This window comes from [Zimmermannella] faecalis ATCC 13722 (assembly GCF_000381765.1).
Lineage (GTDB): Bacteria > Actinomycetota > Actinomycetes > Actinomycetales > Microbacteriaceae > Gulosibacter > Gulosibacter faecalis.
The window spans coordinates 171,775-282,055 of sequence record NZ_KB907075.1 but is presented as its reverse complement, the minus strand read 5'-3'; the positions used below and the strand labels follow the sequence as shown (position 1 = coordinate 282,055).

114 protein-coding genes, 1 tRNA gene and 1 riboswitch (2 of these 116 running past the window's edge) are annotated in these 110,281 nt (G+C 69.8%); of the genes, 71 read left to right on the top strand and 44 right to left on the bottom strand.

Annotated features, from left to right (window positions below):
* A protein-coding gene (locus G328_RS0104085; protein ID WP_019618074.1) for a dicarboxylate/amino acid:cation symporter crosses the window boundary here: on the top strand, positions 1 to 665 show its 3' end. Its footprint begins 730 nt before the window's first position; 665 of the gene's 1,395 nt are visible here — the last part of the coding sequence; its start codon lies beyond the left edge, outside the window; the stop codon is at positions 663 to 665.
* A 14-nt stretch (positions 666 to 679) separates the two neighbouring features.
* On the opposite strand, the gene G328_RS0104080 is transcribed toward G328_RS0104085, so the two are convergent.
* The 3 genes from G328_RS0104080 to G328_RS0104070 form a co-directional block, all read right to left on the bottom strand.
* Positions 680 to 1,219: a DUF937 domain-containing protein gene (locus G328_RS0104080; RefSeq protein WP_019618073.1), complete on the bottom strand. Its 540-nt coding sequence runs from the start codon at positions 1,217 to 1,219 to the stop codon at positions 680 to 682.
* A gap of 66 nt (positions 1,220 to 1,285) precedes the next feature.
* Positions 1,286 to 1,672, bottom strand: coding sequence for a fluoride efflux transporter CrcB (gene crcB, locus G328_RS0104075; RefSeq protein WP_019618072.1), 387 nt, complete (start codon positions 1,670 to 1,672; stop codon positions 1,286 to 1,288).
* Positions 1,669 to 2,286: a fluoride efflux transporter FluC gene (locus G328_RS0104070; protein ID WP_338063009.1), complete on the bottom strand. Its 618-nt coding sequence runs from the start codon at positions 2,284 to 2,286 to the stop codon at positions 1,669 to 1,671. The genes crcB and G328_RS0104070 overlap by 4 nt, the downstream gene beginning before the upstream one ends.
* 96 nt (positions 2,287 to 2,382) lie before the next feature.
* Between G328_RS0104070 and G328_RS0104065 the strand changes: the two genes are divergently transcribed.
* On the top strand, positions 2,383 to 2,802 hold the full coding sequence (locus G328_RS0104065) for a hypothetical protein (protein WP_019618070.1): 420 nt from the start codon (positions 2,383 to 2,385) through the stop codon (positions 2,800 to 2,802).
* Positions 2,803 to 2,815: 13 nt separating this feature from the next.
* On the opposite strand, the gene G328_RS0104060 is transcribed toward G328_RS0104065, so the two are convergent.
* On the bottom strand, positions 2,816 to 3,637 hold the full coding sequence (locus G328_RS0104060) for a siderophore-interacting protein (RefSeq protein ID WP_019618069.1): 822 nt from the start codon (positions 3,635 to 3,637) through the stop codon (positions 2,816 to 2,818).
* 198 nt (positions 3,638 to 3,835) lie between these two features.
* Here G328_RS0104060 and G328_RS0104055 point away from each other — a divergent pair, with 198 nt between their 5' ends.
* From G328_RS0104055 to G328_RS0104040, 4 genes are all read left to right on the top strand, one after another.
* A complete protein-coding gene (locus G328_RS0104055; RefSeq protein ID WP_019618068.1) occupies positions 3,836 to 4,744 on the top strand; it encodes a MetQ/NlpA family ABC transporter substrate-binding protein in 909 nt (302 codons plus the stop codon).
* An 83-nt stretch (positions 4,745 to 4,827) separates the two neighbouring features.
* Entirely contained in the window at positions 4,828 to 5,880 is a 1,053-nt protein-coding gene (locus G328_RS0104050; RefSeq protein WP_019618067.1) for a methionine ABC transporter ATP-binding protein, read from the top strand.
* 2 nt (positions 5,881 to 5,882) lie between these two features.
* Positions 5,883 to 6,563 (top strand): methionine ABC transporter permease, encoded by a 681-nt coding sequence (locus G328_RS0104045; RefSeq protein WP_019618066.1) that lies wholly within the window; start codon positions 5,883 to 5,885, stop codon positions 6,561 to 6,563.
* A 23-nt stretch (positions 6,564 to 6,586) separates the two neighbouring features.
* Complete coding sequence (locus tag G328_RS0104040) at positions 6,587 to 7,492, top strand: aldo/keto reductase (protein ID WP_019618065.1); 906 nt, start codon at positions 6,587 to 6,589, stop codon at positions 7,490 to 7,492.
* Here G328_RS0104040 and G328_RS0104035 read toward each other — a convergent pair.
* The gene (locus tag G328_RS0104035) at positions 7,476 to 8,483 is read right to left on the bottom strand and encodes a LacI family DNA-binding transcriptional regulator (RefSeq protein ID WP_026339639.1); all 1,008 of its coding nucleotides are present in this window, start codon (positions 8,481 to 8,483) and stop codon (positions 7,476 to 7,478) included. The two genes, G328_RS0104040 and G328_RS0104035, sit on opposite strands and share 17 nt — an antisense overlap.
* Positions 8,484 to 8,662: 179 nt before the next feature.
* On the opposite strand from G328_RS0104035, the gene G328_RS0104030 reads away from it, so the two are divergent.
* From G328_RS0104030 to G328_RS0103975, 12 genes are all read left to right on the top strand, one after another.
* Positions 8,663 to 10,276 (top strand): ABC transporter substrate-binding protein, encoded by a 1,614-nt coding sequence (locus G328_RS0104030; RefSeq protein WP_019618063.1) that lies wholly within the window; start codon positions 8,663 to 8,665, stop codon positions 10,274 to 10,276.
* A gap of 4 nt (positions 10,277 to 10,280) precedes the next feature.
* Complete coding sequence (locus G328_RS0104025; protein ID WP_019618062.1) at positions 10,281 to 11,240, top strand: ABC transporter permease; 960 nt, start codon at positions 10,281 to 10,283, stop codon at positions 11,238 to 11,240.
* Complete coding sequence (locus tag G328_RS0104020) at positions 11,237 to 12,064, top strand: ABC transporter permease (RefSeq protein ID WP_019618061.1); 828 nt, start codon at positions 11,237 to 11,239, stop codon at positions 12,062 to 12,064. Before G328_RS0104025 ends, G328_RS0104020 begins: the two co-directional genes overlap by 4 nt.
* Positions 12,061 to 12,909, top strand: a complete 849-nt coding sequence (locus tag G328_RS0104015; protein WP_019618060.1) for an ABC transporter ATP-binding protein — start codon at positions 12,061 to 12,063, stop codon at positions 12,907 to 12,909. Before G328_RS0104020 ends, G328_RS0104015 begins: the two co-directional genes overlap by 4 nt.
* Position 12,910: 1 nt before the next feature.
* Entirely contained in the window at positions 12,911 to 13,642 is a 732-nt protein-coding gene (locus G328_RS0104010; RefSeq protein ID WP_019618059.1) for an ABC transporter ATP-binding protein, read from the top strand.
* Positions 13,639 to 14,685 carry a P1 family peptidase gene (locus tag G328_RS0104005; RefSeq protein WP_019618058.1) on the top strand — a complete coding sequence of 349 codons (1,047 nt, stop codon included), beginning with the start codon at positions 13,639 to 13,641 and terminating at the stop codon, positions 14,683 to 14,685. Before G328_RS0104010 ends, G328_RS0104005 begins: the two co-directional genes overlap by 4 nt.
* A gap of 2 nt (positions 14,686 to 14,687) precedes the next feature.
* Positions 14,688 to 15,365 carry an FMN-binding negative transcriptional regulator gene (locus tag G328_RS0104000; protein WP_019618057.1) on the top strand — a complete coding sequence of 226 codons (678 nt, stop codon included), beginning with the start codon at positions 14,688 to 14,690 and terminating at the stop codon, positions 15,363 to 15,365.
* The gene (locus G328_RS0103995; RefSeq protein WP_019618056.1) at positions 15,365 to 16,438 is read left to right on the top strand and encodes a C45 family autoproteolytic acyltransferase/hydrolase; all 1,074 of its coding nucleotides are present in this window, start codon (positions 15,365 to 15,367) and stop codon (positions 16,436 to 16,438) included. The genes G328_RS0104000 and G328_RS0103995 overlap by 1 nt, the downstream gene beginning before the upstream one ends.
* A 123-nt stretch (positions 16,439 to 16,561) precedes the next feature.
* Entirely contained in the window at positions 16,562 to 17,785 is a 1,224-nt protein-coding gene (locus G328_RS14120; RefSeq protein ID WP_019618055.1) for a styrene monooxygenase/indole monooxygenase family protein, read from the top strand.
* 14 nt (positions 17,786 to 17,799) lie between these two features.
* Positions 17,800 to 18,120: an EthD family reductase gene (locus tag G328_RS0103985; protein ID WP_019618054.1), complete on the top strand. Its 321-nt coding sequence runs from the start codon at positions 17,800 to 17,802 to the stop codon at positions 18,118 to 18,120.
* Positions 18,117 to 18,617: a flavin reductase gene (locus G328_RS0103980; protein WP_019618053.1), complete on the top strand. Its 501-nt coding sequence runs from the start codon at positions 18,117 to 18,119 to the stop codon at positions 18,615 to 18,617. The genes G328_RS0103985 and G328_RS0103980 overlap by 4 nt, the downstream gene beginning before the upstream one ends.
* A gap of 46 nt (positions 18,618 to 18,663) precedes the next feature.
* Positions 18,664 to 19,644 carry an AraC family transcriptional regulator gene (locus tag G328_RS0103975; RefSeq protein WP_019618052.1) on the top strand — a complete coding sequence of 327 codons (981 nt, stop codon included), beginning with the start codon at positions 18,664 to 18,666 and terminating at the stop codon, positions 19,642 to 19,644.
* Here the strand turns inward: G328_RS0103975 and G328_RS0103970 are convergent.
* Positions 19,641 to 20,480 (bottom strand): SDR family oxidoreductase, encoded by an 840-nt coding sequence (locus G328_RS0103970; RefSeq protein WP_019618051.1) that lies wholly within the window; start codon positions 20,478 to 20,480, stop codon positions 19,641 to 19,643. The genes G328_RS0103975 and G328_RS0103970 overlap by 4 nt on opposite strands.
* Before the next feature lie 194 nt (positions 20,481 to 20,674).
* Here G328_RS0103970 and G328_RS14115 point away from each other — a divergent pair, with 194 nt between their 5' ends.
* Complete coding sequence (locus tag G328_RS14115; protein WP_019618050.1) at positions 20,675 to 21,217, top strand: NUDIX domain-containing protein; 543 nt, start codon at positions 20,675 to 20,677, stop codon at positions 21,215 to 21,217.
* 67 nt (positions 21,218 to 21,284) lie between these two features.
* Here G328_RS14115 and G328_RS15710 read toward each other — a convergent pair whose 3' ends face one another.
* A complete protein-coding gene (locus G328_RS15710) occupies positions 21,285 to 21,908 on the bottom strand; it encodes a hypothetical protein (RefSeq protein WP_019618049.1) in 624 nt (207 codons plus the stop codon).
* Positions 21,909 to 22,081: 173 nt separating this feature from the next.
* Between G328_RS15710 and G328_RS0103955 the strand changes: the two genes are divergently transcribed.
* Positions 22,082 to 22,621, top strand: a complete 540-nt coding sequence (locus G328_RS0103955) for a peptidylprolyl isomerase (protein ID WP_019618048.1) — start codon at positions 22,082 to 22,084, stop codon at positions 22,619 to 22,621.
* A 26-nt stretch (positions 22,622 to 22,647) separates the two neighbouring features.
* Positions 22,648 to 23,610: a rhomboid family intramembrane serine protease gene (locus G328_RS0103950; RefSeq protein WP_019618047.1), complete on the top strand. Its 963-nt coding sequence runs from the start codon at positions 22,648 to 22,650 to the stop codon at positions 23,608 to 23,610.
* 131 nt (positions 23,611 to 23,741) lie between these two features.
* Here the strand turns inward: G328_RS0103950 and G328_RS16815 are convergent, their stop codons facing one another.
* Positions 23,742 to 24,371, bottom strand: coding sequence for a cell division protein CrgA (locus G328_RS16815; protein ID WP_019618046.1), 630 nt, complete (start codon positions 24,369 to 24,371; stop codon positions 23,742 to 23,744).
* Positions 24,372 to 24,402: 31 nt separating this feature from the next.
* On the opposite strand from G328_RS16815, the gene G328_RS14105 reads away from it, so the two are divergent.
* Positions 24,403 to 25,206, top strand: coding sequence for a class E sortase (locus G328_RS14105; RefSeq protein WP_019618045.1), 804 nt, complete (start codon positions 24,403 to 24,405; stop codon positions 25,204 to 25,206).
* A gap of 9 nt (positions 25,207 to 25,215) precedes the next feature.
* The gene (locus G328_RS16590; protein WP_019618044.1) at positions 25,216 to 25,392 is read left to right on the top strand and encodes a hypothetical protein; all 177 of its coding nucleotides are present in this window, start codon (positions 25,216 to 25,218) and stop codon (positions 25,390 to 25,392) included.
* Here the strand turns inward: G328_RS16590 and pknB are convergent.
* The 7 genes from pknB to G328_RS0103900 all read right to left on the bottom strand — a co-directional run bounded on the left by pknB (position 25,389) and on the right by G328_RS0103900 (position 34,587).
* Positions 25,389 to 27,206 carry a Stk1 family PASTA domain-containing Ser/Thr kinase gene (gene pknB, locus G328_RS14095; RefSeq protein WP_019618043.1) on the bottom strand — a complete coding sequence of 606 codons (1,818 nt, stop codon included), beginning with the start codon at positions 27,204 to 27,206 and terminating at the stop codon, positions 25,389 to 25,391. The two genes, G328_RS16590 and pknB, sit on opposite strands and share 4 nt — an antisense overlap.
* Positions 27,207 to 27,296: 90 nt before the next feature.
* The gene (locus G328_RS14090) at positions 27,297 to 29,111 is read right to left on the bottom strand and encodes a serine/threonine protein kinase (RefSeq protein WP_083919538.1); all 1,815 of its coding nucleotides are present in this window, start codon (positions 29,109 to 29,111) and stop codon (positions 27,297 to 27,299) included.
* Positions 29,108 to 30,568: a peptidoglycan D,D-transpeptidase FtsI family protein gene (locus tag G328_RS0103920; protein ID WP_019618041.1), complete on the bottom strand. Its 1,461-nt coding sequence runs from the start codon at positions 30,566 to 30,568 to the stop codon at positions 29,108 to 29,110. Before G328_RS0103920 ends, G328_RS14090 begins: the two co-directional genes overlap by 4 nt.
* Complete coding sequence (locus tag G328_RS0103915; protein ID WP_040904716.1) at positions 30,565 to 31,989, bottom strand: FtsW/RodA/SpoVE family cell cycle protein; 1,425 nt, start codon at positions 31,987 to 31,989, stop codon at positions 30,565 to 30,567. Before G328_RS0103915 ends, G328_RS0103920 begins: the two co-directional genes overlap by 4 nt.
* A gap of 2 nt (positions 31,990 to 31,991) precedes the next feature.
* Positions 31,992 to 33,335, bottom strand: coding sequence for a PP2C family protein-serine/threonine phosphatase (locus G328_RS0103910; protein ID WP_019618039.1), 1,344 nt, complete (start codon positions 33,333 to 33,335; stop codon positions 31,992 to 31,994).
* Positions 33,335 to 33,877: an FHA domain-containing protein FhaB/FipA gene (locus G328_RS0103905; protein WP_019618038.1), complete on the bottom strand. Its 543-nt coding sequence runs from the start codon at positions 33,875 to 33,877 to the stop codon at positions 33,335 to 33,337. Before G328_RS0103905 ends, G328_RS0103910 begins: the two co-directional genes overlap by 1 nt.
* On the bottom strand, positions 33,874 to 34,587 hold the full coding sequence (locus G328_RS0103900) for an FhaA domain-containing protein (RefSeq protein ID WP_019618037.1): 714 nt from the start codon (positions 34,585 to 34,587) through the stop codon (positions 33,874 to 33,876). Before G328_RS0103900 ends, G328_RS0103905 begins: the two co-directional genes overlap by 4 nt.
* Positions 34,588 to 34,752: 165 nt before the next feature.
* Here G328_RS0103900 and G328_RS0103895 point away from each other — a divergent pair.
* Positions 34,753 to 34,839 (top strand) — tRNA-Leu (locus tag G328_RS0103895).
* A 63-nt stretch (positions 34,840 to 34,902) separates the two neighbouring features.
* Here the strand turns inward: G328_RS0103895 and G328_RS14085 are convergent.
* Complete coding sequence (locus G328_RS14085) at positions 34,903 to 36,447, bottom strand: HNH endonuclease (protein WP_019618036.1); 1,545 nt, start codon at positions 36,445 to 36,447, stop codon at positions 34,903 to 34,905.
* Positions 36,448 to 36,762: 315 nt separating this feature from the next.
* On the opposite strand from G328_RS14085, the gene G328_RS0103885 reads away from it, so the two are divergent.
* From G328_RS0103885 to G328_RS0103875, 3 genes are read left to right on the top strand one after another with little or no spacing between them, the layout of a single operon-like run.
* Complete coding sequence (locus G328_RS0103885; protein ID WP_026339637.1) at positions 36,763 to 37,251, top strand: hypothetical protein; 489 nt, start codon at positions 36,763 to 36,765, stop codon at positions 37,249 to 37,251.
* A 43-nt stretch (positions 37,252 to 37,294) separates the two neighbouring features.
* Positions 37,295 to 38,023, top strand: a complete 729-nt coding sequence (locus G328_RS14080; protein ID WP_019618034.1) for an AzlC family ABC transporter permease — start codon at positions 37,295 to 37,297, stop codon at positions 38,021 to 38,023.
* Positions 38,020 to 38,340, top strand: coding sequence for a branched-chain amino acid transporter permease (locus G328_RS0103875; RefSeq protein ID WP_019618033.1), 321 nt, complete (start codon positions 38,020 to 38,022; stop codon positions 38,338 to 38,340). Before G328_RS14080 ends, G328_RS0103875 begins: the two co-directional genes overlap by 4 nt.
* Here G328_RS0103875 and G328_RS14075 read toward each other — a convergent pair.
* Positions 38,337 to 39,731, bottom strand: a complete 1,395-nt coding sequence (locus G328_RS14075) for a glutamyl-tRNA reductase (protein ID WP_083919536.1) — start codon at positions 39,729 to 39,731, stop codon at positions 38,337 to 38,339. The two genes, G328_RS0103875 and G328_RS14075, sit on opposite strands and share 4 nt — an antisense overlap.
* On the opposite strand from G328_RS14075, the gene hemE reads away from it, so the two are divergent.
* Both hemE and G328_RS0103860 read left to right on the top strand, forming a co-directional pair.
* Entirely contained in the window at positions 39,730 to 40,854 is a 1,125-nt protein-coding gene (hemE, locus tag G328_RS0103865; protein ID WP_019618031.1) for a uroporphyrinogen decarboxylase, read from the top strand. The genes G328_RS14075 and hemE overlap by 2 nt on opposite strands.
* Positions 40,851 to 42,125 carry a protoporphyrinogen/coproporphyrinogen oxidase gene (locus G328_RS0103860; protein ID WP_019618030.1) on the top strand — a complete coding sequence of 425 codons (1,275 nt, stop codon included), beginning with the start codon at positions 40,851 to 40,853 and terminating at the stop codon, positions 42,123 to 42,125. Before hemE ends, G328_RS0103860 begins: the two co-directional genes overlap by 4 nt.
* Here G328_RS0103860 and G328_RS0103855 read toward each other — a convergent pair.
* Positions 42,122 to 42,901 carry a sulfite exporter TauE/SafE family protein gene (locus G328_RS0103855; RefSeq protein WP_019618029.1) on the bottom strand — a complete coding sequence of 260 codons (780 nt, stop codon included), beginning with the start codon at positions 42,899 to 42,901 and terminating at the stop codon, positions 42,122 to 42,124. The two genes, G328_RS0103860 and G328_RS0103855, sit on opposite strands and share 4 nt — an antisense overlap.
* A gap of 99 nt (positions 42,902 to 43,000) precedes the next feature.
* Between G328_RS0103855 and hemQ the strand changes: the two genes are divergently transcribed.
* From hemQ to G328_RS0103815, 8 genes are all read left to right on the top strand, one after another.
* On the top strand, positions 43,001 to 43,717 hold the full coding sequence (hemQ, locus tag G328_RS0103850; protein ID WP_187325726.1) for a hydrogen peroxide-dependent heme synthase: 717 nt from the start codon (positions 43,001 to 43,003) through the stop codon (positions 43,715 to 43,717).
* Complete coding sequence (locus tag G328_RS0103845) at positions 43,714 to 44,970, top strand: ferrochelatase (protein ID WP_019618027.1); 1,257 nt, start codon at positions 43,714 to 43,716, stop codon at positions 44,968 to 44,970. The genes hemQ and G328_RS0103845 overlap by 4 nt, the downstream gene beginning before the upstream one ends.
* Positions 44,967 to 45,926: a hydroxymethylbilane synthase gene (gene hemC, locus G328_RS0103840; RefSeq protein WP_019618026.1), complete on the top strand. Its 960-nt coding sequence runs from the start codon at positions 44,967 to 44,969 to the stop codon at positions 45,924 to 45,926. Before G328_RS0103845 ends, hemC begins: the two co-directional genes overlap by 4 nt.
* Positions 45,923 to 46,681: a uroporphyrinogen-III synthase gene (locus tag G328_RS0103835; RefSeq protein WP_019618025.1), complete on the top strand. Its 759-nt coding sequence runs from the start codon at positions 45,923 to 45,925 to the stop codon at positions 46,679 to 46,681. Before hemC ends, G328_RS0103835 begins: the two co-directional genes overlap by 4 nt.
* Positions 46,678 to 47,655 carry a porphobilinogen synthase gene (gene hemB / locus G328_RS0103830; protein WP_019618024.1) on the top strand — a complete coding sequence of 326 codons (978 nt, stop codon included), beginning with the start codon at positions 46,678 to 46,680 and terminating at the stop codon, positions 47,653 to 47,655. The genes G328_RS0103835 and hemB overlap by 4 nt, the downstream gene beginning before the upstream one ends.
* Positions 47,656 to 47,727: 72 nt before the next feature.
* The gene (hemL, locus tag G328_RS14070) at positions 47,728 to 49,113 is read left to right on the top strand and encodes a glutamate-1-semialdehyde 2,1-aminomutase (protein WP_019618023.1); all 1,386 of its coding nucleotides are present in this window, start codon (positions 47,728 to 47,730) and stop codon (positions 49,111 to 49,113) included.
* An 11-nt stretch (positions 49,114 to 49,124) separates the two neighbouring features.
* Positions 49,125 to 50,219 (top strand): hypothetical protein, encoded by a 1,095-nt coding sequence (locus tag G328_RS0103820; RefSeq protein ID WP_154651514.1) that lies wholly within the window; start codon positions 49,125 to 49,127, stop codon positions 50,217 to 50,219.
* Positions 50,220 to 50,224: 5 nt separating this feature from the next.
* The gene (locus tag G328_RS0103815; RefSeq protein ID WP_019618021.1) at positions 50,225 to 51,229 is read left to right on the top strand and encodes a hypothetical protein; all 1,005 of its coding nucleotides are present in this window, start codon (positions 50,225 to 50,227) and stop codon (positions 51,227 to 51,229) included.
* Here the strand turns inward: G328_RS0103815 and G328_RS0103810 are convergent.
* Entirely contained in the window at positions 51,226 to 52,464 is a 1,239-nt protein-coding gene (locus G328_RS0103810) for a type II toxin-antitoxin system HipA family toxin (RefSeq protein ID WP_019618020.1), read from the bottom strand. The genes G328_RS0103815 and G328_RS0103810 overlap by 4 nt on opposite strands.
* Complete coding sequence (locus G328_RS0103805) at positions 52,448 to 52,693, bottom strand: helix-turn-helix transcriptional regulator (RefSeq protein WP_019618019.1); 246 nt, start codon at positions 52,691 to 52,693, stop codon at positions 52,448 to 52,450. Before G328_RS0103805 ends, G328_RS0103810 begins: the two co-directional genes overlap by 17 nt.
* Positions 52,694 to 52,864: 171 nt before the next feature.
* Here G328_RS0103805 and G328_RS0103800 point away from each other — a divergent pair, with 171 nt between their 5' ends.
* From G328_RS0103800 to serA, 5 genes are all read left to right on the top strand, one after another.
* On the top strand, positions 52,865 to 53,938 hold the full coding sequence (locus G328_RS0103800) for a hypothetical protein (protein WP_019618018.1): 1,074 nt from the start codon (positions 52,865 to 52,867) through the stop codon (positions 53,936 to 53,938).
* Positions 53,935 to 54,942 carry a hypothetical protein gene (locus tag G328_RS0103795; RefSeq protein ID WP_154651513.1) on the top strand — a complete coding sequence of 336 codons (1,008 nt, stop codon included), beginning with the start codon at positions 53,935 to 53,937 and terminating at the stop codon, positions 54,940 to 54,942. The genes G328_RS0103800 and G328_RS0103795 overlap by 4 nt, the downstream gene beginning before the upstream one ends.
* A 124-nt stretch (positions 54,943 to 55,066) precedes the next feature.
* The gene (locus tag G328_RS0103790; RefSeq protein ID WP_154651512.1) at positions 55,067 to 56,152 is read left to right on the top strand and encodes a hypothetical protein; all 1,086 of its coding nucleotides are present in this window, start codon (positions 55,067 to 55,069) and stop codon (positions 56,150 to 56,152) included.
* On the top strand, positions 56,149 to 57,129 hold the full coding sequence (locus G328_RS0103785; protein ID WP_019618015.1) for a hypothetical protein: 981 nt from the start codon (positions 56,149 to 56,151) through the stop codon (positions 57,127 to 57,129). Before G328_RS0103790 ends, G328_RS0103785 begins: the two co-directional genes overlap by 4 nt.
* A gap of 38 nt (positions 57,130 to 57,167) precedes the next feature.
* The gene (gene serA / locus G328_RS0103780) at positions 57,168 to 58,367 is read left to right on the top strand and encodes a phosphoglycerate dehydrogenase (RefSeq protein WP_019618014.1); all 1,200 of its coding nucleotides are present in this window, start codon (positions 57,168 to 57,170) and stop codon (positions 58,365 to 58,367) included.
* 105 nt (positions 58,368 to 58,472) lie between these two features.
* On the opposite strand, the gene G328_RS0103775 is transcribed toward serA, so the two are convergent.
* The 4 genes from G328_RS0103775 to G328_RS0103755 form a co-directional block, all read right to left on the bottom strand.
* Positions 58,473 to 58,883 (bottom strand): hypothetical protein, encoded by a 411-nt coding sequence (locus G328_RS0103775; RefSeq protein WP_019618013.1) that lies wholly within the window; start codon positions 58,881 to 58,883, stop codon positions 58,473 to 58,475.
* A 179-nt stretch (positions 58,884 to 59,062) separates the two neighbouring features.
* Positions 59,063 to 59,398 (bottom strand): hypothetical protein, encoded by a 336-nt coding sequence (locus G328_RS0103770; RefSeq protein ID WP_019618012.1) that lies wholly within the window; start codon positions 59,396 to 59,398, stop codon positions 59,063 to 59,065.
* Between the two features lie 150 nt (positions 59,399 to 59,548).
* On the bottom strand, positions 59,549 to 60,775 hold the full coding sequence (locus tag G328_RS0103760; protein ID WP_019618011.1) for a glycosyltransferase family 4 protein: 1,227 nt from the start codon (positions 60,773 to 60,775) through the stop codon (positions 59,549 to 59,551).
* A gap of 6 nt (positions 60,776 to 60,781) precedes the next feature.
* A complete protein-coding gene (locus G328_RS0103755; RefSeq protein WP_019618010.1) occupies positions 60,782 to 62,014 on the bottom strand; it encodes an NAD-dependent epimerase/dehydratase family protein in 1,233 nt (410 codons plus the stop codon).
* Positions 62,015 to 62,143: 129 nt separating this feature from the next.
* Between G328_RS0103755 and G328_RS14065 the strand changes: the two genes are divergently transcribed.
* Positions 62,144 to 63,217: a class I SAM-dependent methyltransferase gene (locus G328_RS14065; RefSeq protein WP_187325725.1), complete on the top strand. Its 1,074-nt coding sequence runs from the start codon at positions 62,144 to 62,146 to the stop codon at positions 63,215 to 63,217.
* Here G328_RS14065 and G328_RS14060 read toward each other — a convergent pair.
* On the bottom strand, positions 63,214 to 63,738 hold the full coding sequence (locus G328_RS14060) for an 8-oxo-dGTP diphosphatase (RefSeq protein WP_019618008.1): 525 nt from the start codon (positions 63,736 to 63,738) through the stop codon (positions 63,214 to 63,216). The genes G328_RS14065 and G328_RS14060 overlap by 4 nt on opposite strands.
* Positions 63,739 to 63,861: 123 nt before the next feature.
* Between G328_RS14060 and G328_RS0103740 the strand changes: the two genes are divergently transcribed.
* Positions 63,862 to 65,283 (top strand): maltokinase N-terminal cap-like domain-containing protein, encoded by a 1,422-nt coding sequence (locus G328_RS0103740; protein ID WP_019618007.1) that lies wholly within the window; start codon positions 63,862 to 63,864, stop codon positions 65,281 to 65,283.
* Between the two features lie 26 nt (positions 65,284 to 65,309).
* Here G328_RS0103740 and G328_RS0103735 read toward each other — a convergent pair whose 3' ends face one another.
* Positions 65,310 to 65,912 carry an SRPBCC domain-containing protein gene (locus G328_RS0103735; RefSeq protein WP_019618006.1) on the bottom strand — a complete coding sequence of 201 codons (603 nt, stop codon included), beginning with the start codon at positions 65,910 to 65,912 and terminating at the stop codon, positions 65,310 to 65,312.
* 291 nt (positions 65,913 to 66,203) lie between these two features.
* Here G328_RS0103735 and G328_RS14055 point away from each other — a divergent pair, with 291 nt between their 5' ends.
* On the top strand, positions 66,204 to 68,360 hold the full coding sequence (locus tag G328_RS14055) for an ATP-dependent Clp protease ATP-binding subunit (protein ID WP_019618005.1): 2,157 nt from the start codon (positions 66,204 to 66,206) through the stop codon (positions 68,358 to 68,360).
* Positions 68,361 to 68,383: 23 nt separating this feature from the next.
* Here G328_RS14055 and G328_RS0103725 read toward each other — a convergent pair whose 3' ends face one another.
* Entirely contained in the window at positions 68,384 to 68,950 is a 567-nt protein-coding gene (locus G328_RS0103725) for a nitroreductase family protein (RefSeq protein ID WP_019618004.1), read from the bottom strand.
* 137 nt (positions 68,951 to 69,087) lie between these two features.
* Between G328_RS0103725 and G328_RS14050 the strand changes: the two genes are divergently transcribed.
* Positions 69,088 to 70,449, top strand: coding sequence for a serine hydrolase domain-containing protein (locus G328_RS14050; RefSeq protein WP_110463766.1), 1,362 nt, complete (start codon positions 69,088 to 69,090; stop codon positions 70,447 to 70,449).
* 85 nt (positions 70,450 to 70,534) lie between these two features.
* Here G328_RS14050 and G328_RS0103710 read toward each other — a convergent pair whose 3' ends face one another.
* The 5 genes from G328_RS0103710 to G328_RS0103690 all read right to left on the bottom strand — a co-directional run bounded on the left by G328_RS0103710 (position 70,535) and on the right by G328_RS0103690 (position 73,496).
* Complete coding sequence (locus tag G328_RS0103710; protein ID WP_019618002.1) at positions 70,535 to 71,005, bottom strand: hypothetical protein; 471 nt, start codon at positions 71,003 to 71,005, stop codon at positions 70,535 to 70,537.
* A complete protein-coding gene (locus G328_RS0103705; protein WP_019618001.1) occupies positions 71,002 to 71,667 on the bottom strand; it encodes a hypothetical protein in 666 nt (221 codons plus the stop codon). The genes G328_RS0103710 and G328_RS0103705 overlap by 4 nt, the downstream gene beginning before the upstream one ends.
* 155 nt (positions 71,668 to 71,822) lie before the next feature.
* Positions 71,823 to 72,212, bottom strand: coding sequence for a hypothetical protein (locus G328_RS0103700; RefSeq protein WP_019618000.1), 390 nt, complete (start codon positions 72,210 to 72,212; stop codon positions 71,823 to 71,825).
* Positions 72,209 to 72,652, bottom strand: a complete 444-nt coding sequence (locus G328_RS0103695; RefSeq protein WP_019617999.1) for a hypothetical protein — start codon at positions 72,650 to 72,652, stop codon at positions 72,209 to 72,211. The genes G328_RS0103700 and G328_RS0103695 overlap by 4 nt, the downstream gene beginning before the upstream one ends.
* A 7-nt stretch (positions 72,653 to 72,659) precedes the next feature.
* Positions 72,660 to 73,496 (bottom strand): exodeoxyribonuclease III, encoded by an 837-nt coding sequence (locus G328_RS0103690; protein WP_019617998.1) that lies wholly within the window; start codon positions 73,494 to 73,496, stop codon positions 72,660 to 72,662.
* 45 nt (positions 73,497 to 73,541) lie between these two features.
* Between G328_RS0103690 and pyrE the strand changes: the two genes are divergently transcribed.
* Positions 73,542 to 74,093 (top strand): orotate phosphoribosyltransferase, encoded by a 552-nt coding sequence (gene pyrE / locus G328_RS0103685; RefSeq protein WP_019617997.1) that lies wholly within the window; start codon positions 73,542 to 73,544, stop codon positions 74,091 to 74,093.
* Positions 74,094 to 74,096: 3 nt separating this feature from the next.
* Positions 74,097 to 74,585, top strand: a complete 489-nt coding sequence (locus tag G328_RS0103680) for a septum formation family protein (RefSeq protein ID WP_083919533.1) — start codon at positions 74,097 to 74,099, stop codon at positions 74,583 to 74,585.
* A 3-nt stretch (positions 74,586 to 74,588) separates the two neighbouring features.
* Here the strand turns inward: G328_RS0103680 and G328_RS0103675 are convergent, their stop codons facing one another.
* The 5 genes from G328_RS0103675 to G328_RS0103655 all read right to left on the bottom strand — a co-directional run bounded on the left by G328_RS0103675 (position 74,589) and on the right by G328_RS0103655 (position 80,068).
* Positions 74,589 to 75,227, bottom strand: coding sequence for a TrmH family RNA methyltransferase (locus G328_RS0103675; RefSeq protein ID WP_019617995.1), 639 nt, complete (start codon positions 75,225 to 75,227; stop codon positions 74,589 to 74,591).
* Positions 75,228 to 75,265: 38 nt separating this feature from the next.
* Positions 75,266 to 76,294 (bottom strand): ABC transporter substrate-binding protein, encoded by a 1,029-nt coding sequence (locus G328_RS0103670; RefSeq protein ID WP_019617994.1) that lies wholly within the window; start codon positions 76,292 to 76,294, stop codon positions 75,266 to 75,268.
* 14 nt (positions 76,295 to 76,308) lie between these two features.
* Positions 76,309 to 77,145 (bottom strand): ABC transporter permease, encoded by an 837-nt coding sequence (locus tag G328_RS14045; RefSeq protein WP_019617993.1) that lies wholly within the window; start codon positions 77,143 to 77,145, stop codon positions 76,309 to 76,311.
* Positions 77,146 to 77,216: 71 nt separating this feature from the next.
* Positions 77,217 to 77,342, bottom strand: a riboswitch (FMN riboswitch).
* Between the two features lie 72 nt (positions 77,343 to 77,414).
* Positions 77,415 to 79,079, bottom strand: coding sequence for a BCCT family transporter (locus G328_RS0103660; RefSeq protein WP_019617992.1), 1,665 nt, complete (start codon positions 79,077 to 79,079; stop codon positions 77,415 to 77,417).
* Positions 79,080 to 79,105: 26 nt separating this feature from the next.
* Positions 79,106 to 80,068 carry a flavin reductase gene (locus G328_RS0103655; protein ID WP_019617991.1) on the bottom strand — a complete coding sequence of 321 codons (963 nt, stop codon included), beginning with the start codon at positions 80,066 to 80,068 and terminating at the stop codon, positions 79,106 to 79,108.
* 128 nt (positions 80,069 to 80,196) lie between these two features.
* Between G328_RS0103655 and G328_RS0103650 the strand changes: the two genes are divergently transcribed.
* From G328_RS0103650 to G328_RS0103595, 12 genes are all read left to right on the top strand, one after another.
* Positions 80,197 to 80,883 carry a GntR family transcriptional regulator gene (locus G328_RS0103650; protein ID WP_019617990.1) on the top strand — a complete coding sequence of 229 codons (687 nt, stop codon included), beginning with the start codon at positions 80,197 to 80,199 and terminating at the stop codon, positions 80,881 to 80,883.
* A gap of 35 nt (positions 80,884 to 80,918) precedes the next feature.
* Entirely contained in the window at positions 80,919 to 81,557 is a 639-nt protein-coding gene (locus tag G328_RS0103645) for an amino acid synthesis family protein (RefSeq protein WP_019617989.1), read from the top strand.
* Positions 81,554 to 82,120 carry an amino acid synthesis family protein gene (locus tag G328_RS0103640; protein WP_019617988.1) on the top strand — a complete coding sequence of 189 codons (567 nt, stop codon included), beginning with the start codon at positions 81,554 to 81,556 and terminating at the stop codon, positions 82,118 to 82,120. Before G328_RS0103645 ends, G328_RS0103640 begins: the two co-directional genes overlap by 4 nt.
* Before the next feature lie 2 nt (positions 82,121 to 82,122).
* A complete protein-coding gene (locus G328_RS0103635) occupies positions 82,123 to 82,884 on the top strand; it encodes an alpha/beta fold hydrolase (RefSeq protein WP_019617987.1) in 762 nt (253 codons plus the stop codon).
* Positions 82,865 to 84,349 (top strand): aldehyde dehydrogenase, encoded by a 1,485-nt coding sequence (locus tag G328_RS0103630; RefSeq protein WP_019617986.1) that lies wholly within the window; start codon positions 82,865 to 82,867, stop codon positions 84,347 to 84,349. Before G328_RS0103635 ends, G328_RS0103630 begins: the two co-directional genes overlap by 20 nt.
* A 13-nt stretch (positions 84,350 to 84,362) precedes the next feature.
* Positions 84,363 to 84,596 (top strand): tautomerase family protein, encoded by a 234-nt coding sequence (locus tag G328_RS0103625; RefSeq protein WP_019617985.1) that lies wholly within the window; start codon positions 84,363 to 84,365, stop codon positions 84,594 to 84,596.
* 13 nt (positions 84,597 to 84,609) lie between these two features.
* Positions 84,610 to 85,656, top strand: coding sequence for an LLM class flavin-dependent oxidoreductase (locus G328_RS0103620; RefSeq protein WP_019617984.1), 1,047 nt, complete (start codon positions 84,610 to 84,612; stop codon positions 85,654 to 85,656).
* A 196-nt stretch (positions 85,657 to 85,852) separates the two neighbouring features.
* A complete protein-coding gene (locus G328_RS0103615; protein ID WP_019617983.1) occupies positions 85,853 to 86,110 on the top strand; it encodes a ribbon-helix-helix protein, CopG family in 258 nt (85 codons plus the stop codon).
* Complete coding sequence (locus tag G328_RS0103610; RefSeq protein WP_019617982.1) at positions 86,107 to 86,481, top strand: type II toxin-antitoxin system VapC family toxin; 375 nt, start codon at positions 86,107 to 86,109, stop codon at positions 86,479 to 86,481. Before G328_RS0103615 ends, G328_RS0103610 begins: the two co-directional genes overlap by 4 nt.
* Before the next feature lie 41 nt (positions 86,482 to 86,522).
* A complete protein-coding gene (locus G328_RS0103605) occupies positions 86,523 to 86,951 on the top strand; it encodes a DUF3151 domain-containing protein (RefSeq protein WP_019617981.1) in 429 nt (142 codons plus the stop codon).
* A 123-nt stretch (positions 86,952 to 87,074) separates the two neighbouring features.
* On the top strand, positions 87,075 to 88,364 hold the full coding sequence (locus G328_RS0103600) for an adenylosuccinate synthase (RefSeq protein WP_019617980.1): 1,290 nt from the start codon (positions 87,075 to 87,077) through the stop codon (positions 88,362 to 88,364).
* A gap of 71 nt (positions 88,365 to 88,435) precedes the next feature.
* Positions 88,436 to 89,812 carry an NAD-dependent succinate-semialdehyde dehydrogenase gene (locus tag G328_RS0103595; protein WP_019617979.1) on the top strand — a complete coding sequence of 459 codons (1,377 nt, stop codon included), beginning with the start codon at positions 88,436 to 88,438 and terminating at the stop codon, positions 89,810 to 89,812.
* A 3-nt stretch (positions 89,813 to 89,815) separates the two neighbouring features.
* Here G328_RS0103595 and G328_RS0103590 read toward each other — a convergent pair whose 3' ends face one another.
* The 4 genes from G328_RS0103590 to G328_RS0103575 form a co-directional block, all read right to left on the bottom strand.
* Complete coding sequence (locus G328_RS0103590; protein WP_019617978.1) at positions 89,816 to 90,469, bottom strand: GntR family transcriptional regulator; 654 nt, start codon at positions 90,467 to 90,469, stop codon at positions 89,816 to 89,818.
* Between the two features lie 10 nt (positions 90,470 to 90,479).
* Positions 90,480 to 91,949: an FAD-dependent tricarballylate dehydrogenase TcuA gene (tcuA, locus tag G328_RS0103585; protein WP_019617977.1), complete on the bottom strand. Its 1,470-nt coding sequence runs from the start codon at positions 91,947 to 91,949 to the stop codon at positions 90,480 to 90,482.
* Between the two features lie 80 nt (positions 91,950 to 92,029).
* Positions 92,030 to 92,725: a response regulator gene (locus tag G328_RS0103580; RefSeq protein WP_019617976.1), complete on the bottom strand. Its 696-nt coding sequence runs from the start codon at positions 92,723 to 92,725 to the stop codon at positions 92,030 to 92,032.
* Complete coding sequence (locus tag G328_RS0103575) at positions 92,722 to 94,374, bottom strand: sensor histidine kinase (protein ID WP_019617975.1); 1,653 nt, start codon at positions 94,372 to 94,374, stop codon at positions 92,722 to 92,724. The genes G328_RS0103580 and G328_RS0103575 overlap by 4 nt, the downstream gene beginning before the upstream one ends.
* A 190-nt stretch (positions 94,375 to 94,564) precedes the next feature.
* Here G328_RS0103575 and G328_RS0103570 point away from each other — a divergent pair, with 190 nt between their 5' ends.
* From G328_RS0103570 to G328_RS0103525, 10 genes are all read left to right on the top strand, one after another.
* Positions 94,565 to 95,545 carry a Bug family tripartite tricarboxylate transporter substrate binding protein gene (locus tag G328_RS0103570; protein WP_019617974.1) on the top strand — a complete coding sequence of 327 codons (981 nt, stop codon included), beginning with the start codon at positions 94,565 to 94,567 and terminating at the stop codon, positions 95,543 to 95,545.
* Positions 95,542 to 96,189, top strand: coding sequence for a tripartite tricarboxylate transporter TctB family protein (locus tag G328_RS0103565; RefSeq protein WP_019617973.1), 648 nt, complete (start codon positions 95,542 to 95,544; stop codon positions 96,187 to 96,189). The genes G328_RS0103570 and G328_RS0103565 overlap by 4 nt, the downstream gene beginning before the upstream one ends.
* Positions 96,189 to 97,745, top strand: a complete 1,557-nt coding sequence (locus G328_RS0103560; protein WP_019617972.1) for a tripartite tricarboxylate transporter permease — start codon at positions 96,189 to 96,191, stop codon at positions 97,743 to 97,745. Before G328_RS0103565 ends, G328_RS0103560 begins: the two co-directional genes overlap by 1 nt.
* Before the next feature lie 327 nt (positions 97,746 to 98,072).
* The gene (locus G328_RS0103555; RefSeq protein ID WP_019617971.1) at positions 98,073 to 98,870 is read left to right on the top strand and encodes a hydroxymethylpyrimidine/phosphomethylpyrimidine kinase; all 798 of its coding nucleotides are present in this window, start codon (positions 98,073 to 98,075) and stop codon (positions 98,868 to 98,870) included.
* A 2-nt stretch (positions 98,871 to 98,872) separates the two neighbouring features.
* A complete protein-coding gene (locus G328_RS0103550; RefSeq protein WP_019617970.1) occupies positions 98,873 to 99,457 on the top strand; it encodes a GNAT family N-acetyltransferase in 585 nt (194 codons plus the stop codon).
* A gap of 20 nt (positions 99,458 to 99,477) precedes the next feature.
* Positions 99,478 to 100,188, top strand: coding sequence for a deoxyribose-phosphate aldolase (gene deoC / locus G328_RS0103545; protein ID WP_019617969.1), 711 nt, complete (start codon positions 99,478 to 99,480; stop codon positions 100,186 to 100,188).
* Positions 100,189 to 100,261: 73 nt separating this feature from the next.
* Positions 100,262 to 100,573 carry a chorismate mutase gene (locus G328_RS0103540; protein WP_019617968.1) on the top strand — a complete coding sequence of 104 codons (312 nt, stop codon included), beginning with the start codon at positions 100,262 to 100,264 and terminating at the stop codon, positions 100,571 to 100,573.
* Positions 100,574 to 100,593: 20 nt separating this feature from the next.
* On the top strand, positions 100,594 to 101,781 hold the full coding sequence (locus G328_RS0103535; protein WP_040904798.1) for an alanine racemase: 1,188 nt from the start codon (positions 100,594 to 100,596) through the stop codon (positions 101,779 to 101,781).
* Positions 101,778 to 103,148, top strand: coding sequence for a D-arabinono-1,4-lactone oxidase (locus G328_RS0103530; RefSeq protein ID WP_019617966.1), 1,371 nt, complete (start codon positions 101,778 to 101,780; stop codon positions 103,146 to 103,148). Before G328_RS0103535 ends, G328_RS0103530 begins: the two co-directional genes overlap by 4 nt.
* A 19-nt stretch (positions 103,149 to 103,167) precedes the next feature.
* Positions 103,168 to 104,544 carry an NAD(P)/FAD-dependent oxidoreductase gene (locus G328_RS0103525; RefSeq protein ID WP_019617965.1) on the top strand — a complete coding sequence of 459 codons (1,377 nt, stop codon included), beginning with the start codon at positions 103,168 to 103,170 and terminating at the stop codon, positions 104,542 to 104,544.
* Between the two features lie 126 nt (positions 104,545 to 104,670).
* Here G328_RS0103525 and G328_RS0103520 read toward each other — a convergent pair whose 3' ends face one another.
* Positions 104,671 to 106,029 (bottom strand): aspartate aminotransferase family protein, encoded by a 1,359-nt coding sequence (locus tag G328_RS0103520; protein ID WP_019617964.1) that lies wholly within the window; start codon positions 106,027 to 106,029, stop codon positions 104,671 to 104,673.
* A 131-nt stretch (positions 106,030 to 106,160) separates the two neighbouring features.
* Here G328_RS0103520 and G328_RS0103515 point away from each other — a divergent pair, with 131 nt between their 5' ends.
* Positions 106,161 to 107,672, top strand: a complete 1,512-nt coding sequence (locus G328_RS0103515) for a PucR family transcriptional regulator ligand-binding domain-containing protein (RefSeq protein ID WP_019617963.1) — start codon at positions 106,161 to 106,163, stop codon at positions 107,670 to 107,672.
* A gap of 142 nt (positions 107,673 to 107,814) precedes the next feature.
* On the opposite strand, the gene G328_RS0103510 is transcribed toward G328_RS0103515, so the two are convergent.
* Positions 107,815 to 109,314, bottom strand: coding sequence for a CoA-acylating methylmalonate-semialdehyde dehydrogenase (locus G328_RS0103510; protein ID WP_019617962.1), 1,500 nt, complete (start codon positions 109,312 to 109,314; stop codon positions 107,815 to 107,817).
* Between the two features lie 119 nt (positions 109,315 to 109,433).
* A protein-coding gene (locus tag G328_RS0103505) for a hydroxymethylglutaryl-CoA synthase (protein ID WP_019617961.1) crosses the window boundary here: on the bottom strand, positions 109,434 to 110,281 show its 3' portion. 307 nt of this gene lie beyond the right edge of the window; only the last 848 of its 1,155 coding nucleotides appear in the window; the start codon falls outside the window, past its right edge; it ends in the stop codon at positions 109,434 to 109,436.

The window sequence follows — 110,281 nt, the reverse complement described above, 5'->3', positions numbered from 1 at the left end:
CGTGGTTCGTCGGCGCGGTCTACGCGGGCCTGCTCATCGTGTTCTTTGTTGTGTATCCGCTGCTCGCGAAGGCGAATGGCCTCTCGGCGAAGCAGTACTTCTCGGGCGTGTGGCCCGCGGCGCAGTTCGGTTTCGTGAGCCGCTCGTCGCTCGGCACGCTGCCGATCACGCAGGCGGTCGCGGAGCGCTACTTCGGCGTGCCCCGTGCGTATGCGTCGTTTGCGGTGCCGCTCGGTTCGACGACGAAGATGGATGGCTGCGCGGCGATTTACCCCGCGATCGCGGCGATCTTTGTGGCCCAGTTCTTCGGCATCGAGCTCTCGCTGATTCAGTACGGGCTTATCGTGCTCGTTTCGGTGGTGGGTTCGGCCGCGACCGCTGGCACGACGGGCGCGACCGTCATGCTCACGCTGACGCTCTCGACCGTCGGCCTGCCGCTCGAGGGTGTCGGCCTGCTGCTCGCGATCGACCCGATTCTCGACATGGGGCGCACCGCGCTCAACGTGTCGGGCCAGGCGATCATCCCGGCGATCGTCGCGAAGCGCGAGGGTCTGCTCGACGAATCGCGCTACAACGCGCCGCGCGAGGGTCTGCGCTTCGACGAGGCTGACGAGGTCGACGAGACCGCCGACGAGACCCCGCGCGAGGCGACCGCGACGGCGTAATCCAGCGGCGCCGGCTACTTCCGCCCGCCGCCGAGCAGCCCGCCGAGCGAGTCGAGGATGTTGCCGAAGCCGCCTCCCGACGAGCTCGAGCCACCGCCGAGCATCTGCCCGAGCAGGTCGCCGAGCCCGCCGCCCGCGGTGCCGCCCGAGGCCTCCTTCGTGCCGCTGCCCTTCGCGAATCGGCTTGCGAGCCAGGCCATCACGAGGGGCGCGACGATCGGCAGCAGCTTCTGAATCAGGCCCTTGTCGTTGCCGGAGTGCTCGGCGACCTTCGCCACCACGGCATCCTGCTCACCGCCGAAGACGTGGGCGGCGATCTTCTCGCCGTCGGCCTCGTCGACGTCATCGACGCGCTGGGCGCCGTCGATGTGCTGCTCGAGAGCCGAGGTGAGGGAGGCGGCACCCGAGGGCGCCTGGGCGTTCGCCTGCATGCCGCCGACGAGCGACGGCAGCAGGTCTCCGAGCGCGCGCTGCACGTCGTCGGGCGAGGCGCCGACGCGCTTGGCGAGGTCGGCGACGGGAAGGTCGTTGAGGATCGCGGTGATATCGGCCATGACGCAGCTTTCTCTCGAGGGTTTCCCCGAGTGTGCTCCGCGTGGCTGGGAACAATTCCGGCGCGCCTACCCCAGCTGTCCGAGTCCGCCAAGCCACAGCCCAAGGGCGGCCGCCGCGCCGGCCGCGACGAGCACGCCGAGCCCGTTCGCCGCGGCCGCGCCGAACCGACGCTCCTGTAGCAGCCGCACGGTCTCGAAGCTCGCGGTCGAGAACGTTGTGTAGCCGCCGAGGAAACCGGTGCCGACGACGAGCTGCACCGCCGAGGGCAGCACGGCCGCCCCGACGAGTCCCGTCACGAGGCCGAGCACGAACGAGCCCGTGAGGTTGAGCGTGATCGTGCCCCACGGCATCCGGCGGCCAGTGCGGGCACGAATCAGGCCGTCGAGCACGAGACGGCACACCGAGCCGAGCCCGCCCGCGAGGGCGATGCCGGCGAACAGCAGCGGGGTCATCGGGCGGCCTCCGAACGAGCCGGGCGACGCAGCGAGGCGACGAGGATGCCCGCGAAGGTTGCGACCCCGCCGACGAGCACGGTCAGAAGGCCGTACCCGATGCCCGCCGTGGCGTCGCCGGCGGCGAGCAGCGCGGTGGCATCGACGGCGAGGGCGCTGTACGTCGTGAACCCGCCGAGGAACCCCGTGCCGGCGAGCAGCCGCAGCCCGCGCCGGCGACCCTCGTCGGGGCCGCTGCGCGCGAGCGCCTCGAGGAGCACGCCGAGCACCAACGCGCCCGCGACGTTGATCGCGAAGATCGTCCACGGCATGCCCGTCGTCGGGAACGCGAGCGAGAGCCCCTCGCGCGCGGCGACGCCGAGCGTGCCGCCGACGAACACGAGCGCGATCGACGACGCGCGCAGGTGCAGGGGCCGCGCCCGGGTCGCACCGACGAGATCGATGTTCTCGGTATCGGGATCGAGCGGAAGTTCGGGGTGGTCGTGCATCTCGAAGATTCTCCTACCTGTCGCAAATTGGGCGCGATGCGCTGCGAGGTAGGGACTGTTGTCGGATGCTCCGAGGTTGGATACGGCGAGCCCCACCGCCGCGTCGGCGGCCGTGACGCGCGCCAACACGAGCAGTGTACTCGCGACCCGAAACCTGGGAACCGCGACACCCAGGCTTCCTACGCTGACCGCACGTACTCGTAACCGTCAGGAGACATCGTCGTGGCACTCTTTGGTCGCAAGAAAGAAGACCGTACCGAGAAGGCAATGCGCCAGGCAGAGGACATTGCCGCGGGCAAGGGCTTCACCGGGAAGCTCATGAAGGGGTTCATGGGCTCGGAACACGCGGCGCAGCTCGGCGCCGCCGTCGGCACCGCGCGGCAGGCACAGGAGGCCGCCGCGCTCCAAGCGCAGGGGCTCCCCACCATCAACGCGACCGTGAACCAGCTCGCCGACACCGGCCAGCTCATCAACTACGACCCGGTCGTCATCATTTCGGCGACCCTCGAGACCGGGGAGCAGATCAACTTCCAAACGCTCGTCTCGAAACTGCAGATTCCCCGCCCCGGCGACCGCATTCTCGTGATGCAGCACCCGCAGCAGCCGGGGCAGTTCGTCTACGGCGGACTCGCGATCGGCTAGCCGCGACCGCGGCCTACGACGGCGAGGCCTTGCCGCGCTTCCAGTAGCCGCTGAAGGTGACGTTCGACTTCGGTACGCCGCGCTCGTTCACGAGGTGCCGGCGCGCGCCCGTGGCGACCGCCGACTCGCCAACCGCGAAGGCGTAGACGCTGCCCTCGGGGAATTCGAGCGCCGCGAGCTTCGGCAGCGCGGCCGTGCCGGGCGCGTCAGTCGGCGAGCGGAGCACCCAGTGCACCTCGACGCCCTCGGGCGCCTCGACGTCCTGGCGGTCGCGCTCGTCGAACAGCTCGATGATCGCGTGGCCCCGCGCATCCCGCGGCAGATCGCGCAGCACGCCGGCGACGGCAGGCAGGGCGCTCTCGTCGCCGACGAGGAGGGTCCAGTCGGCCGCGACCGGCGCGTATCCGCACCCCTGGTCGATGAACGCGACCGCGTCACCCGGCTTCGCCGCGAGGGCCCACGGCGCCGCGACGCCCACCGCGTGGCCGTCGTCGGTCTCGCCCGCGTGCACGACGAAGTCGATGTCGAGCTCGACGGGGTCGGCCCGGTATTGCCGCACCGTGTAGTTGCGAATGACGGGGCGCGTGCCCTTCGGCAGCGTGAGGTACTTGAGGTAGCCGCCGATGCCGAACTTGCTCGGCAGATTGTCGAAGCGCGTCGAGTCTTGCACCGGCAGCGCGAGGCGGAACCACTGGTCGAAGCCTCGGTACTCGAAGCGGCGCAGGTCGTCGCCGCCGAGGGTGACGCGCTGCATGTTCGGCGTGACGCGCTCCGACCGCACGACCTCGGCGTGCACGAGGCCCGACTCGGCGTGCAGAACGTGAATGTTGCTCACAGATTTCCCCTGTTCGGCGCGGCCGAGGGGGTGGCCGCGAACTAAGGGCAACCTTACTTAGAAGGAGTCGCGCCGCGCGACCCGCGCGAATTATTACGCCTCGTGAACCGCCACCCACTCAGGGAATCTTCAGGCAATTAGGCTTTTCGAGAATCCCACTGGCGCGCGCCGTGCGCGCCACCATTGGAAGGAACCATCATGGCCCGACTTCGCAACTGGCTGGCTGCTGCCGGCGTGCTTGCCCTCGCCGCGAGCCTGACCGCGTGCGCCGGTGCAAGCGACGAACCCGCCGCGACTGGCGACGACCCGTACGCCGGTCAGACCATCAAGATCGGCGTCGTCGGCGCCTCTGACGAGTACTGGCAGACCTATGTCGACGCGGCCGCCGCCGAGGGCATCGAGGTCGAGCTCGTCGACTTCGCCGACTACAACCAGCCGAACCCGGCCCTCTCGGCCGGCGAGGTGCAGCTGAACCAGTTCCAGCACATCCTCTACCTCGCCAACTACAACGAGTCGGCCGGTGACGACCTCACCGCAATCGGCGCCACGGCGATCTACCCGCTCGGCCTCTACTCCGACACGTACGACTCGGTTGAGGACATCCCCGAGGGCGGCAAGGTTGGCGTGCCGAACGACGAGACGAACCGCGCCCGCGCGCTGCTCGTGCTGCAGTCGGCCGGCCTCATCGAGCTCGAAGACGGCGGCAACGCGTTCTCGACCCTCGACGACATCGTCACCGAGAACTCGAAGGTCACGGTTGAGGAGCTCAACGCCGACCTGCTCGCGAACTCGCTGCAGGACTTCGACGCCGCGATCATCAACAACGACTTCATCGCCGACGCCGGCCTCGAGGCCGACGACGCGATCGCGCAGGACGACCCGAGCGACCCCGCCGCCCTCGCGTACGTGAACATCTTCGCCTCGAAGGCCGAAGACGCCGACAACCCGACGCTGAACAAGCTCGTGGAGATCTACCAGACCAACGAGGAGGTGCAGCAGGGCGTGCTCGACAACTCGGGCGGTACCGCCGAGATGCTCACCACCCCGAAGGAGGAGCTGCAGGAGCAGCTCGCCCAGGTGCAGGAAGACATCCGCAACGAAGGCTAGCCAGCAATTGCGAGCGTGAGCGCGTACCTCTACATTTCAGGGGTGCGCGCTCGCGTGCGTAAGGCGCAATGAAAGGACGCAGCATGGCGATGATCAAGTTGCGCGACGTCGTCAAGGAGTACCCGGCGGCGAAACGGAAAGACGAGTCGGTGCGCGCGGTCGACGGCGTGAGCCTCGACATCGAGCCCGGCAGCATCTACGGCGTGATCGGGTATTCGGGCGCCGGCAAGTCGACGCTCGTGCGCCTCATCAATGCGCTCGAACCAACCACCTCTGGCTCGATCGAGATTGACGGCCAGGAGATCGTCGGGCTCGCCGAGTCGAAAATGCAGAAGGTTCGTACCGATATCGGCATGATCTTCCAGCAGTTCAACCTCTTCAATTCGCGCACGGTGGCGGGGAACGTCGCGTTCCCCATGAAGATCGCGGGCATCGACAAGGATGCGCGCGAAGCGCGGGTGCGCGAGCTGCTCGACTTCGTCGGCCTCGGCAATCGCGCGAAGGCGTACCCAGACCAGCTTTCGGGCGGCCAGAAGCAGCGCGTCGGCATCGCCCGCGCGCTGTCGACGTCGCCGAAGATTCTGCTCGCCGACGAGTCGACGAGCGCGCTCGACCCGCAGACGACCTCCGACGTGCTCGACCTGCTCGAGCGCGTGAACCGCGAACTCGGCATCACGATTGTCGTGATCACGCACGAGATGGATGTGATCAAGCGGCTCGCGACGCACGTCGCGGTTATGGAACAGGGCCGGGTCGTCGAGCACGGCGAGCTGTACCGGGTGTTCTCGAAGCCCGAGCATCCGGCCACGAAGAACTTCGTGGCGTCGGTCGTGCCGCAGGTACCGACGGGCCGCGAGCTCGAGGCGATTCGGGCCCGGCACGACGGCCGCCTCGTCACGATTTCGGTGACGGATGAGCGCACGTCGCAGCACGAGGTGCTCGGCCGACTCGTGCGCGCGGGCGTCGAGGCGGAGCTCGTCTACGGCGGCATGCACGAGATCACGGGCCGCTTGTTCGGCCACCTCACGTTCGCACTGCACGGTACCGACGACGAGATCGAGCGGGCGATCGCCGGCGTGCGCGACCTCGCCGAGGTCACCGAGCTGCCCGCGGCAGCCGAAGGGTCGGAGGTCTAGCCATGTTCTACCTCGACAAGAACACCGACCGCCTGCTCGAGCTGCTGCCCGACCTGCCCGAGCAGCTCGCGATCACGCTCATGCTCGTGGCCGTCGCGATGGCGGTGGGCGGCGTGCTCGGCCTCATCATTGGCGTGCTGCTCTACGCGACGCGGCCGGGGAACATCCTGCAGCAGTCGGTGGTGTTCAACGTGCTCAACCTGCTCGTGAACTTCTTCCGGCCGATCCCGTTCATCATCATGCTCGCCGCGCTGCAGCCGCTCGCGCGGCTCACGATCGGCGTCGGTATCGGCAATGAGATGGCGATGTTCGCGATGGCGTTCGCCGCGACGTTCGGCATCGCCCGACTCGTCGAGCAGGCGCTCGTGACGGTGCCGCCGGGCGTCGTCGAGGCGGCCCGGGCCGCGGGCGCGAGTCGCCTGCGCACGCTCGTCACGGTCGTCGTGCCCGAGGGCCTCGGGCCCCTGATTCTCGGGTACACGTTCGCGTTCATCGCCGTCATCGACATGTCGGCGATGGCCGGCGCCGTCGGTAGCGACGGTCTCGGAAACTTTGCACTCCAGTACGGGTACCGTCAATTCAACCCGCTCGTCACCTGGGCGGCCGTGATCGCGATTGTCATCGTCGTGCAGGCCGTGCAGATGCTCGGGAACTGGCTCGCTCGACGCGTCATGCGCCGATAGCGGCTCACAACGAGAGGACTCATATGACCCAGCACGATTCGATCGCACAGCAGCCGTCGATCACCCTGAACAACGGCATCGAGCTTCCGGCGCTCGGCTTCGGCGTCTTCCAGTCGTCGCCGGAGGACACGCAGGCGGCCGTCGAGACGGCGCTGCGCACCGGCTACCGGCTCATCGACACGGCCGCGATTTACGGGAATGAGCGAGAGGTCGGCGCGGGGCTCGCGGCGGCGGGCCTGCCGCGCGACCACGTGTTCGTCACGACGAAGCTCTGGATCAGCGACTACGAGGATGCGCAGACCGGGTTCGACGCGAGCCTGCGCCGCCTCGGCACCGACTACGTCGACCTCTACCTGCTGCACTGGCCAGGGCCGCGCGAGTTCGAGCGCGCCGAGCAGGCGTGGGCGTCGCTCGAGAAGATCCTCGAGTCGGGCCGCGCCCGCGCGATTGGCGTGTGCAACTTCACCCCGGCCGACCTCGACCGGCTCGCCGAGCGCGCCGAGATCGTGCCGGCGCTCAACCAGGTCGAGCTGCACCCGTACTTCTCGCAGCCCGAGCTGCGCGCCTACGACGCCGACAAGGGCATTGTGACGCAGGCGTGGTCGCCGCTCGGCGGTGCCGACCGCTACGGCCAGAAGAACGACACGGGCCGCGACATCTTTAGCGACCCGGCGATCGTCGCCGCGGCCGAGGCGCACGGCAAGACGCCGGCGCAGGTCGTGCTGCGCTGGCACCTGCAGGTGGGCACGGCGGCGATTCCGAAGTCGGTCACGCCCGAGCGCATCGTCGCGAACTTCAACGTCTTCGACTTCGAGCTCTCGGGCGCCGAGATCGAGGCGATTAATGCGCTCGACACGGGCGCGCGCGGCGGCGCCGACCCGGCGACCTTCGACACGACGACGGTGACGTCGGTTATCGATAACTCGTAGCGTCGCCCGCCGTCGAGGCGCGGTACTCGACGCGGATGGGCAGGGGTACGTCGGCGCCACCGCGCGGCCGGCGGCCCCGCACGAGGTCGATGAGCACCTCGACGCAGGCGGCGCCGGCCGCGCGGGGCGATAGGTCGATCGCGGTGATTGGCGGGTCGGTGTAGACGAGCGACGTGCTGTCGACGAGGGCGGCGACGAGCACGTCGCGGCCGACCTGCTTGTCGAGGTCTTCGAGCACGTCGAGGGCGACGAGGGCCGAGCCCGCGGGGCCGCAAATAACGCCGTCGACGTCGGGGCGCAGCGCGAACAGGTCGCGCAGCGCCTCGGCGTACGACGCTGGTGCTGAGCCGAAGGGCCGCTCGGTGATGAGCGCCGGAATGCCGCGCCCGGCGCACCATTCGCGGTAGCGCTGCTGGATGCGCACACCCCAGTCGGTGACGGCGGGGGAGGCGAGGAGCGCAGGCGCGCGCGCGCCGCGCTCGCCGAGGTGCTCGAGCAGTTCGGTGAGCGCGCCCTCGTGGTCGGCGGTAACGACGCCGTCGGGCCGCTGGCCGGGGGCCTGCTCGAGCGTGACGATTGGCACGTCGAGGTCGAGCAGCTGCTGCGCGATCGCGTCGTCGCTGAGCGGGTCGATGACGATGACGCCGTCGACGCGGGGGCGCGCGTTGCCGCCGAGTCGGCGCGACGTGATGAGCGTGACGTCGACGTCGGCGATGGCCGCGGTTTCGAGCGCTCCGAAGATGATCTGCAGGTAGTAGTCGATGCGGGTCATCGCCTCGGGCAGGTGGATGCCGATCGTGCCGGTCGTCGAGGTGCGCAGCGACTTCGCCGCGGTGTTCGGCCGGTACCCGAGCTCGTCGGCGGCGCGCGTGACGGCCTCGCGGGTCGATTCCGAGACGCGGCCCGTGCCGTTGAGGGCATCGGAAACGGTCGTGCGGGACACGCCCGCGTACCGCGCCACATCCTGGATCGTCACTGTTCGATTGGCCATGGAAGGTGTTTAGCACACGGGGCGGGGTCACTGCCGAATCGTTTCGCCGCGGCGGGTCGATTTGACCCTCCGTGTCGAAGCGGCGTATGTTCAAGCCATGCCGGAACGATCCGGCAGCGGCTCAACCACCCAACGATGCGTCGACCGAGCCGTGCCAAAGTGACACGAAGGGTCCCACCGTGCGAACCAGAACCCCCTCCATCGCTGTAGGCGGCTTCGCAGCCGTCGCGCTCCTGCTCACCTCCTGTTCTGCCACCACCACGGGTGGCACCTCCGACGGCCCCGACGCCGACGGCTACGTCGCCCAGGTCGACGAGTCGGTCGAGTCGACCGGCGGCACCCTGAAACTGCAGCTCGACTACGACACCGCCGAGACTGGCGGGCTCGACCCCGCGGTTGCCGAGATCGCCCGCTCGTGGAGCATCGAGGGACTCGTGTACGAATCGCTCGTCACGATGGGCCCGAACTTCGAGATTCAGCCAGAGCTCGCCGAGTCGTGGGAGCAGGTTGACGACACGACCTACGTCTTCACGCTGCGCGACGGCGCGACGTTCTCGAACGGCCGCGAGGTCACGGCCGACGACGTCGTGGGGTCGCTCGAACGTCTGCAGGAGCTCGGCGCCGTCTGGTCGGCCCAACTCGGGCCGATCGACTCGATCGACAACACCTCCGAGGGCGACACCGACGAGGTGACGATCTCGCTCGCCGAGCCGTACACCCCGCTGCTCGCCGCGCTCGCGAACACGCCCGCGGCCATCCTGCCCATGCAGGAGCTCGAGGCCGGCGACTTCGACCCCGCCACCGAGATGCTTGGCAGCGGGCCCTTCACGATGGCCGAGCACCGGCAAGACGAGTCGTGGACGTTCGAGGCGAACCCCGAGTGGTGGAATGCCGACTCGCTCGGCGTTGACGGGGTCGAGATCGAGATCGCGGGCGACGACCAGACCCGGCTCGCCGCGTTGCGCGACGGCTCGACCCACTTCGCGAACTTCGCGAACCCCGACGCGCTGAGCCTGCTCGCCTCGACGGGTGACGTCACCGCCGTGAGCCAGGAACAGAGCGACTACTTCTACGTCATGCTCAACTCGGTGAACCCCGACTCGCCGTTCGTCGACGACGAGCTGCGGTCCCAGGTGAACGCCGCGCTCGACCGCGAGTCGATCGCCGACATCGCGCTCGCGGGCGCCGGCTCGCCGACCGCCGTGACGCCCGCGAACCTCCCGGGCGCCTGCGCGGCCGACTCGGTGCCGTCGTACTCGGCCGAGGTCGACGCCACGGCGCTCGAGGGCCAGGAGTTCACGCTGCTGATCTACAGCGGCGACCCCTCGCTCTCGGCCGTCGGCCAGGTCGTGAAGCAGCAGCTTGAGCAGGTCGGCGCGACCGTCAACCTCGAAACGCTCGACTACGGCACCTACTCGGAGCGCGTCTACGCGACGCAGCCGGGCGACTTCGAGATGGCCCTCGGCTGGTTCGCCGGCTACGGCGACGCCGCCATGGTGACGTCGTGGTGGAACCCCGACACGGCGTTCTTCAACGCCGGCTTCACGCAATCGCACGACGACCTCAACGTCGCGATCGCCGAAACGCAGCGGCTGCCCGTCGGCGACGAGCGCGACGCCGCGTTCGCCGAGGTCTGCGGGCTCGTTGACACGTACGCCGAGATGATTCCGCTCGCCACCCGGCCCACCGTCATCGGCTACCGCAGCGACCAGCTGCAGGCGAGCATCCTCGGCGGCGAAGGCTATGGCGACTTCCTCCGCGGCGTTCCCGAATACCGCCTGACCGAGGGATAGCCGCATGGCGCGCTGGGTGCTTCGCAGGGTCGCCACGGGACTCATCACGCTGCTCGGGATCGCGATCGTCGTGTTCCTCTCAGTGCGGCTCGTGCCGGGGCAGGCGGAACGAGTGCTGCTCGGGCCGCTTGCCTCGGAGGAGGATCGCGCCGCGCTCGTGAGCTCGCTCGGACTCGACCGCGACCTGTTCACGCAGTTCGGCCTCTGGTTCACGAGCGTGCTGCAGGGCGACCTCGGCACATCGATCATCTCGCGGCAGCCGGTCGTCGACGAGCTCGCGCTCCGCCTGCCGGTGACGGCGACCCTCGCCGTGCTCGCGCTCCTCATCGCGCTCGCGGTGGGGATCCCGCTCGGCATCTGGCAGGCGGTGCGCGCGCACCGCCGCGGCGGCGCGGTCGTCTCGCGGGTCGTCAGCGGCCTCGCGATCAGCCTGCCCGAGTTCGTGCTCGGTGCGCTCGTCGTGCTCGTGTTCTCGATGTTCCCGCTCGGCATCACGATCGGGGCGGTGACCCCCGTCACCGAGAACTTCCTCGCGGGGGTCGGCTCGCTCCTGCTGCCCGCCCTCGTGCTCTCGGTGTTCTGCGCCGCCGCGACCGCCCGCACGACCCGCGACGCGACGCTCGGGGTACTCGTCGAACCGTACATCCACGCGGCGAAGGCCCGCGGCGACCGCCCCGGCACGATCATCCGCCGCCACGTGCTGCGCAACTCGTCGATTCCGATTCTCACGCTCGCGGCGACGCTGCTCGCCTACCTGCTCGGTGGGGCGGTCATCGTCGAGGGCCTGTTCAACGTGCCCGGCGTCGGCTCGTACATGCTCCTCGCGATGGACCGGCGCGACTTCGCCGTCGTGCAGGCCGTCGTGATGTTCGCGGCGATCGTGTTCGTCGTCGCGAGCATGCTCGTCGAGCTCGCCTCGAGCCTCATCGACCCGCGGGTCGCAACGACGGGAGGCCGCGCATGACCGCCCGCCGCCGCGACCCGATCTTCTGGTTCGCCGCCATCGTGCTCGCCGCGCTCGTGCTCGCGAGCGTGCTCGGGCAGCTCGTGCCGGCACTGAGCGACGGCGAGTCGACCGTCGGCGGCCGCTTCGAGCCGCCCTCGCTCGCGCATCCGCTCGGCACCGACGGGCTCGGCCGGAGCCTGCTCGCCCGACTGCTCGAGGGCATCGGCACGACGTTCCTCATGTCGGTGATCGCGGTGCTGCTCACCTCGATGCTCGCGATCGCGCTCGGCATCGTCGCGGCGTACCGGGGCGGCTGGGTGCGCGAGGTCGTGCTGCGGCTCGGCGACGTGCTCTACGCGTTCCCCGCGATTCTGCTCGCCCTGCTCATCGCCGCCGCCTATGGCCCCGGCGGGCCGGCGGCGATCGCGAGCATCGTGCTCGTCACCCTGCCGCTCATGACGCGGATGGTCGGGGCGGCCGCCGCGCAGGTCATGCGGCGCGACTTCGTGACGAGCGCCCGAATCTCGGGCGTGCGGGCGCCCGCGATCATGGTGCGGCACCTGCTCACGAACGTGTCGGGCACCGTCATCGTGCAGGCGACCTACGCGCTCAGCGTCGCGATCCTCGTCGAGGGCGGGCTCTCGTTCCTCGGCTACGGCGTGCAGCTGCCGGCATCGTCGCTCGGTCTGCTCGTGAGCGAGGGCAACGTGTACCTGCTCACGGCGCCGTGGATCCTGCTCGTGTCGGGCGGCACGATGGTGCTCGCGATTCTCTCGGTGAACCTCCTCGGCGACGCCCTGCGCGACCGCCTCGAACCCCGAACCGCGGTGGATATCTCATGAAGCTCATCACCATCGACGACCTCACGGTCGACTTCGCGACCGCGGGTGGCGCCGTGCGCGCGCTCGACGGCGTCGACTTCGATGCCGACGCGGGCGAACGCATCGCGATCGTCGGCGAATCGGGCAGCGGCAAGTCGACGATCGGCTCCGCGATCGGGGCGCTCCTGCCCGCCACGGCTCGGTATGCCGCCGGCCACATCGAGGTCGACGGCTGCTCGGTGCTCGAGGCACCGAAGCGCGAGCTGCGGCAGCTGCGCCGCGACGTGCTCGGCTACATTCCGCAAGACCCCATCGCGACCCTCGACCCCACGAAGCGCATCGGCACGCAGCTCGAGTTCGTCGTCGGCGACCTCGGCGGCGACACGTCGCCCGCCGCGCTCGGCAAGCTGCTCGCTCGGGTGCGCATCCGCGAGCCCGAGCGAGTGCTGCGGCGATTCCCGCACGAGCTCTCGGGCGGCATGGCGCAGCGCGTCGCTGTCGCGCTCGCGATCGCCCGCCGGCCGCGCGTGCTCATCGCCGACGAGCCCACCGCATCCCTCGACGCGAACGTGCGCCGCGAGGTGTTGCAGCTCATCTTCGACTTCGCCGACGAGGCCGGCACGACCGTGATCTGGCTCAGCCACGACCTCGAGGCCGTCGCGAGGTGGTGCGAGCGCGTCGTCGTCATGTACCGGGGCCGGGTCGTCGAAGACGGGCTCGCCGAGACGGTGCTCACGACGCCCGAGCACCCCTACACGCAGTCGCTGCTCGACGCGCTGCCCTCGCGCCTCGACCGCAACGTCGAGGTGCGCACGTACACGCAGCTCATTCGGGCCGGCGAAGTCACCGAGCAGGAGGAGGTGTGAGATGACCCTGTTGGAACTCGACGCCGTCTCGGTGGTGTTCGGCCGCGGGGCGACCCGCAACGTCGCCCTCGACGCCGTCTCGCTCACCGTCGCCCCGGGCGAAACCCTCGGTCTCGTCGGCGAATCGGGCTCGGGCAAGTCGACCCTCGCGTCGGTCGCGCTCGGCCTGCGCGAGCCGACGAAGGGCACCGTGCGCTTCGACGGCGGCCCGCTCACGCGGCGGCGGCTCGCCGGTCGGATGCAGGCGGTGCTCCAGCAGCCCGTGTGGGCGCTGAACCCGCGCATGTCGATCGGCGCCTCGGTCGCCGAGCCCCTGCGCGTGCGCACGCGCGACCGCGCCGAGGTGCGCCGCCGCGTCGACGAGATGCTCGAGGCCGTCGCGCTCGAACCCGAGCTGCGCGAGCGTCGCCCGCACGAGCTCTCGGGCGGGCAGCGGCAGCGCGTCGCGATCGCCCGCGCGCTCGTCACGCACCCCGAATTCATCGTCTTCGACGAGGCGGTGAGCGCGCTCGACGTGTCGGTGCAGGCGCAGATCTTGCAGCTGATCCGCCGACTGCAGGCCGAGCGCGGGTTCGCCGCGCTGTTCATCACCCACGACATGGCCGTCGTGCAGTACATCGCCGACTCGATCTGCGTGCTGCGCACCGGCGAGGTCGTCGAACACGCGTCGGCGGCCGACTTCGCGGCCGGCCCCGAGCATCCCTACTCACGATCACTCCTGGAGGAACAATGACGCCCCTCAACCTGCTCCCGCAAACCGACTGGGATGCGGCGCCACGCACCACCGAACGGTCGAGTTTCGCCGGGCTCGAGATCAACGACGACGCGGTGCGCACGCCCGTGCCGGGCACGCCTCGCGACGTCGTCGAGTTTGACTTCCCGGGCGTACGTGTCGGCGTTGCCGAGTACGCCGACGGGCCGACCGGCACGACCGTCATCGAGTTCGAGGGCGGCGCCCGCACCGCGATCGACGACCGCGGCGGCGCGGTCGGCATCACGGGGCGCTACGGCTACAACTCCGCGATCGCGCTCACGGGCGGCTCGGTGCAGGGGCTCGCCGCGGCGAGCGGCGTGACCGATGCGATCATGGCCGAGCGCGGCCGCAAGACCGGCTTCGCCGACCTCGTACCCGTGTCGGGCGCCTGCATCTACGACTTCGCCGTGCGCGACAACGCGATCACGCCCGACAACGCGCTCGGCCGCGCCGCGCACGCGAACGCGGTGCCGGGGCGCGTGCCGATTGGCCGCGTCGGCGCGGGCGTCGCGGCGAGCTGCGGCAAGATGAGTCCGACCTCGACCGAGTGGGCCGGCCAGGGCGCCGCATTCGTGCAGGTCGGGGAGCTCAAGGTGCTCGCGATCGTCGTCGTCAACGCCGTTGGCGTCGTCATGGACCGCGACGGCCGGGTGCTGCGCGGCAACCTGCAGCCCGACGGCAGCCGCCGGCATCCGATCGTCGACGGGATGCTCGCCTTCGACCCGACCGGCGCCGTCACGCCCTACCAGTCGGGCAACACGACGATCTCGACCGTCGTGACGAACGCGAAGCTCAGCGACGTCGACCTCGCGCAGCTCGCGACGCAGGTGCACTCGTCGATGCACCGCGCGATTCAGCCCTTCCACACCGCCCTCGACGGTGACACCCTGTTCCTCGCGACCACCGACGAGGTCGAGCTGCCGAGCTTCGACGCGCGCCAGACCCTGAGCCCGAGCGTCGCCTCGGTCGGCGCCATCGCGTCGGAAGCCATGTGGAACGCCATTATCGAAAGCGTGCGATAACCGTGCACACCTACCCCGCCTACCACGCGCCCGACGGTCGGGCGCTCGTCGACTTCGTCGCGGCAACGCCGTTCGCGGTCGCCGTCACCTCGCAGCGCGGCGCCCCGATCGCGACGCACGTGCCCGTCGTGTTCCCGCCCGACCTCGACCCCGCCGACCACGAATCGCTCGTGGGCCAGACGCTCTGGTCGCACCTCGGCCGCGCGAACCCGCACTGGGAGCGGATGCTCGAGCAGCCCGAGGTGTTGCTCATCCACAGCTCGTCGCACGGCTACGTGTCGCCGACCCTCTACGGGCGGCCGAAGTCGGTGCCGACCGTCGACTACACGGCGGTGCACCTCACGGGCCGGGTGACGATGCTCGACGACGAGGGTGCGCTCCGGGTCGTCGAGCAGACCGTTCGCCAGCTCGAGGGCACCCGCAAGCAGGAGTGGGACATGACCGATTCGCTCGACGTGTTTCGCGCCATCATCGGCGGCGTCGTCGCGTTCGGTATCGAGATCACGGGGGAGCAGGCCGTGTTCAAGCTGAGCCAAGACATGCCTGGCGAGATTCGCGGGCGGGTGCGCGACGAGTTCGCGGGGGAGGGCGGCGAGCCCGTGCCCGGCTGCCCGCACGCCGACCTCGCGAGGCTCATGGACTCGCTGCCGGAACAACCCAACGACGAGGGAGCGAAGTGATGCGCGTGCACGAACTGCGGCTCGTTGAAACCGAGCCGTACCGCCGCGGCCAAGAGTACGGGCGCGCCCTGGCCGAGCAGGTGCGCGACTCCGCCGAGCGCTATGCCTGGGCGTTCGGGGAGCTCGGCGTCGACGCCGAGACGGTGGCGCGCGTCGCCCGCGAGTCGTTCGCCCAGCTCGAGGCGTGGGCGCCGACGCAGGCCGACGAGCTTCGAGGCCTTGCCGCGGGCTCGGGCGCGAGGCTCCTCGACCTCGCGGCGCTCAACGCCCGCACCGAGGTACTCGCGCACGCGCCAAAGGAGGCGATCGAGTGCTCCACGGTCGTGCGCCTCGCGCCCGAGGGGCCGATGGGCATCCAAACCTGGGACTGGCACGCTGAGCTCGTGCCCGACGCCGTGCTGCTCGAGGCGAACGTCGGCGGCCGACGCGTGCGCACGTTCGCCGAGGTCGGCATGCTCGCGAAGATCGGCACGGGCGGCAACCTCGCGCTGTTCCTCAACATCCTGAGCCACGAGTCGGATGCGCGCGGTGCGGGCGTGCCCGTGCACGCCGTCGCGCGGCGGATCCTCGAGGAGGCCGACACCGTCGAGGAGGCCCTCGCGATCGCCGAGGGCGCGCCGCTCAGCGCGTCGACCGTGCTGACGGTGCTCGAGGCGCCGAGCGCGGCGAAGCCCGCGGGGGATGCGGCGAGCATCGAGCTCTCGCCGGCGGGGGTCGCGCTCGTGCGCGGCTCGGGCGGCCTGCTCGCGCACACGAACCACTTCCTCGACCCGCGGCTCGCGACGGGCGACGCCGCCTCGACGCAGTCGACGACCGACGTGCGGCTCGCGCACCTCGAGTCGGTGGCCGCTCCGGTCGCTGCCGCTGCCCGCGTATCCGACCTCGCGCTCGCGATGTGCGGCGACGCCGGCGCCGCAGCCCCCGTGTGCATGCGCCCCGCCGACTCGCCGAACCTCGCCGACCGGTGGCAGACGCTCATCACGATCGCGCTGACGCCGGGTACGGGCGAGCTGCACTGGCACGAGGGGACGCCGGCCGGAATCGCGGAATCGGGGTTCCAGGTGTTCGGCTAGCCGCCGAGTATCCAGAAAACGAACTCCTCCGCCAGCGGCTGCACTGGCAAATACCTTGAGAGCACGTCGACCCGCGCACCGCAGCGCGGCCGACCCCGCACACGTTCTCAAAGGAGTGAACCTATGCCGCACATCGCAATCGTCGGCGCCGGCGTCGCTGGCCTGCACCTCGGCCTCCACCTGCTGCAACAGGGCAAGGAGGTGACGATTTTCACTAATCGCACGGCGCAGGAGGTGTTTGACGGCCGCATCATGAACAGCGTCTCGCACATGCACGTGACGCAGGCGATCGAGAACCAGCTCGGCATCGGCGACTGGCCCGACGTCGACGCGTACTACTACCGCCACTATCACTACAACGGCTGGGGCGAAGATCGCGAGTTCTACGGCGACTTCACGATGCCGTCGCGCGTGATCGACTACCGCATCTACCTGCCGCGCCTCATGCGCGAGTTCGAGCAGCGCGGCGGCGAGCTCATCATTCGCGAGCTCGACCGCGCCGGCCTCGAGGCCCTCACCGAGCAGTACGACCTCGTCGTCGTCTCGACCGGTAAGGGCGAGATCGGCGCGATGTTCCCGAAGCGCGAAGACAAGTCGCCCTACGCGAAGCCGCAGCGCAACCTCACGCTGAGCCTCTGGCACGGCGTGCGCGAGTACGACCCGGCCGGCGTCGCCGTCAACGTCGTTCCCGGCGTCGGCGAGCTCCTCGTCATCCCGATCTGGAGCCACGCCGGCCGCGTGCACGCGCTGCTGTTCGAGAGCGTGCCCGGCGGCACGCAGGACGTTCTCAACTCGCAGAAGCAGCACGAGGATCCGGAGGGCTTCCGCCAGCGCATCCTCGACGTGCTGAAGACGCACTACCCGCCCGTGTTCGATCGCGTCGACCACGACAACTTCAAGCTCACGAGCGACAAGGATGTGCTGCAGGGCGCGTTCGCCCCATCGCTGCGCGAGGACTACATTCAGCTGCCGAACGGCAAGTTCCTGCTCGCGCTCGGCGACGTGCACCTCACGGTCGACCCGGTCACGGCGCAGGGCGGCAACGCCGCGGCGAACTCGGCGAAAGACACGGCCGCCGTGTTTGCCGAAGACGACGTCTACGACGAGCACTTCCTGCGCAAGGTCGCCCGCCGTCGGGCCGAGCGCGTCGAGGCCGCGAACGACTGGGTGAACATGATGATCGCGACGCCCGGCCACGACCGCATCGGGCAGTTCTTCAGCGCGATGGTCACCGACAAGGCGCTCGCCGACGAGTTCACCGAGAACTTCAATTACCCCACCCGTCAGCTTGATCTGCTTGCATCGCAGGCACGAGTTGACGCCCGCACCGCCGCGGTAGTCCGCTGACGAAAGGATCGCTCATGCACAAGCTGCTCGTGCTCTACCCCGAGCCCACCGACCGCGCCGAGTTCGTCTCGTACTACGAGCGCACGCACCTGCCGCTCGCGAAGCAGCTCCCGGGACTTCGCGCGTGGCGCTACACGACCGACATCGCGCCGCAGGCCGACGGCAGCCCCGCCCCGTATTTCGCCCTGTTCGAGGCCGAGTTCGACGACGTCGACGCGTTCCGCGCCGCCATGTCGTCGCCCGAGGGCGCGGCCGTCGGCGCCGACGTGCCGAACTACGCCACCGGCGGCGCGATCGTGCTCGACTATGAGACGACCGAGGGAGCCCTGCCATGAGCGAGCTCGACCGCACGCGCGAGTTCAAGCGGGCGATGTCGCAGCTCACCTCGGCGGTGAACATCATCTCGACCGACGGGCCCGCCGGAAAACTCGGGCTGACGGTGAGCGCCGTCTGCCGCGGCTCTGACGACCCGGCGACCGTCATCGTCTGCATCAACCGATCGAGCCGCGCCCGCGACATCTTCGTCGAGAACGGCCGCCTCGCGGTGAACGTGCTCACCGGCAACCAGGAGCTGCTCGCGATGCACTTCGCGGGGCAGACCGGGGTCGAGATGGCCGAACGGTTCGCGTGGGACGTCTGGAGCGATCTCGACGGCCTGCCGACCCTGCGCGACGCCCGAGTCGCCGTCGCCGGCACCATCATCGACCGAGTCGAGCACGGCACCCACACGGTGCTGTTCGTCGCCGTCGACGAACTGCGCACCCGGTCGGGCCGGGGCGGGCTCGTGTACGACTCGCGCAGCTTTCACCAGGTGGGCAGCGGCGCATACTGAGCCGCGGCGCACATCCATCGCGAAGATTCAGGGAGGAGATCGCGCCATGACCGAGCTGACCTCGCTTCCGCTCGAGGTGCGGAATACCGCCTCTGACGTTGACCACGCCCGCGCGATCGGCGAGCAGATCTGGTACCCGCACCGCCTCACGCCCGTGCACGGCGGGCAGCAGTTCACGATGAACTACAAGTCGATGCTGCTGCCCGGCACGACCGTCGGCACGCTGCGGTACTCGACGGGCATCGTCATCGAGACCCGGGCCGAACACCAGAACGACTACCAGGTGAACGCGGCCGTGCTCGGCAACCTGCGCATCGCCGTCGACGGTGACGACCGGGTGCAGGTCAACTCGGGGCGCGCCCAGGTGAACGGGCTCCACGTGCCGATCGCGATTCACGGGTGGGACCGGCCGAGCGTCATGCTCGGCATCAAGATGCGCCGCGAGGTTGTCGACCGGGCCGTCGTGCGGTACTGGGGCGACGTGCCCTTCGACCCCGAGCGGCTCCCCGTCTCGCTCGACGTCGGCGAAGGCACCGGCCTGCGCTGGCTCGAGTTCGTGCGCGGCGTCATGCACCTGCCGACCTCGGCACACGAGGTGGATGCGGGGCTCGCGCGCTACTACTCCGAACGCACGATCGGTGGGTTCATCTCGCTCATGCTCGCCGCGACCCCGGGCGAGGCCGAGGCGAGGTTCCCGGTGCCCGTCGACATCGTCGATCAGGCGCGGGAGGTGATCGCCTCGACCGTCGGCGCGCCGCTTTCGCTCGACGCGCTCGCGGGCATCACCGGCGTCACCGGCCGCGCGCTTCAGCTCGCGTTTCGCCGTCGGCTCGGCGTCACTCCGCTCGGGTATCAGCGAGTCGACCGGATGCACCGGGTGCGGCGCGAGCTGAAGACCGGCGGGGCGGAGTCGGTGCGCGACATCGCGATCGCGAACGGCTTCGTGCACCTCGGCCGCTTCGCGCAGCGGTACCGCGAGCTCTTCGACGAGCTGCCGTCGGAGACCCTCGCCCGCGCCGCGAGCTAGTCGACGAACACGTCGGGGTGCAGCTCCGACTCGTCGGCGCCGGGGGAGTAGCGCGACAGGTCGGTGATGCCCGCGTCGGCGAGCACGTCTTCGCAGAGCAGGGTCTGCCCGGCGACGGCGCTCGGCTCGGCCGTGAGCACGAGGTGCGCCGAGTCGGAGTACACCTCGACCGTGCGGGAGCGCCGATACGTCTCCTCGCCACCGAGGATGTTCAGCACCGCCGCGGTCTGAATCGTCGTGCGCGGCCAAAGGCAGGTCGCGGTGACGTGCGCCTCGAGGCCGATGCCGAGCGTCGCGAGCGTCATGCCGTACTTCGCGAGCATGTAGCCGGGGAACGCGCCGAGCCACTTCGGCGAGAGGTTCACGGGCGGCGAGAGGGTGAGGATGCGCGGGTCTTCCGACTTGTGCAGGTGCGGCAGCGCGGTGCGCGTGAGCAGGAACGTGCCGCGCGTGTTGATGTCGTGCATGAGGTCGAAGCGCTTCATGTCGATCTGCTCCGACCCGCCGAGGTTGATCGCCGACGCGTTGTTCACGACGATGTCGATGCCGCCGAACTCGGCGACCGTCGCGCTCACCGCATCCTGCACCGACGCCTCGTCGCGCACGTCGCCGACGATCGCGAGGGCCCGGCCACCGGCCGCCTCGCCCGCCCGACGGATCTCGTCGGCCGCCGTGTGCACGGTTCCCTCGAGCTTCGGATGCGGCTGGTCGGTCTTCGCGATGATCGCGACCTGTGCGCCATCCTGCGCCGCCCGCTTCGCGATCGCGAGCCCGATTCCGCGGCTGCCGCCGGACATGATGATCGTCTTGCCTGCGAGGGTGGGGGTGTCGGTCATTGTGTCGGTGCCTCCGTGTCATCGCGATCCGGTCGTCGGTGACCGGATCCGCGGGCGAGTATATCCCCGGGCCCGCACTCGCCTCGATGACGCTGTGCGCGCCCTCAGCCGTGACCGCGAAACTTCCACGTAAACTTGAACGTTGAGTCGCACGAAGCACGTGCGACGCTGAGGACGCGACGAAGGGAGTCCAGGTGCGATTCCGGGTCGGCGCCTACGGCGTCATCGTTCGCGAACGTCAGATCTTGCTCGCGCATTGGAACTCCCGGGGACGCTCCGGCTGGACTCTGCCCGGCGGCGGCATCGAGGCGGGGGAAGATCCGCACGACGCGGCCGTGCGCGAGATTTGGGAAGAAACCGGCTACCACGCCCAGCTCGACCAGCTGCTCGGCCTCGACTCGATCATCGTCAACGGCCGCAACCGGCGCCGCAAGGGCCGCCCGGCCGAGGCGCCGCTGCAGAACGTGCGCGTCGTCTACCTCGCGAGCGTGATCGGCGGCGAGCTGCGCGCCGAAGAGAACGGCACGACCGACGAGGCGCGCTGGTTCGACCTGCGCGAGGTGAAGTCGCTCCAGACCGTGTCGCTTGTGCGGGTCGCGATGCGGCTGTACCACGAGCGCCCGCGCAACGGGCACCTCGAGGGCCTCGGCGGGCCGAAGCGCCGCGCCGCGAAGCCGATACAGGTGGAGGGCGACGACCTTGCGGCGGTCGACGAGCTCGACACCGGCGACGAATAGCGAACGAAGCGGGGGGCCGGATACGCGTGCTGCGTATCCGGCCCCCCGCTTGGTTGGTCGGTGCGACCTAGTTGTTCGTGACGGTCTTCACGGGAGCGTCGAGCTCCTCGTCGGCGATCCAGAGGTCGTCGTCGGCACGGAAGGTCTGCCAGAGGGCGTAGCCAACGGCCGCGAGCGACGCGACGCCGGCGCCGATGAGGAACCAGCCGCCGACGCCGGGGCCCGACTTCTGCTGCTTCTTCGCCTGCTTCTCGAGCTTCTTTTGCTCCTTCGCGATGCGCGCCTGCACCTTGCCGACGTTCGCCGAGGCCTGCTTGCCGAAGTCCTGCGCGGTCGACTGGATGTTCTGCAGCGTCTGGTTGTTGTCGACGAACTCGCGCACGGCGCCGGTCACGCTGCCGCCCGCCTGGGCGACGGCCGGGAGCACGCGGTGCTGGAACTTGTCGCTCGCACCCGCGAGCACGCGGCGGCCCTGGGTGACGCCGCGGTCGAACGCGGGGCGGATGTCGTTGTCGACGGTCTTGCGAATAACCGGCACGATCTCCTTGTCGGCGTAGCTGCGAGCCTCACCGCCAGCGCGACCAGCGAGGTCGCGGGCCTTCGAGAACACCGACTGCTGCTCCGACCAGAGGCGCTCGGCGTCCTGGCGAAGTCGGTTGAGCTTGCGCTGGTTCTTGCGGGAAAGTGCCATCTTTATCCTCCGGCGTTCACAATAAGCGTTCACACGCATCGTGTGCGTTCCCTCGTATCTTGTCACGCATCGGTCGCGAGTTCCTGAGTTGTCGGGCAGTGTTGCCGGGCATGTTCGCCCGGCGATGCGCGCGCATCCACGCTCGCCCGAGGGTGCTGTGAAAAGATGACGGCATGACGAACGCAACCGCAGTCATGACGCTGCACACCAACCTCGGCGACATCAAGCTGAACCTCTTCGGTAACCACGCGCCGAACACCGTGAACATCATCACCCAGCTCGCGAAGGGCGAGCTCGAGTGGACCGACCCGGTAACGGGCGAGACCAAGCAGGAACCGTTCTACGACGGCGTCGTCTTCCACCGCATCATCAAGCAGTTCATGCTGCAGGGCGGCGACCGCACGGGCACGGGCACCGGCGGCCCCGGCTTCAACTTCGACGACGAGATTCACCCCGAGCTCGACTTCACGCAGCCGTACGTGCTCGCGATGGCGAACGCCGGCAAGATCGCGGGCCGCGGCACGAACGGCTCGCAGTTCTTCATCACGACCGTGCCCACCACGTGGCTGCAGGGCAAGCACACGATCTTCGGTGAGGTCGCCGACGACGCCTCGAAGCAGGTCGTTGACGCGATCGAGGCCGTCGACACCGACGGGCGCGACAAGCCGCTCGAAGACGTCGTGATCACCTCGGTCGACGTCGAGAGCCTCTAGGCACCCCTCCCTCCCCACACCCCGACATGACGACATCGCCGACCGGCGCCGCGAGCAACCACTCCGACAACTTCTGTTACCGCCACCCGTCACGGCCGAGCTACGTGCTCTGCCAGCGGTGCGCGCGCACGATCTGTCCGGAGTGCCAGACGCAGGCGCCGGTTGGCGTCATTTGCCCCGAGTGTCTGCGCGAGCAGCAGGGGCGAGTGCAGGGCCAGCAGCGGATGCACGCGCAGCAGCGGCGTCAGGCCGCCGGCGGCCGCGTGGGTCAGCTGCGGCAGCGGCTGCTCGGGAGCGGCAGCCCCGCCACGTACACGCTCATGGCGCTCATCGCCGTCGTCGGCATCCTGCAGTGGATCACGCGGATGTCGGGCAGCGGCTTCATCGACCAGTACGGCTCGTACTCGCCGCAGTTCACCGACCTGCAGCACTACTACCCGAACGGTCAGCTCGCGTTCGAGCCGTGGCGCATGCTCACGGCGGCGTTCCTCCACAGCTCGTTCCTGCACTTCGCGATGAACACGCTCACGCTGTGGATCTTCGGGCGCGCCCTCGAGCCCATCATCGGGCCGCTGCGCTTCGCGATGCTCTACCTCGTCTCGGGGCTCGGCGGTTCGCTCGCCGTCGCCCTGCTCGCGCCCGGCAGCTGGGTGATCGGCGCATCCGGTGCCGTGTTCGGTCTGTTCGGCGCCTGGTTCCTCGTGCTGCGAAAGCGCGGGCAAGACCTCACCTCGATGCTCGTGCTCATCGGCATCAACGTCGCGCTGTCGTTCATCAACCCCGGCGTCTCGTGGCAGGCGCACCTCGGCGGCCTCGTCATCGGATTCCTCTGCGGCTGGCTGACGATGCTCGACCTCGAGCGGGGTCGCAAGCGGCCCGGGCGCATCAAGAACGGCCGCCGCACGCTCCCCGTGCTCGGCCTCTGGCTGCAGGTGCTCGTCGGCGTGTGCTGCATCGCGGTGCCGCCGCTCGTCGGCACGCTGCTGTAGCCGCCGCTGCGTTCTATCCCCAGCTGTCTATCCCCAGATTGATCCACACCTGGGGATAACTACACCCGTGTAATTCGATGTGAGTTACACGGGTGTAATTCATTCACACACGGTGGAAAACCTGTGGATAACTATTTCCAGTTCGACATCATGAGGAACCCGACGAGGGCGATGCCGAAGCCGACGAGGATGTTCCAGTCGGCGAGCGCCGCGACCGGCGCGCGGCCAGACGACAGGTAGTACACGAGAATCCAGATGAACCCGAGGATGAGGAAGCCGAACATGATCGGCTTGAACCAGACGGGGTTGCCGTCGCGGGCCTCGGCCGAGGCGGATGCGCGGGTCTGTTCCTTCGTCAGCGTCGCGGTGCTGCTCTTCGAGCCCCTCGATCCCTTGGGCTCGTACTTCTTGCCCCGGGCCTCGGCCGCGATCTGCTTCGAGCGCTCGATGCGCTCGCGCTCGGCGCGCTTCTCGCGCTTCGCGGCCTCGCGCTGCTCCGCCTTCGTCAGCGGCTTCTTCGCAGCCTTCTTGCGCTTGGTTGCTCCGGCCGCCGAGACGACGTCGGCGTCGTCATCGATTTCGTCGTCATCAACCTCAGTCTCGTCGGCGACCTCGGTGTCGTCGTCGACTTCGGTGTCGTCCTCGATCTCCACGTCGTCGGCGATCTCCGCCTCGTCATCGATCTCGAGCTTGTCGTCGATCTCGAGGTTGTCGTCGATGGGCTCGTCGTCGCGACCGGCCTTGGGAGTCTCGTTGGGCATGAGTGCATTCTAGCGGTCTACAATTGCCGCCATGAGCTTGCCCGACGCCCCCGACACTCGGCGTGCCCGTCGGGAGGCGCGGCGCAAGCGGGCGCAGCGCATCACCGTCACCGGCGTGCTCGGTGAGCTGCTCCTCACTGCTGGCCTCGGCACCCTCGCGTTCATGGGCTGGAAGTACTGGCTCAACGACGTCATTCAGGGCAACGAGCAGAACTCGGCCGGCGGCGAGCTGAGCCAGCAGTTCGAAGAGGAATACGAGCAGGCGCCCGACCCCGAGCTCGACGAGGCAGGCATTCCGGTGCGTACGACGCCGACCGAGTCGGCCGAGCCGTTCGCGGTGCTCTATGTGCCGGCCTTCGGCAAGGACTACTCGCGCACGATCGCGACCGACATCACGCAGTACGGGGTGCTCGACCACTACGTCGGGTATTACATGGAATCGGATGCGCCGGGCGCGGTCGGCACCTTCGCCGTGGCCGGGCACCGGCTCGCGTACGGCGCGCCGATGCAGAACATCCCGAACCTGCAGGTGGGCGACCACGCCTACGTCGAGACGGTCGACGGCTGGTACGAGTACGAGTACCGCTCGGGCGAGTACGTCGACCCGTACGAGGTGTCGATTCTGTCGGACGTGCCGCGCTACCCCGACGAGACGTCGAGCGACCGCATCCTGCTCATGATGACCTGTAACCCGATCTACTCGGTCGCCGAGCGCGTCGTGTCGTACTCGGTCTTCGTCGACTTCACGCCCCGGTCTGAGGGCGCCCCCGACGAGATCGCCGACGTCGTGAACGAGCGCACCGCGAACGACGGCCAAGACACCGGCCGCGAATAGGAGACGAACGTGTACGGAGCGCTCTGGCGAGTCCTTCCCGGCCCCTGGCCGGTGAAGCTGCTGTTCATGCTCGTGCTCATCGCCGCCGTGCTCACGGCGTGCGTGCTCTGGCTGTTCCCCTGGATCGACGCGACCTTCCTCACGCCGCAGGACGTCACCGTCGGCCTCGAAGCGGGGCTCGACTAGTCGTTGCCGCCGATCTCGGCGTCGTTGTCGTCGCCGTTGTTGCCGCCACCGCTACCGCCGCCGCCATTGCCGCCGTTTTCGTCGTCGCTCGGCTGCGGGTCGGGTTCGGGGGCTGAGCCGGCGCAGTAGCTGAGGCCGACCTCGCTGCCCTGGGCGACGGGGCCGGGCGCGACGGTCATGTTCACGATCGGGTTGCCGTCGACGGCAGGGCAGTTCGTGAGCTCGTTGTGCACGGGTGTGAGGCCGAGCTCGCTCAGCGTCGCCTCGGCGTCGGCGAGGTTCTCGCCCTGCAGGTCGGGGAGCGTCACGTTGCCGGTCGACACGTAGATGTCGACCTTCGTACCGGGCGCGACCGACTGCCCGGTCGAGGGCTCGCTGCGAATCACCTGGTCGGCGGGGATGTCGGCGGAGTCCTCGCGCGTGATCGAGCCGCTCTTGAGCCCGAGCTCCTCGAGGGCCGCCGTCGCCTCCGTCTCCGACATGCCGTCGAGCGAGGGGACCGCGACCGCATCCGGGCCTGACGACACCGTGAGCGTGACGGTCGTGTCGAGCCCAACGCTCGAGCCTTCGGGCGGCGACTGCGCGATGACCTCGCCGGCCTCGACCTCGTCGCTCGACTGCGTCTCGACGCGGGCGTTGAGGCCGAGGTCTTCGACCGTGGCGGTCGCCTCCTCCTCGGTCATGCCGACGAGGTCGGGCACGGTCGCGCTCGTCTCGGGCAGCTGCGTCGGCTGCAGGAGTAGGACCCAGAGCAGCACGCCGATGACGACGGCGGCGACGAGCGCGACGGCGCCCCAGATCCACATCGCCGGCGGGCGGCGCTGCACCTGCGGGGCGCGGTCATCGTCGTCGTTCATCGAGTTGAGCGCCGACTCGGTCGCGTCGACCGCGGTCGGGCCCGCACCGAACAGCTCGGTCGGGGTCGAGTCCTCGGCCACCTGGCGCGTGTACGCGGGCGCGACGCCCTGGAACGCACGCTCGAGGTCGCTGCGGAACTCGGCGGCGGTCTGGTACCGGTCGTCGGCGCGCTTCGCGAGGGCCTTCATGACGACGGCCTCGAGCGCCGGGGTGACGCGCGACGAGAGCTCGCTCGGCTTGCGCGGCGGCTCGGTCACGTGCTGGTAGGCGACGGCAACGGCCGAGTCGCCCTGGAACGGTACGCGGCCCGTGAGCATCTCGTAGAGCACGATGCCGGCCGAGTAGAGGTCGCTGCGGCCATCGACGGTCTCGCCGCGGGCCTGCTCGGGGGAGAAATAGGATGCGGTGCCGAGAATCGCGGTCGTCTGCGCGATGGTGCCGGCCGTGTCGGAGATCGCCCGGGCGATACCGAAGTCGGTGACCTTCACGTCGTCAGAAGTCGTGATCATGACGTTCGCGGGCTTGATGTCGCGGTGCACGACGCCGGCGCGGTGCGAGTACTCGAGCGAGGTGAGGAGACCCGACATGTACTTCTCGATCTTCTGATCGCTGAGCGGCGACTCGGCCATGAGGTCGCCGAGCTGGCGGCCGTCGATGTACTCCATGACGATGTACGGCACGACGATCTCGAAGCCGTCGGCGCGCACGAACGTGTCTTCGCCGGCGTCGAACACCCGCACGATCGTGGGGTGCGTCATGCGCGCGGCGGCCTGGGCCTCCTGCCGAAACCGGCTGCGAAACGAGGTCTCACCCGCGAGGTTCGTGTGCAGGAGCTTGACCGCGACGTGCCGACCGAGACGTTCATCGGTCGCCGCATACACCTCGGCCATGCCGCCGCGGCCGATGCGCCGTCCGATTTGATAGCGGCCAGCGAGAGTGCGTTCTCCCTGGATCACTTGCTGAACTCCTCAGGTGTCGTGGGGCCGGTCTCCCGGCAGATTGGCCGCAGCCAATCGCTACAGACAGATAAGTCTAACGACAGGTCGCTAGTTCTCCTCGTCGCCCTCGTTTGCGCCCGGCGTCGCCGAGATGGTCGGCAGCGGGTTGTCGCCGCCCCCGCCGTTCTCCGGCAGCTGCTCGGTGACCTCGTCGGAGTCGGGCACCTCGGAGCCCGAGCACTCGGGGCGGTACTTCGCCGTCACCGCGGTCGCGCCGTCAGGGATCGTCGTCGTCATCGAGGTCGCGCTCGCGGGCTGCGAGTACTCGACCGTGCCGGCACTGCCACCCGTCCATGTGAGCGTAATGACGTATCCGGTCAGCGACTGGCCCGCGGGGCACTGGCCCTCGTACGAATCCCAGTTCACGATGACGTCGGTCGTCTGCACGCCGACGGCGGGCGGGTTCGCCGGCTTCTCGGCCGAGGCGATGTCGCCGTAGACGGTGACCTGCACCGTGTCGCCGACGGTGAGGTTGCCCGTGGGGTTCACCCCGATGACGGTGTTCACGTCAGACTCGGACTGCGCCGACTGGCCCTCGACGCGCTCGGGCACGAGCCCGAGCTCCTGCAGCCTCGAGGCCGCGTCGTCGTAGTCGAGGCCCTCGAACTCGGCCGAGGTGATCGACACCGACTCGGGTTCGGTCTCGGTGGGGGTCGGGTCGGGCTCGGAGCTCTCGGTCTGAGTCTGCGTCGGGGCCGGGTCGTCGCCGCGGTCCTGCAGCAGCGCGAAGCCGAGCAGGCCGAGGGCGAGGGCGAGGAGCACGAGCGCGGCGATGAGAATCCAGCGCCAGTTGCCCGGCTTCTTCGGGTTCTCGGTGAGCGTGTCGTCGCCGTTGCCCTCGGAAGTCGCCACCGACTGATCGCGCGTGTCGGTGCCCATCAGCTCGTCAAAAGGGCTGTGCTGCTCCGTCGGTCGCTGCTGCGCGGGGGAGCCGAGCACCGTCGTCGCCTGGTTGTCGGTGCCCATGACCTTCGTCTGGTCGAGCGGCGCGGTCGCCGTGCCGACGCCGAGCACGGCCGGCACGGCCTGCGCCGCGCGCTGCACGTCGCCGTCCCGCAGCGCGCCGCTCGCGCGCGAGAAGGCCGCGGCCGACTCGGGCCGCTCCTTCGGGTCTTTCGCGATCGACGACATGACGAGGTTGCGCACGGGTTCGGGCACCGTCACCGGCAACGGCGGCGGCGCGTCGTTGATGTGCGACATCGCGATCGCGACCTGCGACTCGCCCGTGAAGGGGCGGCGGCCGGCGAGCGACTCGTACGCGACGATGCCGAGCGAATAGATGTCGGTCGACGGGGTTGCGGCGTGACCCGACGCCTGCTCGGGCGACAGGTACTGCACCGTGCCCATCACCTGACCGGTCGCGGTGAGCGGCACCTGGTCGGCGATGCGGGCGATGCCGAAGTCGGTGATCTTCACGCGGTGGTCGGGCGTGATGAGCAGGTTGCCGGGCTTGATGTCGCGGTGCACGAGGCCAGCGCGGTGCGCGGCACCGAGCGCGGCCGCGGTCTGCGACACGATGTCCATCACCTGGTCGGGCGGGAGCACGCGCTCGCGCTCGAGGATGGTCGACAGCGCTTCGCCGGGCACGAGCTCCATGACGAGGTAGGCCGAGCCGTTCTCCTCGCCGTAGTCGTAGACGTTCGCGATGCCCTCGTGGTTCACGAGCGCGGCGTGCCGCGCCTCGGCACGGAAACGCTCGAGGAACCCGGGGTCGCCCATGTACTCGTCTTTGAGGATCTTGATGGCGACCTGGCGGCCGATCACGAGGTCGGTAGCCTCCCAGACCTCGCCCATACCGCCGATGGCAATGCGGTTCCCCAACTGGTACCGATTGCCGAAGGTGACTCCGTGTGCAGGCCTCATTCCCCAAGCACCGCCTTAATCACATTTGCTCCTATTGCTGCCGCCAAACCATTACCGGTGCCGCTCTGCCCCATGCCGCCGCCGTCTTCGAGCACGACCGCGACCGCGACCTGCTGCCCGTTCGACTCGGCGAATCCCGTGAACCACAGCGAGTACGGGTCACCATCGCCGTTCTGCGCCGTGCCCGTCTTGCCCGCGACGTCGAGCCCCGCGATCTGCGCGTTCGTAGCGGCGCCGCTCGAGACGCTGCCCTGCATCATCTCGGTGAGCTGCTGCGCCGTCTCGGACGAGATGGGCGAGCCAAAGCTGCTCACCTGCGGGCCCTGAATCTCGTCGAGGTTCGGCGTGAGCACGCTGTCGACGACGGTCGGGTTCATGAGCTCGCCGCCGTTCGCGATCGCGGCCGACACGAGCGCCATCTGCAGCGGGGTCGCGCGCACGTCGAACTGGCCGAAGCCCGTGAGGGCGACCTGCGCGTCATCCATGTCCTGCGTCGGGTAGACCGACGCGGCCGACTCCATCGGCACGTCGAAGGTCGAGTTGAAGCCGAACGCCTCGGCCGTCTCGCGGAGCTTCTCGGGGCCGAGCTCGACTGCGAGTTGCGCGAACGGAATGTTGCACGAGAGCTCGAGCGCCGTCGTGATCGTCGTCTTCTCGCCGCTGCCGCAGGCGGCGCCGTGCGACGGGTTGTAGACGACGCTGCTCGAGCCGGGCAGCTTCCACTCGGTCGGGTTGTCGAGCTCCGTGTCGGGCTCGACGATGCCGTTCTCGAGGGCCGCCGCGGCCACCACGATCTTGAACACCGACCCGGGCGGGTTCAGGTTGTCCGCGATCGCACGGTTGTACAGCGGGTCGCTCGAGTCGTTGAGCAGCGCGTTGTACGCGTCGATCACCTGCGTGTCGTCGTGCATCGCGAGCGTGTTCGGGTCGTACGTCGGCTTCGACACCATCGCGAGAATCGCGCCGGTCTCGGGGTCGATCGCGATCACCGCGCCCTGCATGTCGCCGAGCGCATCCCACGCCGCCTGCTGCGCGTCGGCGTCGATCGTCACTTCAACCGCGCCGCCCGCGGGCGACGAGCCCGTGAACATCGCCTGCAGGCTCGTGAAGAACTGCGAGTCGCTGCGGCCCGAGAGCTCGGCGTTCATCGCCGACTCGATGCCGGTCGCGCCCTGGTTCGCCGAGTAGTAGCCCGTGATGGGGGCGTAGAGCTCGCCGTTTTCGTAGACGCGCTGGTACTTGTACTGGGTACCGTCGGCCTCGGAGTACGCGATGGGCGTGCCGTCGATGAGGATCGGCCCGCGCTGCACCTCGTAGCTCGCGAGGAGCACGCGGGTGTTGCGGCCGTCGGCCGCGAGCTGCGGCGCCTGGAACACCTGGATGTACGTCGACGACCCGAACAGGGCGAGGAACATGACGAGCAGAATGACGCCGATCGCGCGAATGTTCTTACTCATGCCGTGGCCCCCTCTCGCGTGTTCGGTGTTGGTGTGGATGGTGCGCTCGCGTAGATCTGCGACGCGGTCGCACCCGCCTGGCCCGAGCGTACGGTGTCGCTGAGCCGCAGGAGGATCGCCACGATGATCCAGTTCGCGACGAGGCTCGAACCGCCCGCCGCGAGGAACGGTGCCGTCAGGCCCGTGAGCGGAATCACGCGCGTCACGCCGCCAATAACGATAAACACCTGCAGGCCGATCACGAACGACAGGCCCGTCGCAAGCAACCGACCGAAGTCGTCGCCGCCGAGGTGGCCGATGCGCAGGCCGCGGGCGACGATGATGAAGTACATCGCGAGAATCGCGAACAGGCCCGCGAGCCCGAGCTCCTCACCGAGCGCCGAGATGATGAAGTCGCTCTCGGCGAGCGGCGTGAGGTCGGGGCGGCCCTGGCCGAGGCCCGTGCCGATGAGCCCGCCGTTGCCGAGGCCGAACAGGCCCTGCACGAGCTGGAAGCTCCCGCCGTCGGCCTCGTAGAGCGCCGAGTCGAAGGGGTGCAGCCACGCGTAGATGCGGTTGCCGACGTAGCTCATGTTCATCGCCGCGACGGTGCCTCCGCCGATGAACAGCAGCAGGCCGATGATGATCCACGAGATGCGGCCCGTCGCGACGAAGATCATGACGAGGAACAGGCCGAAGTAGAGCAGTGACGTACCGAGGTCGCGCTGGAACACGAGCACGCCCATGCAGAATGCCCAGACGATGAGAATCGGGCCGAGGTCGCGCATCCGCGGCAGGCGCAGGCCCAGGAACTTGCGGCTCACCATCGAGAGCGAGTCGCGTGCCGTCACGAGGTAGCCGGCGAAGAACACGGCGAGCGTGATCTTCGCGATCTCGCCGGGCTGGAAGTTGAAGGGGCCGACCGAGATCCACACGCGGGCGTTCGCGCCGGTCGCCGCGAGGCCCGGGATGAGCGGGAGCACGAGCAGCACGAGCGAGATCGCGCCGAAGAGGTAGGTGTAGCGCTGCAGCCAGCGGTGGTTGCGCAGGCCGATCAGCACCGCGATGGCGATGGCGATCGCGATGCCCGTGTAGACGATTTGCGAGAGCGCCTGGCTGCCGGGCGCGCTCGGGTCGTCGGCGAGGTCGAGCCGGTAGATCATCGTGATCCCGAGGCCGTTGATGACGGTCGCGATCGGCAGCAGGAACGGGTCGGCGCGGGGCGCGCGGAACCGCAGCACGACGTGCACACCGATCGTGAGCGCCATGAGGCCGCCGAAGAGGGCGACGACGTGCCAGTCAAACGAGCCGTTGACGCCGAGCTGCACCTGCAGCAGGGCGCCGAGCACGATGACGTAGGCCATGAGCAGGAACCCGAGTTCCATGTTGCGCAGGCCCTGCGTGCGCTCGCGGCGGGCGGGAACGTTCGTGGTCGAGGCCATCGTCACTCACCTCCTGACGTCGAGGTCGCGGATGCGGTTGGCACCGGCGTGGGCGTGGGGGTTGACTCCTCGACCGCGTCGTCGTCGGGCGCCTCGGTTGGGGCGGTACCGTTCTCGAGGCGCTCGACGAGGTTCTGTGCCTCTTCGAGGGTCGGGAACGCGATCGTGCCGGTGACCTGGCTGCGCTGGTACGGGTTGAGGTCGTCGACCTTCAGGGAGCTCTCTTGCACGACCTCGGAGAGCGAGATGGGCCCGAGGTCGGCGTTCACGCCCTGGTAGATCGCGACGTTGCCCTCGTGGACGCCGACGTAGTAGCGGGTTTGGGTCCACGAGTAGGCGAGCGCCGACGAGACGAAGATGACCGCGACGAGCACGACGATCGCGGCGGCCCAGGTGACGCGGCGCATGAGTTTGAAGCGGCGTTCCTCGGCGAGGATGCGCTCGAACATTTCGTCGGTCGGGGCCGCGAACTCTTCGTTCTCGGGCCGCGCCGCGAGGGTGCGCCGCGAGTGCAGCACGTCGGGGAGCAGGCGCTTGACGCGGCGGGGCGCGTTCGAGGCGTACCGCATGGGGTTGACGGCCGCGCCGACGACCTTCGGGCGGATCGTCTCAAGGGGCTTGTCGCCAATCTCGAGCACGACGACCGTGACGTTGTCGGGGGCGCCGTTGTCGAGGGCGAGCTGCACGAGGTCATCGCCGACCTCGCGCGACGACTCGACGCTGCGGGCGAGCACGGCGGCGATCTGCGTCTCGTCGACGTAGCTCGAGAGGCCGTCGGAGCAGAGCAGCCAGCGGTCGCCGTCGACGGCGGGCACGACGTACGTGTCGACGTCGGGCGAGGTCTCGACGTCGCCGAGCACGCGCATGAGCACCGAGCGGCGCGGATGCACGAGGGCCTCTTCGGGTGTGATGCGGCCGGCGTCGACGAGGCGCTGCACGAACGTGTGGTCGACCGTGACCTGGCTCAGCTCGCCCTCGTGGAACCGGTAGACGCGTGAGTCACCGATGTGGCCGATGACCATCTCGTCACCGATGCGGGTGATGAGGTCGGCGGTCGTGCCCATGCCGCGCAGCTCGGAGTGTTCGCGCGCCGCCTCGACGATGAGCTCGTTCGCCTCGTGGAGGAGCGACGTGAGCCCCTCCTTCGCCTCGTCTACCGACGTGAACTTCGTGTCGTGTTCGGCGAGGAACTTCACCGCGATCGACGACGCGACGTCGCCGCCCGCGTGGCCGCCCATCCCGTCGGCGACGCCGTAGATGTGCTTGCCAATGAGGCCGGAGTCTTGGTTATTCGACCTGACTCGGCCAACGTGCGACACCGCACCGGCGCGAACAACCTGTGGCATCAGCGAAGCTCAAAGGTGGTCGTGCCGATGCGCACGACCGTGCCTCGGCGAATCTCGACGGGCTGGGAGACGCGCTCGTCGTTGACATAGGTGCCGTTCGTTGAGTCGAGGTCTTGCACCATCCAGGCGTCGTTCCAGCGCAGCAGGCGCGCGTGGCGGGTCGAGGTGTAGTCGTCTTGGATGCGGAGGTCGGCGTCGGGGGAGCGGCCGATGAGCAGCGGCTTGCCCGTGAGCTCGATCTCGGTGCCGCGCTTCGGGCCCGAGGTGATGATGACCTGGCGGAACTGCGCGGGGCCGGCGTCGTTGCTCGGCTGCGGCTGCGGCTGCGGCGCGGTGGGGCGGGGCGCGCCGCCCGCCGGGACGGGGGCCGGCTGCGGTGCCGGGGCGCCCTGCTGTCGAGATTGTTCGAGCGCGCGCTGGTAGTCGCGCGAGCGGGAGCCGAAGAGGTCGCTGCGCAGGGCGTAGATGATCGAGAACACGAAGATCCACATCACCGCGAGGAAGATTAGGCGCAGCACCAGCAGTGTCAGTTCGCCGCTCATCGCATGCCTCCCGGTTGTTGCAGATAGCCAGTATCGTCGCTCGGCGAGGCCTGGGGCACGACTCGAAACGTGAGTTGCGTGCGCCCGATCTCGATGAGCGAGTCGGAGTCGAGCGCCGACTGCGAGACTCGGCGCCCGTTGAGCTTTGTGCCGTTCGTCGACCCAAGGTCGCGCAGGCCGGCGCGCTGGCCGTCCCACACCACCTCGGCGTGGCGGCGCGAGGCACCGCCGTCGTCGATCGTGATCTCGGCGTCGCCGCCGCGGCCGATCACGGTGCTGCCGCGGCGCAGCGTGAAGCGCTGGCCGTTGACGTCGATGACGGGGGTCCACTCGACGCGGCCCTCGACGGTGCGCGACTCGATTTCGAGCTGCCCCTCGCTCAGCGAGTCGTTCTGCAGCAGCTTCACGGAGAGGCCGCCAGCGAACTGGTAGTGCTGGCGGGAGGCGTGCTGCTCGAGCTCTTGCACGAGGGTTCCCGTGAGCGAGTCGCCGAGGCTCGCGAGGCGGTCGTAGTCGCCCTGCGACACGATGACGTGAAAGCGGTTGGGCACGAGGATGCGCTCGCGCGACACGATCGACGCGCGGGTGTCGCACTCGCGCTTGAGTGCCGAGACGATTTCGACAGGCTGCAGGCCCGATTTGAACGTCTTGGCGAACGCGCCGTTAAAGGCGCGCTCAAGCCCTCGTTCAAATTTGTCGAGAATTCCCACACTGTCTCCTTGGGGGACGGGTCACCGGCGTGGTCGTTCGCGATGACTGACCTGCGCAGCGCGCAAGCCTACCGCCCACATAGTAGTGGTCGAGAATGAGTTGCGCGCGCCGCGGCCCGGCGCGCGTGGATCAGCGGTCGCCATTGTGGTAGGGTGGCTGCTTGCGCGCGAGTGGCGGAATAGGCAGACGCGCACGGTTCAGGTCCGTGTGCCCGAGAGGGCGTGGGGGTTCAACTCCCCCCTCGCGCACCAAGTTGTGAGTCGCGATCCCAGGGTGTTTGGGGTCGCGACTCGCTTGGTTTTCCGTTCAGCGAGTTACGCGAATTCGAGCACCGGAGGCGTCGGCGGCGCGCCGGGTGCGGTGCGCAGCCGTCCGCCGAGGCGTGGCGAGCGCAGCAGGTCGACGAACGGCGGCGGAACGAACCACACGACCCCGTCGATGATGCGGACGATCCACTCGTCGTGATGCAGCCGGTGGTGACAGCTCGTGCAAAGCAGAATCAGGCAGTCGAGGTCGGTGCGGCCGCCGTGCCGGAGCCACTCGTTCACGTGGTGCGCCTCGCACATCGCGGGTGCGAGCCCGCAGAAGGCGCAGCCGCCGTCGCGCTCGACGAGGGCGATGCGCTGGGCGCGTGAGGCGAGGCGGCGGGTACGGCCGAGATCGAGCACCTCGCTCTCGCCACCGAGCACGAGCGGGATGATTCCGGCGCTCGCGGCCATGCGGCGGGCCGCCGCGGCACTGATGCGCGATGCGGTGCCGGCGATCTCGGCGGTGTCGCCGAACGCCTGCGTGAGCGGATCGAAGTCGAGCCGCACCACGACGTTCGTCGAGGTGCCGGGCACCCGGTCGGCGTCGCACCCGAGGGCGTGCTTCGCGACCATGACGAGCGCGTCGACCTGCATCTGCCGCACGCTGCGCACCTCTTCGGCCACGGCCGTGTCGTCGGCGGGCTCGGCGCCGGGACGATTCGCGCCGCGGCTCGCCCGCAGCTGGGCGGTCGTAATGCCCTCGATCGCCTGACGGATGGGCGCGGCATCGGCGACCGGGAGCTGGCCGCGGATCTTCAGCGAGCCGTCGACCTCGGTGAACGAGAGGAATCGGGCCCGGTGCGCGCGCTGTTCGTTCGGCTCGAGCCCATCGGGGTCGAGCTCGGCCTCGGTTGCGGCGATCTTCTTGCGGAGTTCGTAGGTCTCGAGCGCGGGCGCCGCCTCGACGAGGATGCGCTCGGCGGCCGCGAGGTCGGCGAAGTCGACGCGAGCGGCAAGTCGGGAACGGAAACCGACGATGAGCGCCGCGTGCTCGGTCGTGAGGGCGCCCGCGCGGTGGGCTGCGGCGACGTGCTCGCACGCGGGCGGGAGCGGCTCGCCGGTGAGCGACTCGCGCTCGCGGGTCGCCTCGGCGACCCGACGCAGGTCGAGGGCGTCGGTGCGGGGGAGGGCCGCGAGCTGGGCGATCGCGCCCTCGGCGTCACGGAATCCCGCGCGCTTCGCGAGCGACGCTTGCCCGTACGCGGCGCGAGAACGGGCCGCGAGTTCGCCGGCGAGCACGCTCAGCTCGGCGTCAAGGCGGCGACGGACCGCCCCGGCCGCCCGCATCCGCTCGAGGAGCGCCGCGTCGGAGAGCATCGCGGGGTCGGTAACGCCGGCGTCGACGCCGATCGGATCATTCGCGAGGGCCACCCGGTAGAACTCGAGGGCCTCGTGGGCGAGCTCAATCGGGTCGGGCTGCCGCTTCGTCGGCGCCTCGTCACTCGGTCGAAACTCGACGCGCGCCTTCATTCCTGGGCGGAACTCCACGCCGGGCACGCCCCAACCGGTGTCGGTCGAACCGCCACCACCTTCATCAAACGTCGACGTCACGAAACACCTCCTGGGCACGATGGGTGGCGCCCGAAGGGCGTCACGAAACCACTCATTGCACGGCACTACTTGAGGTGTGTGACGCAGGTGCGGGAGACGGCCGACCTGCCCCAGCGACGTCGAAATTGCCAGTTCCCACTCGTCGACGTCTCACATTCGCCGCCGAAGCGGCCAGATTCGCTACTGGATCGAACCTGTATCAAGAATAGAACACAGATTCGGCTACGGGCAAGCGATATGCGTCCACTACAGGGAATATTCAGGTTCACCGAACGGGGGTAACCGAGAAGCTGCGAAAAAGCACATCGAAACAACATGCGAACCACAACCCTCGACGCCCGTTCACCCCGCATCCCTACCCTCAACATCGTGGACGCCATGGACTTCGAACTCACCAATGCGACCTCCCGCGAGCGGTGGGTCGACCGGTATCCCCGTCTCCACCACCTCCTGTGGATGCTCGTGCCCGTCGGGCTCGGCGTGTGGATCGGCACGATCGTCGCCGGGTTCAACCGCCTGACCTACCAAGAGGTCGACGCAGTCGCAGAGTGGAACGAGGAGTCCAGGCAAGTGCGCCACGACGAGTGGCTGGAATTCGCCGCCGACCGGCTCACGCAGGAGGCCCTGCCGTTCCTGCTCGTTGCGCTGAGCATCCTCGTGCTCATTCCGTACCTATTGCGCGCGATCTTCCCCGAGCGTGCGGGCTACCGGCACCTCCTGCAGTTTGCGGTCGTCTTCGCGCTCGTGCTCGTCGCAACCCTCGGCATCATCGTCATGCGGAGCTTCGGCTGGCAGCCCTCCTGATGCGCGACACCGGCGCCGTCGCGCATCCGGCACAATGAAGAGCATGCGCGCATCCTCCGACTTCCGAGCCGGGCTGCGCGACTCGCTTCCGGTCGCGCTCGGCTATGTGCCCCTCGGCATCTCGTACGGCATGTTCGCCCACTCGGTCGGCCTGCCCTGGTGGCTCGCGACGATCACCGCGATCGTCATCTACGCGGGCTCGATGGAGTTCGTCGCGGCGGGGATGCTCGTGGCCGGGGCGCCCCTCGCCACGGCGGCGACGACGGCGCTGTTCGTGAACTCGCGCCATCTCGTCTACGGGCTCAGCGTGCCCCTTGAGCGGGTGCGAAATCCGATTCTGCGGGCCTACACGATTCACGCGCTTACCGACGAGATGTACGCCGTGTGCATCTCGCTGCCGCGAGCCGAACTCACGGGCCCGCGCCTCGTCGCGATCGCCGTTTCTGCCCAGTTCTACTGGGTGTTCGGCACGACCCTCGGCGCCGTGTTCGCGGCCCTCGTGCCGCTCGACCTCTCGTTCATGGGGTTCGCGATCGTCGCGCTGTTCGTGATTCTCGCGATCAACGCCGCGAAGGCCTCGGGGGAGTGGCTGCTCCTCGCGGCTGGCCTCGCGGTCGCGGTCGTCGCGGCATTCGTGGCGCCCGAGGCGATGATGTTCGTCGGGCTCATCGCCTACTGCGTCGTCGCGGTCGGCGTCGTGCTCGTGCGCCGCCGCCACGGCAGTCACCCGACGACCGCGCCCCAGTTCATCCCAGGGGAGGCGACGAAATGAGCCCGTGGCACACCGCGGCCCTGCTCGCCGTGATCTGGGCGGTCACGTTCGCGCTGCGCGCCGCGCCGTTCGCGGCCTCGCGCTGGCTGCGCGACAACGACTTCGTGCGCGACCTCGGACTGCTGCTGCCCGTCGGCGTCATGGCCGTGCTCGTCGTCGGCATGCTGCAAGACACGCCCTGGGATGGGTGGGGCTGGGTGCCGTCGATCGGCGGCGTCGTCGCGACCGCGGCGCTCCACTTCTGGCGCGACAGCGTGCTGCTCAGTCTGGTCGGCGGAATCGCGACCTACGGCATCCTGCTGCTCGTCGTGCCCTAGCTGCGGCCCATCGGGCAGTCGCCGGCCGCGTCGTCGCCGGGCATCGCCGGCAGGCGGTCGGGCAGTTGCGAGATCACCGAGATCGCGCCCGTCGCGGGCGGCGTCGGTGGGTCGATCGCGAACAGCACCCGCAGCGCCTCGAGCGCCTCGTCGGCGCGCTCCTCGCGCACGAGTTCCTTGATGCGCACCGTCGGCTCGTGCAGCAGCGAGTTGCCGAGCTTGCGCATCGCGATCGCGGTCTCTTCGGAGACCCCGAGGCGGGCAATCTCGTACTCGACGCGGTCGCGCACCGTGTCGCGGAACGTCGCGATGACCGAGGACGCGCGCTGCACCCGCCGCTCGTTGTCGTAGTCGCGGGCGGCGCGGGCCACGATGCAGCGGGCGAGGTCGGTCGCGTCGAGGTCTTCGAGGGGCGCGTGGAGCCGCACCGTCTCGAGGTCGAGCACGTCGACCCCCGAGATCTTGCCGACGAGCGGGTCGACGTTGCGCGGCATGCCCATGTCGATGATGAGCTGGCGCGGCGAGTGGCCGGCCGCGAGGCGCGTGTTGCGCACGAACGCGTGGTCGAGCACGTAGGTGTCGGCGTTCGAGCAGGTGATGATGACGTCGGCGCTCGACACCTCTTCGCCGAACTCGCCCGGCGTGACGTCGTGCACGTCGTAGCGTTCGCCGAGCGTGTGTGTGCGGCCCGAGGGCGAGAACACGCCGATGTCGCGCGCGCCGCGGGCGGTGAGCGCCTTCAGCGAGGCGCCGGCGTACGAGCCGGTGCCGATGAGCAGCACGCGGGCCCGCGACCAGTCGCGCACCTGCGAGGCGGCGAGGTCGAGCGCGAGGCTCACGAGCGAGCGGCCCGTGTTCGCGAGATCGGTGTTTGCCTTCACGCCCTTCGACGTCTCAGCGGCGATGCGGAAAACGCCCTCGAGTGGCCCCGTCGTGAGCCGCTGCTGGCGCGCCCGCTGCAGCGAGCGGCGCACCTGACCCGAGATCTCGCCCTCGCCGACGGCGACCGACTCGAGCCCCGACGACACCGAGAACAGGTATTCGGGCACGTGCTTGTCGCCGAGCACCCGCATGTGGGCGCGCAGCTCGTCTTCGTCGATGCCCGAGAGGTCAGCGAGGCGCGCGAACATCGCGTCGATTGCCCCGGCGCTCGCGACGTCGAGGTAGAGCTCAACCCGGTTGCACGTCGACAGCACGACGGCGCCGTTCAGGCCGGCAATGTCGCGCGTGCTGTTCTCGACGTCGGCGACGGGCACCGCGGAGAGACGCTCCAGCAGTGCAAACCCCGCGCTGTGGTGATTCGCTGAGAGGCAAACGAGCATGATGCCCCATCTTAGCCCGGGATACGCGGGCGCGAGCGGGCCGCGCGAACCTGCGAAGATGAGGGGCATGGTCACGCAGCTTGCCGCATCTCACCCCCTCGTCGACGGCCGCACCGGCGACTCGCCGCTCGTTCGCGCGTCACGTGGGCAGCGCTCCGAAACCCTGCCCGTCTGGTTCATGCGGCAGGCCGGCCGCTCGCTGCCCGAGTATCGCGCCCTGCGGGAGGGCGTCGCGATGCTCGACAGCTGCCTGCGCCCCGACCTCGCGAGCGAGATCACGCTGCAGCCGGTGCGCCGTCACGGCGTCGACGGCGCCGTGTTCTTCAGCGACATCGTCGTGCCGCTCAAGCTCATCGGCATCGACGTCGACATCGTGCCGGGCCGCGGCCCCGTCTTCGCCGAGCCGGTGCGCGACGCCGCCGCAGTCGCCGACTTCGCCGCGAGCGTGCGCGACGCGCTCGCCGACGACGATGCCCGCGCCGAGGTGTTCGCGCCGATTCGCGAGGCGGTCGAGCGCACCGTCGCCGAGCTCGGCTCGACCCCGCTCATCGGCTTCGCGGGCGCCCCCTTCACGCTCGCGGCCTACCTCGTCGAGGGCGCCCCCTCGAAGGATCACCTGCGCGCCCGCGCCCTCATGCGCGGCGCACCCGAGCTCTGGCGCGAGCTCGCGGGGGCGATCGCCGACCTCTCGGCGGCGTTCCTCGAAACCCAGATTCTCGCGGGTGCCTCGGTCGTGCAGCTGTTCGACTCGTGGGCCGGCTCGCTCTCGCGCGAGCTCTACCGCAGCGCGGTCGCCCCCTCGAGCGCCGTGCCGCTCGCCCGCGCCGCTGAGTTCGCGACGCCCGACGGCGAACGCGTGCGGAGCATCCACTTCGGCGTCGGCACCGGCCACCTGCTCACAGAGATGCACGCGACCGGCGGCGACGTGCAGGGCGTCGACGACCGCACCCGCCTCGACGAGGCGATCGAACTGCTCGGCGGCGACGTGCCGGTGCAGGGCAACATCGACCCCGCCGCGCTCTTCGCGGGCACCGAGTCGCTGCACGCGCACGCCCGCGACGTCGTCGAGCAGGGCCGCACGGCGCCCGGCCACATCGTGAACCTCGGCCACGGCGTACCCCCGAACACCGACCCGGCCGTGCTCACCGAGCTCGTCGAGTTCATCCACTCGCTGCCGGGCGAGCAGCGGTGACCACGACGGTCGTCGGAGCCGGCATCGCCGGACTCGTCGCCGCTCGGCGCCGCGCGCTCGGTGGCGACCGCGTGCGCCTGCTCGAGGCGACGGCGGCGCCCGGCGGCATGATCGGCGCGGCCCAGCTCGGCGACCTCACGATCGACATCGGCGCCGAGGCGTTTGCGGTGCGCGGCGGAGCCGTCGCCCGGCTCGTCGACGAGCTCGGGCTCGCCGGTGATGTCGTGACGCCGCGGCCACTCGGGTCGTGGGGCTTCCACAACGGCGAGGCGTACGCGCAGCCGAAGGGTGGCCTGCTCGGCATCCCGCCCGGCCCCGACGCCGAGGGGCTCGCCGCGGCCGTCGGCCCCGAAGGCGTCGAGGCCGTGCGCCGCGAGGCCAAGCTCGACCCCGAGGTCGGCGCCGACGCGACCAGCCTCGGCGCCCTCGTGCGCGCCCGCTTTGGCACGCGCATCCTCGACCGCCTCGTCGCGCCCGTGACCCGCGGCGTCTACTCGCTCGACCCCGACGACGTGCGGGTCGACGCCCTGCTGCCCGACGTGCTCGAGCGGATGCGCGCGGCCGGCTCGCTCGCCGCGGTCATTCGCGAGCGGCGGGCCGGGGCGACGCCCGGCGCTCTCGTCGAGTCGATTCGGGGCGGGATGCACCGCCTCGTCGCGGCGCTCGTGGTCGACTGCGAGCGGCTCGGCGTCGAGCTCGAAACCGGGGTGCGCGTGACCGACCTCGAGGCGCTCGAGGGCGACGTCATCGTGACGGTGCCGCCCTCGGCCGCCTTCCCCTACCTTGGCGACGCCGCGGCGCCCGCGCCCGTGCCGACCGAGGTCGTCGCGCTGCTGCTCGACGCCCCCGCGCTCGACGCGCGGCCGCGGGGCACGGGCCTGCTCGTCGCGCCCGGCTCGCCGCAGGTGCGGGTGAAGGCGCTCACGCACGTCACCGCGAAGTGGGAGTGGCTCGACGCGGCGGCGCGCGAGGGGCGGCACGTCGTGCGGCTATCGTATCCCGTCGACGGTGCCGCGCCAACCGACAGCACCGCGCTCGCCGACGCGGCGACCCTGCTCGGCATCGAGCTCGACGCGGCGCAGCTGCTCGACTCCGCCCGCCACACGTGGCAGATGCCGGCGCCGCCCGCAGGCCTCGACGGGGCCGCCGCCCGCGCGGAGCTCGAGCGTCGCGTATCCGCCCTGCCGCCCCACGTGCGCTGCACCGGCACCTGGATCGCGGGCACGGGCCTCGCGAGCGTCGTGCCGGCGGCCGAGCGCGCCGCGGGCTAGCTCACGAGCAGGTAGACGGCGCCGAGAATCGTGCACACGATGACGGCGACGTCGAAGGTGCGCTGATTGATGTGCCGGGTGATCCAGCGGCCGACGAACGCGCCGACAATGACGCCCGGCACGAGCAGCAGGTCGAGCAGCAGCGTGTCGGTCGTGATGAGGCCGAGCCCGACCGAGATCGGCACTTTCACGAGGTTGATCACCGCGAAGAACCACGCGGCCGTGCCGAGAAACGCCTTCACGGGGAACCGCGCGGCGAGAAAGTACATCGACATGACGGGCCCGCCCGCGTTCGCGACCATCGTCGTGAACCCGCCGAGCGAGCCGTAGCTCATGCCGGCGAGGCGCCCGGCCCCGGCAGCAGCCTCGTCAGCCGCCGCGTTGTCGCCAGCCTTCGGCTTGCGTCGCCGCTGCCAGAGCGTGAACGCGATGACGAGCAGCAGAATCACGCCGATGAACCGCCGCACCCACGTGTCGTCGGCGAGCGCGAGGAACAGCGCGCCGAGCGCGAGCCCCGCGATGACGGCGGGGACCAGGCGGATGAGCGTCGGCCAGTTCGCGTGCCGGCGGTAGCTCCACAGCGCGAACGCATCGCCGACGATGAGCAGCAACAGCAGGGCGCCGGTCGACGCCTTCGCGGGCAGCACGGCGGCGAAGATCGCGATCGAGATCGTGTTGATGCCGGGCAGCGCGGTCTTCGAGACGCCGACGATGATGGCCGACAGCGCGAGCAGCACCCAGGCGAGTGGTGCGAGGCCGAGGAGTTCGGAGGTCAAGGGCGGCTCTCTGTCGGTGCGGCCGGGTGGATTCGGCGCGGGCGGCGATCTCGCAGCGAGAGGTTCGCTACAGAACGTAGAAAACGTAGAATGGTGCGCATGGCATCTCCAGAAGCTGGGGCGCACGGCCCACTCACGCAGTACGCAAACTACTCGGTATTTCGACGTACGGCAGGGCACGACGCTCCGGGCGACCTCGCTGGCGCGCTCTCCTCGCTCGACGCGGCGATCGCGCGCACGACCGACTCGGGCGTGCAGTTGCGCGGCATCTACGACGTTTCGGGCTTCCGCCACGACGGCGACGTGCTCGTCTGGCACCACGGTGAAGACCCCGAGGCGGTGCAGGCCGCCGTGCGGCGCCTGCGCGCGAACCCGCTGTTCGCCGACCTCGAGCTCACCTGGCAGGTCACGGGCGTGCACCGGGCTGCCGAGTTCAACGAGCGCCACGCCCCCGCCTTCATGCTCGGCCGCGAGCCCGCGAAGTGGATCACCATCTACCCCTTCGTGCGCTCGCACGAGTGGTACCTGCTGCCCGACGAGGAGCGCAGCGTCATGCTGCGCGACCACGGCATGCGCGGCGCCGCCTTCAAGTCGGTGCTCGCGAACACGATCGCGGCGTTCGCGATCAGCGACTACGAGTGGATGCTCTCGTTCGAGGCCGACGAGCTCACCGACCTCGTCGACATGATGCGCGACCTGCGCTACACCGAGGCGCGCCGCCACGTGCGCGAAGAGGTGCCGTTCTACGCGGGCCGTCGCATCGAGCCGGCCGAGCTGCCGCTCGTGCTGCGCTACGAGGCGGAGGCGGCCGAATGACGATCGAGAACCTTGGCCGCACGCGCGGCAAGGCGGCCCCGGCGAAGGATGCGCCTCTCGCGCCGGGCGCGTTCGTCTCGGCGGCGACTCCAGCGGCCTGCGGCGGCGACCCCTGGGTGACGGAGCCGACCCGCTATGACGGCGTGCTCCTCTCCTCCTTTGGCGGCCCCGAGTCGCAGGACGACGTGATTCCGTTCCTGCGCAATGTCACCTCGGGCCGCGGGATTCCCGACGAGCGCCTCGAGGAGGTCGCGGTGCACTACCGCCACCACGGCGGCGTGAGCCCGATCAACGAGCAGAACCGCGAGCTCAAGGCGGCCCTCGAGGCCGAGCTCGAGCGCCGCGGCCTCGACCTGCCCGTGTACTGGGGCAACCGCAACTGGCACCCGTACGTGCAGGATGCGGTGGCCGAGGCGCACGAGGCGGGCGCGACGAAGCTCATCGCGCTCGGTACGAGCGCCTACTCGTCGTACTCGTCGTGCCGGCAGTACCGCGAGGACTACGCCGACGCCCTCGAGTCGACCGGCCTCTTTGGCGAGCTCGAGATCGACAAGATCGGCCAGTTCTTTGACCACCCGGGCTTCGTGCGCCCCTTCGTCGACGGCGTGCTCGCCGACCTCGAGTCGCTCCGCGCCGACGACCCGACCCTCGAGCTCGGCGACGTCGAGGTGCTGTTCACGACGCACTCGGTGCCGATGGCCGACGCGAACCTGTCGGGCCCCGAGACCCGCGGCTTCGGTGAGGGTGGCGCGTATCGCGCGCAGCACCTCGCGGTCGCCGAGGTCGTCGTGGCCGACGTGACGGCGGCGCTCGAGGAGCGCGGTGACACGGGCGTCGAGCTCAACTGGCAGCTCGTGTACCAGTCGCGGTCGGGCCCGCCGAGCCAGCCGTGGCTCGAGCCCGACATCAACGACGTCATCGAGACGCTGCCCGGCGCCGGCCGCCGCGCCGTCGTCGTCGTGCCGATCGGGTTCGTGAGCGACCACATGGAGGTGCTCTGGGACCTCGACAACGAGGCGAAGGAGTCGGCCGAGGAGGCCGAGCTCGCGTTCCGTCGTTCGCCGACGCCGGGCGTGCATCCCGCCTACATTTCGGGCCTCGTCGACCTCATCGAGGAGCGCGTGAACGGCACGCCGAAGGCGCTCCGCCCGCGCCGCACCTCGCTCGGCCCCTGGTACGACGTGTGCCGCGCAGGCTGCTGCGAGAACGAACGGCTCGGGTTCCGGCCCGCCGTCGCCGGGTTGCAGCCGTGACCGGCGTGCTGCGCATCGGCACGCGCGGCTCGAAGCTCGCGGTCGCGCAGACCCGCCAGGCGGCCGACCGCATCGCCGAGCTGAGCGGCCGCGACGTCGAGATCGTCACGGTGACGACGCACGGCGACGTGAACCGCGCCTCGCTCAAGGAGCTCGGGGGCCGCGGCGTGTTCGCGACCGAGCTGCGCGACGCCCTGCGCGAGGGCGAGGTCGACATCGCGGTGCACTCGCTGAAAGACCTCCCGACCGCGGGGGCGCCGGGCCTCGTGCTCGCGGCGCATCCGACCCGCGAGGATGCGCGCGACGCGCTCGTCGCCCGCGACGGGCTCACGCTCGCGGAGCTGCCCGCCGGTGCCCGCGTCGGCACGGGCTCGCCGCGCCGGGTCGCGCAGCTGCGCCGCGTGCGCGGCGACCTCGACATTCGCGACATTCGCGGCAACATCGACACCCGCATCGGCTTCGTCACGTCGGGCGAGCTCGACGCCGTCGTGCTCGCGACCGCGGGACTCTCGCGCTACGAACGCACCGGCTACATCACGGAGCGCTTCGACCTCGCCGAGTTCCCGAACTCGCCGGGCCAGGGCGCACTCGCGATCGAGGTGCGCGAGGGCTTCGAGCTGGATGCGCTCAGTGAGCTCGACGACCCGGCCACGCGGCTCGCGGTCGAGGCCGAGCGGGCCGTGCTCGCCGGGCTCGACGCTGGCTGCCAGGCGCCGGTCGGCGCGCACGCCGAGGTCGTCGACGGTGTGCTTCGACTGCACGCCGTCGTCTACGACGACCGCGACCCCGTGAACGTGCGCGTCATGGAGGCGTCGGGCGAGGCCCCCGCGCCCGCGACGCGCCTGCCGCTCGGCCCCGCCGAGGCCCGCCCCGTTGCGACCGGCGCCGGGGCGGAGCTCGCAGCGCGCCTCGTCGACGACCTCTTCGCGGCGGGCGCCGGGGCACTGACGCTGTGACCCTTGCGGGCGTCGGCGTGCTGATTCCGGGTGCCGGGCAGCTCGCCGAGCGCTGCGCCGATGCCGTGCGGGAGCGCGGCGGCGACCCGGTCGTCGCGCCCGTGCTCGCGTTTCGGGCGCCCGCGGGCGACGACCTCGCCCGGCTCGCCAACGCGAGCGCGCGCCTGCGCGGCGGCGGCTACGACTGGCTCGCCGTCACCTCACCCCGCGCCGTCGCCGCGCTGCGCGGCTGCCACGGGCTCGCGCTCGCCGAGGGCACGCGCGTCGCCGCGGTCGGTGGCGCGACGGCCGCGGCCCTGCGCGACGCCGGCGTCGAACCCGACTTCGTGCCCGCGGACGCGACGGCCGCGGCGCTCGTCGCCGAGTGGCCCGAGGGCGACCCCGGCCGCGTGTTCGTGCCCCAGTCGAGCCTCGCGCATCCGACCCTCGTCGACGGCCTCACGGCCCGCGGCCACGAGGTCGACGCCGTGACGGCCTACGTCACCGTGCCGCGACCCCTCGACGAGGCGACCCGCGCCGAGGTCGCGAACGGGCGCATCCGCGCCGCGATCGTCACGAGTGGTTCGGTCGGCCGTGCCCTCGCCGACGCGCTCGGCGACCCGCCGCCGGTCGCGATCGTGTCGATCGGCCCGCAGACCACCGCCGACCTCACCGCCGCGGGGCTCACCGTGGCCGCAGAATCCCAGGAGCGCACGGCAGAATCGCTCGTGACTGCCGTCGAGCTCGCCCTCACCCCGACCGAGGAGTCGTCATGACCTTCCCGACCACCCGCCTTCGCCGCCTTCGCCAGAGCGACGCCGTGCGCCGCCAGGTGCGCGAAACCCACGTGCATCCGAACGAGCTCGTGCTGCCCGTGTTCGTGCGCGAGGGCATCGATGAGCCAGTCGCGATCACGTCGCTGCCGGGCCTCTACCAGCACACGCTCGACTCGATTCGCGGCGTCGTCACCGAGGCGGCCGAGCTCGGCGTCGGGGGCATCATGCTGTTCGGCGTGCCCGAGCAGCGCGATGCGGAGGGCTCGGGCGCGATCGACCCCGAGGGCATTCTCAACCGCGCGATCCGCGTCGTCGCCGAAGAGGCGGGCGACGCGATCACGGTGCAGGCCGACCTCTGCCTCGACGAGTTCACCGACCACGGCCACTGCGGCGTGCTCGACTCGCGCGGCCGCGTCGACAACGACCGCACGCTCGCGATCTACAACGAGATGGCGGTCGTGCAGGCCGCATCGGGCGCCGAGATCATCGGCATGTCGGGCATGATGGATGGCCAGATCGGCGCCGCGCGCACGGCCCTCGACCGCGCGGGTCACGACGACGCGATTCTGCTCGCCTACTCGGCGAAGTATGCGTCGGCGCTGTTCGGGCCGTTCCGTGAGGCGGTCGACTCGCAGCTCAAGGGCGACCGCAAGACGTACCAGCTTGACCCCGCGAATCGCCGCGAGGGCATGCTCGAGACCCTCCTCGACCTCGAGGAGGGCGCCGACATCGTCATGGTGAAGCCCGCGACGATGTACCTTGACGTGCTCGCCGACGTCGCCGCCGAGTCGACGCGCCCCGTGTGGGCGTACCACGTGTCGGGGGAGTACGCGATGATCGAGGCGGCCGCCGCGAACGGCTGGATCGACCGCGACCGCATGGTCGACGAGGCGATCCTCTCGATCAAGCGCGCGGGCGCCGACGCGATCCTCACCTATTACGCGACCGAGGTCGCGCGCCGCCTGCGCGGGTAGTCTGCCCGCGTATCCTTCCCTGTGGCCGGGGCGTGCGCTCGCGGCCGAATGACCCGTCGACCAAGGAGCACTATGACCACGACCGAGCCGACCACGAGCTCGCCGAAGACGAACGGCGAGTGGTTTGAGCGCGCCCAGCAGCTCACGCCGGGTGGCGTGAACTCGCCCGTGCGTGCCTTCGGTTCGGTCGGCGGCGTGCCGACGTTCACCACCTCGGCGCAGGGCGCCTGGCTCACCGATGTCGAGGGCGTGCGCCGCGTCGACCTCGTGTGCGGTTGGGGCCCCATGCTGCTCGGCCATTCGCACCCCGACGTCGTCGCCGCCGTCACCGAGACTGCGTCGCGCATGATGTGCCCGGGTGGCCCCGCGACGGGCGAGGTGGAGCTTGCCGAAGAGATCGTGCACCGTGTGCCCGCGATCGACGAGGTGCGCCTCGTGTCGACCGGCACCGAGGCGACCATGACCGCGATTCGCCTTGCCCGGGGCGCGACGGGCCGCGATCTCGTGATCAAGTTCGCGGGCTGCTACCACGGCCACTCTGACGGCCTGCTCGCCGCGGCCGGGTCGGGCCTCGCGACGCTCGCGTTGCCGGGTTCGGCCGGCGTGCCCGAGGCGATCGCGTCGCAGACGATCGTCGTGCCCTATAACGACCTTGACGCGGTGCGCGCGGCGTTCGCCGAGCATCCCGGTGAGATCGCGGCGGTGATCACCGAGGCGTCGCCCGCGAACATGGGCGTCGTGCCGCCGCTGCCCGGCTTCAACAAGGCGCTCGCCGACCTCTGCCACGGCGAGGGCGCGCTGCTCATCTGTGACGAGGTGCTCACCGGTTTCCGCACCGGGCCCGCGGGCTGGTGGGGCCGCGAGCAGCAAGACACCGAGACGGCCGGCTGGAACCCCGACATCTTCACGTTCGGCAAGGTCATTGGCGGCGGCATGCCCGTCGCGGCACTCGGCGCCTCGCGGGAGCTCATGCACCACCTCGCGCCGACGGGGCCCGTCTACCAGGCGGGCACGCTCTCGGGGAACCCGGTCGCCGTCGCGGCGGGCGTCGCGACCCTGCGGCTCGCCGACACGAGCGTCTACGAGCGCATCGACACCGCGGCGAACCGGGTCGTCGAGCTCGTGCACGGCGAGTTCGACCGCGTCGGCCTGCCCCACGCGGTCGGCCGCGTGCGCAACCTCTTCTCGTTCAAGTTCGGCGACGGCGCGGCCCTCGGCTGGAGCGGCACCGACGAGTTCGGCAACCCGGCGCCGATCAATGAAGACGAGGTGAAGCGGCAGGAGGCATGGCGGTATCCCGCGTTCTTCCACGCGATGCTCGACGGCGGCGTGAGCCTGCCCCCGAGCGTGTTCGAGGCGTGGTTCCTCTCGGCCGCGCACGACGACGAGGCGCTCGACGCGATCGCCGCGGCGCTGCCGAAGGCGGCTGAGGCGGCGGCTGCGGCTTCCGCGACGTAGTGCGGGGGCGGATGCGCGCGATCGCGGTGCTCCTCGCTGCGATCGTGCCGCTGTTGGCCGGATGCGCGGCGACGGGCATGAGCGCGCTCGCGCCCGAAGGGGAGAGTGAGGCCGGGGTGCTCCGGCTCGATCGGGCGCCGGAGGGGTTCTCGATCGACCAGCCGCCCGCCGACGCTGCGCACGTGCTCATGGGCGCCCAGAGCACGGTGAGCGTCGCGCTCATCTACCGGGGCGACGAGCTGCAGCCCGAAACGACGGCGCACGCGCTCTCGGGCGAGATGCTGCCGAGCCGCGACGAAGCGGTCGCGGCCGACGACGGCGAACAGTTTGTCGCGGTGAAGTCTGCGAAGGAGTCGCGGACGACCACGCTCGTCGACGACACGCCCTCGGCGCAGGCGCAGGCGCAGGCGCAGCGCATCGTCATCACGCGCGACGGTGAATCGCAGCGGTACCCGATCGCGAACCTCACCGGCGACGAGTTCTACCTGTTCCAGGCGCCGGTCGACGCGAGCCCCGACGACGCCGTGCTGGAGGTCGAGATCGAGGGCGTGACGCAGCGGCTGAGCCTCCTCACGGGCGAACGCCTGCCGTCGGAGCTCGACGCGCTGTTCGACCGGCACGGCGAGGTGTCGTACGACTCCGAGGGTCAGGGGTATGTCTCGGAGTACGTCGAGGTCGGCGACCGAGAGCACAACGTGCTCACGTGGATTCAGTCGGTTTCGACCGAGCCGCTCATGCACGGCCACGGCTGGCCCGACGAGGGCGAGATGTTCCTGTGGGCCGACGTGCAGCTGCGGCACACGGTGAACAACGACGCTTCCGGCGGCGGCGTCTGGCGCTACCTCGAGCTTGAGCCGGGGTCGGGGACGACGATCACCGTCGAGCTCGCCGACGGGTCGGTGCGGGAGGCGCTGCTCGTGCAGGAGCTCGCGAGCGGGTCGGATACGACGTACCGGGTGTGGTTCTCGGTGCCGGCCGATCTCGACGCGGCGCAGGTCGTCGTCGATGTGCATCCGTTCGACACCGGCGACGATGTGCGCGGCGCGCTCGAGCAGCCGCGGGTCACGGTCGACCTCGAGTTCTCGGCGAGCGGGGTCGGCGAATGATCCGGGTGGCTGCGGGTCGCATCAGCGCCGCGCTCGCGGCGGTGCTCGCCCTGTCGATCGTGCTGCTCGGCTGTTCGCAAGACGACCCCGACACCGCGGCGGCGCCGTCGACCGCGGGCGTCGTGCGCAGTGAGCAGTTCGGGGTATTCGACGCGGCCACCGTGCCGGGCGGTGACGATCGCGGTCTCGAGGTGCCGGGCGCGCGAATCACGGTCGAGACGACCGGCACGGCCGAGCGCATCCACTACGCAGACGCGCCCGAGCTTGCCGACGGGCCCGTGCCTGAGGAGGCGCCGCCGTGGATCACCGCGGCCGACGGCGAGGTGCTGTTCTTCGCCGAGCTGACGCGCACGAACCCGACGGGTATGCCCGCGCAGCCTCTTACCGCTGCGGACGTCGAGTTTCGGCTGGTGTCGGGTGAGACCGAGGTGACGCTGCTGCCGGGCACCTTCGACGCGACGAGCCTGTTGCAGTCGTCGTCGACGCGCCTCGCGGTGTCGGTGCCGGAGGAGCTGATCGGCGACCTTTCGCTTGAGGTGACTGTCGACGATCACGTCGAGCGGCTGCGCCTCACCGACGGCGTGCGCACGCACTCCGACGCGGTCGATCGCCACGGCTTTGGCCTCGAAGCCGTGGTCGATGATGTTGCGTGGCAGCAGGACATTTTCGCGGGCTACGTGAGCGATGTCGTGACGTCGCCGGTGCTCGGTTTCGCCTCGGGCTGGGCGAGCGACGGGCACACGTTTGTCGGGCTTCGGGTCGAAGCCGACGCCTCGGCGCTCTACAACGACACGAGTCGGCTGACGCTGCGGCTGCCCGACGGTACCGAGCTTGAGTCGATCGAGGGCGCGGGCGACGCGTTCGAGTATCCGGGCAACGGCACGACCTGGTTCGAGGTGCCAATCGACGCCGACGAGCTCACCGTGCTCGTGCGGCTCGCGGGGGAGGGCTCCGACGGCACCGAGTTCGAGGCCGGGCCGATCGAGGTGCCGCTGCGGCTCGAGGGCTAGGTGCCTTTGCTGACCTCGCCGCCCACCGGACGACCATTCTGGAGGTTGCGAGCGAACGCGGCGAGTTGGTCTTGGAGATTCGGCGCGGCACCGGTTAGCGGTGTCTCCGTAGCGATTGCGTCGGCGATCTCGTCCATGGTCTCGGTGAGGAGCTTCTCGGCCCGGCGCAGCCCCCACGACTCGAGCTCCGCGAGCAGATCGTGACGCGTTAACTCCCCGTGCCGATACTTCTTGTTGCAAGCCAGGGCCATTCGCCCATCGTTGGCCTGATGCGCCTGCGGAACGACGTCGTACGCTGGTGCCAGTTTCACACTGCCGTCGGCACCGTGAAGCAGGCCGAGGTTCTTTGCGTGCATATCGAGGTTCCCGATCGCGACGGCAAACACCAACATTCGAGCTAGTTGCTGCAAATCGCCTGCTGCCGCGTGGCGGCGGAGCGTCGACGCGATTCGGCCCATACTGACCACGCCGCCCAGCTCCTGATACTTCTGATTGCCGGCGGCACCCAGCGCTTGGTTGAAATCTTCCTGATGGATGCGCTGCCCGAGATGCCGGTCAAACCGTTCGATTACGAGGGCGTCGAGTCCGTCGAAACGGTGAACACGCACGTCGAAGCGCGCAAGGCCGATCTTGCGTGAGAGCCTCGCTCCGTACTCCTCGTCGAAGATGACGCTCGCCATTGCCCCCGACAATCGTGGTTTCACGATGTGCGTGGTGGGGAAACCCCCCAACGCCTGCGCCCAACCGTCGGCGGTCTCCGCGAGCACCACTTTCGGCTGCACGCCACCTAGTGACGATTTGCCACCCAACGGATCATTGCCGAGTGGCGAGCCCAAGGGATCTTCCAGCAGGCGGCGTACCTGTGGGTCGGTCAGCGCGTTCACTGCCGGGGTTCGCGGCTCCGTCGGGTCGTCAAGATCCCAGATCTGCAACGCGCCAGCGATATCGCGCCCGTATCGCGCCAGAAACCCGAGCGTATCTCCTCGACGGAGACCGCTCTGCGCGAGCATGTGCTCGTACTGGTCGCCCTCCGGCAGGACCTCCCGGAACCAGTTCCGGCGGCGGTCGGCATGGTCTCGCCGAGGGGCGTCGGTGAACGGTATCGCGACCGACAGGACGGTGCTGTTCAGCCCGAAGCGTTCGAGGGCTTCGTTGGTGACCACAAAGTCGAAGGTCCGCTCGTTGCCCTCGAGGACGCCGATGCGCGTTCCGGAGAGCTCAACTGCCAGGCGCACGGTCTGCCTCCCAGGTCGCTGACACGGTGATCCCCGTGGCGCGAAACGCTTCCAGGATCAACCGCAGGAACTTGGTCGATTTCCCGGATTCCATTTCGCTGATGGCGCTCTGCGACACCTCGAGCAGCTCAGCGAGCTCCTGCTGGGTGAGCCCGTGATCAAGACGGGCCTGCCGAATCGCCAGCCCGATATCCGCGGGCACGCGGAGTCGCGCCTGTCGCTGCGCCATGACGGCCCTCCTGTCGTACCTGAATATAACGATACGCCGGGCTAATCTGTATTTCCAGATAAATGTGCCGTTTGTCGAAGCCGGGTAGCGTCGAGGGACAAGTGAAGCGGGAGGAATCGCGCGGCAGGAAACGCAGCGGCGGGGGAGCATGTGAACAAGCGGATACTCGCGATGGCGCTGCTGCTTGGCGCGCTCATCGCCCCGGCGCTCACCGGATGCGCGACCACCGACGCCGAAGCCGAAGGGTTCGCCGCTACCGCCGTCACCGAGGGCCGCACCGGCTCGGGCACGGCGCTCGGGGTGCAGCTCACGCGAGTCGACGTGCCGAACGACTCGGAACACGCGCTGCGCGCCCCGATTAGCGAGGTGCGCGTGAGCGACCTACTTGTCGGCGACGAAATCACCGCCGAGGTCGCGCGCGACAACACCTTCGACGAGGTGCCCTACGACCGCGAAGACCCGTTCACGGCGCCCGAGGGCGAACAGTTCGTGGTCGCGCAGCTCGCGGTCGACCCGGCCTACGCCTACGGCTTCTCGGGTCAGGAATCGGCGATCGTGGAGCGGGTCGTCGTGACCGCCGCGGATGGTGAGGTGGTCGTGCATCCGCTCTCGCAGCTCGTCAGCGGCACGACGGTGGTGCTGCGGGTGCCGACCGACGCCGCGCCCGAGTCGGCGGTGCTCGAGGTGGAATCAGAGGGTGTCGTGCAGCAGCTCAGCCTGCTCACCGGCGAACGGCTCCCGTCGCCGGTCGACTACGTGTACGGCAGCAACAACGAGGTGACGCTCGAGGGGTATCGGTTCGAGTCGGTCGAGGCGCAGACCGGCGGAGTCGAGCATCAGATCTCGGTCGAAAGCCTGACGCAGGTCGCGGTGCCGTTCCTGCCGGGCTACGGCTGGGCGAGCGAGGGCAACATGTGGCTCGTCGCGACCTTCGAGGTCGAGCACCGGGCACGCAACACGGCCGCCGACGCGACCTGGTCGTCGCAGAACTTCCCCGCCGGGAACGACACCACGTTTTTCGTGCGCGGCGACGACGGCGCACAGGTCGAGCCGACCGTCGTGCGCGACGACCCGAACGCGCCCGAAGTCGACATTGCGCTGTTCGAGGTGCCGGTCGATGCCGCGACGCTCGAGCTTGGCGTCGACCTGCATCCGTATCCCGCCGGCGGCGACGTGCGCGCGGCGCTCGAGTCGCCCGAGGTCGTCTACGACCTCACGCTGACGCAGTGCGAGGACACCCTGTGAGGCGCCGGCTGGTCGCGATGGCCGTGGCGCTCGGGGTTGGCGTGAGCCTGCTCGTGGCCGGATGCGCCCCACAAGACGAGTCGAGCGTGGTCGCGCTCGAGAACACCGCGGTCGAGCCCGAAGCCTCGCCCAAGGGGGTGGTCGTGCAGCCAGCCGTGCACGGCCCCGACAGCGGCATCGAGGTGCCGGGGCTGCGCATCGAATCGCTCACGTACGGCACGGCCGACGAGTTCGACTACTTCTCCGCGAGCGAGCTCGTCGACAACGAGCAGGCGCCGCGCGACACCACGGAGGTCACGACCGTCGTGCCGGCCCCCGGGCAGGTGCTCGTCGCAGCGAAGGTCTACGCCGCCGTGCCACTCGAGATGCCGACCGTGAAGCTGCAGGATGCGCCAATCGAGCTGTCGCTCTGGGCGGGTGACACGCAGCTCGAGTTTGCCGGCGGCGAGCTCACGATCGAGGCCGGGCTCTCGGACTACGAGTTCGTCATGTCGGTGCCCGAGGCCGACGCCGACCGCGTCGAGCTGGTCGCGACCGTCGGCGACCGCAGCGAGCGGCTGCGGCTCAGCGACGGCGTGCGGTCGCAGTCGGATGCGGTGGAACATAACGCGTTCGGCGCCGAGGCGAGCGTCGACAGCGTGCCCTGGGAGGTCGACTCGTTCGCCGGCTACGTGCGCACGGTCGCGGTGTATCCGGCCGTTCCGGCCTCGTTCACGGGCGCCGGCGCCGATCTCGGCTGGGCGCCCGACGGCACGACGTACGTGGGGCTGCGCATCCACTCGGTGGTCGCCGACGACCGCAGCACCCTCACGCTCCGGCTTGACGACGGCACCGAGCTCGAGCCGGCGGACTCGCCCGAAAACCCCGGGAGCGGCACGTTCTGGTTCGAGGTGCCGACCGACGCCGGCACCGCCGACGTGCTCGTGCACCTCGCCTCGAGCGACACGACGGTCGACACCCCCGTCGAGGTGCCGCTCCGCCTCGAGACGCCCGACGAGAGCTGAGCAAGAGATGCGAACCCGAGCTGCACTTCTGCCCGCAGCCGGATATTCGCGGCCAAGTACGATGTCGCGCATGGGGGATGCGCGAAGGCGGGCATGGTGGGCACTCGCGCCCACTCTTGTGACGGTGTTGCTGCTGAGTGGCTGCACGCTGATCGGGGAGCTCGGTGACGACAAGCTCGAGGGCCTCGGTTTTGCCGACGATCACGTTGAAGTAGTCGAGCCGTACTACGGCGTTGAGTTCGACACGCCCGTGGCCGGGCTCGAGGGCGGCGTCATGAACTCGCCGATGGGGCAGATCTCGGTCGAATCCGCGAGCCGCGGCGACGTGCTGACCGGCAATGACGCGACCTACCTGCGGTATGGCCGGTCAGAACTGGACTACGGCGAGTCGGTCAGCGCCCCCGAAGGTCAAGAGTTTCGATCGGTGCTGCTCGCCCTCGAGGGCCCCGAATGGGCACAGGTCGGGCTCACCGACGGCACCGCTGCGGCGTACTGGCTCGACCAGGTGCAACGCTTCACGCTGACCTCGAAGGGCCGCGAGGAGGGTGGCTGGGTGACGCAGCAGGTGAGCTGGGCGCCGAGCCTCGGCTCAGCATTGGCTGTCGTGGTGCTCGTCGACGAGGATGCGGCGCCCGAGGACGCGACCTTCGAGCTTGAGGTCGACGGCAAGGTGCAGCAACTGAGTCTCATCACGGGCGCGTTGCTGCAGGACGCGGACGGCACCATCGGCACGGCCACACGCGACGACGTTGAACTGCACGGTGCGGAGTATTCCGAGACGCGGGTCGACTACGAAGACGGCTACGACGCGGTAACGGGTGACGTGATCGTCGAGTACGGCGTCACGGCGGCGCCCTACTCGGAGGTGCTGGGGTGGCCAGCCGACGGGGCCACGTACGTCGGCGTGCAGCTGCAGGCATCCCAGTACTACGTGCCGCCGCGCAGCGGTGACATCCGCCTGCCGGTGCAGGAAATCACCGGCACGCTCACCCTCGATGACGGTACGGAACTGCCCGCGGTGCTGATCGAACCGAACGAGGTCACCGGGGTTGGCAGCGACTCACTCTTCGTGGCTTGGTTCGCGGCGCCGGCCGAATTTAGCGGCGGCGAACTCAGCTTTGAGATCACCGAGGTCTTCCCCCGCACCGATGGTCTGCTCGAGCAGCTCGACCCCGAGCCGTTCACCGCGCGTCTCGAGGTGGTGGCATGATTCGGCAGCGGATGCGCGCAGTCGCGGCGCTCGTTGTCGCGTTACTCATGGGGTTTGGCCTCGTGGCGTGTGCGAGTGATGGTGACGGGCAGGGCACCGAAGAGCGCTACTCGCAAGTCTTGGTCGACACGGCGATGCCGGACCTCGACGGGGCCACGACCATCGACGCCCCGGATGAGTTCATTGAGTTGCCGGGGACTCGAATTCAGGTGACGAGCGTCGCGGAGGTGCGCGAGCTTCCCGCCGCCGTCGCGAGCGAGCTTGGCTTGTCTGGCGAGCCGGTGCGCGCGCCGGACGGCGAGGCCTTCTACCTCGCGGAGGTTCGGTTCAGCGAAGCGCAGAACATGACGCACACGTTTGATGATGCGTCGATGACGCAGGTCACGCTGACCGTCAACGGGGGTGACGCGGTCACGAGCAGCGCGGACACCTGCCGGTACCTCAGTGTGTGCCTCGTCATCACGAACGGCAGCGAAGGAGCGGCGCCGAACGACGTCACGCTCGACGCTGCCGTTGCCGGCGTGCAGCAGCAACTCAGCCTGGTCACGGGGGAAGCGACGACCGACCTCACCTACTACCCCGCGGTGCATCCCGAGTACGAGCCGGTCTGGTGGGAGTTTGCGGGCGATCCGGAAGCCGAGGAGGAGACCGTTGCGGGCTATGTCTCGGCCGTGTACACCTCGCCGTTGGCCGGGGCCCTGCCGCTGCCCGAGCCCGGTTCGATGTTTGTTGGCGTCGACATCGAGGCGGTCGAGCTGCGCTACGTGAAGGACACGAGTGAGGTGTGGCTCGTGCTCGACGACGGCACGCGGGTCGAGTCGGCAAACAGCTTCTCCGCGGCCTTCGACGAGGCGGAATCGATCACCTGGTTTGTGGTGCCGGCCGACACCGTCGAGTTCTCGTTCGAGATAATTCTCAGCGCGAACAACGAGCACCGCGGCGACGCGACGCAGCCCGTTACGCTCGTCGCCGACTGAATCACCGCATCCGCCGGGGGATCGCTAGAATTGACCGGGTGAAAGCGCTGCTCCTCGAAAACATCCACGTTGAAGCCGTCAAGCTGCTCGAATCCGAGGGCATCGAGGTTGAGACCCGCAAGGGGGCACTCGACGAGACGGAGCTAATCGAGGCCGTGCAGGATGTTGACCTGCTCGGCATCCGCTCGAAGACGCAGGTGACGCGCCGGGTGCTCGAGAGCGCGCCGAAGCTGCGCGCCGTCGGCGCCTTCAGCATCGGCGTCAACCAGATCGACCTCGCGGCGGCCTCCGACACCTCGATCGCGGCGTTCAACGCGCCCTACTCGAACACGCGCTCGGTCGTTGAGCTCGCGATCGGCGAGATCATCAACCTCGCCCGCCACCTCGGCGACCACAGCCGCAACATGCACAACGGCTTGTGGGACAAGACGGCGAAGGGCTCGCACGAGGTGCGCGGCCGCACGCTCGGCATCGTCGGCTATGGCAACATCGGCTCGCAGCTCTCGGTGCTCGCCGAGTCGCTCGGCATGCGCGTCTACTTCTACGACGCCGTCGACCGTCTCGCCCTCGGCAACGCGGTGCGCTGCAACTCGCTCGAAGAGCTGCTGAACACCGTCGAGACGGTGTCGGTGCACGTCGACGGCCGGGCCGAGAACACGAACATGTTCAACGCCGAGACCTTCGCGATGATGCGCCCCCGCACGATCTTCCTCAACCTCTCGCGCGGCCACGTCGTCGACCTCGAGGCGCTGCGCGACAACCTCCTCTCGGGCCACATCGCCGGTGCCGGCCTCGACGTGTACCCCGTCGAGCCGAAGAAGGCGGGCGACCCCTTCGAATCGGTGCTGCAGAACATCCCGAACGTCATTCTCACGCCCCACGTCGGTGGCTCGACCGCCGAGGCGCAGGAAGACATCGGCCGCTTCGTCGCCGGCAAGTTCCGCGACTACGTGCGCGGCGGCTCGACCTACATGTCGGTGAACCTGCCCGAGATCTCGCTCGACCCGCTCACGCAGGGTTCACGCCTGCTGCACCTGCACCACAACGTGCCCGGCGTCATGTCGGCCGTGAACTCGGTGCTCGGCGAGCACGGTGTGAACATCGACCGGCAGCAGCTCGCGACCCGCGGCCAGCAGGGCTACGTGGTCACCGACTGCCAGGGCGGCGTACCGCAGGCGGTGCTCGACCAGATTCGCGACCTCGAGGCGACGACGCGCCTCACCGTGCTCGAGGCGTAGGCCGCCCAGCCAACCGCAGCGGCACGAACCCCGAACACCAGTGAGGGCCCGGCACAACCTGTGCCGGGCCCTCACTGTGTTGCGCCGAGACGCAAGGGGTGGGAACTAGCCGCCCAGGATGTCGGTCGCGCAGTCGGTCGAGATCTCGGTGACGACCTCGGTGACCTCGCTCTGCTCCTCCGAGGTGCCCTGCTCGTCGTTCAAGACTTTGTTCAGCGTCTCGTCTGAGATGTCGCTGTCGACCATGCCCTGGGCGACGCAGGTGAAGAAGTCGTCCTGCTGCGAGTCGTCGAGGCCGGGAACGCTGTCGCCAACCTGCTCGCTTATGGCGTTTTTGAGCTCGTCGGCGGTGGGGCGCCAGGGGGCGGTGAGACGCTCGATGAACTCGTCGAGGATGGGAAGCTCTGCGGGCCCGCCTGCGTCGGGACGCGCATCGGGCTCGGCGGCACCCGAGCAGGCGGTCAGGGCGAGCGCTGCGCCGATCATCGGGACGACGGCGAGGCGGCGAAGCTTCATATTCGTGGTATTCCTATCTCGGGAGCTGTCTCGTTGAAAACGATGTGAATCAGCCTATGAGATGGATGCGTGCCGTACGCCTCACCGTGCTCGAGGCGTAGGCAGCGCCAACACGAACGAGGACCCGACACAATGTGTCGGGTCCTCGTTGTGTTGCGCCGAGACGCAAGGGGTGGGAACTAGCCGCCGAGGATGTCGGTGGCGCAGTCGGTCGAGATCTCAGTGACGACCTCGGTGACCTCGCTCTGCTCCTCCGAGGAGCCCTGGTCGTCGTTCTTGACCTTGTTCAGGGTCTCGTCCGAGAGGTCGCTGTCGACCATGCCCTGGGCGACGCAGGTGAAGAACTCGTCCTGCTGCGCGTCGTCGAGGCCGGGAACGCTGTCGCCGACCTGCTCGATCATGGCGTCCTTGAGCTCGTCGGCGGTGGGACGCTCGGCGGCACCCGAGCAGGCGGTCAGGGCGAGCGCGGCGCCGATCATCGGGACGACGGCGAGGCGGCGAAGCTTGATGTTCATAGTGTTCCTATCTCGGGAGGTGTCTCGTTCTCAACAACGTCAGCCAGCCTATGGGGCGGATGCGCGCCGCGGCCGGGCTTGCCAACCAGCGAGCGGCGAAGATCATCCCGCAGCGCGGTGCGCGTGCATCCCGAGTAGTACGCGCCGGCGTCAGCGATGTGTGAGGCCGCGCGGCAGATCGGTCGGCCGGGGTAGCGGCTTGCCGAACAGCCGCATCGGCATCGAGTAGCTGCTGAGGTCGTTCGCGCGACGCCAGTGGCGGTCGATCGCGAGCTCGTAAAACTCGACGAGCCGCTCGGTGGCGGCCCGCCACGAACTGCGCAGCGCCTCTTCACGCGCCTGCCGGCCGAACTGCTCGCGCAGCTCGTCGTCGAACAGCAGGCGCCGCAGCTGCGTTTCGAAGTCGCCGGCCGAGTCGGGGTTGAACAGCAACCCGCTGTTCCCCTCAGTGACGGCGAAGGGGATGCCCCCGGCCCGCGCCCCGACGACGGGCACGCCCGACGCCATCGACTCGAGCGCGACAAACCCGAGCGTCTCGGTGGTCGAGGGGAACGCGAACACGTCGGCCGACGCGAACGCCGCGGCGAGTGCGGGCCCCGCCATATACCCCGTGAACACGGTGTTCGTGCCGGCAAACTCGCGCTCAAGCTCGTCGCGGTCAGGCCCCGAGCCGACCATCGCGAGCCGCACGCCCTCGGGCCCGAGCCGGCGAATCGGCTCGAGCAGCGCCCGCAGGTTCTTCTCTTTCGACATGCGCCCGACGTACACCATGAGCTTGTCGTCGGGGTGCCCGTCGGTGAGCAGGATGCGCGCCTCGCGCGACGCGGCGACGGGCCGGTACGTGTCGGTGTCGATCGCCTTCGGCCAGAGGTCGACGCGCTCGAAGTCGAGGGCCTCGGCCCGCTCGACCATCTGCGGCGACGTGCAGAGGTTCACCTCGGCGAGGTTGTGGATGCGCCGCAGGTACGCCGTGCCGGCCTTGCGGATCGCGCCGAGCCCGAGCGCATCCGCGTACTTCGGAGTGTCGGTGTGGAAGCTCGCGAGCATCGGCAGGTCGCGGCGCGCGGCGCTGAGCGCGCCGTACGCCGCGAGCACGACCGGGTTCACGAGGTGCACGACGTGCGGCGCGAACTGCTCCATCTCGCGCGCGATATTCGGCGTCGCGATGCCGAGCTTCAGCTCGGGGTACCAGGGCTTCATCGGCACCGAGTTGACGTGCACGACGCGCTGCTGCGCGTAGTTCGAGGGCACGTCACCCGGCGCGAAGATGAGCACCTCGTGGCCGAGGTCGCGCAGCTGTTCAACCGAGCGGAGCACGCGCGTGACGACCCCGTCGATCTTCGGGAGGAAGACCTCGGTGAACAGCGCGATGCGCACGCGGGGCTACTTGGCGTCGGCGGCGACCGAGGCGGGCACGCCCGCCTGCTGGTTCGCGGTCCAGAGCGACGTCGCCGGAATCTTCGAGCGGTCGGCCCGATCGGCGTACTTGCCGGCGATCTCGGTCACCTCGAGCAGCAGGCCCTCGGCGAGGCGCGTCGGGTTGAGCCCGAGGTCGAGGAACGTGTCGTTGCGCACGTGGAGCTCGTTCTCGGCCGCCTCGTTGCGCGGGTTCGGCACGTTCTCGACCCGCGCATCCGCGATCTTCGCGACGAGCTCGGCGAGGTCGCGCACGCGGTGCGTCTCGGTCATCTGGTTGAAGATCATGACCCGGTCGCCCGCCTTCGGCGGGTTCGTGAGCGCGATCTCGATGCAGCGCACCGTGTCTTGAATGTGGATGAACGCGCGCGTCTGCCCGCCCGTGCCGTGCACCGTGAGCGGGTAGCCGACGGCGGCCTGCATGAGGAATCGGTTGAGCACCGTGCCGTAGTCGCCGTCGTAGTCGAAGCGGTTGATGAGGCGCTCGTCGAGCGCGGTCTCGGCGGTGTTCGTGCCCCACACGATGCCCTGGTGGAGGTCGGTGATGCGCAGCCGGTCGTTCTTCGCGAAGTACGCGAACATGTTCTGGTCGAGCACCTTCGTGAGGTGGTACACCGAGCCCGGGTTCGTCGGGTAGAGAATCTGCTGGCCGACGCGGTGTGGCTCAACCTTGTTGCCGTCTTCGTCTTCGTCGCTCACGACCTCGATGTCGAGGTAGCCCTCGGGAATCTTCATGCCGGCGGTGCCGTAGCCATACACGCCCATCGTGCCGAGGTGCACGAGGTGCACGTCGCGGCCCGACTCGACGATCGCGGTGAGCACGTTGTTCGTCGCGTTGACGTTGTTGTCGACGGTGTAGCGCTTGTGGGTGGGCGACTTCATCGAGTACGGGGCGGCCCGCTGCTCGGCGAAGTGCACGATCGCGTCGAGCTCCTGGTCGGTGATGAGCTGCACGAGCCCGTCGTAGTCCTGGGCGACGTCGAGCTGCTCGAAGGTGACCTCCTTGCCCGACACCTCCTTCCACGCCGCGATGCGTTCCTCGATGGGCGCGATCGGGGTGAGCGAGTTCGCGCCGAGCTCCTCGTCGATGCGTCGCCGCGAGAGGTTGTCGACGATGACGACGTCGTGTCCGACATTCGACAGGTGCAGGGCGGTGGGCCAGCCGCAGAAGCCGTCGCCGCCGAGGATTGCGATCTTCACGTGTTCTCCTGATGTCACTCGAGTGCCGCACCCGGGCGGCGGGGGTTCACCGACCGGATGCGGAAACTCCTCCCATGCTACGGGCGCCGGTTAACGGCATGTGGAGATGCGACGTGGGAAGCTTGCCGGGTGACGGATGCGGTGGTGGAGGTCGTGCTCGGTGAGCTCGAGACGCTCGGGGCGCTTGGCGCCGGTTCGGGGGCGGGCTCGGGAGCGTCGATTGCGACGGTCGAGACGGCCGACGGCGAGTTCGCCCGCGCGCTCGCGGCCGTGGCCGGGCGGGCAGCCGGGGCGCGCATCCGGGCGTTCAGCGACACGGGCTTCGCGGCGGATGCGCTCGCCGGGCTCGAAGCAGAGGTTGATGAGGTCTCGGCCCTCGACGCCTCGCTCTTCGCGGGCGCGACCGTCATCGCCGGCCGCCTGCCGAAGTCGCTCGCCGAACTCGACGAGCTCGCCGAGGTCGCGGCGGCCCACGCCGACGACGGCGTGACGCTCATCCTCGGCGGTCGCGAGAAGTTCCTGAACCGCTCGATGAACGAGCAGCTCGCCCGACACTTCGGCGAGGTGCGGGCGACTCGCGGGCACCGCAAGGCGCGGGCCCTCGTCGCGACCCTGCCGAGGCGTGGCGGCGAACCGACCTACCCGCGCGAGGCGCGCATCCGCGACCTTGACCTCGAGGTGTGTGCGCACGGCGCCGCCTTCGCGGGCCCGACCCTCGACCTCGGCACGCGCGCCCTCATCGAGGCGCTCTGCTCGGCCGAGCTCGACGCGGCCGACGTCGTCGACCTCGGCTGCGGCACGGGGATACTCGCGGCCTGGTTTGCGCGCGAGCATCCGGCGGCGCGCGTGGTCGCGACCGACCGCAGCTGGGCCGCGTGCGCCTCGGCGGCGGCGACCGCCCGCGCGAACGGGCTCGACGACCGCATCGAGGTCGTGCGGGCGACCTCGGGCGCGGGCCTCGCCGATGCCTCGAGCGAGCTCGTGCTGCTGAACCCGCCGTTCCACGACGGCCACGAGGTGCAGCAGGGCATGGCGAACGACCTGTTCCGCGCGGCCGCCCGCGTGCTGCGCGACGGCGGCCAGCTCGTTACCGTGTTCAACTCGCACCTGCGCCACCGCGAGCACCTCGAGCGCATCGTCGGCCCCACGCGCCAGCTCGCGCGCACCCCGAAGTTCACGGTGACGCTGACGACGCGACGCTAGTCGTCGCCGAGCGTTCCGGGCGGTGGGAGGCGCGGCAGCCCCGCCGACGGGTCGTCGGACGCGACCGCCGTGTGCAGGTCGGCGCCGAACACGTAGCTCGCGCGGATGAACTGGCCGCGCAGCGCGCGCGGCAGCCAGTACTGGGCATCCGACCACATGCTGTCGAGCGGCAGGTCACTGAGCGGAAACCAGGTGGGCGCGACCTCGTCGCTCTCGGCGGGTTCGCCGATCCAATCGCGGCAGAGGTACACCCACGACTCCTGCGAGAGCGCGGGCTTGCTGCCGAAGATGTAGGTGAGCAGCGCGACGTGGCGCAGCTGACCCGGGTCGACGAAGAGATTCGCCTCTTCTTCGATCTCGCGCACCGCGGCGATGCGGGGATGCTCACCCGAGTTGAGCTTGCCCCCGAGCCCGACGATCTTCGAGACCCCGAGCCCGCGCTTCTTGCGCCCGAGCAGTACCTCGGTGCCCTGCGCGCCGTCGCGCAGGAGGTACGTGACGCATACCTGTGGCAGTGCCATAGCGACCAGTTTATTCCACCTCGGCACGCGCGGCGCCGGGAAGCCTGGAGGCATTCCCGCGGGCGCCAACTACGCTTGGGCGTGCCTGCGTTCGCGCACGTCTACCCAGCGAGGAATCACGAGATGTCTGAAGTTCTTGATCTGCTGAGCGATTGGCTCCCGAACCAGCGTTGGTTCGCGGGGGAGTCGCGCCCGGGGCGCCTCGAGCTGCTCGGCAGCTATCAGCTGCGCGCCTCCGAGCACGACTCGGGGGTGCGGATGATCACGGTCGCGCTCGTGCGCGACGCTGCGGCCGAGCGGCCCCAGACCTACCAGGTGCCGCTCGTTGTGCGCGACATCGACGCCGACGTCGAGCCGCTCGGCTACATCGGCGCCGCGACCGAACACGGCGACCGCGCCGCGCTCGTCGACGGCCCCCACGACCCCGCCTTCGCGCGGGCGCTCATGGGGCTCATCGCCGACGAGGGCAGCTCGATCGGCGCGGGCGAGGGCGCGGCCGAGGCGTACGGCCAGCCGATGCCGGGCGCGCACGCGCACCGCTTCGCGTCGTCGCGCGTGCTGAGCGGCGAGCAGTCGAACACGTCGATCATCTGCGACCTGCGCGACGACGACGGCGAGCTCGCGGTGCCCCTCATCATCAAGGTGTTCCGCACGCTGCACGGCGGCGACAATCCCGACGTGACGCTGCAGACCGCGCTCGCGGCGGCGGGCTCGCTGCGGGTGCCGCCGACGTTCGGGCAGGTCTCGGGCACGTGGCACGACCCCGACGCGGGGGAGCTGCAGGGCCACTTCGCGTTCGCGCAGGAGTTCTTCGCGGGCGTCGAGGACGCCTGGCGCGTCGCCCTGCGCGCAGCCGAGGCCGGCGATGACTTTTCGCAGCTCGCGCACTCGCTCGGCGAGGCGACGGCCGAGGTGCACGCGACGCTCGCGCGGGTGATGCCGCAGGTCGCGCCCGATCAGGACGACGTCGACGAGGCGGTCGAGCAGATGCGCGCCCGCTTCGGCGTCGCGGTGCGCGAGCTTCCCGAGCTCGAGTCACTCGTCGACGCGGTCGACGACGTGTACGAGCGCGCGCGGCGGGCGACGTGGCCGTCGCTGCAGCGCATCCACGGCGACTACCACCTCGGCCAGGTGCTCGCGGTGCCCGACCGCGGCTGGGTACTGCTCGACTTCGAGGGCGAGCCGCTGCGGTCGCTCGCGGAACGCAACTCGCCCGACGTGCCGCAGCGCGACCTCGCGGGCATGCTGCGGTCGTTCGACTACGTCTCGGGCGCGCTCTCGGTGCGCGCGGGCCGCGAGGTCGCGCGGGCGTGGGCCGACTCGGCGCGCGCGTCGTTCCTGCAGGGCTACACGGATGGGCTCGCGGCGCTCGGCGCGCAGTCGGGTGCCGAGATCGGCGCCGAGGACATCGAGTCGGTGCTCGTCGCGTACGAGCTCGACAAGGCGATCTACGAGGTGATCTACGAGGCGCGGCACCGGCCCGACTGGTTGACGATTCCGGCGCTCGCGGTGCGCCGCCTCACCGAACGCCACGCGCGGCACTGACGCGCGCGACGCCGGGAGGGGAGCTGCTACGCGAGGTAGGCGTGCGAGTGCAGCACCGACACCATGGGGTTGTTGCGTGCCGGGCGGCTCGGCGTCACCGTGTTCGTCGCGTCGGGCTCGCTGCCGAGGCGCTCCACCTGCAGGCGGTAGGGCTCGACGAGCTCGTCGCGGCGGAACCGGAGCGCGTACGCCGGCACCTCGGCGTGGTTGAGGCGCGAGCGCAGGAACTCGAGCTGGGCGTGCCAGGTCGCGGCGGCGCGAACGACGTCGGCGTTGTCGAGGCCCGACACCGTGAGGCGCACGCGGGTGCCCGAGATGAGCCCGTTCTCGAGGTCGAAGCGCACGTTTGAGGCCGGGTAGTCGCCGAACTTCCACGTGTAGTCGAGGGTGCGCAGGGTCGAGTTCTCGAGCACCTCGCCCTCGATGCGGTAGTCGTTGTCGTTCAGGTACTCGACCGTGAACGCGGTGCCCTTCGCGAGGTCGTGGGAGAACTTCCCGAGCCAGGACGCAAGGGCGGTGCGGTCGCTGATCGCGCGCCAGATCTCGCGGCGACTGAATCGTGAGTCGATTTCGAACACGACCCGGTAGCCGTCGGATTCGCGACCGATCTTGCCGATGATTTCAGCCATGTGATGTCGCCTCCTTCTACGGAATGCCGTGTGGCAGTGGATACGGCTGCCGCGACGGTGCGGCAGCGGCAACGAGTGTCCGTTGCTTGAACTCAAGGTTAACAAAAGGTGAACGACTTGGCGCCGGTGCGGGTGGCCGTGGCGTGTCGCGCCGTCGGTTTCCCAGTTTCGAATCCTTGCGTAACCTGCGAAAAGTCGTAAACTTGAGTCAGATCGGCTCAGGTTCGGCGCGCGAGGTGCGCGACCGGCGCGAGTCGCCCATCCAGACCAGGCCAGCGGAAGGAGATCGCAATGGCCAACATGCAAGGCGCACAGGCTCCCGACGAGGAGTCGAAATCTGCGCTCGAACGCTTCGGCGTGAACCTCACCGACATCGCCCGCTCGGGCAAGCTCGACCCCGTGATCGGGCGCGACAGCGAGATTCGGCGCATCAGTCAGGTGCTCACCCGGCGCACGAAGAACAACCCCGTCCTCATCGGTGAGCCCGGCGTCGGCAAGACCGCCGTCGTCGAGGGCCTCGCCCGGCGCATCGTCGCCGGCGACGTGCCCGAGTCGCTCGCCGACAAAGACGTGATCTCGCTCGACATCTCGGCGATCCTCGCGGGCGCGAAGTACCGCGGCGACTTCGAGGAGCGCATGAAGCAGGTGCTCGAAGAGATCGTCGCGAGCGAGGGCCGCGTCATCACCTTCATCGACGAGCTTCACACCCTCATGGGCGCCGGCGGCGGCGAGTCGAGTGTCTCGGCGGCGAACATGCTGAAGCCGCTGCTCGCGCGCGGCGAACTGCGCCTCATCGGCGCGACGACGCTCGACGAGTACCGCGAGTTCATTGAGAAAGACTCGGCGCTCGAGCGCCGGTTCCAGCAGGTGTACGTCGGCGAACCGAGCGTCGAAGACACGACCGCGATCCTCCGCGGGCTCAAGGAGCGCTACGAGGCGCACCACAAGGTCGCGATCAGCGACGCCGCGCTCGTCGCGGCCGCCTCGCTGTCGAACCGGTACATCACGTCGCGGCAGCTGCCCGACAAGGCGATCGACCTGATCGACGAGGCCGCCTCGCGGCTGCGCATGGAGATCGACTCGTCGCCGCTCGAACTCGACCAGCTGCGCCGCGCCCTCGACCGCATGAAGCTCGAGGAGTTCGCGCTGAAGAAGGAGCACGACGACGCCTCGAAGGAGCGCCTCGCGAAGCTCCGCGAGCAGATCGCGACCGAGCAGACGCGCCTCGACGACCTGCAGGCGCGGTGGGACGCCGAGCGCGGCGACCTCAACCGCGTCGGCGAGCTGAAGACGAAGCTCGACGACGCGCGCATCCGTGCCGACCGGGCGCAGCGCGAGGGCAACCTCGAGCTCGCGAGCCGCGTGCTCTACGGTGAGATTCCCGACCTCGAGCGCCAGGTGAACGAGGCCGAGGCCGCCGAACAGGGCGAGCGCATGGTGAACGACCACGTCACCGAAGAAGACATCGCCGAGGTCGTCGCGTCGTGGACCGGCATTCCCGTCGGACGCCTGCTGCAATCGGAGCGCGAGAAGCTGCTCGGCCTCGAGGCCGAGCTGCACGAGCGCGTCGTGGGGCAGGATGCGGCGGTCACGGCGGTCTCCGACGCGATCCGTCGCTCGCGGGCCGGCGTCTCCGACCCGTCGAAGCCGACCGGCTCGTTCATGTTCCTCGGCCCCACCGGCGTCGGCAAGACCGAGCTCGCGAAGGCCCTCGCCGACCTGCTCTTCGACGACGAGCACGCCATGGTGCGCATCGACATGTCGGAGTACGGCGAGAAGCACTCGGTGGCGCGCCTCGTCGGCGCCCCTCCGGGATACGTCGGGTACGAGCAGGGCGGCCAGCTCACCGAATCGGTGCGGCGCCGGCCCTACTCGGTCGTGCTGTTCGACGAGATCGAGAAGGCGCACCCCGAAGTGTTCGACGTGCTGCTGCAGGTGCTCGACGACGGTCGCCTCACCGACGGCCAGGGCCGCACTGTCGACTTCCGCAACACCATCCTCATCCTCACCTCGAACCTCGGTTCGCAGTTCCTCATCGACCCGCTGCTCACGCCCGAGCAGCAGCGCGAAGAGGTCATGGGGGTCGTGCGGCAGTCGTTCAAGCCCGAGTTCCTCAACCGGCTCGACGAAATCGTCGTGTTCGACGCGCTCACGAGCGACCAGCTCGCGCGCATCGTCGGCTTCAACGTGCGCGGCCTCGAGGCCCGGCTCGCCGACCGTCGGCTCACGATCGACGTCGACGCCGGCGCTCGCGAGTGGCTCGCCGAGCGCGGCTACGACCCGATCTACGGCGCGCGGCCGCTGCGGCGCCTCATGCAGCGCGAGATCGACGACCGCCTCGCGCGGGCGATCCTCGCGGGCGAGGTGCACGACGGCGACCTCGTGCGGGTGCGCGTGGCCTCCGACCACGGCTCGCTGCAGGTCGACGCCGAGCGGCGTGAGGAGTAGGGCGGCGGTTAGCCGCGGCTCTGCTAGTCCCGAACCAGCACGATCTCCTCGACCGACTTCCGCGAGCGCGGCGACGCGTCGCGCTCGCGGATCTTCTCGGGGATCTCGTCGGAATCCTCGTAGCGGCCGAGCGCGATCGCCGAGACGATCTCGTATCCCTCGGGAATCTCGAACTCGAACTTCTCGCGGTCGAACCCGGTCATCTGGTGCACGTCGATGTCGAGGGCTTCGGCCTGGAACGTGAGGTGCGCGACCGCCTGGCCGAGGTCGTAGTGCGCGGTGGCGAACGGCTCGCCATCGCGCACGACCTGCGCGAGCGTGAGCACGAGCGCCGACACGCGGCTCGTCCAGAGCTGGTTGAACGGCAGCAGCCCGTCGTGGATGTGCTGGAACGTGTCGGTGCCGCGGCGGCCCGCGATGAACGCCCACGGCTGCGCGTTGAACGCCGACGGCGACCATCGGGCCGCCTCGAACAGCGTGCGCATCTGCTCGGTCGAGATCTCGAAGCTCGCGTCGAAGCCGCGGGGGCTCCAGCGGTCGGCCAGCAGGTCGTGGATGGGCTTCGTCGTCGCGTTGCGCGGGGTGGCCATGGGGTCCTTTCGGAACGTGAATAGGGGAGGAGGCGCGAGCCAGCGTAGTCCTGCCGGCGCCCGCTCGCATCCGATATTGCCGCGCGTGACGGCCCGCGTTCACACAGCGGTCGAGCGAACGTGGCACGATTTTGTGGATGCGCAGAACGAGTTTCGTGAGGTGGGTTTCGGCGGCGACCGCCGCCGTGGCCGCGCTCGTGCTCAGCGGCTGCGTCGGCTCGGCGCTGCCCGGGCCAACCGCCGTGCCGCTGCGCCCCACCGAGAGCGCGAGCTTCGAGACCGACGACCTCGTCGCACTCATGAACGACCTCCACGACGCCGGTGCGCCGGCCGTGACGATCGAGGTGCGCGACGGCGACGAGGTGTGGTCGAGCGCCGTCGGCGTGCAGTCGACCCGCAGCGAGCTGCCCGCGAAACCGACCGACGCATCCCGCGTCGCGAGCCTCACGAAACCGATGGTCGCGACCCTCGTGATGCAGCTCGTCGACGACGGCGAGATCGCGCTCGACACCGCGATCGAAGACGTGCTGCCCGGCGTCGTCGGCGGGCGCGACGTCACGGTCGAGCAACTGCTGCAGCACACCTCGGGCATGCCCGACTACGTGCCGGCACTCGCGCTCGAAGACCCGACGCAGATCATCAGCATCCTCGAAGAGGGGCGCAGCCACGAGGAGCTCGTCGACCTCGCGCTCGGCCAGGACTGGCTGTTCGACCCCGGCACTGGCTGGGAGTACTCGAACTCGAACTATGTCGTGCTCACGATGCTCATCGAGGAGCTCACGGGCATGCCGCTCGCCGAGGTGCTCGCCGAGCGCATCGCGACCCCGCTCGGGCTCGCGAACACGAGCATCCCCGAGGGCACCTCGCTCCCCACCAACTCGCTGCACGGCTATGTCGTCGAGTCGGGGCTTGGCATCGACGTTACCGAGCAGGACGCGTCGCTGTGGACCGGTGCCGGCGCCGTCGTATCGACCCCGGCCGACGTGAGCACGTTCATGCGCGCGCTGCTCACGGGGCAGATCTTGTCGCCGCGGCTCGTCGGCTACATGCTGCGGCTCAACGACGAGGGCTATGGGCTCGGCGTGCAGGCGCGTGGCAACCAGTGCGGTGACAGCGAGCCGACGCTCATCAACTCGCAGCTCGTCGAGCCGAGGGCCTCGCCCGAGGCGGAGGGGACGACCGGCGCGGCGCCGACGGAAGCACCCGCCGCGGCGCCCGGCCCATCCGTTCCCGAGAACTGGCCCGACGAGCCCGAGGAGGGCTCTGGCAGCGTCACGACCGACGACGCAGGCACGAGCGCGGTGCAGATCGGCGAGCCCGGATACGTGTACGGGCACCTCGGTTCGGGCCTCGGCTATCGCGCGCTGACGCTCTCGAGCCCCGACGGGCTGCGGCAGGTGACGGTGTTCTGGACCGCCTCCGAGATCAGCCAAGACAACGACGTGCGCGTGCACCTCGCCTACGACATCGCCGACGCGGCCCTCTCCCGCGACTGCTAACCCCGAAAAACCCCAGTTGAGTGGTCTGAAATTGCTGTTTTGAGGCCTCAGAACAGCAATTTCAGACCACTCAACTGGGGGGGGACTAGGAGGTGAGGGTAATCGTGAGAGTCGCGCTGTCGAAGTCGTCGCCCGTCACGTGCACGGTCGCCAGCTCGGTCTCGACCTCAACGACGAACGGGCCCTGCAGAATCGCGGGGAACTCGAGCTTGCCGACGCCGACCGTCGACATGAGGCACGACATGTTCGTGTAGTGCGCGTTCTGCCCCGACTCCGACTCGACCTCGCCGGTCGCGACGTACTCGAGGTGCGTCGCGTCGGTGACCGTCGCGAAGTTCGTGACGTCGGCCGGGGTGCCAGCGGCGACGCTGCAGGCGGCGACGGCGCTGTCGAGTCGGGCGGATGCGGGGCTCCCGCCGAACAGCGACGTCGCGCCGAACGCGGCGCCGGCACCGACGGCGAGGCCGACGACGACCGTCGCGACGATCGGGATCGCGCCGAAACGGCGGGCCGGGGTGGCCGTGCGGTTCGGGCTCGCGCTGGTCTCGTGGCTCATGATTGCTCCACCGTAAAGTCGCCGGATTCGGGATCGATCGTCGCCGTGTAGCCCTCGAGGCCCTCGAGGTCGGGCAGCGTGCCGCCCTCTTCGATCTGGGTGTCTTCGCCACCGAGCACGTACGCGACGCACGCGACGTCGCCGGCGAACCGGGGCGCGGCGCTCACGTCGGCCGGGGCCGGAATCGTGAGGGCCGTCTCGCTGAGCTCGTAGCCGCCCTCGGCGAGGTGGCAGCGCTCGGGCACCGACTCGAGGGCCGACGGCTGCAGGAACGTGCGGGCGCCGAGCAGGCCGCCGGCGCCGATGAGCAGCGCCACGACCCCGATGCCGATGAGCACGGGCAGCGTCACGCCGCCGCGGCGCGGCTTGGTGGCGGATGCGGTGGGCTCGGCCAGCGTGGCCGGTTCCGTCTGCGCCGACGACTCGGCGAGCGCGGGCAGCGGCGGGAGCTCGTCGCGCGCGGGCGCGTCCTGGGTCGTGGGCTGCGTCGCCTCGGCGGGCTCGCTCTCGAGGGTGCCCCAGCCGCTCGCGTCGCGCGAGGGCGCCGGGGTTGACGGCGCGGGGGTTGACGACGCGGAGCTTGGCGGCGCGGGGATCGACGACTCGGCCTCGGCCGGCGGGGCGGATGCGCGTCGCAGCGGTGGCAGCGGTGGCATGTCCATGCGCCGCTCCTTCCTGTGGTGATCTGGCCCTGTGTTCATCCGGCCCTGTGTTCAACCGGCACTGTGCTGGTCAGACTCTCAGCCAACCAGCCCGCGTGGCCGGCGCGCATCCGCTCGGGGAATGAGCGCCGCCCATCCGCGGAACGACGTGCCCGCTACTCGTCGACGATCTCGATCGTAAACGTGCCGTCGTCGGGGTCGATCTCGCTCACGCGCACGCCGTGCTCGACCTCGCCCGGCTCGTAGTCGTCCGAGAGCCCCGACTGCGACTTGAGGCAGTGCCACATCGAGTCGATGAGTACCTCGTCGTCGAACTCGGCCGTGGGGGTGAACTCGAGCACGCGGCCGTCGTCGCGCAGCTCGACCTGCGGCGCGAGATACGGGTCGTCGGGGGCGTCGCACATCTGCACGGCGGTCTCGAGGCGCGTGATCGTCGCAGGTCCCCCGCCCGCGAGCATCGCGATGCCGAACGTTATCGCGAACGCGAGCCCCGCGGCCGCGACGACCACGGCCACGACGGCGGCGATGCGCTGGCCGCGGCTCATGACGCGACCTCGATTCGGAACGACTGCGTGTCGGCATCGAAGCTCACGACGTACTCGCCGAGGCGGAGGTCGTCGGCCGACATCTTCACGAGAAACTCCTCGCGAAACTCGTACCAGTTGCCGGGGTCGTCGGTGAGCGTGATGATCGCGCAGCCGAAGTTCGCGAGCGAGCGGATGCCGAAATAGTCGTCGTTGCGGTCGTCGAGCAGCACGATCGACTCGTCGTCGAGCTCGTAGTCGGCCTCGTCGAGCAGGCACTGCTCGGGCACCGCGGCGAGCGTGGCCTCTGCGGGGCCGGCCGAGGGGAGGAGGCCCCGCAGCGCGAAGTAGCCGCCGCATCCCACCGCAACGCCGATGACCGCGGCGATCGCGAGTGTGCGGCCGAACCGGCCGCGTCGAGGCGACGTCGGCTGTGGCCCGGATGCGGGTAGCGGCTGCATGGCGCTCCTAGAAGATCATCGGCGCGTCATCGTCGAGCGCCGTGTCGATGTCGAGGTCGACAACCACGGGCACGTGGTCGCTCGGGCCGTCGCCCTTGCGCTCGTCGCGGGCGATCTCGGCGTCGACGACGAGCTCGTCGAACTCGGGCGTGCCGAGAATGAAGTCGATGCGCATGCCCTCGTTGCGGGGGAATCGCAGCTGCTGGTAGTCCCAGTACGTGTAGCCCTCGACCCCGCGGCTGCGCAGCGTGTCGACGAGCCCGTCGTCGAGGAACGCCTGAAACGCGTCGCGCTCGGGCTGCGAGACGTGCGTGCGGCCCTCGAAGAACTCCATGCTCCACACGTCGTGGTCTTCTGGCGCGATGTTGAAGTCGCCCATGATCGCGAGCGGCTCCTCGGGATGCGACTCGCGGCGGGCCGCGACGGCGCGGCGCAGCGCCCCGAGCCACTCGAGCTTGTACGGGTAGTGCGGGTTGTCGAGCTCGCGGCCGTTCGGCACGTAGAGCGACCAGAGCCGCAGCCCCTCGATCGAGACCCCGAGCGCCCGCGCCTCGAGCGGCAGCGAGCCGTCGTCGAGCGGCTTGCCGAACCCGGGCATGTCGTCGAAGCCCTGACGCACGTCCTCGATCGGCAGGCGCGACGCGAACGCGACGCCGTTCCACTGGTTCGTGCCGTGGGCGATGACGTCGTAGCCGGCCTGCTCGAACTCCTCGTACGGGAACTGGTCGGGCTTGCACTTGATCTCTTGCATCGCGAGCACGTCGATGTCGGCGTGCTGGAGGTAGTCGACCACCCGGCCCTTGCGGGTGCGGATTGAGTTCACGTTCCACGTGGCGATGCGCATGCGTCTACCGTAACGGGCAGGCGCCGCGCCCAGTACGCTAGGGGCGTGACCGACGCGCGACAGCAACTGATTCAGCTCATCTCTGACGAGGCCGTTTTCCACGGCGACTTCACGCTTACGAGCGGCAAGCAGGCGAGCTACTACATCGACCTGCGCAAGCTCTCGCTCGACCACCGCGCCGCGCCCCTCATCGGGCAGGTGCTCATCGACCTGCTCAAGGAGTTCGAGCCCGACGCCGTCGGCGGCCTCACGATGGGTGCCGACCCGCTCGCGAACGCCGTGCTGCACCAGTCGGTCGCGCAGGGCGAGCCGATCAACGCGTTCGTCGTGCGCAAGGAGCCGAAGGACCACGGCCGCGGCAAGCAGGTCGAAGGCCCCGACGTCGACGGCAAGCGCGTCGTCGTGCTCGAAGACACCTCCACCACGGGCGGCTCGCCGCTCGCTGCCGCCGCTGCCCTCGAGAAGGCCGGCGCGACCGTCGTCGGCGTCTGCACGATCGTCGACCGCGCGACCGGCGCGGGCGAGCGCATCGAGGAAGCGGGCTACCCGTACCGCTACGCGATCGGCCTCGACGACCTCGGGCTCGCCGAGGCGTAGCGCATGGCGCGGGGCCGGGCGGCGCGGATACTCGTGGTCGCGGGTGCCGTCGCGCTCGCGGTCGGGCTCGTGGTCGGCTGGCTCTGGCGACCCTTCGGCACGCCCGAGGCCGCGCCCACCCCGACGCCGACCGAGGCGGCGAGCATCTTCGACGCCGAGGCCGGCACCTGCCTCGCCGAGTTCGAGGATGCCTGGCAGGCCGAGTACGCGACGACCGACTGCGCCGGCCCGCACGCCGCCGAGGTGCTCGGCACCGTCGCGATCGACGACGTCGTGCCCGAAGACGAGCTCGAGGGCGACGCCTGGCCCGGCGACGACGTGCTCGCGCAGCGTGCCGTGCTCGCGTGCGAGACACTGCTCGGCGACGACACCGCGTTCGACCTCGAGGTGCGCTGGCCGCTCGAGGCCGACTGGAACGCCGGGGAGCGCGACTACGTGTGCTTCGCCGTGGCCGAGCCCGGCGCATCCGTCACGCCGACGGCGACGGGCTGAGGACTAAGGCTTCCGGCCATAGGTGTGCTGCAGCACCCAGTCGTGCATCGTCACGGCGGCCGCCGCCGACGCGTTGATCGAGCGGGTCGAGCCGAACTGCGTGATCTCGATGACCTGTACGGCGGCGTCAATCGCCTCCTGCGTGAGCCCCGGCCCCTCCTGCCCGAACAGGAACACGCAGCGCTCCGGGAGCTCGGTCGTCTCGATCGGCACGCAGCCGGGCACGTTGTCGATCGCGAGAATCGGTAGGTCGGCCTCGCGCGCCCAGGCGGCGAAGTCGGCGATGGTCTCGTGGTGCACGACGTGCTGATAGCGGTCGGTCACCATCGCGCCGCGACGGTTCCAGCGCTTGCGGCCGACGATGTGCACCGTGTTCGCGCCGAACGCGTTCGCGCTGCGCACGATCGAGCCGATGTTCATGTCGTGCTGCCAGTTCTCGATCGCGACGTGGAACGGGTGCCGCGTCGTGTCGAGGTCGGCGATGATCGCCGACATCTTCCAGTAGCGGAACCGGTCGATGACGTTTCGGGTGTCGCCCTCGCGCAGCAGCTCGGGGTCGAGGCGGTCGTCGTCGGGCCACTCGCCCTGCCAAGGGCCGACGCCCCAGGTCGAGAGCTCGTGCGTGGGAGGCTGTTCGGTCATATCGCTTCTATTGTCGCCCGGTTCCGCGGGTGCCAGCGTCACTCGCCCGGCACAAACTCATTCGTGTAGAGCGACTCGGCGTCGACCTCGGTGTCGATGAGCCCGGCCGAGTGCATGAACTCGGCCATCGCGGCCCACGTGTCGGGGTCGTTCGTGAGCAGCGGCTGGTCGGCGAGCGGCGCGAGCAGCGGAATCGTCGCCTCGAGCGTCGCGAGGGCCTGCGCCTTCGCCTCGTCGCTGCCGAGCGTCGGCACGTAGTTCGCCGTGATCTCCACGGCCTCCTCGGGGTTCTGCTCGATGTACTCGATCGCGCGGTCGACCGCCTCGAGCACGGCCGCGATGTCGTCGCCGCGGTCGGCGATCGTCGCCGCGTCGGCCGACACGGCGGGGCCCACGAGGTTCGGATGCTCGGGGTCGACGGCCTCGATCGTGCGAATCGCGTAGCCGCTCGCCTCGAACTGCACGGCGTCGTTGTTCGCGAAGCCCATCACCGCGTCGACCCGGTCGCCCGTGAGCGCTGCCTGCTGCGTGTATCCGATCGCCTGAATGTCGACGTCGGCGTCGGTGAGGCCCGCGTCGGCAAGCATCGCGAGCAGCGCGAAGTAGGTCTGGCCGTAGAGCCCCGGCACGCCCACCGAGTGGCCCTTGAGGTCGGCCGCCGACTCGATTTCGGAGTCGTCGGGCACGATGAGCACGGCCGGGTACGTGTTGTAGAGCGTCGCGACCGACTGCATGTCGACGCCGCCCGCGACCGCCTGCGTGATCTCGTCGCCGCCCGCGTACACGAGCTGCTCGGTGCCGCTCTTCAGCGCGCCAAACAGGTCTTCGCTCTCGCCGTGGTGGCGCAGCTCGACGTTGACGCCGGCCTCGTCGAAGTAGCCGAGCTCTTCGGCGACGTAGAACGGCGCGAACTGCACGTTCGGCGTGTAGGTGAGGCCGATCGTTAGGGTGTCGCCGGATGCGGTGGTCGAGCCGGGCTCGCCGCCCTGGCAGCCGGCGAGCGCGAGCACGGCGGCGGTTGCCGCGGCGACCGCGGTCGTGAAACGGGTGAGTCGAGAGCGAGCCACGATTGGGTCCTTTGTTACTGGGCAGCGGCCGGGGCGACGAGCTGAAACTCGTCGTCGGCGGGAGTCTGGGCGGAATCGGATGTGCGGGCGCGGGAGCGCGACGCGAGCACGGCCTCGAGCACGCGCAGAATCGTGAAGAGGCCGACCGCGAGAATCACGAGCATGACGAGGGTCGCGAACAGGCCCTCGGTGTCGTTCGCGTCGCGGTAGAGGGTGAGGAGCATGCCGAGGCCGCGGCCGCCCATCGTGAACTCGCCGACGACGGCGCCGGTGATCGACAGGGCGGTGCCGGCGCGCAGGCCCGCGAGCACGCTCGGCATCGCGAGCGGCGCCTCGACCCAGAGCAGGCTCTGCCACCAGTTCGCGCCGTCGAGGCGGGCGGCCTCGATGACGTCGCTCGGCAGGGCGCGCACGCCGAGCACGGTCGTGACGAGCATCGGGAAGAACGCGACGATCGCGCAGAGGATCGCGATGGGGGTGAGGCCGTAGCCGATCCAGAGCGCGAGGAGCGGGGCGAGGGCGACGGCCGGAATCGCCTGCGAGGCCGTGACGTACGGCGTCACGGCGAGGTCGACCCACACGACGCGGGCGATGAGATAGCCGACCGGCACGGCGACAAGCACGGCGATGAGCGTGCCGAGCAGTGCCTCGAGCAGCGTCACGCGCGTGTACTCGAGCAGCGGGCCCGAGGTGACCTCGGTGATGAAGCGGCCCGCGAGGTCGGTCGGCGCGGGGAGGAACTCGGCGGCGATGAGGCCGCCGCGCACCGCGAACTCCCACGCGAACAGCAGCGCGACCGCGAGGCCGGCGGGCGCGGCGAGGCGCGGCCAGATGCGTCGGGTGCGGTCCATCGGGGGTTTCCTTCGGTTGGTGTTCGCCCCGGGATCAACGCACTGCGCGACATTGCCAAGCAACGTCAAATACCGCGCGCCTCCCATCCGGACTTTCACCGTCGGTTTCGGAATTACACCGAATCAGCCACATCCCGAAGGATGCGGGTCGCGGACTTTACCGCCGGCTCGGACTTTCACCGACCCCGGAGCACGTGTACTCGCTGCTCATCGTACGACGAGATGTGGATGGCCGCACGTTCGTTACGCCGTGCGGCCATCCACCTGCGCTACTTGCCGACGCGGATCGCCTGCGTGCGCACATCCCCGCGGGTGACGTCGCGGGTGTAGTCGAATGCCGGGTCGCGCTGCAGCTCACGGATGAGCGAGATGCCGAGCAGCGCGACGATGATCGTGAACGGGAGCGCCGAGATCATCGCCGCCTGCTGGAGCGCCGTGAGGCCGCCCGCGAGCAGCAGGAACAGCGCGACGACGCCCGTGAGCGCGCCCCACACCGTGAGCACCGGCTTCGTCGGGTTCAGGGTGCCGCGCGACGAGAGCATGCTGAGCACGTACGTGTTCGCGTCGGCGCCAGAGACGAAGTAGAGCACGACGAGGATGATCGCGATGACCGATGTCACGCCCGAAAGTGGGAGCCCGCCGAGCATCTCGAAGAACGCCGAGTTGATGTCCTCGTTCGCGGCCGAGGCGATGTCGGTCTTGCCCGACATGTCCATCGCGATCGCTGCGCCGCCCGTGATCGTGAACCAGGTGAAGAACACGAGGCTCGGCACGCCGAGCACGCCGGCGACGAACTCGCGCACGGTGCGGCCGCGCGAGATCTTCGCGAGGAACACGCCGACGAAGGCGCCCCAGCTCAGCCACCAGGCCATCATGAAGTAGGTCCACCACTGCATCCACGCGACGTCGTCAGAGGTCGCGGGCGTGTAGAGACTCACCTGGAAGAAGTCGCTGAGGTACTGGCCGACCGAGCGGAAGAACACGTTGCTGATGAAGTTCGTCGGCCCCGCGAACAGCACATAGACGCCGAGCAGCACCGACAGGCTCATCGTGATCTGGCTCAGGTACTTGATGCCGCGGTTCACGCCCGACAGCGCGGAGAGCGTGAAGATGACGGTGATGACCGCGATGATGAGCACCATCGTGATCGTGTTCGAGGGAATCCCGATGACGCGCTCGAGGCCCTCCGAGATCTGCGAGGCGCCGAGGCCGAGCGACGTCGTGGTGCCGAAGAGGGTCGCGAGAATCGCGAAGATGTCGATGACCTTCCCGACCCAGCCGTCGACGAGCTTGCCGAGCACGGGTCGCAGCATCGGCGAGACGAGGCCCGTGTTGCCGCGGCGGTGGGTCGAGTACGCGATCGCGAGGCCGAAGACGCCGAAGATTGCCCACGCGTGCGGGCCCCAGTCGAAGTACGAGAACTGCAGGGCGCGCACCGCGGCGTCCATCGTGCCCGCCTCGGCGAGCGCGTGCGGCGGCGCCGCGAAGTGCATGATCGGCTCGGCGACACCGTACGAGATGAGGCCGATGCCCATGACCGCCGAGAGGATCATCGCGAGCCACGACAGCGTCGAGAACTCGGGCCGGTCGCCCTCTCGGCCGAGGCGGATGCGCCCGAAGCGGCTGCACGCGAGGTAGACGAGCAGACCGATGCAGCCGAGCGCGACGACGAGGTAGAGCCAGCCGATCGACTCGGCGGCCCAGTTCATGCCGACCGTCATCGAGTCGAACAGCGAGGTGGGCGCGAGCGCGGCCCAGAGCGTGAAGGCGATGACGAGGCTGACGGAGATGTAGAAGACGACGCCGGGGCGGTGCCGCTTGCGCTCGGCGTCGACCTGCGCGGGCGACTCTTCGCCGGCTTCGAGGACGCGGTTGAAGTTACCTGGCTCGGGGTCGCCCATTGCGGGGTCGACCACGGTGCGGATATCTGACATGGAGGGGTCCCTTCGTGGGATATGGGTCACGCCGCGTCGATTGGCGCGAGTTGGCGACCGTCGTACAGCTTGCCGGCCTTGTAGACGATCGGTGCGTCATCACTCGTCTCTGCGTGATGCACGCGACCAATGAACACCGTGTGGGTCATGGCCTGGAACCGTTCCTTGATCTCAACTTCGATGATCGCGGCGGAACGGTCGATGAGCGGGCTGCCCTCGGGCCCCGGGTGCCAGTCGAGGCCCGCGAACTTGTCGCTCGCCTTGCTCGCGAACACCTGCAGGGTGTCGTGCTGTTCGGAGCTGAGGATGTTGATGCCGACGTGCTTCGCCCGGAACAGGAACGGATACGTCGACGAGGTCTTCATGACGCAGAACAGCACGAGCGGCGGGTCGAGCGACACCGAGTTGTACGAGCTCACGACGAGCCCCCGCGGCTGGTTGTCATCGTCGTACGCGGTGACGACCGTGACGCCCGAGATGAACTGCTTGTTGAAGGCCTTGAGCATTTCGCGGGGCAGCTGCGCCTCGGCATCGGCGTCGGCCGCTTCGGGAGCGAGGTCGGGCTCGAAGGCCGAGGCGAGCGAGGCGATACCGGCGTCGCGCAGCAGCGCGCTCGTATCCCACGTCACCTCCTCGCGCACGATGACGCCGTCTTCGAGGTAGCTCAGGTTGGCGCCGGCGGTGACGACGCGGTTGCCGGTGGCCGGAACCTCGCCGAGGGTGCCGGTGAACGTGCCCGTCGTGTGCCAGTAGATGGCGAGCAGGTCACCGTCGACGAGGATGCGGTCGATGACGGTCTCGATGTCGGGGAGGCCCGCGCGAACGTCGAGCACCATCTGCTTCAGCTCGGCGAGCGACATTTCGCCGCCGGTGGCGGAGTTCACGCGCGTGTACGAGTCGGATGAGATCGAGTCGAAGGCATCGACGTCGCCGAAATCCCAGGCGCGGGTCCATGCGGTAACGACAGCTTCCTTGATGCGTTCATGCATGCAAGAGAGCATATGGAGTGCAATCTCCGGATGTCAACACCTTCGCGACTTCTCAGTAAAAACGGGTCTATGCGGGGAATCTGGCGGGTTGGTTGACACGTCGTCTTGTATGCATTTACGCTTCTTGTATGCAAGAGACCCGCCCTGCTGCCGCGCCCGCATCCGGCCAGCTCCCGCTCGCCACGCGGCTGCGCCTGGCGATTCTCGACGGCCGATTCATGCCGGGCGACCAGATGCCCGAGACGTCGCTCGCCGACGAGTTCGGCGTGAGCCGCACCCCGATTCGCGAGGCGCTCAAGCTGCTCGAGAACGAGGGGCTCGTCGAGATTCGCCCGCGCGTCGGCACGTTCGTGCGAGTGCCAACCCGGCGCGAGATCGTCGAGATGTTCCAGCTCAAGGAGGCGCTCGAGGGCATGGGCGCCGCGCTCATGGCCCGCCGCGGCGAGGTGCCGCAGCTCGAACTGCTGCGCAGCAACGTCGCCGACTCCGACGCGGCGCTCGCGGCGAACGACCACGCCGCCTACGCGAAGCTCGTGCACGAGTTCCACACGACGATCATCCGCGGCGCCGACAACACGAAGCTCATCGAGCACTACGAGCTCATGATGAACCAGCTCGCGTACCACCGCCTCGTGCTCAACTCGATCGAGGTGCCCGGTCGGCTCGAGGCTTCGACCCACGAGCACCACCTCGTGCTCGACGCGATCGCGTCGAAAGACCCCGTCGCCGCCGACCTTCGGATGCGCGGCCACGTCTACGCCTCGAGCGTCGCCGCACTGCAGTCGTCGGTGCCCGCCGCCGACCTGCCCGAATAGTCCGCCGCGTGCCCGCGCAAAGGAGCGTCCCAAGAATGACCACCACCAAGCCCACGACGTACGAGGAGCTCGCCGCCTCGCTCGGCGTGCGTCGCCTCACCACGACCGTCGAGGAGCTCGCCGCCGACGGTGGCACCGCGATCGCGACGCCGCTGCGGCGGGCCGCCGCCGTCGCCGTGCTGCGCAACCCGTTCCTCGACGGCGGCACCGACGCCGACCTCGCGCCAGAAACGCAGCGCGTCGCCCCCGTGCTCGCGCGCCTGCTCAGCGACCGGCTCCTCGCCGCCCTCGGCGGCGCCGCGAACATCGAAACCTTCGGCAAGGCCGCCGTCGTCGGCACTGCGGGCGAACTCGAGCACGCCGGCGCGCTCATCCACACCCCGTACTTCGGCAACCTCGTGCGCGAGTTTCTCGAGGGCACCTCGGTGCTCTGCTTCACCGACGGCCGCGCCGAGCCGGGCGACCACGTGCGGGTGCCGATGTGGCACAAGACGCACGCGACGAACCGCAACCACTACCAGTCGATCGACGTGTCGCTGCCCGACGCACCCCACGCCGACGAGCTCGCCGTGATCGCGGTCGCCTCGACCGGGCCGCGCCCCCACCCCCGCATCGGCGACCGCACCACCGACAAGCCAATCGACGCCACCATTCTGGAAGGACTCCTCGCATGAGCATCTCCCCACGCAAAATCACGACCGTCGTCGAAGAGACGCTGCTCGAGGGTGGTGAGTCGGTCGAGCGCACGCACCGCGTCGCGATCGTCGCCGCCGTCATCGACAACCCCTGGCACGGCCGCGGCTACGTCGCCGACCTGAACGAGGGCCTCGACGAGATCGCCTCGGCGCTCGGTGCCCTGCTCGCGCCCCGCGTCGTCGAGGCGCTCGGCGAGCCGGTCGAGGCCTACGGCAAGGCCGCGATCGTCGGCACCGACGGCGAGATCGAGCACGGCTCGGCGCTCATCCACACGCTGCAGTTCGGCGACCACTTCCGCAATGCGACCGACGCGACCACCCTGTTGCCCGCGGTCGAGAAGCGCGCCGTGTCGGGCACCGTGTTCGACATTCCGCTCAAGCACATCACCGACATGAAGATTCGCTCGCACCACCAGTCGGTCGAGGTGCGCATCGCCGACGCCCCGCATCCCGGCGAGATCGTGATCGCGCTCGCGGCCGCGAACCAGGGCCGCCCGCAGCAGCGGCTCGCCGTATTCGGCACCGACTTCGACAAGAAGTAGCCATGACCACCCCGGTAGTGCTGCTGCACGGCGTCGGCCTCAACCGGTCGATGTGGGACTCGGTGCGGGTCCGCCTCGCGGCCGACGGCATCGAGCCCGCCATCGCGCTCGACCTGCCGGGGCACGGTGCCGAACCGCCGCTCGTCGGACCGGCCACGCTCGCCGAGCTCGCCGACGACGTGCGGCGGCGCCTGCCCGACGGGCCCGTGCACCTCGTGGGCTTCTCGCTCGGGGCGCTCATCGCGCAGCAGCTCGCCGCGACCGTGCCCGACCGGGTGCGCACGCTCACGTGCGTCAACGCGGTGTGCGACCGCAGCGAGGCCGAGGCGGATGCGGTGCTCGGGCGGCTCGAAACGGCGCGGCACGACTTCGCCGCGGCCGCCGAGCGCGCGATCGACCGCTGGTACCCCGACGACTCGGGCGTCACCGACGAGGAGCGCGAGCGCACCCGCGCGATGCTGCTCGCGAACGACCTCGGCTCGTACCTCGTCGCCTACGAGGTGTTCGCGACCGGCGACCGGCAGGTGGCCCCGCTGCTGCCCGACATCGCCGCCCCGACGCTCGCCATCACGGGCGAACTCGACCCCGGCTCGACCCCCGCGATGACGCGGCGGCTCGCCGAGCGCATCCACGACGCCCGGGCCGAAATCGTGCCCGGCGCCCGACACATGCTCCCCATCGAACGCGAAGACGCGTTCGTCGAAGCCCTCGAGCTCCACCTGCGGAGCGCGGAAGGAGACCCCCATGACTCAGCGGTTCGGTAACTTCATCGGCGGCGAGTATCGCGACCCGGCCTCGGGCGAGTACCTCGCGAGCACGAACCCGGCCACCCTCGAGACGCTCTACGAGGTCGCCTCGAGCGACGAGCGCGACGTGGATGCGGCGGTGCGGGCCGCGAAGGCGGCGTTCGAGTCGCCCGAGTGGCGGCGCACGACCGCGACACAGCGCGGCCACCTGCTGCGCCGGCTCGGCGACCTCATCGGCGAGCATGCCGACGAGCTCGCCGAATACGAGAGCCTCGACAACGGCAAGCTGCTGCGCGAGATGCGCGGCCAGCTGCGCGGCCTGCCCGAGTACCTCTATTACTACGGCGGGCTCGCCGACAAGATTCAGGGCTCGACGATTCCCGCGGCCTCGACCGACATCTTCAACTACACGCTGCGCGAACCCCTCGGCGTCGTCGGCGCGATCACCCCGTGGAACTCGCCGCTCACGCTCACGACGTCGAAGCTGTCGCCGGCGCTCGCGGCGGGCAACACGCTCGTCATCAAGCCGAGCGAGTACACGAGCCGGGCGATCCTCCGCTTCGCCGAGCTTGCGCTCGAGGCGGGGTTCCCCGCCGGCGTCGTGAACGTCGTCACCGGCACGGGTGTGGGTGCCGGCTCGCCGCTCGTCGATCACCCCGACATCGCGAAGATCTCGTTCACCGGCTCGACCGGCACGGGCGCCGCGATCGCCTCGAAGACCGCGTCCCGGTTCGTCACGACGACCCTCGAGCTCGGCGGCAAGAGCCCGCAGATCGTGTTCGACGACGCGAACATCGAAAACGCGGCAACCGGCATCGTCGCGGGCGTCTTCGCGGCGGCCGGCCAGACCTGCATCGCCGGCAGCCGCGTGTTCGCACACAAGTCGGTCTACGACGAGCTACTCGAACGCGTCACCCAGCGCGCGTCGACCATCAAGCTCGGCGACCCGCTCGACGACGCAACCGAGCTCGGCCCCATCGCCTTCGAAGGGCAGTACGACAAGGTTCGCGAGTACATCGCGATCGGCGAGCGCGAGGGCGCGAACCTCCACTACGGCGGGCGCCGCCCCGACGTCGACCTGCCCGGCTACTTCCTGCAGCCGACGATCTTCACCGACACGACCGCGAACATGCGCATCGTGCGCGAAGAGATCTTCGGGCCGGTCACCGCGATCACGCCCTTCGAGCACGAAGACGAGGTGCTCGCCGCCGCGAACGACACGAACTACGGCCTCGCGGCGGGCGTGTGGACGCGCGACCTCAACCGCATGGTGCGCCTCTCACGGGGCATCGACGCCGGCACGATCTGGTTCAACATGTACCGCATGATGAGCCCCCAGTCGCCACGCCAGGGGTTCAAGGACTCGGGCGTCGGCACCGAGCACGGCATCGAGTCGATGTACGACTACACCCGCCTCAAGAGCGTCTGGATCAACACCGACGACTCACCCGCCGCCGACCCCTTCGTGCTGCGAACCAAGTAGTGAGGACGAGGTAATGCCGCTCATCGACATCTCCATCGCCGCGGGCCGCACGCCCGAGCAGCTTCGCGCCCTCATCGACGGCGTCCACCGCGTCGCCGAAGAAACCGTCGGCGCCGCGAGCGAGAACATCACCGTGCTCGTGCGCGAGATCGAACCCGCGCACTGGTCGCGGGGCAACCAGACCATCCGGGAGCGCGTCGCGACCAGCGCATCCGCCCCCTCGACCGACAACGACGTCAGCAACTGAAAGGACCAGACGCATGCGATTCTCACTCTTTGTGCACATGGAACGCTGGAACGACGAGGTGCCGCACCAGCAGGCCTGGGACGACCTCGTCGAGCTCACCCAACTCGCCGAGGAGGGCGGATTCTCGACCGTGTGGATCGGGGAACACCACGCGATGGAGTTCACCGCCTCGCCGAGCCCGTTCCCGCAGCTCGCCTACCTCGCCGCGAAGACCGAGCGCATCCGCCTCGGCGCCGGCACCGTCATCGCGCCGTTCTGGCACCCCGTTCGCGCCGCCGGTGAGACCGCGCTGCTCGACGTGATCTCGAAGGGCCGCGCCGAGATCGGCGTCGCCCGTGGCGCCTACCAGTTCGAGTTCGACCGCCTCGCCGGCGGCCTCTCGGCCCGCGACGGCGGCAGCTACCTGCGCGAGCTCGTGCCCGCGATGGTGAAGCTGTGGGAGGGCGACTACGCCCACGACGGCGAGCACTGGCAGTTCCCCACCTCGACCGCGGTGCCGAACCCGGTGCAGCAGTCGGGCCCGCCCGTGTGGATCGCCGCGCGCGACCCGAACACCCACGACTGGGCGGTCGAGCACGGCTACAACATCATGGTGACGCCGCTCAGCAAGGACGACGATGAGGTCGTCGACCTCATGAACAAGGTGAACACGGCCGTCGCAAACCACCCCGAGGTGGAGGGTCGGCCCGAGGTGATGGTGCTGCGCCACACGATCGTGCACCCCGCCGACGAACCCGAGGGCTGGCGCCCCGGTGCCGAGGCGATCAACCGGTACTACCGCACGTTCGGCGCGTGGGCCTCGAACAAGCAGACCCCCGAGCGGGGGTTCCTCGAGCCGCTGCCCGAGGCCGACTTCGCCGACAAGCCCGAGTACTCGCCCGAGGCGCTGCACCGCTCGGCGATCATCGGCACCCCGGAAGAGGTCACGGCCCGCGTGCGCTCGTACGAGGAGCTCGGGTACACCGAGTTCGGGTTCTGGATCGACAACTCCATGACCCATGCCGAGAAGCGGGCGTCGCTCGAACTGTTCCTGCGCGAGGTCGTGCCGAACTTCCAGTAGGTGGCGGCCGGGCCGGGGCCGGCCGCGCGCATCCGCCGCTTGTGGGCCGGACGTTTGGCCAACTAGCCCAGAAAACGGGGGTCCTCGTCACCCACGTGACGAGGACCCCCGTTTTCTGGGCTAGTTAGGGCCGGGCTAGTTAGCGGTGGACGAGATAGCGCCGGGCTAGTTAAGGCAGGTGATGTAGCCTTACATCATGATGCGCACGCAGATTTCGCTCACCGACGCCGAGCGGCGCCTGCTCGATGACGAGGCGGCCCGCACCGGCCGGTCGATCTCGGCCCTCATCCGGCACGCCGTGACGGTGACGTACGGCGCCGACCGGGATGCGCGGCACGACCTGGAGGCGATCGACGTCGCCTTCGGGGCGTGGGCCGGCCGAGAGGTTGACGGCGCCGAGTATGTCGAAGGGCTGCGGTCGGGCGGCCGCCTCGACGAGGCGCAGACGCGATGACGCTCGTCGACACGTCGGTACTCATCGACGTGCTGCGAGGCGAGCGAGCCGCCGTCGAGTGCCTGCGCACCGCTCGGGAATCGGGGCCGTTGCACGCGAGCGAGGTCACGCGGCTCGAGGCGCTGGCGGGCATGCGGCCGAGCGAGGAGGCCGCCACGAGGTCGCTGTTCGGCGCCTTCGTCTGGCATCCCCTCGATGAGAAGATCGCCGAGATCGCGGGCGAACTCGGCCGCAAGTGGCTGCGAGGCAACCGCGGCATTGACTCCGCCGACCTCGCGATCGCGGCGACCGCCGTCTCGCTCGACGCGCGGCTGCTGACCCGCAACGTCAAGCACTTTCCGATGTTCCCGAAGCTCGCGGCGCCGTACTGACCCGCCCCGCGTATCCAGCCATGAGCCGGGATAATGGAGGCATGGAGAACCTGCTCGGAATCCCCGAAACCCTGTTGCCCGAGGAGCCCGAGGTCATCGACGACCTCGGCAACCTCCCCGACGACATCGTCGCGACCGAGGCGATCGTCGAAAAGCACCCCGCCTCGTCGCTCGCGTGGTCGGAACTCGCGGCGCTCACGCTCGACGCGGGCCGCACGATTCAAGCGTACGCGTACGCCCGGGTCGGCTACCACCGCGGCCTGGATGCGCTGCGCAAGGCCGGCTGGCGGGGCCAGGGCCCGGTGCCCTGGTCGCACGAGCCGAACCGCGGCGTGCTGCGCTGCTTCTGGCTGCTGCGCGAGGCCGCCCGGGAAATCGGCGAGACGAGCGAGGTCGACCGGCTCACCGACCTGCTGAACGACGCCGACTCGCGCGCCGCCGAGCAGATTGAGGCCGAGCGGGCCCACTAGACGGGCAAACCAGTAGGCGGCCGAGCCAATAGGCGGGCGCGCCCGGCAGCGGGCGCAGTAGAGTAGTGAGCTGGTTCGCGTCGGAGTCGACGCGGTCCGGAACGAGCGATAGTTAGGGAGCTCATGCCAGGCGTAGCAATCATCGGAAGTCAGTGGGGCGACGAGGGTAAGGGCAAGGCCACCGACCTGCTCGGCGGCCGCATCGACTATGTCGTGAAGTTCAACGGCGGTAACAACGCCGGCCACACCGTCGTGATTGGCGACGAGAAGTACGCGCTGCACCTGCTGCCCTCGGGCATCCTGACCCCCGGCGTCACGCCCGTCATCGGCAACGGCGTCGTCGTCGACCTCGGCGTGCTCTTCGAAGAGCTCGACCACCTCGAGGAGCGCGGGCTCGACACCTCGAAGCTCCGCGTCTCGGGCAACGCCCACGTGATTCCCGAGTACAACCGCGCGCTCGACCAGGTGACCGAGCGGTTCCTCGGCAAGCGCCGCATCGGCACGACCGGCCGCGGCATCGGCCCCACCTACGCCGACAAGATGACCCGCGTGGGCATCCGCATCCAAGACCTCTTCGACGAGAACATCCTGCGCCAGAAGGTCGAGGGCGCGCTCGGTCCGAAGAACGAGATGCTCGTGAAGACCTACAACCGTCGCGCGTTCAGCGTCGACGAGATCACCGACAACCTGTTGCAGTACTCCGAGCGGCTCGCGCCCATGGTCGGCGACACGGCGCTCGAGCTGCACGAGGCCCTCGGCCGCGGCGAGACCGTCGTGTTCGAGGCCGGCCAGGCCACGATGCTCGACATCGACCACGGCACGTACCCGTACGTGACCTCGTCGTCGGCGACCGCGGGCGGCGTCGCGACCGGTTCGGGCGTCTCGCCGCGCCAGATCGACCGCATCGTCGGTATTCAGAAGGCGTACATCACGCGCGTCGGCTCGGGCCCGTTCCCGACCGAGCTCGACGACGAGTTCGGCGACAAGCTGCGCGAGCGCGGCGGCGAGTTCGGTACGACGACGGGCCGCCCGCGCCGCACCGGCTGGTTCGACTCGGTCGTCGCCCGCTACTCGTCGCGCATCAACGGCTTCACCGACATCGTCATGACGAAGCTCGACGTGCTCTCGACCTTCGAGACGATTCCGGTCTGCGTCGCGTACGACGTCGACGGCACCCGCTTCGACGAGATGCCGATGTCGCAGTCGGACTTCCACCACGCGAAGCCGATCTACGAGGAGTTCCCCGGCTGGACCGAGGACATCTCGGGCGTGAGCGACTTCAGCGACCTGCCGAAGAACGCGCAGGACTACGTGAAGGCGATCGAGGAGCTCTCGGGCGCCCGCATCTCGGCGATCGGCACGGGCCCGGCCCGCGACCACATCATCGAGCTGCACAACCTGCTCGGCGACTAAGGGCTGCTAGTCGGCTGCTCGGCGACGAGCGGCCAAAGACCAATCACCACACACACCAACGGAGGCGTGAAGTGTCGAATTATCGAGTCCAAAACCCTGCAACCGGCGAGATCGTCGAGACCTTCGACGAGTTCACCGATGCGCAGATCGAGGGGGCGGTCGCGCGTGCGACCGCCGAGCATCTCGAATGGCGCGAGCGCAGCGTGCAGGAGCGCGCCGCGATCGTGCGCCGCGTGGCGGAGCTGTTCGAAGAGCGAAAGGATGAGCTCGCCCGCACGATCTCGCTCGAGATGGGGAAGACCTACGCCGAGGCGGTCGACGAGGTCGAGTTCGCGACCTCGATCATCGACTACTACGGCGTGCACGGCCCGAGTCTCGCGACGTCCTACGAAATTCCGAGCACGATCCCCGGCACGGCAATGATCGAGCGCCGCCCCGTCGGCCCACTGCTCGGTGTCATGCCCTGGAACTTCCCGTACTACCAGGTCGCTCGCTTCGCGGCGCCGAACCTCGTGCTCGGTAACACGATTCTGCTGAAGCACGCCGACATCTGCGGCCGCTCTGCGCTCACGATCGAAGAGATCATGCGTGACGCGGGCGTGCCCGAGGGCGGGTACCAGGCACTGTTCGCGTCGCACGGGCAGATCGCCTCGATCATCGCCGACCCGCGGGTGCAGGGCGTCTCGCTGACGGGCTCTGACGCCGCCGGCGCGATCATCGGCGAACAGGCCGGCCGAAACCTGAAGAAGGCGGTGCTCGAACTCGGCGGCACCGACGCGATGGTCGTGCTCGACGTCGACGATGTCGCGCAGGTCGCGAAGGATGGCTGGGACTTCCGCGTCTACAACGGCGGGCAGGTCTGCAACTCGAACAAGCGCATGATCGTGCTCGACACCGTGTACGACGAGTTTGTGGCCGAGCTGAAGAAGCTCGCCACCGGGCTCGTGCCGGGGGATCCCCTCGACATGCCCGAGCGCGGGTACGCCCCGCTCTCGAGCCGCGCCGCGGCCGAGAAGGTCGACGCCCAGGTGCAGCGTGCGATCGCCGAGGGGGCGACGCTCGAGGTCGGCGGCGAGCTTCGCGACGACACGAGCGCGTACTACTCGCCGGCGGTGCTCACGGGTGTGGGCCGCGATACCGACTCGTACCGCGAAGAGTTCTTCGGACCCGTGGCAACCGTCTTCAAGGTGTCGAGCGACGAGGAGGCCCTCGAACTCGCGAACGACTCCGACTACGGCCTTGGCGGGTCGGTATTCGCGAGCGACGTCGCCCGTGCCGAGCGGATCGCGTCGCGGCTCGAGACCGGCATGACCCACGTGAACATCGTCGCGGCCGAGTCGGCCGAGCTTCCCTTCGGCGGCGTGAAGCGCTCTGGGTTCGGCCGTGAGATGGGCCCGCTCGGTATGGGTGAGTTCGTCAACGAGCGGCTGAAGTTCATCGCCAAGTAGGCGCTACCGCGCGAACTCCCGCAGCAGCCGGATGCGCAGGTCGCGGGCGGCCCGCATGTGGTCGCTCGCGAGGCGGCGCGCGAGCTCTTCGTCGCGGGCGTCGATCGCGGCGACGAGCGCCTCGTGTTCGTCGAGCGAGCGCGCCCAGCGGTCGCCGACCGAGAGCGTCGAGTGGGGCGCGTTCGTGAGGTGCAGCGAGAGCCGCTCGAGCAGGTCGACGAGCACGGGATTGTGCGCGGCGGCCCAGAGCGCCTCGTGAAACTCGACGTTCGTCGAGAGCCGCTGCGCGTCGCTCGGCTGCTCGAGCGCCCGGTCGCGGGCGACGAGCCCCTCGAGGCGCACGAGGTCGCCGAGCTGCCGGTTCGCGGCGGCCTCGGCCGCAGCCTCGCCCTCGAGCGCGATGCGCACCTGGTAGGTGTGCAGGATGCGGTCGGGGTCGGGCGCCGTCACGCGCAGGGTGCGCCCATCCCGCTCGAGCAGGCCGAGCCCCTCGAGCCGGGTGAGTGCCTCCCGCACCGGCGTGCGGGACACTCCGAAGCGTTCGGCGAGCGCGACCTCGCGCAGCGCCGTGCCGGGCGCGAGGGTGCCCGCGACGATCTCGTCGCGCAACAGCGCGGTGAGGCTCGCGGGACTCTCGCTCGAACGCTTCGAAGACATGCTGCCCAATCTAGGCGAGCGCGCCCGCCCGGCGCCCAAACACGACGCCCGCGGCGAGGCCCGAGCCGCCCGGGTAGTTCTTGCTGAACAGCCCACCGAGCATCTCGCCGGCGACGAACAGCCCCGCGATCGGCTCGCCCGACTCGTCGAGCACGCGACCCGACGTATCCGACTTCAGGCCGCCGAACGTGAAGGTGATGCCGCACGTGACGCCGTAGGCGTAGAACGGGCCGGTCTCGAGCTCGGCCGCCCAGTTCGACTTCGGCGGCGTCGTGTCGGCGCGGCGCGCATCCTTCACCGTCGGGTCGAAGGTCTTCGAGCGGTCGATCGACGCGTTGAAGTCGCGCACGGTCTCGCTGAGGGCGGCCGGGTCGACGCCGATCTTCTCGGCGAGCTCCTCGATCGTGTTGGCCTGCTCGACCGAGATGCCGGGCATGTCGTACTCCTCGACGCGCAGCATGGGGCGCAGCTTCGCGTCGAAGACCTGCCACGCGACCGAGCCCGGCTGGCGGAGGATCTCGCGGCCGTACTTCGCGTACGTGTAGTTGCGGAAATCGGCGCCCTCGTCGAGGAACCGCTTGCCCTCGCGGTTCACGATGATGCCGAGCGGGTAGCTCTGGCGCGTGAGGCGGTTCGTGAGCTCGCGGTTCGACTCGTTCTCGGGCAGGAAGGCGTCCCACTGCACCGAGTGGCAGGTCTCCCAGTCGCCGCCGCGGCCAGCGCCGAGCTCAAGCGCCGCGCGGAGCATGTCGCCCTGGTTGAAGGGAGTGCCGCGCACCTTCGCGTTTTCCCAGCCCTCGCCGAGATATTCGCGGCGCAGCTCGGGGTTCGCCTCGAAGCCGCCCGCGGTGAGAATCACCGACTCGGCCCGCACCTCGAGCTCGCCCTCGGGTCCAGTCGCGCGCACGCCGACGACGCGGCCGTTCTCGTGGATGAGCTCGGTCGCGCGGTGGCCGTAGCGCAGGTCGGCGCCCGCCTCGACCGCCGCACGGGTGTGGTCGGCGATGAGGCCCTCGCCGCCGCCGACGTTGCCGACGTGCAGGCCGCCCCAGAACAGGTACGAGCCGTCGGGGCGCTCGTACGCCTGGCGCTCGTACATGAGGCGATACTTCAGGCCCTTGCCGTGGAGCCACTTCAGGGTGTCGGTGACCTCGGCGACGAGCACCTCGGTGAGCTCGGGGTCGTTGCGCCCCTCGGTGACCTTCGCGAGGTCGGCCCGGTAGTCGTCGGCGCTGTACGGTGGCACGATCGAGGTCGCCCACCGCTCGTCGGGCTCGAGCCAGTCGCGCAGGTCGTCGAGGCCGTTGTGCGTGATGCGCGTCGCGCCGGCGGTGTAGTAGCTGTTGCCGCCCGCGAGGTCGGGGGTGCCCGCCTCGAGGAGTACGACGCGGCGGCCGCGCTCGGTTGCGGCGTGCAGGGCGGTGAATCCGGCGTTGCCGCCGCCGACGATGACGACGTCGGTTTCGAGTGCTTCGGACATGCGACCTCCTGTGGCTTGTTTGTATACAAATGTATACATTGCCGGAGTCGCGGTGGCAAGGGCCCGGATGCGTCGGCCGATTACGACCCCGCGCCCCAGCGATACTCGTGCTGGGGCCGGCCCGCCTCGCCGTAGCGCGGCCGCATCTCGACGAGCCCCTCGTGCACGAGTAGCTCGAGGTACCGCCGCGCGCTCACTCGCGACAGCCCGGTCTGCTCGGCGAGCTCGCCCGCCGTCACGGCGGCGCTCGCCTCCTCAAGCACCGAGATCACCCGCTCCCGCGTCGCGGCGCTGAGCCCCTTCGGCACCGACGGCGAGGTCGCCTGCGCGCCCCGGGCGAGCAGGAGGTCGATCTGCGCCTGCGAGAGCTGGCCGAAGTCGCGCATCCGCCGCCGATGCTGCGCCCACGTCGCGTACGACTGCAGCCGCGACGTGAACGCGTCGTGCGTGAACGGCTTGCGCAGAAAGTCGATGACCCCGAGCGAGACGGCCTGCTCGACGAGCTCCGCTTCGAAGGCGGCGCTCACCATGATCACGTCGACGTCGAGCCCCGCGTCGGAGCGGATGCGCCGCAGCAGGTCGACGCCGCTGAGGTCGGGCAGGTAGAGGTCGAGCAGCAGCAGATCGATGCCGCCCTGGCGGATGCGCCCGAGCGCGGCCGAGGCGGTGAGCTCGCTACCGGCGAGCTCGAAGCCGGGCACCTCGGCGAGGAACGAGCCGTGGAGCCGGCCGACGGCGAAGTCGTCGTCGACGATGAGGGTGCGGATGGGCGTCATGCGTTCGGCTCCTCGGCTGGCGGCTCGGTCGGTTGGTCGGCGGGTTCATCGGGGGAGTTGGCTGCGGGCCGCGGCAGCACCGCCTCGACGAGCGCGCCGCCGAGCGGCGACTCGCCGAACCGCAGCTCGCCGCCGCGCGCATCCACGACCTCGCGCACCGACCGCAGGCCGATGCCGTGGCGCTCGCGGTCGATCGGTTTCGTCGTGACGCCGGCGGTCGTGAGTCGCTCGGGGGAGAGGGGCAGGCCGGGCCCGTCGTCTTCGACGACGACCTCGAGCGCGTCGTCGCCCGGGTCGACCGCGAGGGTGAGCCGCACCGTGCCGCCGAACCCGGTCGCCTCGACGGCGTTCGTCACGAGGTTCGCGACGACGAGCAGGTCGTCGGCGTCGACCGCGAGCTCGGCCGGCACCTCGCACTCGGGCGCGAGCTCGATCGTGACGTGCTCGCGGGCCGCCGCGTCGGCGTGGGCCGAGACGAGCGCCGCGAGCAGCGTCGGCCCGATCGGGTCGAGCTCGAGGCGCGACACCTCGCTCGGATGCGCGCCGGCCGGCTGCGACTCGAGGTACGCGCGCGCCTCGTCGTACTCGCCGAGCTCGAGCAGGCCCGAGAGCACGTGCATGCGGTTCTCGAACTCGTGCGCCTCGATGCGCAGCAGCTGTGCCTGCTCGCGCTGGGCCTCGAGCCGGGCGATCGCGTCGTCGAGCTGGGAGCGGTCGCGCAGCGAGAGCATGCGGCCGATCGCGCGGCCGTCGGCGGTCGTCGCGCGCGCCTGCACGTACACCGAGCCGCGCTCGAGGTGCACGAGCCGAAGCTCGGTCGAGACGGGCTCGTCGTCGGCGAGCAGCTCGGCGAGCTCCTCGGGCAGGGCGTCGAGCTCGCTGCCGACCAGGTCGGCGGCCGTGGCCCCGAGCATCCGTGCCGCCTCGGCGTTCACGAGCTGCACCCGGCCCGCGTCGTCGGTCGTGATGACGCCCTCTTCGGTGCTCTCCATGACGGCACGGTGCGCCTGCAGCAGCTGCGCGAGCTGGTCGGGCTCGACGCCGTAGAGCTTGCGGCGCAGCCACGACGTGACGAACCAGGCGAGCACGCCGCCCGCGATGATCGCGAGCAGCGACGCGAGCGCGAGCGGCAGGCTCTGCGCGAGCGCCTCCTCGCGCAGCTCGTCGACGAGCTCGCCCACCGAGAGCGTGCCGACGACCTCGCCCGACTCGTCGCGAATCGGCACCTTCACGCGGTAGGTGACGCCCTGCGTGCCCTCCTCGACGCCGCGAAACTCCTCGCCCGCGCGGATCGCCGAGTGGTCGCTCGAGACCGGCTCGCCGACCTCGTTCGGGTCGACGTGCGCGACGCGGAGGTTATCCATGCCGACGACCGTGATGTAGCGAAAGTCGCCCGCGCTCACGGCCGCGTCGACGATGGGCTGAATCTGCTCGTGCGGGTCGTCGCTGCGCATCGCCTCGATGACGGTAGGGAGTCGACTCAGTGTGAGCGCCTGGCCGTAGATGCGGTCTTCTGCGGCGGCCTGGGTGGATGCGGCGGAGCGCACGACGCCGACGGTCGCGACGACGGCGACGAGGGCGACGATGATCGCCATCTGCACCGTGAAGAGCGCGCCGCGCAGGCGCCTGGGCGCGCGGGTTCGCGACATGGGGCCTCCTTGCACCGAGCGGACGCTACGAAGTCAACCACATGCGTGACCGAAATGACCAAAACCACCATTACTCGACGAAACACGTCAAGGCCTTCGGGAGGTTCGTAGGGTTTTCCCAGTGCGGGCAGGGCCGCTCGCGCGCCGGTGTTTCCAGAACAACTGGTGTTTCCAGAACAACGGAGTTCAGATGGGCAAAATCATCCGCAACCTCATATTCGGGGTCGTTGTCGCCGTCGTCGCGGTCTTCGCGTTCGGCAATGCGATCAACACGGCCTCGAACTCGACCGTGCGGTCGAAGATCACGATCATGGCGCCCGCCGCGCCCGGCGGTGGCTGGGACGGCTTCGCGCGCACGGCACAGCAGACCCTGCGCAGCGACGGCATCGTCGCGAACGCGCAGGTCGTCAACGTGCCCGGCGCGAGCGGCACGATCGGCCTCTCGCAGTGCGTGCAGATGGCCGGCCGCGACGACTACCTCATGGTGACCGGCGGCGTCATGGTCGGCGGCATCGCCGTGTCGAAGCCGAACGAGACGCTCGAAGACGTCACCCCGATCGCGCGCATCGCCGACGACTACGCGGCCATCGTCGTGCCGTCGGACAGCGACATTCAGGACCTCGACGACTTCATCGCCGCGTGGCAGGACGACCCGACCGGGTTCTCGTTCGCGGGCGGCTCGCTCGGCTCGATCGAGCACCTCACAACCGCGATGCTCGCGGGCGAGGTCGGCATCGACCCGGCCGACGTGAACTACATCGCCTACTCGGGCGGCGGTGACGCGCTCAGCGCGATGCTCTCGCACACGACGACGGCGGGCGCCTCGGGCTATAACGAGGTCGCACCGCAGATCGAGGCGGGCCAGCTGCGGCTCATCGCGATCTCGGCGCCCGACCCGGTCGAGGGCGTCGACGCCCCGACCCTCGTCGAGGCCGGCTACGACGTGCAGATGACGAACTGGCGCGGCTTCGTCGCCCCGCCGGGAATCACCGACGAGCAGAAGCAGGAGCTCGTCGACATCGTCACCGAGATGCGCGACTCCGAAGAGTGGACCGCCGCGCTCGAGCGCAACAGCTGGACCGACACCTACCTGGTCGGTGACGAGTTCGAGCAGTTCATCGAACAGCAGCAAGAAGAGGTCAACGCGATCGTGGAGGAGCTCGGACTATGACCGCAACACCAACGCGCGACCGCACGACGTCGCGCCCCCGCACCATCAAATGGGGCGACGTCCTCGTCGCGGCCATCGGCCTCGCGATCGCCGCCGTGCTCGTCTTCGGCGCCCTCACGATGGAGGTGCGCGGCCAGGCCGTGCCCGGCCCCGAGTTCTTCCCGCTGCTCGTCGCTGTGCTCCTCACCGTCATGAGCGGCTACCTGCTCGTGCGGGCGCTCATCCCCCGCAAGCGCGTCGAAGAGCACGCCGCCCTTCGCCCCGACGTCTCGAGCGACATGCTCACCGACGTCGGCAACGCGAACACGCAGGTGATCGCGCTCGAGCACCGTGAGGCGGATGCGCAGCTCGCGGCGAGCGCGCCGGCCCCGGCGGCCGACGATGACGGCCCGACCCACGAGATGAACTGGCGGGCGACGCTCATCACCGCCGGCTCGGTACTCGGGTTCATCCTCGTGCTGCCCCTGCTCGGCTGGATCATCTCGGCGGCGCTGCTCTTCGCGGCGATCACCCTCGGATTCGGCTCGAAGCGCATCTGGTTCAACCTCGCCGTCGGCCTGCTCATCAGCGCGATCGTGCAGCTCGTCTTCAGCGGCCTGCTCGGGCTCACGCTGCCCGCCGGCTTCATTGGGGAGATCTTCTAATGGAACAGCTCGAAATGCTCATGCAGGGGTTCGCTTCGGCGATCACCCCGATCAACATGCTCTGGGTGCTCCTCGGCGCCGTCATGGGCACCGCGGTGGGCGTGCTGCCCGGCCTCGGCTCGTCGATGGCCGTCGCGCTGCTGCTGCCCGTCACCTTCTCGCTCGACCCGACGGCCGCGTTCATCATGTTCGCGGGCATCTACTTCGGTGGCATGTTCGGCGACTCGACCGCGGCCATCCTGCTCAACACCCCGGGCCAATCGTCGGCGATCGCGTCGACGTTCGAGGGGCACAAGCTCGCGCTGAACGGGCGGGCGGGGCAGGCGCTCGCGACCGCCGCGATCGGCGCGTTCATCGGAGGCCTGCTCGCGACGATGCTCACGGTGTTCCTCATGCCGTTCCTCATGCAGCTCGCGACGATGTTCGGCCCCGCCGAGTACTTTGCGCTCGCGGTGTTCGCGTTCCTCGCGGTGTCGTCGGTCGTGTCGGAGTCGGTCGTGAAGGGGCTCATCGCCCTCGGCATCGGCCTCGCGCTCACGTTCATCGGCATCGACGGACCCTCGGGCACCGAGCGGTACACGTTCGGCGCGCCCGAGCTGCTCGACGGCTTCTCGATCGTCGTCATCACGGTCGGTCTGCTCGCCCTCGGCGAGGTGTTCGACCAGGCGTCCAAGGTCGGCACCGAGGCGATGGAGACCCCGATTCAGCAGCGCCGCGCGATGCTCGGGTGGAAGGACTTCCGCTACGCGCTGCCCGCCTGGCTGCGCGGCACCGCGTTCGGCCTGCCCTTCGGGATCGTGCCGGCCGGTGGCTCCGAGGTGCCGACGTTCCTCGCCTACGGCACCGAGAAGTCGCTCGCGAAGCGTCGCGGCGACAAGGAGTTCGGCACGACCGGCTCGCTGCGCGGCCTGGCCGCGCCCGAGGCCGCCGGCAACGCGACGACGGGTACCGCGATGGGCACGCTGCTGGCGCTCGGCCTGCCGGTGTCGTCGACCGCGGCGATCATGCTCGCGGCGTTCCAGCAGTACGGCCTGCAGCCCGGGCCGCTGCTGCTCACGAACAACGCCGACCTCGTGTGGACGCTGCTCGCGTCGCTGTTCATCGGCCTCGCCGTGCTGCTCGTGCTGAACATGTCGCTCGCCGGCGTGTGGGCGAAGCTGCTCAGCGTGCCGAACCACTACCTGTATGCGGGCATCACGGTGCTCTCGGTGCTCGGCGTCTACGCGGTCGGCTCGTCGATGAGTGACCTCTGGGTGCTGTTCGCGATCGGCCTGCTCGGCCTCGTCATGCGCCGCTACCGCGTGCCGCTCGCGCCCGTCATGATCGCCGTCGTGTTGGGTCCGCTCGCCGAGACCGAGCTGCGCCGCGCGCTCGCGGTGTCGGAGGGTGACGTCTCAGTGCTCTGGGGCTCGCCGTTCACGGTCGTGCTCTACATCGTGCTCGCCGGCGCGCTCGTCGTGTCGCTCGTGCAGCACCTGCGGCACCGTCGCAGGGCGGCGCTCGAGGCGAAGACGGTCGCGGTGCGGCTGCCCGACCCCGTCGACGCCGAGCGGTAGGCGCGTGGCCGGCGGCGCGCATCCGTTCGCGCCGCCGGCCCTGCCGAATGCAGGGGTCTGGGTCGGATGCCGTGGGCAAGTGTGACCCCGGCGCCCAACTCAGCCCCCTGCATCCGTCGTCACGACCTCGAACGCAGTGGGCGCAGTCGGATGCGGTGGGCAAGTGTGCCCGCGGCTCCCGACCGCGCCCACTGCCCTCAGTGCGGCGGCCAAGCGCTCGGCGCGGCGGCCCCGCGGTCGGCCGCGGGTTCCGCGGGCGAGTACGCTGGTGAACCACATTCATTACGTGCGCGATGCCGCGCATCCCGCCAACTGAGGGGACGAATCATGACCAACCCGCCCATCACGTTTGTCATTGCCGGCTCGGAGGCCACGGGCGGTGCCGGGGTGCAGGCCGACCTGCGCACGCTGCAGCAGCTCGGCGTGTACGGCGCCGCGACGCTCACCTGCATCGTGTCATTCGACCCGAACGACGGCTGGAACCACCGGTTCGTACCGATCGACTCGCAGGTGATCCGCGACCAGGCCGAGGCGACGCTCGCCGACTGGACCCCGAACAGCGTGAAGATCGGCATGCTCGGCACCGTGCCGACGATCGAGACGGTGCGCGACATTCTCGCCGCGGCGAAGCTGCCGAATGTCGTCTGCGACCCCGTGCTCATCTGCAAGGGGCAGGAGCCCGGCGCCGCGCTCGACATCGACAACGCGCTGCGCGGCGAGATTCTGCCGCTCGTCGACGTCATCACGCCGAATTACTTCGAGACCTGCACGCTCGCGGGTGTTGAGTCGATCGAGTCGGTCGCCGCCCTCGGCGACGCCGCGAAGAAGATCGGTGACGCCGGCGTGAAGGCGGTGCTCGTGAAGGGCGGCATGGCGATGCCCGGCGACCACGCGGTCGACGTGCTCTGGGACGGCTCCGAGCTCGTCGAGTACTCGCGCCCGAAGGTCGGCACGAACGCCGTCTCGGGCGCTGGTGACTCGCTCGCGACCGCCGTCTCGGCCGGCCTCGCGCAGGGCAAGTCGCTGCACGACGCGGTCGACGCCGCGAAGGAGTTCGTGACCGAGGGCATCCGCCGCGCGCTCGTCGGCAACACGCCCTTCGACGTCGTCTGGCAGGGCGAGTAGCCATGCGGCTGCCTGCGGCTGACGAGGTGCTCGTCGGCCGCGCCGTGCGGCTCGAACCATACGACGCGGCCGACGCCGACGAACTCGGCGCAGCGATCTGGAACGACAAGGTGTTCGCGGGCGGGTTCGGCGGCGGGGTCGCGGCCCGGCAGGGTGGCACCGGGTTTGCCGAGTGGTTCGAGGGGTACCGACCCCGCGGTGAGGGCGCCCGCACGTACGTCGTTCGGCTCGATGGCCGCGCGGTCGGCACGTCGTCGCTCTACCGCGCCGACTTCGTGAACGGCGGCGTCTGCATCGGCTACACCGCCTACTCGCCCGAGGTGTGGGGCACGCCGGTGAATCCGGATGCGAAGCGCACGCTCCTCGAGGTAGCGTTCGGTGGCGGCGCACACCGGGTCGTGTTCGAGGCCGACAACGCGAACTCGCGCTCGCTCGCGGCGATCGCGAAGCTCGGGGCCCAGCGCGACGGGGTGTTGCGCGAGGACCGGCTGCGCGCCGACGGCACGTGGCGCTCGACCGTCGTGTTCTCGATTCTTGAGCAGGACTGGCTGGGCGTGCGCGCGGGGCTCGACGCGCGGCTCGGGTAGTGCGTGCGAGAATTGTCCGCATGAACGCCGGGGTTACGCGAGCCGAGCTCGCCAAGTACATCGACCACACGCTGCTCGCGACCGACGCGACGAACGACGACGTCGTCGCCCTCTATCAGGAGGCCCGCGAGCTCGGCACCTTCTCGATCTGCGTCTCGCCGAACATGTTGCCGGTCGGTGCGGCCTGGTCGCCCGGCGTCGACCCGGATGCGGCGGAGACGCCCGCCGACGGGCCCGCGATCTGCACCGTGATCGGCTTCCCCTCGGGCAAGCACCACTCGAGCATCAAGGCGGTCGAGGCGGCGAAGGCCGTCACGAATGGCGCCGACGAGCTCGACATGGTGATCGACATCGGGCAGCTCAAGGCCGGACACGCCGACCTCGTGCAGCAGGACATCGAGGCCGTGCGCCGCGCCGCGCCCGCGCCGACCCTGCTCAAGGTGATCATCGAGTCGGCCGCGCTGACCGACGCCGAGATCGTCGCCGCCTGCCAGGCCGCCGAGGCCGCGGGCGCCGACTTCGTGAAGACGTCGACCGGGTTCCACAAGGCGGGTGGCGCATCCGTCGAGGCCGTTCGTCTCATGCGCCAGACCGTCGGCGACCGCCTCGGCGTGAAGGCGTCGGGCGGTGTGCGCACGTACGAGGATGCGCTGCGGATGATCGAGGCCGGCGCCTCGCGACTCGGCATGTCGTCGTCGGCCGCGGTGCTCGCCGAGGCGCCCGCGGAGTAGGTGCTGCGGCGCCCCTTGTCGGGTGCCCACACACGCTGCCGGAGTCGGAGCGCGGAGCCGATACCATCGACGCATGGTGTCAGCAGCGCAGCAACAGCACGCCCTCGAGGAGCTCGGGCGTATCCGCGCGTCGATCGACAATATCGACGCGAGCCTCATCTACATCCTGGCCGAGCGCTTCCGCTGCACGCAGCAGGTGGGTGAGCTGAAGGCGAAGAACGACCTCCCCGCGAGCGACCCCGGCCGCGAGCAGGAGCAGGTGGAGCGGCTGCGCCAGCTCGCGCACGACGCGAACCTCGACCCCGAGTTTGCCGAAAAGTTCCTCGGCTTCATCATCGCTGAGGTGATTCGGCACCACGAGCGCATCGCGGCCGAAACCAAGTGATGCGCCGCGCGCAGTTGTCGATGCCCGAGCCGCTGCGCCGGGCGGGCGCCGAGCTCGCGGCACCGTGCGCGATCATCGACCTCGACGAGTTCGACAAGAACATCGCCGCCATTGCCCGCCGCGCGGCCGGCACCCCGGTGCGGGTCGCGTCGAAGTCGCTGCGCACGAACGCCGCGATTGAGCGGGTGCTTGAGCATCCGGGCTTCCACGGCGTGCTCGCGTTCACGCTGCCCGAGGCGATCATGCTCGTCGGCCGCGGCCACCGCGACGTCGTGCTTGGGTATCCGGTCACCGACGCCCCCGCGCTGCGGGAGCTGCGGGCGGATGCGCTCCTGCGGCGGTCGATCACGCTCATGGTCGACTCGGTCGACCAGCTCGACTACATCGAAACGGTCGCGCCGGGGCGCGGGCACCTGCGCGTCGCGATCGAGGTGGATGCGTCGTGGCGGCCCGCCGAGCGGCTCACGCACGGCGCGGTGCACGTCGGCGTGCGGCGCTCGACCGTGCGCACACCCGAGCAGGCCGCGGTGCTTGCCCGGAGCATCCGTGCCCGCCCGCGCTTCAAGCTCGTGGGCCTCATGGCGTACGAGGCGCAGGTCGCCGGGCTCGCCGACGGCGACCTGACGGTGCACGGCGCGGCGACGCGGATGATGCGGCGCCGGTCGATCGTCGAGATCGCGGCCAGGCGCGCGGCCGTCGTCGAGGCCGTTCGTGCCGAGGTCGGCGAGCTCGAGTTCGTGAACGGCGGCGGCACGGGGTCGATCGAATCGACCGTTGCCGAGGCGTCGGTTACCGAGGTCGCGGTCGGGTCGGGGCTGTTCGCGCCCGTCACGTTCGACCGCTACGTCGCGTTCCGGCACCGCGCATCCGCCTACTTCGGCCTCGACGTCGTGCGGAAACCCGCCGACGACATCGCGACCCTGCACGGCGGCGGCTGGGTCGCCTCGGGCGTGCCGGGCGACGACCGACTGCCGACGATCGAGTGGCCCGAGGGGCTGCAGTTCACGGCGCTCGAGGCCGCCGGCGAGGTGCAGAGCCCCGTGCACGGGCCCGCCGCCCGCGGACTACAGGTGGGCGACCGGGTGTGGCTGCGGCACGCGAAGGCGGGCGAGCTCGCTGAACGGGTGTCCGAGTTCGCCGTGATCACCAGTGGAAGAATTGACACGTTTTGGCCGACGTACCGTGGGGAAGGACTCGCGTTTCTATGACCGAACACGAAACCGAAGGCGCCCCGCAGCGGGCCGCGCGATCGAAGCGGCGCGCGAACGCGTGGCGCAACTGGTCGGGTGGCGTGAGCGAGACGTCGACGCTCGTCGCGGGCCCGACGAGCGAGACCGCGGTGAAGGCGCTCATCATCGGCGCCGCGGGCTCGGGGCTGAAGATCAAGTCGGTCGGGGCCGGGCACTCCTTCAACGACATCGCGGCGACCGAGGGGCTGCGGCTGCACTTCGATGACTACCGCGGGCTCGTTTCGGTGAATTCGGACACGAACGTCGCGACGTTTCGCGCCGGTACGAAGCTGCACGAGCTGCCGAAGCTGCTGAAGCCGTACGGGCTCGCGCTCGCGAACCAGGGCGACATCGACGCGCAGACGATCTCGGGCGCGATCTCGACCGGCACGCACGGCACCGGCCTCGGGTTCTCGGGCCTGTCGGGCATGGTGAAGTCGCTGCGGATGGTGCTCGCCGACGGGTCGGTCGTGTACTGCGACGAGCGGACCCACCCCGACCTGTTCGAGTTTGCCCGCATCGGGCTCGGCGCGCTCGGCGTGATTCTCGAGGTGGGGCTGCAGTGTGTGCCGGCGTTCCGCGTCGCCGCGGCCGAAGACACGATGCCGCTCGACGAGGTGCTCGACTCGTTCGTCGCGCAGGCGCGCACGCACGACCACGTTGAGTTCTTCTGGTTCCCGCACGCCGAACAGGCGCTCGTGAAGACGAACCGTCGGCTCGCGCCGGGTGAGGAGCCCGACGAGTCGTACGCGCCGCAGACGGCGCTCGCGAAGTTCGTTGACGAAGAGGTCGTGCAGAACTGGGCGCACCAGCTCGTCGTGTCGCTCGGCTCGGTCGCGCCCGGCCTCGTGCCGAAGGTGAACCAGTTCGCGGCCGGCATGATGGGGCACCGCCACTACGTCGACGACTCGCACGGGGTGTTCGTGAGCCAGCGCCGCGTGCGCTTCAACGAGATGGAGTACGCGGTGCCGCTCGAAGACGGCCCCGAGATCGTGCGCGAGATTCGGCGGATGATCGAGGCGCGCGACTGGCGCATCTCGTTCCCCGTCGAGGTGCGCTGTGCCGGCGCCGACGACGTGCCGCTGTCGACCGCGTACGGCCGCGACTCGATGTACATCGCCGTGCACCAGTACGCCCGCGAGTCGCACGTCGAGTATTTCGGCGCGATCGAAGAGGTGCTCGTCGCCGCCGGCGGCCGCCCGCACTGGGGCAAGCTGCACACGCTCGGTGCCGACGACCTGCGCGAACGCTACGACCGCTTCGACGACTTCATCGCGCTGCGCGGCGACGTCGACCCGAACCGGGTGTTCGCGAACCAGTACCTGACGCGCACGCTGGGGGTGTAGCGGGCGGAGAGGAGCGGACATGATCAATGGCGAGGTGTCGCACTGGTGGCATGAGGTTGGGATGCCCACACCGCGGCCCGCGCTCGAGGGCGACCTCGACGTCGACGTCGCGATCGTCGGCGGCGGATACACGGGGTTGTGGACCGCCTACTACCTCAAGCGGGCGCGCCCCGGCCTGCGCATCGCGGTGCTCGAGCAGCGCTTCTGCGGTTTCGGCGCCTCGGGACGCAACGGCGGCTGGCTTACGAACAGCGTCACGGGCGGCATCGAGCAGTACGTTCCGACGCACGGGCGGGACGCCGCCGCACGATTCCAGCTCGCGATGAACGACACGGTCGACGAGGTGATCGCGGTCGCCGAGCGCGAGCACATCGACGCCGACATCGTGAAGGGCGGCGACCACGAGGTCGCGTACACGCGCGCGCAACTTCGCCGCCGCGACGCCGCGCTGCGCGACGACGAGGCGTGGGGCGGCATCGGCGGGTGGGAGCCGCTCGACGCGGCCGCGGCCCGCGATCGCATCAACGTCGCCGGCACGCTCGGCGGCATGTGGTCGCCGCACACCGCGCGCATCCAGCCCGCGAAGCTCGCAGCTGGCCTCGCGGATGCGGTGGCTCGGCTCGGCGTCGAGATCTACGAGGGCACGCGGGTTGCGGAGATTCGCCCGCACGAGGCCGTCACAGCGCACGGCACGGTGCGGGCCGGCACTGTGGTGCGCGCGACCGAGGGATTTACCGCCGGATTGCCCGGCCTGCACCGCGAGTGGCTGCCGATGAACTCCTCGCTCATCGTCACCGAGCGCCTGAGCGCCGCGATGTGGGCGCACCTCGGCTGGGAAGGCCGCGAGGTACTCGGCGACTTCGCGCACGTCTACATGTACGCGCAGCGCACCGCCGATGGTCGCATCGCGTTCGGTGGCCGCGGCGTGCCGTATCGCTGGAACTCGCAGACCGACCGCGACGGCGTCACCCAAACGGTCACGGCCCGGACGCTGCACGACCTCCTCGTGCGGTTCTTCCCGGTGCTCGCAGGGGTCGACCTCGACCACCTCTGGTCGGGCACGCTCGGGGTGCCGCGTGACTGGGCGGCGAGCGTCGGCTATGACCCTGCGACCGGACTCGCACACGCTGGCGGCTACGTCGGCACGGGTGTCGCGACGACGAACCTCGCGGGCCGCACCCTGCGTGACCTCATTCTCGGCGACGCGACCGAGCTCGCCGGGCTGCCATGGGTCGGCCATCGCGTGCGGCGCTGGGAGCCGGAGCCGCTCCGCTGGCTCGCGACCCGCGTTATCTACGGTGCGTACGGCGCCGCCGACCGCGCCGAGTTCCGCGGCCGGGCGACGACGTCACCCCTCGCCCGGGTCGCCGATTTCGTGAGCGGCCGGGCGCACTAACCTGCCCCGTCCATCCGCCCCGCCCATCCACCCCCCAAATACCCACAGTTGAGTGGTCTGAAGTTGCTGTTCTGAGCGCTCAGAACAGCAACTTCAGACCACTCAACTGGTGGCTAAAGAGGCCCGTTACGCGACGGGTTCGGCGCGGAGGACCTCGGCGATCGTGTCGAGGCCGCGGCGCAGCTCCTCGGGCGAGATCGTGCAGGGCGGCACAACGTGGATGCGGTTGTCGCTCGTGAACGGCATGACGCCGCGCGCGATGAGCGCCGACTTCACGCGGCCCATGTACTCGGCTGAAACCGGGGTGCGGGCCGCGGCATCCGACACGAGCTCGATCGCCCAGAACACGCCCGTGCCGCGCACCTCGCCGACCACCTCGAGCTCGTCGGCAAGCTCGGCGAGGCGCGGCCCGATCACGTCGGTGCCGAGCACGCGGGCATGCTCGACGACGCCCTCGTCTTCCATCGTCTCGATGACGGCGACCGCGGCCGCCGTGGCGAGCGGATGCCCCGAATAGGTGAGCCCACCGGGGAACACGCGCTCGTCGAACGAGGCGGCGATCGGCTCCGAGATCACGATGCCACCGAGCGGCACGTACCCCGAGTTCACGCCCTTCGCGAAGGTGATGAGGTCGGGCACGACGTCGTGCGCCTGGAACGCGAACCACTCGCCCGCGCGCCCGAACCCGGCCATGACCTCGTCGGCGATGAAGACGATGCCGTACTTGTCGGCGAGCTCGCGCACGCCGCGCAGGTAGCCGGCCGGCGGCACCATGATGCCCGCGGTGCCCGGAATCGACTCGAGCAGAATCGCGGCGACCGTGTCGGGCCCCTCGCCCTTGATGACGGCCTCGAGGTGCTGCAGCGCGCGCTCGCACTCCTGCTCCTCGCTCTCGGCCCAGAAGTCGCTGCGGTACGAGTACGGCCCGAACACGTGCACGTGTCCCGTCGCGTACTCGTTCGGCTGCCGGCGCCAGTCGCCCGTCGCGACGATCGCCGCGCCCGTGTTGCCGTGGTACGAGCGGTACCGCGAGATTACCTTGTCGCGGCCCGTGTGCAGGCGGGCGAGGCGAATTGCGTTCTCGTTCGCGTCGGCGCCGCCGTTCGTGAAGAACACCTTCGCGAAGCCCTCGGGGGCGTGCGACAGGATGAGCTCCGCCGCCCGCGCGCGGGTCGCGTTCGCGTGCGCGGGGGCGATCGTGAGCAGCGTGTCGGCCTGCTGCTTGATCGCCTCGATCACGCGCGGATGCTGGTGCCCGAGGTTCGTGAAGACGAGCTGGCTCGAGAGGTCGAGGTACTCGTTGCCGTCGAAGTCGACGAGAGTCGAGCCGTGCGCCGTCTTGATCGGCAGCGGCGCGAGCTTCGCCTGGGCCGACCACGAGTGGAACACGTGCGAGATGTCGTGCTCGGCGACCTCGGCGTTGCTCAGCGCGGGGGCCGCAGGATACGCGGTGTCGGTCGTCTCGGTCGCCTTCGTGTCGGTCACAGGTGCTCCTTCGTCGTGGTCCGAATACTCCCCAGCATCATCCCTCTCGCGCCCGAGTGCGAGTGCCGGTGTGTCGAATCGTACGCGCCCAGATCGACACTTCGGCCAGGCCACGGGATACGCTGGGTCGCGTGGCGATCACCCTGCGAACCCTCATCGACGACTCGGCCCTCGGCCTGCGCCTCGCCCGGCCGCTCGACACGCGCGACGCGCAGCTCGACGCGCCGATCTCGTGGGCGCACTCCTCGAACCTCGAGCATCCGTCGCCGTGGCTCGAGCCGGGCCAGCTGCTGCTCACCGACGGCACGCAGTTCGGCCGCCAGCACAGCGCCGAAGCCGAGGCGGACATCGCGAACGAATACGTGCGCCGCCTGCGCGACGTCGGCGTCGTCGGGCTCGGCTTCGCCGTGAACGTCGTGCACGCGCGCGTACCCGACGAGGTCGTCGCCGCGTGCCTCGCCCACGACCTGCCGCTCGTGCTCGTGCCGTCGTCGACCCCGTTCATCCGCATCAGCCGCACCGTCGCCGACGCGATCGCCGCCGAGCGCACCGCCCGCCTCGAGTGGTCGGACCGCGCCCAGCGCGCCGTCGCCCGCGCGACGCTGCGCCCCGACGGGCTCGCCGCGACGCTGCGCGAGCTCTCGACGCAGCTCGACAGCTGGGTCGCGCTCTACGACGCCCTCGGGCGCCGCGTGCCGGTGCAGATGGCGCGCCCCGTGCCGCCCGACCTCGAGGAGGAACTCGCCGAGGCGGTCGCGGGCCAGCTTCGCGGCCGCCGGCGCGCATCCGCCCGCCTCGCCTCGACCGAACACAGCGTGACCCTGCACACGATCGGCCAGCCCGACCGCCTGCGGGGCGTGCTCGCGATCGGCTCCGACGCCCCGCTCGACGCGGCCGGCGCGCAGCTGCTCGCGAGCGTCGTCGGCATCGCCTCGATCGCGATCGAACAGTCGCGCGTGCTCGACAGCGCGCGCCGCGGCCTGCGCACCGGCGTGCTCGAGCTCTACCTCGCGGGCTCAGCCACGGCCGCGGGTGCCGCGCTCGCCGAGCTCGGCAGCTGGGTGCCGACGGGGCGCATCCGCGTCATTGTCGTGCACGGCGCGGGCGAAGCCGGCTTTCTCGACGAGCTCGAGCTGCTCGCGGCATCGGGCCGGCTCGCGTTCGCGCGCCGCGGCGACGAGCTCGTGCTGCTGCAGCCCGACGGCGCCGAGATGCCCGCCTTCATCGAGCGAGAGGGGCTCACGGCTGGCGTGTCGACCGAGGTCGGCGTCGACGACATCGCGCAGGGCTACACGGATGCGCGCCACGCCGCCTCGCGCGCGGCCCGCGCGGGCGAGGTGGTCGAGTTCGATCGCCTCGCCGAGCACGGCCTGCTCGCCTGGCTCGACGCCGAACAGGGGGAGCTGCTCGCGGCCCGGATGCTCGACGGCCTGCGCGCCCGCCCCGATGCCGACGAGCTCATTGCGGCGCTGCGCGTGTGGTTCCGCCACAACTGCGCGTGGGATCCCGCGGCGCGCGAGCTCGGCATCCACCGCCACACGCTGCGGTCGCGCATCGCGCTCACGGCCGACGCGACCGGATACGACCTCGACGACTTCGCGGCGCGGGCGCAGCTCTGGCTCGCGCTCGAGCTTGCGCGGTAGGCGCGCGCATCCAAGCCCGCCCCATCCGCCCCCATCCAAGCCCCATGGGTTGTCAAAAAGGCACCCTCGAGCCGAACTCGAGGGTGCCTTTCTGCCAACCCATGCGGGCGGCGGGCGGATGCGCCGGACTAGTCGGTCTGGACTAGTCGGTCTGCGGGAACCCGAGGTTGATGCCGCCGTGGCTCGGGTCGAGCCAGCGGGTCGTGATCGCCTTCTGCTGCGTGAAGAACTTCACGCCCTCGGCGCCGTGGGCCTTCGTGTCGCCGAAGAGCGACTGCTTCCAGCCACCGAACGAGTAGGTCGCGATCGGCACCGGAATCGGCACGTTGATGCCGACCATACCGACCTCGATCTCGCGCTGGAAACGGCGGGCGGCGCCACCGTCGTTCGTGAAGATCGCGGTGCCGTTGCCGAAGGCGCCCGAGTTGATGAGCTCCACGCCCTCCTCGTACGACTGCACGCGCACGACGGCGAGCACGGGGCCGAAGATCTCCTCGGTGTACACCTTTGACGAGGTGGGAACCTTGTCGATCAGGGTCGGACCGAGCCAGAAGCCACCGGCCTCGCCGTCGACCTCGATGCCGCGGCCGTCAACGACAACCTCGGCGCCGTCTTCGATCGCGACGTCGATGTAGCCCGCGACCTTGTCGCGGTGCGCCTCGGTGACGAGGGGGCCCATGTCGCAGCCGCGGCGGCCGTCGCCGACGCGGAGCTGGCCCATGCGGTCAACAACCTTCGAGATGAGCTCGTCGGCGACGGGCTCGACCGCAACGACGACCGAGATCGCCATGCAGCGCTCACCAGCCGAGCCGAAGCCTGCGTTGATCGCCGAGTCGGCCACGAGGTCGAGGTCGGCGTCGGGCAGCACGAGCATGTGGTTCTTCGCGCCGCCGAGGGCCTGCACGCGCTTGCCGTGTGCCGTGCCGGTCTCGTAGACGTACTTCGCGATCGGGGTCGAACCCACGAACGACACCGACGCGACGTCGGGGTGCGTGAGCAGCGCATCCACCGCCACCTTGTCGCCGTGGAGCACGTTGAACACGCCGTCGGGGAGTCCCGCTTCCTTCCACAGCTGGCCGAACCAGTTCGCGGCCGAGGGGTCCTTCTCGGAGGGCTTGAGCACGACCGAGTTACCGGCGGCGATCGCGATGGGGAAGAACCAGCCCGGCACCATGGCGGGGAAGTTGAAGGGTGAGATGATCGCCGCGACGCCGATCGGCTGCTGCACCGAGTGGATGTCGAAGCCGGTCGAGACCTGCTCCGAGAAGTGGCCGCGCAGGTGCGACGTGATGCCGCACGCGTACTCGACGACCTCCTGCGCACGCGAGATCTCGCCGAGCGCGTCGCTGAGCACCTTGCCGTGCTCCGAGGTGATGATCTCGGCGAGCTCTTCCTTGCGCTCGTTGAGGAGTTCGCGGAACCGGAAGATGATCGCGGTGCGCTTCGCGAGCGACACGTCGCGCCACGAGAGGTAGGCCTCGCGGGCCGAGGCAACGGCCTGCTCGACGTCGGTCTGCTCGGCGAGCACGACGCGCTTCGTCTCGGTGCCGAGGGCCGGGTCGAAGACGGGCGCGGTGCGCGAGTTCTCGGGGCTGACTTCGGCGCCGCCGATCCAGTGAGGCAGGGTGGGAAGGTTCGTCATTGCGGTCCTTTCTCGAGGTATGTCCTTACATTGTCATGACCTGCGAGCCCGCGAACTATCGGATATGTCGAACTTTCTGCGGGTTATTGCCAGAGTGGCACTCGTGGTGCCCCCGCCCCCTACGCCGTGCGCTCGTACTGGCGCGCGCCGCCGCGAATGCCCGAGAACCGGAACGGCGCCGTCGTGACGCGCTCGGTCTCGACGTCGGTGCCGCTCGGTAGCACCGTCTCGTGCAGCTCGACGTAGCGGTCGAAGTCGATCGACTCGCGCGTCGCGAGCTCGGTCTGAATCGGCTCGACGTGCACGTGCTCGGCGTAGCCCGGCACGACGGTGCCCGTGAAGTACTCGCCGATGCTGCCCGAGCCGTAGCTGTAGAAGCCGATGCGCTTGCCCGCGAGGTCGTCTTCGTGGTGCAGCAGCGCGGCGAGCGCCGAGTAGATCGACGCGCCGTAGCTGTTCCCGAGCACGCGGTTGTAGGTGAAGCTCGACTCGAGCACCTCTTCGCCGACCTCGCCGCCGGCGTGCTGCACGAGCTTGCGGTGGCCCTTGCGCGCCATCTTCGTGAAGGGCTGGTGGTAGAGGAACCGGTCGATCTCGGCGATGTCGTGGCCGCCGTTCGCCCGGTAGTCGTCCCACGACCCCATGAGCGCGTCGAGGTACGCGGTGAGCGAGAGCGCGCCGTCGACGATCGCGGTCGTCGAGTCGTTCGGGCGCCAGAAGTCGTTGACGTCGGCGCTGTACATGCCGGTCTCGGCCTCGATCTCGACGAGGCGCGGGTTCGCCGTGACGAGCATCGCGACGGCCGCGGCGCCCTGCGTCGGCTCGCCCGACGAGTCGAGCTCGTAGCGGGCGATGTCGCTCATGACGACGAGCACCTTCGCGTCGGGCTCGCGCACGAGCGAGCTGATCGCGGTCTGCAGCGCGACGGTGCCGGCGTAGCAGGCCTGCTTGATCTCGGCCACGCGCA

What these genes read in the sequence shown, in the direction of transcription:
- G328_RS0104080 (WP_019618073.1), bottom strand. Translation starts at nt 1,219, where the DNA reads ATGGCCGATATCACCGCGATCCTCAACGACCTTCCCGTCGCCGACCTC.
- crcB (WP_019618072.1), bottom strand. Translation starts at nt 1,672, where the DNA reads ATGACCCCGCTGCTGTTCGCCGGCATCGCCCTCGCGGGCGGGCTCGGC.
- G328_RS0104055 (WP_019618068.1), top strand. Translation starts at nt 3,836, where the DNA reads ATGGCCCGACTTCGCAACTGGCTGGCTGCTGCCGGCGTGCTTGCCCTC.
- G328_RS0104050 (WP_019618067.1), top strand. Translation starts at nt 4,828, where the DNA reads ATGGCGATGATCAAGTTGCGCGACGTCGTCAAGGAGTACCCGGCGGCG.
- G328_RS0104045 (WP_019618066.1), top strand. Translation starts at nt 5,883, where the DNA reads ATGTTCTACCTCGACAAGAACACCGACCGCCTGCTCGAGCTGCTGCCC.
- G328_RS0104040 (WP_019618065.1), top strand. Translation starts at nt 6,587, where the DNA reads ATGACCCAGCACGATTCGATCGCACAGCAGCCGTCGATCACCCTGAAC.
- G328_RS0104035 (WP_026339639.1), bottom strand. Translation starts at nt 8,483, where the DNA reads ATGGCCAATCGAACAGTGACGATCCAGGATGTGGCGCGGTACGCGGGC.
- G328_RS0104025 (WP_019618062.1), top strand. Translation starts at nt 10,281, where the DNA reads ATGGCGCGCTGGGTGCTTCGCAGGGTCGCCACGGGACTCATCACGCTG.
- G328_RS0104020 (WP_019618061.1), top strand. Translation starts at nt 11,237, where the DNA reads ATGACCGCCCGCCGCCGCGACCCGATCTTCTGGTTCGCCGCCATCGTG.
- G328_RS0104015 (WP_019618060.1), top strand. Translation starts at nt 12,061, where the DNA reads ATGAAGCTCATCACCATCGACGACCTCACGGTCGACTTCGCGACCGCG.
- G328_RS0104010 (WP_019618059.1), top strand. Translation starts at nt 12,911, where the DNA reads ATGACCCTGTTGGAACTCGACGCCGTCTCGGTGGTGTTCGGCCGCGGG.
- G328_RS0104005 (WP_019618058.1), top strand. Translation starts at nt 13,639, where the DNA reads ATGACGCCCCTCAACCTGCTCCCGCAAACCGACTGGGATGCGGCGCCA.
- G328_RS0103995 (WP_019618056.1), top strand. Translation starts at nt 15,365, where the DNA reads ATGCGCGTGCACGAACTGCGGCTCGTTGAAACCGAGCCGTACCGCCGC.
- G328_RS14120 (WP_019618055.1), top strand. Translation starts at nt 16,562, where the DNA reads ATGCCGCACATCGCAATCGTCGGCGCCGGCGTCGCTGGCCTGCACCTC.
- G328_RS0103985 (WP_019618054.1), top strand. Translation starts at nt 17,800, where the DNA reads ATGCACAAGCTGCTCGTGCTCTACCCCGAGCCCACCGACCGCGCCGAG.
- G328_RS0103980 (WP_019618053.1), top strand. Translation starts at nt 18,117, where the DNA reads ATGAGCGAGCTCGACCGCACGCGCGAGTTCAAGCGGGCGATGTCGCAG.
- G328_RS0103975 (WP_019618052.1), top strand. Translation starts at nt 18,664, where the DNA reads ATGACCGAGCTGACCTCGCTTCCGCTCGAGGTGCGGAATACCGCCTCT.
- G328_RS0103970 (WP_019618051.1), bottom strand. Translation starts at nt 20,480, where the DNA reads ATGACCGACACCCCCACCCTCGCAGGCAAGACGATCATCATGTCCGGC.
- G328_RS15710 (WP_019618049.1), bottom strand. Translation starts at nt 21,908, where the DNA reads ATGGCACTTTCCCGCAAGAACCAGCGCAAGCTCAACCGACTTCGCCAG.
- G328_RS0103955 (WP_019618048.1), top strand. Translation starts at nt 22,082, where the DNA reads ATGACGAACGCAACCGCAGTCATGACGCTGCACACCAACCTCGGCGAC.
- G328_RS0103950 (WP_019618047.1), top strand. Translation starts at nt 22,648, where the DNA reads ATGACGACATCGCCGACCGGCGCCGCGAGCAACCACTCCGACAACTTC.
- G328_RS16815 (WP_019618046.1), bottom strand. Translation starts at nt 24,371, where the DNA reads ATGCCCAACGAGACTCCCAAGGCCGGTCGCGACGACGAGCCCATCGAC.
- G328_RS14105 (WP_019618045.1), top strand. Translation starts at nt 24,403, where the DNA reads ATGAGCTTGCCCGACGCCCCCGACACTCGGCGTGCCCGTCGGGAGGCG.
- G328_RS14090 (WP_083919538.1), bottom strand. Translation starts at nt 29,111, where the DNA reads ATGAGGCCTGCACACGGAGTCACCTTCGGCAATCGGTACCAGTTGGGG.
- G328_RS0103920 (WP_019618041.1), bottom strand. Translation starts at nt 30,568, where the DNA reads ATGAGTAAGAACATTCGCGCGATCGGCGTCATTCTGCTCGTCATGTTC.
- G328_RS0103915 (WP_040904716.1), bottom strand. Translation starts at nt 31,989, where the DNA reads ATGGCCTCGACCACGAACGTTCCCGCCCGCCGCGAGCGCACGCAGGGC.
- G328_RS0103910 (WP_019618039.1), bottom strand. Translation starts at nt 33,335, where the DNA reads ATGCCACAGGTTGTTCGCGCCGGTGCGGTGTCGCACGTTGGCCGAGTC.
- G328_RS0103905 (WP_019618038.1), bottom strand. Translation starts at nt 33,877, where the DNA reads ATGAGCGGCGAACTGACACTGCTGGTGCTGCGCCTAATCTTCCTCGCG.
- G328_RS0103885 (WP_026339637.1), top strand. Translation starts at nt 36,763, where the DNA reads ATGCGAACCACAACCCTCGACGCCCGTTCACCCCGCATCCCTACCCTC.
- G328_RS14080 (WP_019618034.1), top strand. Translation starts at nt 37,295, where the DNA reads ATGCGCGCATCCTCCGACTTCCGAGCCGGGCTGCGCGACTCGCTTCCG.
- G328_RS0103875 (WP_019618033.1), top strand. Translation starts at nt 38,020, where the DNA reads ATGAGCCCGTGGCACACCGCGGCCCTGCTCGCCGTGATCTGGGCGGTC.
- hemE (WP_019618031.1), top strand. Translation starts at nt 39,730, where the DNA reads ATGGTCACGCAGCTTGCCGCATCTCACCCCCTCGTCGACGGCCGCACC.
- G328_RS14075 (WP_083919536.1), bottom strand. Translation starts at nt 39,731, where the DNA reads ATGCCCCTCATCTTCGCAGGTTCGCGCGGCCCGCTCGCGCCCGCGTAT.
- hemQ (WP_187325726.1), top strand. Translation starts at nt 43,001, where the DNA reads ATGGCATCTCCAGAAGCTGGGGCGCACGGCCCACTCACGCAGTACGCA.
- G328_RS0103845 (WP_019618027.1), top strand. Translation starts at nt 43,714, where the DNA reads ATGACGATCGAGAACCTTGGCCGCACGCGCGGCAAGGCGGCCCCGGCG.
- hemB (WP_019618024.1), top strand. Translation starts at nt 46,678, where the DNA reads ATGACCTTCCCGACCACCCGCCTTCGCCGCCTTCGCCAGAGCGACGCC.
- hemL (WP_019618023.1), top strand. Translation starts at nt 47,728, where the DNA reads ATGACCACGACCGAGCCGACCACGAGCTCGCCGAAGACGAACGGCGAG.
- G328_RS0103820 (WP_154651514.1), top strand. Translation starts at nt 49,125, where the DNA reads ATGCGCGCGATCGCGGTGCTCCTCGCTGCGATCGTGCCGCTGTTGGCC.
- G328_RS0103805 (WP_019618019.1), bottom strand. Translation starts at nt 52,693, where the DNA reads ATGGCGCAGCGACAGGCGCGACTCCGCGTGCCCGCGGATATCGGGCTG.
- G328_RS0103800 (WP_019618018.1), top strand. Translation starts at nt 52,865, where the DNA reads ATGGCGCTGCTGCTTGGCGCGCTCATCGCCCCGGCGCTCACCGGATGC.
- G328_RS0103785 (WP_019618015.1), top strand. Translation starts at nt 56,149, where the DNA reads ATGATTCGGCAGCGGATGCGCGCAGTCGCGGCGCTCGTTGTCGCGTTA.
- G328_RS0103775 (WP_019618013.1), bottom strand. Translation starts at nt 58,883, where the DNA reads ATGAAGCTTCGCCGCCTCGCCGTCGTCCCGATGATCGGCGCAGCGCTC.
- G328_RS0103770 (WP_019618012.1), bottom strand. Translation starts at nt 59,398, where the DNA reads ATGAACATCAAGCTTCGCCGCCTCGCCGTCGTCCCGATGATCGGCGCC.
- G328_RS14060 (WP_019618008.1), bottom strand. Translation starts at nt 63,738, where the DNA reads ATGGCACTGCCACAGGTATGCGTCACGTACCTCCTGCGCGACGGCGCG.
- G328_RS0103740 (WP_019618007.1), top strand. Translation starts at nt 63,862, where the DNA reads ATGTCTGAAGTTCTTGATCTGCTGAGCGATTGGCTCCCGAACCAGCGT.
- G328_RS0103735 (WP_019618006.1), bottom strand. Translation starts at nt 65,912, where the DNA reads ATGGCTGAAATCATCGGCAAGATCGGTCGCGAATCCGACGGCTACCGG.
- G328_RS14055 (WP_019618005.1), top strand. Translation starts at nt 66,204, where the DNA reads ATGGCCAACATGCAAGGCGCACAGGCTCCCGACGAGGAGTCGAAATCT.
- G328_RS0103725 (WP_019618004.1), bottom strand. Translation starts at nt 68,950, where the DNA reads ATGGCCACCCCGCGCAACGCGACGACGAAGCCCATCCACGACCTGCTG.
- G328_RS14050 (WP_110463766.1), top strand. Translation starts at nt 69,088, where the DNA reads ATGCGCAGAACGAGTTTCGTGAGGTGGGTTTCGGCGGCGACCGCCGCC.
- G328_RS0103710 (WP_019618002.1), bottom strand. Translation starts at nt 71,005, where the DNA reads ATGAGCCACGAGACCAGCGCGAGCCCGAACCGCACGGCCACCCCGGCC.
- G328_RS0103705 (WP_019618001.1), bottom strand. Translation starts at nt 71,667, where the DNA reads ATGGACATGCCACCGCTGCCACCGCTGCGACGCGCATCCGCCCCGCCG.
- G328_RS0103700 (WP_019618000.1), bottom strand. Translation starts at nt 72,212, where the DNA reads ATGAGCCGCGGCCAGCGCATCGCCGCCGTCGTGGCCGTGGTCGTCGCG.
- G328_RS0103695 (WP_019617999.1), bottom strand. Translation starts at nt 72,652, where the DNA reads ATGCAGCCGCTACCCGCATCCGGGCCACAGCCGACGTCGCCTCGACGC.
- G328_RS0103690 (WP_019617998.1), bottom strand. Translation starts at nt 73,496, where the DNA reads ATGCGCATCGCCACGTGGAACGTGAACTCAATCCGCACCCGCAAGGGC.
- G328_RS0103680 (WP_083919533.1), top strand. Translation starts at nt 74,097, where the DNA reads ATGGCGCGGGGCCGGGCGGCGCGGATACTCGTGGTCGCGGGTGCCGTC.
- G328_RS0103675 (WP_019617995.1), bottom strand. Translation starts at nt 75,227, where the DNA reads ATGACCGAACAGCCTCCCACGCACGAGCTCTCGACCTGGGGCGTCGGC.
- G328_RS14045 (WP_019617993.1), bottom strand. Translation starts at nt 77,145, where the DNA reads ATGGACCGCACCCGACGCATCTGGCCGCGCCTCGCCGCGCCCGCCGGC.
- G328_RS0103660 (WP_019617992.1), bottom strand. Translation starts at nt 79,079, where the DNA reads ATGTCAGATATCCGCACCGTGGTCGACCCCGCAATGGGCGACCCCGAG.
- G328_RS0103655 (WP_019617991.1), bottom strand. Translation starts at nt 80,068, where the DNA reads ATGCATGAACGCATCAAGGAAGCTGTCGTTACCGCATGGACCCGCGCC.
- G328_RS0103650 (WP_019617990.1), top strand. Translation starts at nt 80,197, where the DNA reads ATGCAAGAGACCCGCCCTGCTGCCGCGCCCGCATCCGGCCAGCTCCCG.
- G328_RS0103645 (WP_019617989.1), top strand. Translation starts at nt 80,919, where the DNA reads ATGACCACCACCAAGCCCACGACGTACGAGGAGCTCGCCGCCTCGCTC.
- G328_RS0103640 (WP_019617988.1), top strand. Translation starts at nt 81,554, where the DNA reads ATGAGCATCTCCCCACGCAAAATCACGACCGTCGTCGAAGAGACGCTG.
- G328_RS0103635 (WP_019617987.1), top strand. Translation starts at nt 82,123, where the DNA reads ATGACCACCCCGGTAGTGCTGCTGCACGGCGTCGGCCTCAACCGGTCG.
- G328_RS0103630 (WP_019617986.1), top strand. Translation starts at nt 82,865, where the DNA reads ATGACTCAGCGGTTCGGTAACTTCATCGGCGGCGAGTATCGCGACCCG.
- G328_RS0103625 (WP_019617985.1), top strand. Translation starts at nt 84,363, where the DNA reads ATGCCGCTCATCGACATCTCCATCGCCGCGGGCCGCACGCCCGAGCAG.
- G328_RS0103620 (WP_019617984.1), top strand. Translation starts at nt 84,610, where the DNA reads ATGCGATTCTCACTCTTTGTGCACATGGAACGCTGGAACGACGAGGTG.
- G328_RS0103615 (WP_019617983.1), top strand. Translation starts at nt 85,853, where the DNA reads ATGATGCGCACGCAGATTTCGCTCACCGACGCCGAGCGGCGCCTGCTC.
- G328_RS0103610 (WP_019617982.1), top strand. Translation starts at nt 86,107, where the DNA reads ATGACGCTCGTCGACACGTCGGTACTCATCGACGTGCTGCGAGGCGAG.
- G328_RS0103605 (WP_019617981.1), top strand. Translation starts at nt 86,523, where the DNA reads ATGGAGAACCTGCTCGGAATCCCCGAAACCCTGTTGCCCGAGGAGCCC.
- G328_RS0103600 (WP_019617980.1), top strand. Translation starts at nt 87,075, where the DNA reads ATGCCAGGCGTAGCAATCATCGGAAGTCAGTGGGGCGACGAGGGTAAG.
- G328_RS0103590 (WP_019617978.1), bottom strand. Translation starts at nt 90,469, where the DNA reads ATGTCTTCGAAGCGTTCGAGCGAGAGTCCCGCGAGCCTCACCGCGCTG.
- tcuA (WP_019617977.1), bottom strand. Translation starts at nt 91,949, where the DNA reads ATGTCCGAAGCACTCGAAACCGACGTCGTCATCGTCGGCGGCGGCAAC.
- G328_RS0103580 (WP_019617976.1), bottom strand. Translation starts at nt 92,725, where the DNA reads ATGACGCCCATCCGCACCCTCATCGTCGACGACGACTTCGCCGTCGGC.
- G328_RS0103575 (WP_019617975.1), bottom strand. Translation starts at nt 94,374, where the DNA reads ATGTCGCGAACCCGCGCGCCCAGGCGCCTGCGCGGCGCGCTCTTCACG.
- G328_RS0103570 (WP_019617974.1), top strand. Translation starts at nt 94,565, where the DNA reads ATGGGCAAAATCATCCGCAACCTCATATTCGGGGTCGTTGTCGCCGTC.
- G328_RS0103565 (WP_019617973.1), top strand. Translation starts at nt 95,542, where the DNA reads ATGACCGCAACACCAACGCGCGACCGCACGACGTCGCGCCCCCGCACC.
- G328_RS0103560 (WP_019617972.1), top strand. Translation starts at nt 96,189, where the DNA reads ATGGAACAGCTCGAAATGCTCATGCAGGGGTTCGCTTCGGCGATCACC.
- G328_RS0103555 (WP_019617971.1), top strand. Translation starts at nt 98,073, where the DNA reads ATGACCAACCCGCCCATCACGTTTGTCATTGCCGGCTCGGAGGCCACG.
- G328_RS0103550 (WP_019617970.1), top strand. Translation starts at nt 98,873, where the DNA reads ATGCGGCTGCCTGCGGCTGACGAGGTGCTCGTCGGCCGCGCCGTGCGG.
- deoC (WP_019617969.1), top strand. Translation starts at nt 99,478, where the DNA reads ATGAACGCCGGGGTTACGCGAGCCGAGCTCGCCAAGTACATCGACCAC.
- G328_RS0103540 (WP_019617968.1), top strand. Translation starts at nt 100,262, where the DNA reads ATGGTGTCAGCAGCGCAGCAACAGCACGCCCTCGAGGAGCTCGGGCGT.
- G328_RS0103535 (WP_040904798.1), top strand. Translation starts at nt 100,594, where the DNA reads ATGCCCGAGCCGCTGCGCCGGGCGGGCGCCGAGCTCGCGGCACCGTGC.
- G328_RS0103530 (WP_019617966.1), top strand. Translation starts at nt 101,778, where the DNA reads ATGACCGAACACGAAACCGAAGGCGCCCCGCAGCGGGCCGCGCGATCG.
- G328_RS0103525 (WP_019617965.1), top strand. Translation starts at nt 103,168, where the DNA reads ATGATCAATGGCGAGGTGTCGCACTGGTGGCATGAGGTTGGGATGCCC.
- G328_RS0103510 (WP_019617962.1), bottom strand. Translation starts at nt 109,314, where the DNA reads ATGACGAACCTTCCCACCCTGCCTCACTGGATCGGCGGCGCCGAAGTC.